At 57.3% G+C, this 89,462-nt stretch carries 72 protein-coding genes and 1 pseudogene; 33 read left to right on the forward strand and 40 right to left on the reverse strand.

The genetic code is table 11. The features are described 5' to 3' along the window. Positions 1 to 8: 8 nt before the first annotated feature. From HQL76_07900 to HQL76_07910, 3 genes are all read left to right on the forward strand, one after another. The gene (locus HQL76_07900) at positions 9 to 746 is read left to right on the forward strand and encodes a hypothetical protein (protein MBF0109081.1); all 738 of its coding nucleotides are present in this window, start codon (positions 9 to 11) and stop codon (positions 744 to 746) included. 201 nt (positions 747 to 947) lie between these two features. Continuing rightward, positions 948 to 1,229, forward strand: a complete 282-nt coding sequence (locus tag HQL76_07905) for a DUF2442 domain-containing protein (GenBank protein ID MBF0109082.1) — start codon at positions 948 to 950, stop codon at positions 1,227 to 1,229. Positions 1,230 to 1,280: 51 nt separating this feature from the next. After that, complete coding sequence (locus HQL76_07910) at positions 1,281 to 1,610, forward strand: nucleotidyltransferase domain-containing protein (GenBank protein ID MBF0109083.1); 330 nt, start codon at positions 1,281 to 1,283, stop codon at positions 1,608 to 1,610. Between the two features lie 68 nt (positions 1,611 to 1,678). On the opposite strand, the gene HQL76_07915 is transcribed toward HQL76_07910, so the two are convergent. After that, complete coding sequence (locus HQL76_07915) at positions 1,679 to 2,239, reverse strand: hypothetical protein (protein MBF0109084.1); 561 nt, start codon at positions 2,237 to 2,239, stop codon at positions 1,679 to 1,681. 60 nt (positions 2,240 to 2,299) lie between these two features. Further along, positions 2,300 to 3,337 (reverse strand): deoxyhypusine synthase family protein, encoded by a 1,038-nt coding sequence (locus HQL76_07920; GenBank protein ID MBF0109085.1) that lies wholly within the window; start codon positions 3,335 to 3,337, stop codon positions 2,300 to 2,302. 176 nt (positions 3,338 to 3,513) lie between these two features. Here HQL76_07920 and HQL76_07925 point away from each other — a divergent pair, with 176 nt between their 5' ends. Both HQL76_07925 and htpG read left to right on the forward strand, forming a co-directional pair. Beyond that, complete coding sequence (locus HQL76_07925; GenBank protein ID MBF0109086.1) at positions 3,514 to 5,034, forward strand: 4Fe-4S binding protein; 1,521 nt, start codon at positions 3,514 to 3,516, stop codon at positions 5,032 to 5,034. A gap of 127 nt (positions 5,035 to 5,161) precedes the next feature. Further along, positions 5,162 to 7,090, forward strand: coding sequence for a molecular chaperone HtpG (htpG, locus tag HQL76_07930; GenBank protein ID MBF0109087.1), 1,929 nt, complete (start codon positions 5,162 to 5,164; stop codon positions 7,088 to 7,090). A gap of 89 nt (positions 7,091 to 7,179) precedes the next feature. Here htpG and HQL76_07935 read toward each other — a convergent pair whose 3' ends face one another. The 3 genes from HQL76_07935 to HQL76_07945 form a co-directional block, all read right to left on the reverse strand. Then, positions 7,180 to 7,809, reverse strand: a complete 630-nt coding sequence (locus HQL76_07935; GenBank protein MBF0109088.1) for a hypothetical protein — start codon at positions 7,807 to 7,809, stop codon at positions 7,180 to 7,182. Continuing rightward, complete coding sequence (locus tag HQL76_07940) at positions 7,806 to 8,858, reverse strand: toll/interleukin-1 receptor domain-containing protein (GenBank protein MBF0109089.1); 1,053 nt, start codon at positions 8,856 to 8,858, stop codon at positions 7,806 to 7,808. The genes HQL76_07935 and HQL76_07940 overlap by 4 nt, the downstream gene beginning before the upstream one ends. A gap of 233 nt (positions 8,859 to 9,091) precedes the next feature. Then, positions 9,092 to 10,825, reverse strand: coding sequence for a hypothetical protein (locus tag HQL76_07945; GenBank protein MBF0109090.1), 1,734 nt, complete (start codon positions 10,823 to 10,825; stop codon positions 9,092 to 9,094). A gap of 177 nt (positions 10,826 to 11,002) precedes the next feature. On the opposite strand from HQL76_07945, the gene HQL76_07950 reads away from it, so the two are divergent. The 6 genes and pseudogenes from HQL76_07950 to HQL76_07975 all read left to right on the forward strand — a co-directional run bounded on the left by HQL76_07950 (position 11,003) and on the right by HQL76_07975 (position 15,504). Beyond that, positions 11,003 to 11,302 carry a DUF2312 domain-containing protein gene (locus tag HQL76_07950; GenBank protein ID MBF0109091.1) on the forward strand — a complete coding sequence of 100 codons (300 nt, stop codon included), beginning with the start codon at positions 11,003 to 11,005 and terminating at the stop codon, positions 11,300 to 11,302. A 114-nt stretch (positions 11,303 to 11,416) separates the two neighbouring features. Then, a complete protein-coding gene (locus HQL76_07955; GenBank protein ID MBF0109092.1) occupies positions 11,417 to 11,608 on the forward strand; it encodes a hypothetical protein in 192 nt (63 codons plus the stop codon). A gap of 287 nt (positions 11,609 to 11,895) precedes the next feature. Beyond that, positions 11,896 to 13,197 carry a KamA family radical SAM protein gene (locus HQL76_07960; GenBank protein MBF0109093.1) on the forward strand — a complete coding sequence of 434 codons (1,302 nt, stop codon included), beginning with the start codon at positions 11,896 to 11,898 and terminating at the stop codon, positions 13,195 to 13,197. A gap of 19 nt (positions 13,198 to 13,216) precedes the next feature. Then, positions 13,217 to 14,188, forward strand: a complete 972-nt coding sequence (locus tag HQL76_07965) for a D-alanine--D-alanine ligase (GenBank protein ID MBF0109094.1) — start codon at positions 13,217 to 13,219, stop codon at positions 14,186 to 14,188. Then, positions 14,185 to 15,198 carry a D-alanine--D-alanine ligase gene (locus HQL76_07970; GenBank protein ID MBF0109095.1) on the forward strand — a complete coding sequence of 338 codons (1,014 nt, stop codon included), beginning with the start codon at positions 14,185 to 14,187 and terminating at the stop codon, positions 15,196 to 15,198. The genes HQL76_07965 and HQL76_07970 overlap by 4 nt, the downstream gene beginning before the upstream one ends. A gap of 11 nt (positions 15,199 to 15,209) precedes the next feature. Then, positions 15,210 to 15,504, forward strand: a pseudogene (locus HQL76_07975) (type II toxin-antitoxin system ParD family antitoxin). Here HQL76_07975 and HQL76_07980 read toward each other — a convergent pair. From HQL76_07980 to HQL76_07990, 3 genes are read right to left on the reverse strand one after another with little or no spacing between them, the layout of a single operon-like run. Next, complete coding sequence (locus HQL76_07980; GenBank protein MBF0109096.1) at positions 15,505 to 17,706, reverse strand: HlyD family type I secretion periplasmic adaptor subunit; 2,202 nt, start codon at positions 17,704 to 17,706, stop codon at positions 15,505 to 15,507. Beyond that, complete coding sequence (locus HQL76_07985) at positions 17,703 to 19,868, reverse strand: ATP-binding cassette domain-containing protein (protein ID MBF0109097.1); 2,166 nt, start codon at positions 19,866 to 19,868, stop codon at positions 17,703 to 17,705. Before HQL76_07985 ends, HQL76_07980 begins: the two co-directional genes overlap by 4 nt. A gap of 5 nt (positions 19,869 to 19,873) precedes the next feature. Continuing rightward, positions 19,874 to 21,625, reverse strand: coding sequence for an ATP-binding cassette domain-containing protein (locus HQL76_07990; protein ID MBF0109098.1), 1,752 nt, complete (start codon positions 21,623 to 21,625; stop codon positions 19,874 to 19,876). A gap of 347 nt (positions 21,626 to 21,972) precedes the next feature. Here HQL76_07990 and HQL76_07995 point away from each other — a divergent pair, with 347 nt between their 5' ends. Then, entirely contained in the window at positions 21,973 to 23,898 is a 1,926-nt protein-coding gene (locus HQL76_07995; protein ID MBF0109099.1) for a TolC family outer membrane protein, read from the forward strand. An 11-nt stretch (positions 23,899 to 23,909) separates the two neighbouring features. On the opposite strand, the gene HQL76_08000 is transcribed toward HQL76_07995, so the two are convergent. Next, complete coding sequence (locus tag HQL76_08000; GenBank protein ID MBF0109100.1) at positions 23,910 to 24,869, reverse strand: GGDEF domain-containing protein; 960 nt, start codon at positions 24,867 to 24,869, stop codon at positions 23,910 to 23,912. A gap of 149 nt (positions 24,870 to 25,018) precedes the next feature. Here HQL76_08000 and pglX point away from each other — a divergent pair, with 149 nt between their 5' ends. From pglX to HQL76_08015, 3 genes are all read left to right on the forward strand, one after another. Then, positions 25,019 to 28,594 (forward strand): BREX-2 system adenine-specific DNA-methyltransferase PglX, encoded by a 3,576-nt coding sequence (gene pglX / locus HQL76_08005; protein ID MBF0109101.1) that lies wholly within the window; start codon positions 25,019 to 25,021, stop codon positions 28,592 to 28,594. Continuing rightward, on the forward strand, positions 28,594 to 30,021 hold the full coding sequence (locus HQL76_08010) for a sigma-54-dependent Fis family transcriptional regulator (GenBank protein ID MBF0109102.1): 1,428 nt from the start codon (positions 28,594 to 28,596) through the stop codon (positions 30,019 to 30,021). The genes pglX and HQL76_08010 overlap by 1 nt, the downstream gene beginning before the upstream one ends. 86 nt (positions 30,022 to 30,107) lie before the next feature. After that, positions 30,108 to 33,872 (forward strand): PAS domain S-box protein, encoded by a 3,765-nt coding sequence (locus tag HQL76_08015; GenBank protein MBF0109103.1) that lies wholly within the window; start codon positions 30,108 to 30,110, stop codon positions 33,870 to 33,872. Here HQL76_08015 and HQL76_08020 read toward each other — a convergent pair. From HQL76_08020 to rsxA, 7 genes are all read right to left on the reverse strand, one after another. Then, the gene (locus HQL76_08020) at positions 33,865 to 34,371 is read right to left on the reverse strand and encodes a GNAT family N-acetyltransferase (GenBank protein MBF0109104.1); all 507 of its coding nucleotides are present in this window, start codon (positions 34,369 to 34,371) and stop codon (positions 33,865 to 33,867) included. The two genes, HQL76_08015 and HQL76_08020, sit on opposite strands and share 8 nt — an antisense overlap. Before the next feature lie 65 nt (positions 34,372 to 34,436). Then, positions 34,437 to 35,039 (reverse strand): electron transport complex subunit E, encoded by a 603-nt coding sequence (locus tag HQL76_08025; GenBank protein ID MBF0109105.1) that lies wholly within the window; start codon positions 35,037 to 35,039, stop codon positions 34,437 to 34,439. After that, entirely contained in the window at positions 35,036 to 35,665 is a 630-nt protein-coding gene (gene rsxG / locus HQL76_08030) for an electron transport complex subunit RsxG (protein ID MBF0109106.1), read from the reverse strand. The genes HQL76_08025 and rsxG overlap by 4 nt, the downstream gene beginning before the upstream one ends. A 27-nt stretch (positions 35,666 to 35,692) precedes the next feature. Then, the gene (locus tag HQL76_08035) at positions 35,693 to 36,763 is read right to left on the reverse strand and encodes an RnfABCDGE type electron transport complex subunit D (GenBank protein MBF0109107.1); all 1,071 of its coding nucleotides are present in this window, start codon (positions 36,761 to 36,763) and stop codon (positions 35,693 to 35,695) included. Between the two features lie 85 nt (positions 36,764 to 36,848). Continuing rightward, positions 36,849 to 38,357, reverse strand: a complete 1,509-nt coding sequence (gene rsxC, locus HQL76_08040; protein ID MBF0109108.1) for an electron transport complex subunit RsxC — start codon at positions 38,355 to 38,357, stop codon at positions 36,849 to 36,851. A gap of 66 nt (positions 38,358 to 38,423) precedes the next feature. Next, positions 38,424 to 38,963, reverse strand: a complete 540-nt coding sequence (rsxB, locus tag HQL76_08045) for an electron transport complex subunit RsxB (GenBank protein MBF0109109.1) — start codon at positions 38,961 to 38,963, stop codon at positions 38,424 to 38,426. A gap of 43 nt (positions 38,964 to 39,006) precedes the next feature. Beyond that, complete coding sequence (gene rsxA, locus HQL76_08050; protein MBF0109110.1) at positions 39,007 to 39,585, reverse strand: electron transport complex subunit RsxA; 579 nt, start codon at positions 39,583 to 39,585, stop codon at positions 39,007 to 39,009. A 372-nt stretch (positions 39,586 to 39,957) separates the two neighbouring features. Here rsxA and apbC point away from each other — a divergent pair, with 372 nt between their 5' ends. Next, positions 39,958 to 41,040 carry an iron-sulfur cluster carrier protein ApbC gene (apbC, locus tag HQL76_08055; protein MBF0109111.1) on the forward strand — a complete coding sequence of 361 codons (1,083 nt, stop codon included), beginning with the start codon at positions 39,958 to 39,960 and terminating at the stop codon, positions 41,038 to 41,040. A 64-nt stretch (positions 41,041 to 41,104) separates the two neighbouring features. On the opposite strand, the gene HQL76_08060 is transcribed toward apbC, so the two are convergent. The 3 genes from HQL76_08060 to HQL76_08070 form a co-directional block, all read right to left on the reverse strand. After that, a complete protein-coding gene (locus tag HQL76_08060; protein MBF0109112.1) occupies positions 41,105 to 41,419 on the reverse strand; it encodes a phasin family protein in 315 nt (104 codons plus the stop codon). Positions 41,420 to 41,782: 363 nt separating this feature from the next. Continuing rightward, on the reverse strand, positions 41,783 to 43,069 hold the full coding sequence (gene glgC / locus HQL76_08065) for a glucose-1-phosphate adenylyltransferase (protein ID MBF0109113.1): 1,287 nt from the start codon (positions 43,067 to 43,069) through the stop codon (positions 41,783 to 41,785). A 239-nt stretch (positions 43,070 to 43,308) separates the two neighbouring features. Next, a complete protein-coding gene (locus HQL76_08070; GenBank protein ID MBF0109114.1) occupies positions 43,309 to 44,100 on the reverse strand; it encodes an alpha/beta hydrolase in 792 nt (263 codons plus the stop codon). A gap of 390 nt (positions 44,101 to 44,490) precedes the next feature. On the opposite strand from HQL76_08070, the gene HQL76_08075 reads away from it, so the two are divergent. From HQL76_08075 to HQL76_08105, 7 genes are all read left to right on the forward strand, one after another. Continuing rightward, a complete protein-coding gene (locus HQL76_08075) occupies positions 44,491 to 46,122 on the forward strand; it encodes an alpha-D-glucose phosphate-specific phosphoglucomutase (protein ID MBF0109115.1) in 1,632 nt (543 codons plus the stop codon). A 134-nt stretch (positions 46,123 to 46,256) separates the two neighbouring features. Continuing rightward, entirely contained in the window at positions 46,257 to 47,177 is a 921-nt protein-coding gene (gene ppk2 / locus HQL76_08080) for a polyphosphate kinase 2 (GenBank protein MBF0109116.1), read from the forward strand. Positions 47,178 to 47,200: 23 nt separating this feature from the next. Continuing rightward, positions 47,201 to 47,962, forward strand: a complete 762-nt coding sequence (msrA, locus tag HQL76_08085; protein MBF0109117.1) for a peptide-methionine (S)-S-oxide reductase MsrA — start codon at positions 47,201 to 47,203, stop codon at positions 47,960 to 47,962. A gap of 60 nt (positions 47,963 to 48,022) precedes the next feature. Continuing rightward, positions 48,023 to 48,610 carry a hypothetical protein gene (locus HQL76_08090; GenBank protein MBF0109118.1) on the forward strand — a complete coding sequence of 196 codons (588 nt, stop codon included), beginning with the start codon at positions 48,023 to 48,025 and terminating at the stop codon, positions 48,608 to 48,610. Beyond that, positions 48,607 to 49,662: a UDP-glucose 4-epimerase GalE gene (gene galE / locus HQL76_08095; protein MBF0109119.1), complete on the forward strand. Its 1,056-nt coding sequence runs from the start codon at positions 48,607 to 48,609 to the stop codon at positions 49,660 to 49,662. Before HQL76_08090 ends, galE begins: the two co-directional genes overlap by 4 nt. A 1,353-nt stretch (positions 49,663 to 51,015) precedes the next feature. Next, complete coding sequence (locus HQL76_08100) at positions 51,016 to 52,752, forward strand: arginine--tRNA ligase (protein MBF0109120.1); 1,737 nt, start codon at positions 51,016 to 51,018, stop codon at positions 52,750 to 52,752. Then, positions 52,749 to 53,933, forward strand: coding sequence for an SPOR domain-containing protein (locus tag HQL76_08105; protein MBF0109121.1), 1,185 nt, complete (start codon positions 52,749 to 52,751; stop codon positions 53,931 to 53,933). The genes HQL76_08100 and HQL76_08105 overlap by 4 nt, the downstream gene beginning before the upstream one ends. 13 nt (positions 53,934 to 53,946) lie before the next feature. Here HQL76_08105 and cadR read toward each other — a convergent pair whose 3' ends face one another. After that, positions 53,947 to 54,375, reverse strand: coding sequence for a Cd(II)/Pb(II)-responsive transcriptional regulator (cadR, locus tag HQL76_08110; protein ID MBF0109122.1), 429 nt, complete (start codon positions 54,373 to 54,375; stop codon positions 53,947 to 53,949). 190 nt (positions 54,376 to 54,565) lie between these two features. On the opposite strand from cadR, the gene HQL76_08115 reads away from it, so the two are divergent. Beyond that, on the forward strand, positions 54,566 to 56,698 hold the full coding sequence (locus HQL76_08115; GenBank protein ID MBF0109123.1) for a heavy metal translocating P-type ATPase: 2,133 nt from the start codon (positions 54,566 to 54,568) through the stop codon (positions 56,696 to 56,698). Between the two features lie 153 nt (positions 56,699 to 56,851). Here HQL76_08115 and HQL76_08120 read toward each other — a convergent pair whose 3' ends face one another. Then, entirely contained in the window at positions 56,852 to 57,730 is an 879-nt protein-coding gene (locus HQL76_08120; protein ID MBF0109124.1) for a KamA family radical SAM protein, read from the reverse strand. 170 nt (positions 57,731 to 57,900) lie between these two features. Between HQL76_08120 and efp the strand changes: the two genes are divergently transcribed. Together efp and genX are read left to right on the forward strand one after the other, a co-directional pair. Beyond that, positions 57,901 to 58,464, forward strand: coding sequence for an elongation factor P (gene efp, locus HQL76_08125; GenBank protein MBF0109125.1), 564 nt, complete (start codon positions 57,901 to 57,903; stop codon positions 58,462 to 58,464). Continuing rightward, the gene (genX, locus tag HQL76_08130; protein ID MBF0109126.1) at positions 58,442 to 59,461 is read left to right on the forward strand and encodes an EF-P lysine aminoacylase GenX; all 1,020 of its coding nucleotides are present in this window, start codon (positions 58,442 to 58,444) and stop codon (positions 59,459 to 59,461) included. Before efp ends, genX begins: the two co-directional genes overlap by 23 nt. Positions 59,462 to 59,525: 64 nt before the next feature. Here genX and HQL76_08135 read toward each other — a convergent pair whose 3' ends face one another. The 7 genes from HQL76_08135 to HQL76_08165 form a co-directional block, all read right to left on the reverse strand. Then, positions 59,526 to 59,921, reverse strand: coding sequence for a hypothetical protein (locus tag HQL76_08135; GenBank protein ID MBF0109127.1), 396 nt, complete (start codon positions 59,919 to 59,921; stop codon positions 59,526 to 59,528). 123 nt (positions 59,922 to 60,044) lie between these two features. Then, a complete protein-coding gene (kdpE, locus tag HQL76_08140) occupies positions 60,045 to 60,746 on the reverse strand; it encodes a two-component system response regulator KdpE (protein MBF0109128.1) in 702 nt (233 codons plus the stop codon). Continuing rightward, positions 60,736 to 63,414 carry a DUF4118 domain-containing protein gene (locus HQL76_08145; GenBank protein MBF0109129.1) on the reverse strand — a complete coding sequence of 893 codons (2,679 nt, stop codon included), beginning with the start codon at positions 63,412 to 63,414 and terminating at the stop codon, positions 60,736 to 60,738. The genes kdpE and HQL76_08145 overlap by 11 nt, the downstream gene beginning before the upstream one ends. A 5-nt stretch (positions 63,415 to 63,419) precedes the next feature. Further along, positions 63,420 to 63,998 (reverse strand): potassium-transporting ATPase subunit KdpC, encoded by a 579-nt coding sequence (gene kdpC / locus HQL76_08150; GenBank protein MBF0109130.1) that lies wholly within the window; start codon positions 63,996 to 63,998, stop codon positions 63,420 to 63,422. A 10-nt stretch (positions 63,999 to 64,008) separates the two neighbouring features. Beyond that, complete coding sequence (gene kdpB / locus HQL76_08155) at positions 64,009 to 66,114, reverse strand: potassium-transporting ATPase subunit KdpB (protein ID MBF0109131.1); 2,106 nt, start codon at positions 66,112 to 66,114, stop codon at positions 64,009 to 64,011. 14 nt (positions 66,115 to 66,128) lie between these two features. Next, entirely contained in the window at positions 66,129 to 67,937 is a 1,809-nt protein-coding gene (gene kdpA, locus HQL76_08160; GenBank protein ID MBF0109132.1) for a potassium-transporting ATPase subunit KdpA, read from the reverse strand. Continuing rightward, complete coding sequence (locus tag HQL76_08165) at positions 67,934 to 68,029, reverse strand: potassium-transporting ATPase subunit F (protein MBF0109133.1); 96 nt, start codon at positions 68,027 to 68,029, stop codon at positions 67,934 to 67,936. The genes kdpA and HQL76_08165 overlap by 4 nt, the downstream gene beginning before the upstream one ends. Before the next feature lie 367 nt (positions 68,030 to 68,396). On the opposite strand from HQL76_08165, the gene xseA reads away from it, so the two are divergent. The 5 genes from xseA to HQL76_08190 all read left to right on the forward strand — a co-directional run bounded on the left by xseA (position 68,397) and on the right by HQL76_08190 (position 73,812). Further along, positions 68,397 to 69,749, forward strand: a complete 1,353-nt coding sequence (gene xseA / locus HQL76_08170; GenBank protein MBF0109134.1) for an exodeoxyribonuclease VII large subunit — start codon at positions 68,397 to 68,399, stop codon at positions 69,747 to 69,749. After that, positions 69,746 to 70,639, forward strand: a complete 894-nt coding sequence (locus HQL76_08175; GenBank protein ID MBF0109135.1) for a M23 family metallopeptidase — start codon at positions 69,746 to 69,748, stop codon at positions 70,637 to 70,639. The genes xseA and HQL76_08175 overlap by 4 nt, the downstream gene beginning before the upstream one ends. 164 nt (positions 70,640 to 70,803) lie before the next feature. Continuing rightward, on the forward strand, positions 70,804 to 71,034 hold the full coding sequence (gene xseB / locus HQL76_08180; GenBank protein ID MBF0109136.1) for an exodeoxyribonuclease VII small subunit: 231 nt from the start codon (positions 70,804 to 70,806) through the stop codon (positions 71,032 to 71,034). Between the two features lie 4 nt (positions 71,035 to 71,038). Then, on the forward strand, positions 71,039 to 71,923 hold the full coding sequence (locus HQL76_08185; GenBank protein MBF0109137.1) for a polyprenyl synthetase family protein: 885 nt from the start codon (positions 71,039 to 71,041) through the stop codon (positions 71,921 to 71,923). 14 nt (positions 71,924 to 71,937) lie between these two features. Then, entirely contained in the window at positions 71,938 to 73,812 is a 1,875-nt protein-coding gene (locus tag HQL76_08190) for a 1-deoxy-D-xylulose-5-phosphate synthase (protein ID MBF0109138.1), read from the forward strand. Between the two features lie 134 nt (positions 73,813 to 73,946). Here HQL76_08190 and HQL76_08195 read toward each other — a convergent pair whose 3' ends face one another. The 7 genes from HQL76_08195 to HQL76_08225 are packed head-to-tail and all read right to left on the reverse strand — an operon-like array spanning position 73,947 to position 82,648. Further along, entirely contained in the window at positions 73,947 to 74,186 is a 240-nt protein-coding gene (locus HQL76_08195; protein ID MBF0109139.1) for an integrase, read from the reverse strand. Then, positions 74,183 to 74,518, reverse strand: a complete 336-nt coding sequence (locus HQL76_08200; protein MBF0109140.1) for a hypothetical protein — start codon at positions 74,516 to 74,518, stop codon at positions 74,183 to 74,185. Before HQL76_08200 ends, HQL76_08195 begins: the two co-directional genes overlap by 4 nt. Before the next feature lie 3 nt (positions 74,519 to 74,521). Beyond that, on the reverse strand, positions 74,522 to 75,028 hold the full coding sequence (locus tag HQL76_08205; protein MBF0109141.1) for a hypothetical protein: 507 nt from the start codon (positions 75,026 to 75,028) through the stop codon (positions 74,522 to 74,524). A 43-nt stretch (positions 75,029 to 75,071) separates the two neighbouring features. Continuing rightward, positions 75,072 to 77,729 carry an aminopeptidase N gene (pepN, locus tag HQL76_08210; protein ID MBF0109142.1) on the reverse strand — a complete coding sequence of 886 codons (2,658 nt, stop codon included), beginning with the start codon at positions 77,727 to 77,729 and terminating at the stop codon, positions 75,072 to 75,074. A gap of 53 nt (positions 77,730 to 77,782) precedes the next feature. Continuing rightward, positions 77,783 to 81,610: a DUF3683 domain-containing protein gene (locus HQL76_08215; protein MBF0109143.1), complete on the reverse strand. Its 3,828-nt coding sequence runs from the start codon at positions 81,608 to 81,610 to the stop codon at positions 77,783 to 77,785. Between the two features lie 48 nt (positions 81,611 to 81,658). Then, positions 81,659 to 82,213 carry a thioredoxin family protein gene (locus HQL76_08220; GenBank protein MBF0109144.1) on the reverse strand — a complete coding sequence of 185 codons (555 nt, stop codon included), beginning with the start codon at positions 82,211 to 82,213 and terminating at the stop codon, positions 81,659 to 81,661. 57 nt (positions 82,214 to 82,270) lie between these two features. Further along, positions 82,271 to 82,648: a hypothetical protein gene (locus HQL76_08225; GenBank protein ID MBF0109145.1), complete on the reverse strand. Its 378-nt coding sequence runs from the start codon at positions 82,646 to 82,648 to the stop codon at positions 82,271 to 82,273. Between the two features lie 88 nt (positions 82,649 to 82,736). Here HQL76_08225 and HQL76_08230 point away from each other — a divergent pair, with 88 nt between their 5' ends. Next, on the forward strand, positions 82,737 to 83,195 hold the full coding sequence (locus HQL76_08230; GenBank protein ID MBF0109146.1) for a CBS domain-containing protein: 459 nt from the start codon (positions 82,737 to 82,739) through the stop codon (positions 83,193 to 83,195). A gap of 93 nt (positions 83,196 to 83,288) precedes the next feature. After that, on the forward strand, positions 83,289 to 83,579 hold the full coding sequence (locus tag HQL76_08235) for a nucleotidyltransferase family protein (protein MBF0109147.1): 291 nt from the start codon (positions 83,289 to 83,291) through the stop codon (positions 83,577 to 83,579). A gap of 16 nt (positions 83,580 to 83,595) precedes the next feature. Here HQL76_08235 and HQL76_08240 read toward each other — a convergent pair whose 3' ends face one another. The 5 genes from HQL76_08240 to HQL76_08260 form a co-directional block, all read right to left on the reverse strand. Continuing rightward, the gene (locus tag HQL76_08240; GenBank protein ID MBF0109148.1) at positions 83,596 to 84,264 is read right to left on the reverse strand and encodes a 3'-5' exonuclease domain-containing protein 2; all 669 of its coding nucleotides are present in this window, start codon (positions 84,262 to 84,264) and stop codon (positions 83,596 to 83,598) included. 85 nt (positions 84,265 to 84,349) lie between these two features. Beyond that, the gene (locus HQL76_08245) at positions 84,350 to 86,182 is read right to left on the reverse strand and encodes an EAL domain-containing protein (GenBank protein MBF0109149.1); all 1,833 of its coding nucleotides are present in this window, start codon (positions 86,180 to 86,182) and stop codon (positions 84,350 to 84,352) included. After that, entirely contained in the window at positions 86,179 to 87,432 is a 1,254-nt protein-coding gene (locus HQL76_08250) for a M48 family metallopeptidase (protein MBF0109150.1), read from the reverse strand. The genes HQL76_08245 and HQL76_08250 overlap by 4 nt, the downstream gene beginning before the upstream one ends. After that, on the reverse strand, positions 87,429 to 88,817 hold the full coding sequence (locus HQL76_08255) for a hypothetical protein (GenBank protein ID MBF0109151.1): 1,389 nt from the start codon (positions 88,815 to 88,817) through the stop codon (positions 87,429 to 87,431). The genes HQL76_08250 and HQL76_08255 overlap by 4 nt, the downstream gene beginning before the upstream one ends. Positions 88,818 to 88,896: 79 nt before the next feature. Next, positions 88,897 to 89,462 (reverse strand): hypothetical protein (locus tag HQL76_08260; GenBank protein MBF0109152.1); only part of this gene is annotated, 566 nt, incomplete at its 5' end.

The following is an 89,462-nucleotide window of genomic DNA, read 5'->3' on the forward strand; positions in this document are numbered from 1 at the left end:
GAGGTGAATTGGATGAGGCCTTTCGCGTCCGAACCGAGGAGGAACTCCCGGTTTATGAACGTCTCGGAGATGTTCGCGAAATCGCGGTGACGAAGGGTCAGTTGGCGGACATACTCTATAGCCGAGGTGAATTGGATGAGGCCTTTCGCGTCCGAACCGAGGAGCAATTGCCGATCTTTGAACGTCTCGGAGATGTTCGCGAAATCGCGGTGACGAAGGGTAAGTTGGCGGACATACTCTATAGCCGAGGTGAATTGGATGAGGCCTTTCGCGTCCGAACCGAGGAGGAACTCCCGGTTTATGAACGTCTCGGAGATGTTCGCTCCATCGCGGTGACGAAGGGTAAGTTGGCGGCAATACTGGCAGCTAAAGGCGATCTGGCGGGCGCACTCCGGCTTCACGAAGAACGGCGCCCATTGGTTGAGAAACTAAAGGACGAAGACGGTCTTATTCATGGTATCTTCAATTGTGCCCGGTTGCGCTTGAGGATGGGTCCTGCCACCAGGGAGGACTTCCTCAAGATTTTGAAAGACCTTGAGGAGGCATTCGAGCGGATTTGCCGTCTGGGTCGGCCTGATGGAATGGGCGCCATTGGCGTTTTGTTGGGGCAGGTTCTCGCTGGCATCGGCGCCAAGGATCGCGCCCTTGAGGTATTGAACGTGGCGCATGCGGGATTTCGAAAGATGGGCTGGGAAAAACAAGCGCAGCAAGTTGCTGACTTCATTAGGGAAATAACGAACACATAATACTGAATTATTGACTTTTCCCTGAGCGACGCATACCTTCGTATTCATGGTAAAAATCGCACGGCATCTGTTGAAGCCTCCCAAAGGCAGGGGAAAGCAGACCGGGTGGGGGCTGGCGGCTGTGCTTGGTCGCTGTCTTGCTCCTCGTGGAAAAGCAAAGAATTTCACAACGTTCTCCCCGTTGGTGTGCGGAAAAATGCCGTGCCTGTCGTCGTGCAATCCGTGGAATATCTGGATGACGATCGATTGCGTTTGACCTTCAACTCGGGTGAAAGCGGGGTGGCGGATCGGGCAGAACTGGTGCGTTCCACCCCTGGCGCTGCGCCCTTGCGCAACCAGGAAGAGTTTCGCCGTGTCTTTCTTGATGAATGGCCCACCCTGGCTTGGCCCTGCGGATTCGATCTGGCACCAGAGTATGTCGATTGGTTGGTGACAGGAAAAACCCCGGTCTGGCAATCACCTCCCATCGCGAAATCAGCCTGAGGGGTTGTGAATCGTTACATGACGAAAGGTCCGAATGATGGAGCATCGACCATGACCATTTCCGACACCGAATTGATCTTCATGGGGGCTTGCATCGCCGAGGCCATCCATCCGGATCGGATTATTCTGTTTGGTTCCCAGGCACGGGGAGATGCCGGACCCGATTCCGATGTGGATTTGCTGGTTATCGTTTCACGACATTTCAGCAATGCGCAACGCTGGCAGATGATGCAGACCATCCGCAAGGCCATCACCGGTGTTCGCTGCTCCAAGGATATTCTTTTGTATCATCGGGACGAAGTTGAACGATGGCGTTCCTCCATCAATCATGTTGTGGCTACTGCTCTGCGCGAGGGCAAGGTGATTTATGAAGGAACTTGAACAGGGACGTATTCTTCTCACCATGGCGGAAAAAGATTGCCGCCAGGTTTTCTCCCCTGCTCCACGGGTTACAATCCAACGCACATGCGGACCCTTCCCCCTTCGGCGGGTGGCCAGGGGCGGGGCGGGGAATCGTTGTCGTCCTGGATCGGGCCGGGGTTGCGTATGTTGCCTTCGCGGCCATCGCCGTCGTCATGACGGCTGTCATAGGAAGCGGCCTGCTCGGGGAGGAGTTGATCCATGCACAACGCGAGATCGGGGAGACGGGCGGGTTGGTGGATCAGATGGTAGTCCCCCCCGAGAATGTGTTGCGCGATTCCCTGGTTGACGACTTTGGGAATGAACAGGTGGGCCAGGCGCAGGTGCCGCCAGACCTGAGTTTCCTCGGAGGATCGGTCCGAAATCCGGCCATCGCCGTTGCCGTTTTCCGCCTCGGGCCAACGTTCGTGGGCTTTGGGATCGTCGCCAGGGATGAAGTGATACAACCGCGCGTAGGACCGAACCGCCGTGGCGATGGCCGCCTGATCCAGAGCCAGGCGATGCAGACGGCTCTCCTCCACCAGGCTTTCGCCACGCAACACCGTCCCCAGCAGCAGGGTGATGATGATCAGAACCAGGCTCAGCTCCAACAGGGAGAATCCTGCGTTCGGATCGGGGGGGGGGGGCCATTGCGGCGGACCCGGTTCGGATCACGATGGGCTGGCTGCCGCGATCAAAGCGTTGGCCCCTTTGGGATCCCCATGGCATTCAAGCAGGGCCTGGAGCATCAGGGGGACGACGATCGTGGCATCCGATTCGATGATGAACATGGGGGTATGGGCGGTCAGTTTGTCCCAGGTGATCTTTTCGTTGGGGGTCGCCCCCGAATAGGATCCATAGGAGGTGGTGGAATCGGAAATCTGACAAAAATAGGACCACGGCTTGACCGGTTGTTGCAGATCATACTTGATCGACGGCACGACGCAGATGGGAAAATCACCGGCGATGCCGCCGCCAATCTGGAAAAAACCGATTCCCGGTCCCGACGACAGACGCCGGTATTCGTCATAGAACCAGGACATTGCCTCGATCCCCGATTTGGCGATGCCGGCGGAACATTCTCCGGTGCGGACGTGGGAGGCGAAAATATTGCCGAAGGTCGAATCTTCATAGCCGGGGACCACCATCGGCAGATGCGCCCTGGCCGCCGCCAGGAGCCAGCATTCCTCGGGCCGCCCTGAACAAAGTTCGGGTCCGATCGCCTGGATCAACTGATAAAAATATTCGTGCCAGAACTGCCGGTGTCCCGAACGGTCGGCATCGAGCCACATCGGCACGAGAATTTTTTCGACGGCGCGAAAGGCCTCATCCTCGGGAATGCTGGTGTCGGTGACGCGGCGCATCGACGCTTCAAGAATCCGGGTGTCGTCCTCCTTGGTGAAATAGCGGTAGTCGGGAAAGTCGCGGTAATGATCATGGGCGACGAGACGGAACAACGATTCCTCCAGGTTGGCCCCGGTCACCGAAAGCCCGTGAACCAGGCCCGCCCGGATCGCCGGAGCCAGGGAAATCCCCAACTGCGCCGAAGACATCGCCCCCGCCATCGCCCAGAACATGCGCCCCCCCGACTCGATGTGCCGCCAGTAGGCCAGGGTGGCGTCGCGGGTGACGCGGGCGTTGAAGTTTTTATAGTTGCGTAGTAAAAATTCAAGGATGGGCATCCGTCCCGAAGATTCTGCCCTGGTCATGGCGCTTGATCCCTATTGAATGTATCGGAAAACTATTGAAAAGAAAAAAGAGGTCTGGGGGATTGCCCCAGGGTAAGGTTTACCATGCTTGGATGCCAATATAACACCTTTCCAAAGCCATTCCAAGAGACGCTCCCGAAGTGTGGAACACATCGATGACCCTTCCCGTGCCCCGATTGCGAACCATCCGGCGCATGTACGCCGCCTTTTTTCTCAGCCTGTTTGTTTTTTTTCTGCTTCTGGGCGATTTTCGGCGGATGAAAGGGTACGACATTTCCTTTTTTCTGGAACTCGATCCCCTGGTTGCCCTGGGGGGATTGCTGACCAGTTGGACGCTGTACAAGGGGTTGATTCTTTCGCTGGTGATCCTGGTGCCGACCCTGTTTCTGGGACGTTTTTTCTGCTCCTGGATCTGCCCGCTCGGGATCATGAATCAACTGTTCGGCTTGCGTTTTTTTGGGGTGCGTCCTTCGGAAAGCCATCGGCTCAATGGCTATCGGCCCCTGTTTCGCGTCAAATATTATCTTCTGGTTTTTTTGTTGCTCGTCGCCATGGCGGGGGGACTGCAAACCGGATTGTTCGATCCCATCGCCCTGATCTATCGTTCGATGACGGTGGCGGGGTTGCCGTTGCTCGATGGGGCGGGACTTGGCATTTATGCCCAGGGGCCGATTTTTCATGGTGGTCTGGTGATTTCGGTGATCTTTCTCGCCATTCTTCTGGCCAACCGGTTCATGCCGCGATTCTGGTGCCGCGTTCTCTGTCCGTTGGGGGCGCTTTTGGCGGTTCTGTCGCGATGGGCCCCCTTTGGCATCCAACGCGATGTCGAACGATGCAACGGCTGCAACAAATGTCTGCAATTCTGCCAGGGCGGGTGCGACCCCCATGCGGCATGGCGCCGGTCCGAATGCCATCTGTGCATGAACTGCATCGAGCAGTGTCCCTCCGGAGCGCTGCATTATGGACTGCCGGAACAATCGAGCAGCATCCATCAACCCCTGGACGTGAGCCGTCGCCGTCTGCTGGAAACCGCCGTCGGTTCGGTGGTGGCGCTGCCGTTGATGCGTCGGTCGGTATCCGCGGTGACCCTCGATCAGTCGGCGGTGATCCGCCCCCCCGGATCGCTCGAAGAAGAGGATTTTTCCCGCCGGTGCATCAAATGCGCCGCCTGCATGCGGGTCTGTCCCACCAATGTCCTGCAACCAGCCCTTCTCGAAGGGGGATTCGAGGGATTGTGGACGCCGATCCTCATCAACCGCATCGGCTATTGCGAACACCATTGCGTCCTCTGTGGTCTGGTCTGTCCCACGGGGGCCATCCGTCCGCTGTCGATCAACGAAAAACTCGGTCGTCCCCCCTTCGACGCTCCCATCCGTCTCGGCACTGCCTTCTTCGACCAGGGTCGTTGCCTCCCCTGGTCCATGGAGGTCCCCTGCATCGTCTGCGAGGAGGTCTGCCCGACCTCCCCAAAGGCCATCGGCACCCGCCAAGTCACCATGACCCATCGCGATGGGACGTCGATCACCCTCAAACAACCTTTCCTGACCCCCGACCTGTGTATCGGTTGCGGCATCTGCGAAAACAAATGTCCCGTCTCGGGATTGGCCGCGGTTCGCGTCTCCTCGGTGGGTGAAAGCCGCTCCAAAACCAACCGCATGCTTTTGAAATCCACCCGGCCAACCGCCGCCCCTTCGTGATTTTCCCCCCGCGACCAAATTATTGCTCCAAGACCCCTTGCCAAACCATCCGCCAATGGCCATATCCAAGGGGTAACGTAAGTTCTTTCCAGATGTTGGACCACTTGACAAGGGATTGACGGCCATCATGAGCGATGTCGAACATAAAGAAACCCATGCGTTTCAAACCGAGGTGACGCAACTGCTCCACCTGATGATTCATTCGTTGTACAGCAACAAGGAGATTTTTCTCAGGGAGTTGATTTCCAACGCCTCGGACGCACTCGACAAACTGCGGTTTCAGGCGTTGTCCAACGCCCCCCTGTATGAAAACGATGCCAATCTGGACATCCGCATCACCTTCGACAAGGATGCCAAAACCGTCACCATCACCGACAACGGCATCGGTATGGACAAGGACGAGGTGATCGCCAACATTGGCACCATCGCCCGTTCCGGAACCCGTGAATTCTTGAAATCATTGACCGGCGACCAGGCCAAGGATGCCCATCTGATCGGGCAGTTCGGGGTTGGTTTTTATTCATCCTTCATCGTCGCCCGCTCCGTCACCCTGACGACCCGCAAGGCGGGTCTGGCGCGGGATCAGGGCGTCCGTTGGGAATCGGCTGGGGATGGCCAATATACCGTCGAATCGGTGGACAAGGAACAACGGGGAACCGAAATCGTCCTCCACCTGGCCGACGACCATGGGGACTTTCTCGATGATTGGCGGCTGCGCTCGATCATTCGCAAGTTTTCCGATCATGTCTCCTGGCCCATCCTCATGATCAAACCCGATTATTCCAAGAGCGACGAGGACAAGGAGAAGGAGAAGGAAAAGGAGGAAAAAGCCCCCGAATGGGAGACGGTCAACAAGGCTTCCGCCCTGTGGACCCGGAGCAAGAGCGACATCAAGGACGAGGAATATACCGAGTTCTACAAACACATCTCCCATGACTTCGAGGAACCCCTGACTCACCTTCATGTCCGTCTGGAGGGCAAACAGGAATATACCCTTCTCCTGTTCGTGCCCAAGCGGGCCCCGTTCGATCTGTGGGATCGGGACGGCAAGCATGGGGTCAAACTGTACGTTCGCCGCGTCTTCATCATGGAAGGGGCCAAGGAATTGATGCCCCGTTATCTCCGGTTCATCCGCGGCATCATCGATTCTTCCGACCTGCCCCTCAATATTTCCCGCGAAATCCTGCAACACAATCCCCTCGTCGAGGCCATCCGCAAGGGGACCGTCGGCAAGGTGTTCGGCCTTTTCGAGGAACTGGCCGAAAAGGAACCCGACAAGTTCAAGCAACTCTGGAAAACTTTCGGCCTTGTTCTCAAGGAGGGAGTCATCGAGGACTACGCCAACAAGGACAAGCTCGCCAAACTGCTTCGGTTTGCCTCGACCCATGGCGATACCGACGAACAATCGGTATCCCTCGCCGATTATCTTGGGCGGATGAAGCCCGATCAGGAAAAGATCTACTACGTCACCGCGGAAAGTTTCGCCGCCGCCAAGAACAGTCCCCACCTGGAAATTTTCCGCAAGAAGGGGATCGAGGTGTTGTTGTTGAGCGATCGGGTCGATGAATGGCTGGTGAACCATCTGACCGAATTCGAGGGAAAAAGCCTGCAATCGGTCGCCAAGGGGGGATTGGACCTGGGCAAGCTGGAAAACGAGGACGAGAAAAAAGAACTGGAGAAAAAGGAGGGAGACTACAAGGATCTTCTGGAACGGGTGAAAAAATGCCTCGGAGAGACCGTCAAGGAGGTCCGCCTGACCCATCGCCTGACCGATTCACCCGCCTGCCTCGTGAGCGAGGAACACGACATGAGCGCCACCATGGCGCGAATTCTCAAGGAGGCGGGGCAGACGGTTCCGACCGCGAGTCGCATTCTGGAACTCAATCCCGGTCATCCCCTGGTGAACCGTCTGAAAAACGAGGCCAACGAAGAGCGCTTCAACGATCTGGGCCGCATTCTCCACGATCAGGCCATCCTGAGCGAAGGGGGCCAGCTCGATGATCCACCCGGCTTTATCCGCAAGCTCAACAAGCTCCTTCTGGAAATGGTTTCGTAGTCCATTCGCATCGGCACGACCGGCCTGGGGGGGGATGGGTTCCCTTCCCAGGCTGTATATTTTACTTGAAGTGGATTGCCCTCCGGGTTTCATCCGTTCGGGAAATTCCATAAATGGTCCAAAACATCGGCGAACCGACCTGCCGGGGAGACGTTCTGGCGAAACGCTTCCTGGACCAGGGGGGCAATCTCGTTCATGGGAAAAATGGTTCGAGTTTGCCCACCCAGATAGGGCAAGGGCATCATGACAGCGTCGGGATGGAACTCGGCGAGCAGTTCCTTCTCATCTTCAAGGCCGTTCATTCCGCCCATGAAGACAGCCAGGCCGATCTTGTTTTCACGGATCATGGTTTGGCGAAAGTGGGTCAAACTGGCTTCGAGATTGATTTGGGCAAAGGGGTTGTTCTCATCCCGCACAACCCGGTCAACCAAATGGAGGGACGCGAAGTGTTTTTTGATTTCGGGGGAGAATTTTGCCTCGAAATGGCGGGAAAGGTAAAGTTTAATGTGGGACATTCGATCCATTTTATCGCCCCACTGGGCGATAAAATGGGTGATGGAAGGATGTCCGCCGTAGATCAGGGGAATTTCTCGGATGGAGGTTTCCTGGGCCAAGGCCAACACGGCGTCACGCATTGCCTGGGGGTCGGTGTCGGAGTAATACGGGGGGCGTTCGGGGTCGGGAAGACTGGCCGAGAGAAAAACAGCTTTGGAGTTCATGAAGTACCTCGCAACCATCGATCCAGGGAGTTTTGTTCCACGGCCCGGACCGGCAATTCATGGTTGAGCCAGTCCAAATGGCTGCGCCATCGGGGATCCATTCCCGATCCATTGTAGAAAAGGGCTGTGTTTTCGGGAGAGAGACTGCATTTTGCCATTATCAGGAAGAGATCATGATAATTTTGGCTCTCTGGACGTCCTGTTACGACACGCAGTCGTCGGGGAGACCCTGTTTTGGCGTGGAGTCTGATTTCGTTGGGCAGCGTTTCGGGGGTGAGGTTCCATTTTCGTGCCCGGTCCCGGCAATAGCCATACAGCTTGAGAAAGCGCAGACCAACTCCCTGGGCCCGCATCTCTTCCACCGCATCGGCCAAGGTTGCTACCAGGAGTGGGTCGAGGCGATGCTCCCTGGGAGTATGGCCGGGAGTGGCGATTCGTTGGGAAGGCGTCAGGTCAATGCTTTTCATGAAACTATTGTCTTGATTGGGCGACTCGTCCACTTCGGGCCAACGCAAACGCAAGATGCCGATGCCGTGCTCCTTGGCCTGCTGCAACTCTTTTTGTACCCATTCGCTTTGCCCGAGGTTGGGGGAATCCAGCAGAAGCAGCAGATCCGAATCCATGAGTTGGTGCATCAGTTGGATTTGAAACGGGGTGCTGGGAACCACTTCGGCGGTGTCGAGAAAAACATCATACCCCCGCCGGTTGAGGGCGTCGAAAAGTTGTTCGGCGATGGCGGCGGAATCGTCCCGCTTGTAGCTGAGGAAAACCTTCCGCTTGTCTCGCAGCAGGGAGAAGGTTTCCAACAGTCCGTTGACCAGCCTTTGCCGCCAATTGGATTCATCCTGGAAGACGCATTGATAATCCTGGCATTCCTTGGGCAGTTCGGCCTGGATGATCTGGAGGTCATTGCGGCTGACCACGGGAAAGAGCGGCAATCCCAGTCGCATGACCGTTTGCAGAAGATCCTGGTCGGGGCGGGAGGAGTGGCCACCGTAGACCACCGCCAGCAACAGAATGGGGGCGGCGGTTTGCCGGCATTGTTCCAAGTGGTTAGCAAACTCTTGTGGAAGCCAGAGACGCATCCAGGTTTCAGGATTGTTTATCCCCAGGGATCTGCCTTTCCGAAGAAAGGACTTCCAGATTTCCGTTCTCCAGGAGTCCGCGGCGCCAAGGAAGAGCACATTGTATGCGTGACGCGAGGGACTCATCTTGAGATTTCCTTGAAGACGGGAATGTGGGGCCATGAACGATGGGTTTGCCGTCCATTCATCCTTCACACCTAAAACAATTCGATGCTATCCTCGGATTGGGTCGGTTCGCCGAACATGTCCACGTTTTCCCCCAGGACCTCGCCATGGATGCGACGTTCGCTGTCCATGGTGTACATGTCGGCCAGATCCTTGAATTCCTTGGCGAGTTCCTGAAGGTTTCCTTCGAGTCCCGCCATGATTTCGGGACCTGCGACTTTGGTGTTGATGGTTTCCAGTTGATCGAGGATCTTCGTGAATTTTTTCTCGATGGAATTGTGAAATGTCATCTCCGCCGACAACAGCATGATCTGAATGACGATGGTGCGGAATTCGGCCAGATTTTCGGTCATCATCGAGCGGATGTCGGTGTTGGTGGACTCGATTTGTTGCAGGATCAGGGGGAGGCGGCGCAGCAGGCTGTTGGTCCGCATGATCCTGGGCGCGGTCTTCTCCGAGAAGAACATGGTGATTTCTTGGAGTTTGTCAACGGATTTCAGGAGTTGGGCGATCCGTTCCTTTCCTTCGACCTTGATCATTCGCGAAATGTCGGCGACCGATTTTGCCAGGTTTTCCAGTCGGCCATTGCGGCTCGTATCGAGTCCCATGACCAGGTGTTCCAGCCGTTCGCTGGTCATGGTCAGCATGTCCAGGGCGCGTTTGGCCTGGAAAATGGCATTTTCCGCCCGGGAAAGAGTTTTGAGGACATCGTTGGAAAGATTTTCGTCGAACACCCCGAGACGCAGCAGCATATGCAGGTGATAACCGATTTCGGCACAATCGCGGCGCACCTCCATGCTGAGCCCCTGGGCCCCGGTGATGCAATGTTTCTGTCCTTCGGCGATGTCGGAAATCCGTGTCAGTTGGTCGTGCATGGACCCCACGGCGTGGATCAGGTCGGCGATGATCGAGCGCAATTGTTCGCTGCCGATCCGGGTGGCCAGGACGAACCAGCGCAGTCGGGTCGTGGGATCGGGATCGGTAGCCAGTCCCTTCAGTTTTTCCTCGGCCCCTTTCAGGGCGACGACGACATGGCTGATCCGTTGCGACGAAATATCGTCATATTGCATCGCCTGGACCATCTCGAAAATAATTTCGTTGACCCCTTCGGTCTGACTGTCGATCGAAGAACAGTCGCCATCAAGCCTTTTGACCGCGGTGCTCATCCGTTTGAGGCTGGAAGAGGTGTTTTTCTTGAGGACTTCAAGGCTGTACCGCGAGGAGTCGAGGTCGGCGACGATGCGACGTGTCAGATGGTTCATGATGTCGCTGGCCTCCTGGGAGGAAGAGGCAACCTCGCCGATCAGGGGACGCATCTGCCGCATCAGGCTGTCGATGATGGCTCCGAGGGTTTGCCGTTCCAGTTCGTCCCGTCCTTGTCCGCGCACCTGGTCCACCATCAACGGCAGATGGGCATCCTGCTCCAGGCGCAGACCCCAGTCGGTGATCTGTTCCATGTCCCGGGTGAAGACCTCCTTGTCCTTGACCAACACCTCGATGGAGTCGAAAACACCGGTGATTTCACGATAGATTTGCCGCAAACTGAGCCTGAGATCGGTCAGGCCCATTTCGCTCTCGCGAACACCGATTCGTTCCCGTATGGTAATGGCGCGGCTGGCGCTCGATGCAAAACTGGCGGAAAAATCGCCCATGTGCTCGGCAATGTTCATGAAGCCGGCCTTGGTGTTGTTGGGAACATCCTCCAAAACGCGGATATGTTGTTGCAGAAGAGGCAGGATTTCCTCGATCGGTTGCGAAAGAGACATCAAATTCTCCAAGAAAAGGACGTGTCATGGTATCACGAACGTAAATGCCATCCGCTGATGTGATGCATTTGTCCATCCTACCCTGTCACAAGACCGGGGTAAAGACTGGCAAACCATTTCCGAGGCCGTTATCCTGACGGTCTTCGGTCCGCCAATACCCTATCGAAAGATTGAAACATGAATTTGAAAGTGATTGACAGTACCAGCCACGGGGCGCCAAAGGATTCCCTGGAGATTGGCACCGAGGAGATCGCCGCCGATCAACTGCTGCGGTTTATCGATCGCATCGAACGCCTGGAAGAGGAAAAGGCGGAAGTGGCCACCCAGGTCCGCGATGTCTACGCCGAGGCCAAATCCCAGGGGTTCGATCCCAAGATCATGCGTCTCATCGTCCGCCTGCGCAAACGTGATCCCAACGACATCGAAGAAGAGGAAACCATCCTGCATCTCTACAAACAGGCCCTGGGCATGGCGTGACCCCCCAACCCGTTTGAAGGGGCGGGGGGCGAAACGCGATCGGTTCCTTAAGCTGGCGCGATTGATGCAAGAATCCTGTTCGTCAATCAATCATTCTTGACGGGAGGACGTCCCATGGGATCATTGTCGATCGTCGCCAATCAACGGGAATACAAAATCCGTGACCTGGACGAAGGGCAAACCCTCGTCACCGGAATCGCCAGCTTCAGAAACGCCCTGACCCTGTATGAGCGTTTGACCGCCCTTCAGGACAGTGCCGCGCGTACACAAGGCCATTCCCGGGATCGGGTGCGCCGGGACCGGTGAACTGCCAATGGCCGTGGCAATCAGGAAGAAAGTATTGAAATGAATGGAGTTCGACAGCTTCCCGGCCCCAAGGAAACCCGTGAAAAAAAATTCATGTTCCAGTCGAAGGAAATCCTTGTCAACCTTTCCATGATTGACTTATACGTAAGCCAGATAATGATGGGTCGTTCGGTCTGGCCGTGGGCGCCGGACTGAGCGTGTCTTTGGCTTTCGCAATGTACCAAAGGAAAACAACCATGAACTACGCGAGCGCTTTCAGCACGGCCCGTTCGTTGTCCCGCCGTGGCATGATCGATGCCAATGAGGGTCACGGTGATGACGACGAGCCTTCGGGTGATCAGGAAGACAAACCTCCCGCAGGGGGCTTGGCCGCTCTTGCCCCAAATCCACAACCGCTCTCGGGCTTTTGCCACTCCCTTCCGGGGCTTTCGCCCACCTTCCCCGAAAACGAACGCAGCCAACAATTTCGCAGTCGCCACTATCCCCATGTTTCTCCGGAACAATGGAGCGATTGGCGCTGGCAGCTCAAAAACCGGATCCGCCGTGTCAAGGATCTGCAACATCTGTTTCACCTGACCGCCGATGAAATGCAGGCCTTTCGCCGCGGGGAACCCAAACTTCCCATGGCGTTGACGCCGTATTATGCCTCGTTGATGGACCCGGAAAACGGCAACGATCCCCTGCGACGGACGCACATCCCCGTCGGTGACGAGCGCAACATATCCGAACAGGAACTGATCGATCCTCTGGGAGAGGAGGAACGGATGGTCGTTCCCGGCCTTGTCCATCGCTATCCCGATCGGGTTCTCCTCATGGCGACCCGGCAGTGCGCCACCTATTGCCGCTATTGCACCCGCTCGCGCATGGTCGGGACGCATGCCCATGAAAAAACCCAGGGTTTCAGGCAACATTGGCGGCAGGCGGTCGATCATATCGCCGGCGACGACCGGATTCGCGACGTGGTCATTTCGGGCGGTGATCCCCTGACCCTCGCCGACGAGGAACTCGGGGTGCTGTTGCAACGCCTGGCCGATATTCCCCATGTCGAAATCCTGCGGATCGGCACCAAGGTGCCGATGGTCCTGCCCATGAGAATCACCCCGGCCCTGACGGCGCTTCTGGGGCGTTTCAAATCGTTGTGGATCAACATTCATTGCACCCATCCCGATGAATTGACCCCGGAAGCATCGGTCGCCCTGGGTCGTCTGGCGGACGCTGGCCTTCCCCTGGGGGCGCAGACGGTCCTCCTCGCGGGGATCAATGACGATGCTCCAACACTCAAACGGCTGTACCACGGCCTGCTGCGTCACCGTGTCCGGCCCTACTACCTCTATCAATGCGACCCGATCCCCGGTTCGTCCCATTTCCGGACCCCGGTGGCCAAGGGATTGGAGATCATCCGTCAATTGCGCGGTTTCACTTCGGGGTTGGCGGTGCCCCATTATGTCATCGATGCCCCGGACAATGGCGGCAAGATTCCCGTTCTTCCGGGAATGCCGTTGCAACACGAGAATGGCGATCTGCTGTTGACCAACTATCAGGGCCGGACCTGCCGCTATCCCGATGGGGTGGCGGGTGATCCCTCCTGACTCCCAAAGGATGGCCTTCATGCGTGTCGGTTTTGTCTATGATTTGCGCGACGACTACCTCCGGGAAGGGTTCAGCCCGGAGGAGGTCGTCGAGTTCGACACCCGGGAGACTCTGGATCATATCGAAGGGGCGTTGCTCCGGTTGGGGTACACGGTCGAAAGGGTTGGCAGAGGTCGCGAGCTGGCGCGACGTCTGGCCGATGGGGCGCGATGGGATCTGGTTTTTTCCATCGCCGAGGGGGTGCGCGGGCGCAGTCGCGAGGCCCAGGTACCGGCGGTTCTGGAAATGTTCGATCAGCCGTATCTGTTTTCCGATCCCCTGACCATGGCCCTGACCCTGGACAAGGCCATGGCCAAACGGGTCATCCACTCCTCGGGCATTCCCACCCCTCCGTGGCGCGTGGTCTCCTCGCTCGATGACCTCCCTGCCATCGATTTGCCCTTTCCCTTGTTCGTCAAACCCCTCTCCGAGGGGACGGGCAAGGGGTGCGACCTGGAATCCCTGGTTCGCGACCGGGAATCCCTGCCACGCATCGTTGCCGCAAAGCTGGAACGCTTTCGTCAGCCGGTGTTGGTGGAAACGTTTCTTTCCGGTCGCGAATTCACCGTGGGGTTGATCGGCAACGGTCCCAGGCCCGAACCCTTGGGGGTGATGGAAATCCTCCTGAACGATCAGGCCGATGCCGAGGTCTACACCATGACCAACAAGGAATTGAGCGAGGATCGGGTTTCCTACCGCCTGGTGACGGGTTTCCTGGGTGACCGGATCGTGCATTTGGGACAGGCGGCGTTTCTGGCCTTGGGGTGTCGCGATGTCGCCCGCATCGATTTTCGTTGCGATGCTGCCGGCAATCCCTGTTTCCTCGAAGCCAATCCCTTGCCCGGACTCCACCGGACCCATTCCGATCTGCCGATCATCGCCGGTCTGGCCGGGGTGACCTACGATGACCTCATGGGCAGGATCCTTGCGGCGGGACGGCAACGTCTATGACCGGGAGTGGTGGTTTTTCTTCTTGTCCAAGGAACCGTGTCGTCGCCGTTGTTCATGGTGCCTGGGGCGACAGTCCGGACGAGGAGGATACCCGATTGCAGGCGCGTCAGGTGGCGGACAGTGTGACCCGCCTTGGTTTCGATGCCCCGATTCTTGCCTTGGGTCCCGAGTTGCGCGAAATCGATCTTCTGCGTCGCTGGCACCCCGGGGTCATCTTCAATCTGGTCGAGGGATTGGGTGGCGTGGGGCGTCGCGCCCATGAGGCCGCCTTCGTCCTGGAGCGACTTGGCGTTCCTGTCACCGGGGTTTCCGGAGCGGTTCAGGAGGTGGTCAATTCCAAGTGCGCCTGCAAGCAGGCCCTGGAAGCGGCGGGGTTGCCGACGCCCTCATGGACCCTGACCGGAGAGGGGTTGGCGGGCGATGACCTTTGGATCGTGAAACCGATCTGGGAACATGGTTCCCTGGGCATGAGCGAAAATTCGGTCATGCCGGCATCGCAGGTCGCCCAGGCCCTCGCATGGCAGTCGGCCCATGCCGCGCATGCGTGTTTTGCCGAACGTTATGTGGCGGGCCGTGAGTTCAATCTTTCGATTGTTCAAGGGCCTTCCGGGGGAGAGGTGTTTCCGGCGGTCGAAATGTTGTTCGAGGGCTATCCCGACGACGGAATCCGGATCGTCGATTATGCCGCCAAGTGGGATGCGTCCAGCTTTGGATTCAACCATACCCCACGCCGTTTCGAGTTCCCCGAGGAGGATCGGCCACTCCTGGATGAACTGCGACGCATATCGCTTGAGGTTTGGCGTTTTTTTGACATGACGGGTTATGTCCGGGTCGATTTCCGGGTCGATGCGCACCGAAAACCCTGGATTCTGGAGGTCAACGCCAATCCGTGCATCGCTTCGGACGCCGGTTTTGTGATTACGGTCCTTCGTTCAGGACTGGGTTATGATCAATTGATCGAGCGTTTGCTTCATGCGGCCCAGGCCGCTTCCCGGATTCAGAAGTGTTGAAGAGGTGCTTCATGGCTGCCAACATTCAACTCACCCCGGAACTTGAATTTTTCGCACGCGACTGCGTGGAACGTGGACGGTTCAACAACCTCGGCGATGTGGTTCGCAGTGCCCTGCGTTTGCTTCAGGAAGGGGAGGAACGGCGCACCCGGTTCAATGCCATGCTGGACGTGGTTCGGGAAGAAACGGAAAGAAATGGCGGTCACTTCCCTTGATGACGTCATGGCCGAAGCGGAACAGGATCATCGAAGAAGCGCCTCTTCCCCGATGAAACCTGCCATCCTTTCTTCCGCGGCACACAACTGACTACCGCTCGCGAAACGCCTTGTTGATCGAGGCATAAATCGGTTTGAGCATGTATTCCATCAATGTTTTCGATCCGGTATCGATGTCCGCCTGCACTGTCATTCCCGGAAGGACAGGATTTTTCCTGTCGTTGAACCCCACATAGGGTTTTTCCAGGCGCACGATCCCCTTATAAAAAGGTTCTTTTTCTTCCGGTTCCTTGAACGTCGTTGGCGAGATGGATTCCAGAATGCCATTGATCCCGCCATAACGGGCGAAATCATAGGTCGTGACCTTGACGGTCACCGATTGTCCCACGGCGACATGGCCAATATCTCGGGTACTGATCTTGGTTTCCACGCGCCGCGTCGTATCCATGGGAATGATTTCCGCGATCAACGCGCCCGGAGCGATCACCCCGCCGACCGTTTTGACCTGAAGATTGTTCACCACCCCCCAGACCGGCGAGCGAATCTCAAGACGGTTGGCGCGATCGACGAGTCTGCGGCTTTGTTCCTCGACCTGGGCCAGTTCCGTGGATACTGTCCCCAGTTCCCGCAGATTGGTCTCCCGTGATTTTTTGAGCACCTCATCCAGGTCGCCGACCGCCTCCTCCAACTCTTTTTTGGCGGTGGTCAGGTCTCCCCGAACCCGGACCCATTCCGCCTCGGTGCGTCCCAAATCTTTCTGGATGGTCAGGTAGTTCAGTTTTGAGACGACGCCTTTCTCGAATCCTTGTCGTTTCATCTCCAGTTCCTGGGAGAAATAGGTTTTCTGGACGTCGATGTTTTTTTGCTGCTCCAGAAGATTTTCGATGCGCGACCGCGACCGGGAAATACGGGTTTCGAGGACGCCCCGTTCACTCGCCAGGGCGGAACGCTGGGCCAGAAGAAGATGATTCTGGCCCAGGACAAGGGATTGGTGGTGTGGCGCGATGGGGCTGAAATCGGCCGCGGTATCGGAAAGAAAGGCGCGAATGCGAATCTCCTGGGCCTTCAACGAGGCTTTCTTGGCATTGAGTTGGTTCAGATCGGCCAGGACCGCCTCGGTATCCAGTCGAACGATGATGGCCCCTTCCTTGATGACCTGACCTTCCTGGACCAGAATCTCGCGAATGATTCCCCCCTCCAGGTGCTGTATCTGTTGCGCCGGGCTTGAAGGCATCACCTGTCCCATGGTGGAGGCGATTTCATCCATGGTGGAAAAGGAGGCCCAGACAAAAAAGGCCACGATCACCAGAGAAACGGCAAGCATCGCCGATCGAACCTGAAGGGAAAGGCCCGATTCTTCGAGAATGACCGATTGCGCCATGAATCGATGTTGTTTGTAGCCCTGTTTCAGGCGGGTAATCTCTTCCGGTTCCGGCTCCAGAAGTGATTGCAAGGATTCGGGTTCCTGCCGGGTCATCGTCAACCAATCGGGTTTTTCCTCTGTTTTTTGAACACTGCTCCCCGAATTTCCCCCGTTTGCCGGAGCGGCGACGACCGCCGGGGCCGGTGGTGGGGCCATGGGCGGGGACGATGGCGGGGGTGCGGAGGCGGACGGAACGACCGCATGGGGCGCCACGGTCACCGGAGATGGTGTCGGCGGGTTTGCCAACGCGAGGAGGACCGCAGGGTCCGCCGGGGCGATCAATGCCGGTTTGGCCGAGGGAGGGTCCGACCTTGGCGGTGAAGGTCGGGCCGGAACCAACGCGGGTTCCGGAGATCGGGATGGACTGGCCTTCGCGGAAATCGTTTTTCCCGGAGGACTGGAAGGGGATGGCGGAAGCGTCGGTCCTTCGGGGACCGGGGCCGGTTTCGCGGTCGTTTCCCTGCTGGTCACGGGCTGCATGCGGCGCGTCGTTCGCTGGCGTGTCCTGACGGCGGGGGCGGGTGGGTTGTCGCGTGGACGGGAAATCGTGACCGGCCTCCGCGCCTCCGAAGAATCCCGTGATCCGGAATCGGGCCGGTCTTCCTTTTTCGGAATGACGATCGATTTCCGCTCCGGTTCCCTGGTCAGGGGTTGTCGGTTTTCCGGGGGGGCGGAACGACCCACCTTCATGGAAAGGGTACGCGGGCGGACCGGTACCGGTTGCCGCGGCTGTTTTTCCTCGGTGGGGGCCGATTTTTTTTGTCCAAGCCGGATTGCCATCCCATGTTTGGCGTCGTTTTCCCGGTGCTCTGAATCCTGCCGGAGTCCCGATTCGACGGAGGGTGCATTTTTTTCGGATTCGGTTTTCATACCAGGTCGGAAGGAATTTTCGAGAGTACCTGTTCCGGGGTTCCGGCCAGGCGAAGATAGCCATGATCAAAGAAAAGAATTTGATCGGCCATGCGAATATGGCTGGGACGATGGGTGACGATGAACATGGTCCGTTCACCACGCAGGGAACGGGCAACCTTCATGAACGCCTGGTCCCCTTCCCAGTCGAGTGTATTGGCCGGCTCGTCGAAAAGCATGATTTTCGCCGGCTTGAGATAGGCCCGGGCCAGGGAGAGTTTTTGAATCATGCTCGATGGCAGATTGGTGGCCTTCTGGTCGCCAACCCGGGTCCAGAATTTTTGTGGCAGGGCCATGATTTCATCGTAGACCCCCGCCATCCGGCACGCCCGTTCCACATCCTCGTCCGAGGCCGTGGCATGGGAGAGCAGCAGGTTTTGTTTGATGGTTCCGTAGAAGAGGGAACAGCGTTGGGGGACATAGGCGATGGCATGGCGCAGTTCGATCAGATTCATCTGGCGAATGTCCTGACCATCGATCCGGATGCTGCCCGCCTGCGGTTGATAAAGGCCGGCGATCAGTTTGACGACGGTCGATTTTCCCGAGCCGTTGCGCCCGATGACGGCGACGATGGTCCCCGGTTTGATGTCGAACGAAACCCCCATGAGCGAAGGTTCCGATTCGGGGGTGTAGCGGATGCTGACCCGAACGAAGGAGACATACCCTTCGAACTGCTTGATCGGTTCGATGGGGGCATGTTCCTTTCGTTCCGGGACGACACTCATGAGGCTGTTGATCTGTTTGATCGACGTGCGGACCTGTTCGAGGCGGGTCATGGCGATGAAGGCGCTCTGCATCGGTCCCAACACCCGCCAGACCAGGATCATGGCAGCGACCAGCCCACCCGTGGTCATGGTCCCCTCCAGCACCTTGAACACTCCGGTGCCGATGGTGGCGACGCCGGAGCCGACGATCAACACATGGGCGAAGGTGTTGACGGTGGCGTTGATCATGGCGGTCTGAAAGTTGGTCATGGCCGATTCGGCGGCCAGGTCCCGGTATCGTTCGAGCCAGATTTTTTCGATCCCCGCATATTTGATGCCCCGGATCTTTCCCAGGGCTTCGACGGCAAACTCTTGTTTTTTCGAGGCCATCCGACGGCTTCTCGCCTCATGGTTGGTCACCAGCGGCATCATGATGGCCCACAGGGCGACAAAAAGGACCATCGTTATCATCGGAATCAGGGCCAGATTGCCGCCGAGGATGGCAATGACAATGAAGAAAACAATGGTGAATGGCATTTCAAAAAATACCATCATCAAGGGTCCGGTAAAAAATTCGCGAACGGTATCGAAATCCTTGATTCGGGACACCTGGGCGCCGATGGGCGCCCGTTCGGTAAAACTGGGGGTCAGGGAAAGAATACGCATGAAAATGGCATTGCTGACGATGGAATCAAGACGCGATCCGACATACATCAGCATCTTTGTCCGCACCTTGCGCAACACCCAGTCGAAGAAGATGACACAGGCGATCCCCAGCAACAGATTGATCAAGGTGTTGATGGAACGGCTGCCGACGACCCGGTCATAAACCGACATGACGAACAAGGGGGTCGCCACCTGAAGAATGGTGATGGCAAACGTGACCAGAAGAATCAGGGTGATGATGTCGCGAAAGCGTTCGGCAATCATCCGGAACCATCCGAGACGGACTTGTGTCGCTTCCCAGTGTTCCAGGTCCATCAATTTGAAAAAAAAGGCCCGTCCGGAAATCGAGTGGGTCGGGACCCGTTCGACGCGACGCAATTCTCCGTTGAAACAAATGATGGAATCGGCGCTTCGTTTCAAAAGCACCAGGACGCCGCCATGGTCGGGGACGAACAGGCAGGGAAGGAGACGGGGATCGAGTCTGGCCATGTTCAGCCGCCCCTCGCGGCTGATATAGGACATGTTGGCCATCATGTTGCGAAAGCCGGTCAGGTCGAGGGTTTCGGCAAAGTGCGGCAGGGATTCGGCGACATGGCGAAAGTCGCCACGATAGCCGATGGCCATGAGCAGGGGGACGATGCAGGCGCCAAAATCGGACATCTGCCCGAATTCGGCCAACAATCCACCCACTCCATCCTTGGGTTTAAGATTTCGGGCAATGGCTTCGAGTTCCGTGTCCCGGTTTTGTGGCATCCCTGTCATGAAGAAACTCCCGTCACCGGTGATTTTTCACCGATTGCAACCGTGGCCACGGCGGCGGGTTTGGGCGGCGGTGGAGGTTTCGGGATCAGCGTTCCATTTTTCAAAAGAAAGGATCGGTGCGCCAGATTCAACAACGACGGCCTGGCGCTGATCAAAATGATGGTTGCCTTGTTTTTCATTCCCAGGAGGACATTTTTCAGGTTTTCATCGCCGCGGCCATCGATGCCGGTATTGGCCTCGTCGAACAGGACCACCTTGGGATGGGTCACCAGGGATCGGGCAAGGGTGATCCGTTGTTTGATCCCCCGGGGAATCGATTCGTCGGCGCCATCGTCGATGACGGTTTCGAAGCCCTTGGGCAGCTTGGCGACGAATTCTTCCAGTTCCAGCAGTTTGGCGGTCCGGATCGCCTCATCGAGAAATTGATTGCGGAACATGTGGATGTTTTCGAGGATGGTTCCCCGGAACAGCATTCCCACCTGCGGCAGATAGGACACCTTGTCCATCAGGCTTCGGGTGTTGTGGGTTTCCAGGTCATGGCCGTCGATCAGGACCCGCCCGGAGGTGGGTTTCAGGGCGCCCATCATCAGCCACAAAAGGATTGTTTTGCCACTGCCGTTGTCTCCCGAAATGCCGATGATTTCTCCCGGAGCGACATCAAGGTTCAAGTTGTGCAGCAGCGGTGGTTTGTCCGGGGAAAAGCCGAAGGAGACCCCTTCCAGGGTCAGGCGACCTTCGATGTTGGGGATGGATGGTTTGTCGGCGCTGTGGTCGGCGGGGAGTTCGAAAATTTTTGCGACCCGTCCCTTGGCCAGGCGGATGGTCTGAAAACGGGTCCAGATTCCGACCGCTTTCTGCAACGGTTGCAGCGCCCGTCCCGAGAGCATGGTGCAGGCGGCCAGACCGCCAATCGTCAGTTCCTGAGAGACCACCATGATCGCGCCGAAGGCGACGACTCCGACCATGGAGACCTGGGCGAAGAACGATCCGATATTCTGCGAGTCTGCCCCCTGGATGCCGACATCTTCCGCCCCCTTGGCGCAGGCCTCGCTCAGGCGTTCGTAACGCCTGAGCATCATCGCTTCCATGGCCATGGATTTGATGGCATGGATCCCCCCCAGGGTTTCGATGATGAAGTTGATCCGCCGGTCATCCGATTCGATGCGGGCCCCGACCAGTTTGTGCAATTGTTCGCCGATCAACCAGACAAAGAGGACAAACAGGAGAAAGACGACCACCGGCACCAGGACCAATCCTCCGGCCAGGTGGTAGATGAGGGCAAGATAGATGGCGACGAAGGGAAGGTCAAGAATGACCGTGACCGCCTGACCCGCATAGAAATCCTTGAGAATATTCAGAGCGTTGAGCCGTTCCAGATGAACACCGGCGCCATCCCGTTCGAACGCCGCCAGATTGGTCGTCAGGAAGCGTTCCATGGCGCTGCATGCCGCCAGATGTTCGAAGCGCGCCCCGAGCCACGCGCCGATATAGGACCGCCCCATGCGCAGAATGCCCTCGAAGATCAGGGCGATGCTGACCCCGAGAATCAAAAGGCCCAGGGTGCTCAGCGCCTGAAATTGCAGGATCCGGTCGTAGATCTGCAACAGGGTGAGCGGCAGGGCGAGACCCAACAGATTGATCATGAAGGAGACCAGAAACAGGTCTCCCAGGACGGTGGACACCATCGAAAACGGCGTCAACCGTGCCGGCCATCCTTCGTTGGAGAAAAATCGGTCCTTGCCACTCATGACGGTTGATCAAGATCCCTGTGTGCGTCCCCGGACGTTCCAGGCGTCATGAAACGATCGATTTTCACCCGCCGCGCCCTTTCTTCCCTCTGTTTCATCGTCATGCAAAGGTTCCTCTCCCACGGTTTACATGTGAATACAGATTAACATGAATGCAGCGCCGACGCATGGAAGTTCAAGACGTTGGCAAACCGATTTCCAAGGGCCGTCCCGCGTCCGGTCCGACGGCGAGACCGTTAATTCAATTAATTCGACTTACACGGCATGGTTGTTGCTTGTATTAATTGTAACCATGGAGGTCCGGAAACGGCACTCCAGCGCTTCGACCTGGGACTTGTGATCAAAACGTGAAAAAGGGTATTGAACTGTTTCGGATTTCCATCCCCATCGCTTTAGGATTGGTATGGATTCCCCTGTCCGAACTCCAGGCGCAGACGCTGGAGGATGCGGTCGGATCGGCCATGGCGGGCAATCCGAGGATTCTGGCTGCGGTGAACGATCATTTGGCATGGGGCCAACGGATCGACCAGGCGTTTTCGGGATTTTTGCCGCGGGTGGATGTCAATGCTGGCACAGGCCGGGAATGGACCTCCAGTCCCACGACCCGGGCCATCGAGGGGGGGTATGCCCTGGATCGGGGGGAACTGGGGGTATCGGTCCGCCAAAGCCTGTTCGAAGGATTCAATACCGTCCATTCCCTGAAACAGGCCAAGGCCAAAACCCGGTCGGCGGAGGCGGGTTTGCAGGAAACCACCCTTGCGGTTGTTCTGGAAGCGATCGAGGTGTATCTGGAAACCCTCAAGCAGGGCGAACTGCTCAAGGTGAATGAAGAGGCAGTGGCCACGCATGAGCAGATTGTCGCCAAAATGGAGGAACTCAAGGACATTGGCGTCGGCACCGACATCGAGACCAATCAATCCCGCAGTCGTCTGGTCATGGCCCGTTCCGAACAAGAAGGGACGGTGCGGAAACTGAAAGAAGCCGAAGCCCGTTTCCAGGAGGTGATCGGGCGTCCCCCGGAAAACCTGACCCTTCCCATGGTTGGCTTGTCGCTTCTGCCCAAGAGCCTTGATGAAGCCAACCGGTTGGCACTGGCCCACGCACCGGCCCTTCAGGGGTCGGAGGCGAATCTGGATGCGGCGGTGGCGGAAAAAAAGATGGCGGTTTCCAACCTTTTGCCCAGGCTCAATCTGGAAATGGACCTGGGCAACAATGCCAATGTTTCCGGGACCCGCAGTTACACCAAGAGCGCCTCGGCCATGCTGCAATTGCAGTACAATCTGTTTCAAGGGGGCAACGATTGGGCGCGCCACCGGGAAACGACCCGGCGGGTCGATCAATCCCAGGAGGAATTGGAACAGGAACGGCGACGGATCATCAAGGATGTGGCTGCCTCCTGGCACGAAGTGATGAATGCGGTCCGGCAGGTGCCGTTGATGGAAAAGAATCTTCTGGTTCAGGAGCGGGTCGCCCTGGGGTATCAGGAAGAGGAGGCCCTGGGAACGCGGTCGCATCTGGATGCCCTCAACGCCTTGAACGATGTCTTCATTGCCCGGCGCTCCCTGATCGAGGAACGATACAAACAGGTTTTGTCGGCATGCAAACTGTTTTCCAACATGGGGCTTCTGACCGAGGTCATCCACCGGTTTTCCCAGGAGTTGCCTGCCGTTGCCACAAGCCGGTCGATGAACATGGCTACCATGGTCGCCCAGGTCCGGGAAAAACAGGGACAACCGCTGCCCTGGACAACCCCATGGACCAGCGATGAAGATTCAACGATCCCTTCCTGGAACGGACAGGCCGAGAATGCCCTCATCGACTACGTTGGTCAGATCGAAAAGAATGAAAACCCGATAGTGCTTCCGTTTTCGATTCAGGTGGGTGGCGTCATGGAGGAGTCTTCCAGCGACCCCCTGGTGGAGCGGTTGACTGGACTTGGATATGAGGTATTCGTTCAGGAATCGCGGGATTCCCAGGGACGGATCTGGCATCTGGTCTGGGCGGGAAGTTATTCCAGCCGCCAGGAAGCGGCAGCGGCCTTGAAGAAACTCCAGGAAAAAGAATCGATCCCCGCCTTCGTGACCGCGACCGCCATTCCCCCTTCGGGGACCCATCTGTCCCTGACGCGCATCACGCCGGAACGGGAATCGCGGGCAACCGATACGATGGAAGAGGCCGTCTTTCTTGGGATGATCCAGGATTCCGCCCTTGGGACATCTGGCGCTTCGGACCGGCATTCCAGGAACGGTCTTCCCCGTGAACCGGGCAGGTGATCGAAACCCCATCACCCTCGGTCGGGCAGTTCCTGGCGGCAGACGCGATTTCTCCCTTCCTGTTTGGCCCGGTACAATTGTTCGTCCGCCTCCTTGAGGATCGATTGAACGGTGGTGGCTGGGGGGGACGAACCAATTCCCATGGAAACGGTCAATCCGGGCAAAACAGTCCCATCGGGCATGCGAATGGTGCGGTTCATGATGGAACGACGCATCCGTTCGGCGACCTTGGCGGCGTCGGCAGGGCTGGTTTCGGGAAGGATCACGGCGAATTCCTCTCCGCCATAGCGGGCAGCAAAATCGCCGGGGCGGATGGTTTCGGTCATGACCGCGGCCAAGGCGATCAAGGCGCGGTCGCCAGCCAGATGTCCCTGGGTATCGTTGTATCTCTTGAAATGATCCGCGTCGATGATTACCATCGAAATCGGTGTGCCATCGACCTGGCAGCGGGAAAGAAGGCGTTGAAAGGCCTCATCGAAGGAGCGGCGGTTGTAGACCCCGGTCAAACCATCGACGCGGGCGATTCCTTCCAACTCTTCGATCTGCCTGTTCTGGAGAATGGTTTTCCGATTGCCCGAGACGATCCAGCCCGAAATGATCCGCAGCAGGTTTCTGGCGATCCGGGTGGCCTGATTGATCAAATGCCACAGCGTTTCCTGACTGATGGCGATCACCTGACATGGAGCGCCACCCAGAACCCAGGCCGAGGTCAGGGTCGAACCGATCAGGGAGAGTTCCCCGACCGTTTCACCGGGACCGACGACACGGATCGCGGGACTTTCCGGTGTTTCCAGATGAATGGTCAGTGTTCCCATGACCAGGAAGTAGACCGTTTCATTTTTCGTCCCTGCCTGGAGCAATACCTCTCCCGTATCGACGGCCCTCATGGGACAGTCGGAAAGTGTCTGCAACAACAGGTCGGGATGCACATCCCTGAAAAGGACGGATTGTTCGATGGCCTTTCGCAGCATGGTCTTCTCCGACAATCGGCAAGGATCCCAATCGTCCGATGGTATCCGCAACCCCATTGAAAAACCATGTTTCATCTTTTCTTTCGAAGATACTGGATCGGAACGATGACCGGGTCATCGATCCACTGTAGGACTGAGAGCGATAGGATATGATCAACGCCGTGACAGTATTGAAGGATTTAAAGGCGCTTCTGCCCGGGCTGGAGGATGACATCCGTATCCGGCTGGAAGAGACGCCCGGGGAGCAGGCGCGGCTTGAGGGGGAATACCGGGAGGCCCTGGAGGGAGGGCGCACCGGGGCGGCGTGGGAGGCGTGGCGGGACGAGCGGGTGACGCAGGCTGCCGTGGCCTGGGTTCTGGCAGGAGTGTTCGTGCGCTTTCTGGAGGACAACAGGCTCATCGAGCAGCCTTGGCTCTCTGGACCGGGCAAGCGGCGGCTGTTTGCCCAGGACCGGCATACCCTCTACTTCCGCAGCCATCCCAGCCACGGCGACCGGGATTATCTGCTCCACGTTTTTGGCGAGGTGGCAAACGATCCGGCGATGGCGGCGCTGTTCGACCGGCGGTTCAACCCGTTGTGGCGGTTGATGCCCAGCGGCGACGGGGCGGCGGGACTGCTTCGATTCTGGCAGGGGAGCGACCCGGCCACAGGGGCGTTGAACCATGATTTTACCGACCCGGAGTGGAACACCCGTTTTCTTGGCGACCTGTACCAGGACCTTTCCGAGGAGGTACGCAAACGATACGCACTGTTGCAAACGCCTGAATTTGTTGAGTCCTTCATTCTCGACCGGACCTTGACGCCAGCGATTCGGGAGTTTGGTTTCGCGACGGTGCGACTGATCGATCCCACCTGTGGCTCGGGGCACTTTCTGCTGGGGGCGTTTCACCGGCTGTTTGCCCTGTGGCAGAAGAAGGAACCGGAGACCAACGCCTGTGTTCTGGCCCAGAAGGCGCTGGATGGTGTGTGGGGGGTGGATCTCAATCCCCATGCGGTAGCCATCGCCCGCTTCCGTCTGCTGGTGGCCGCCCTCAAGGGGTGCGGCATCACCCGCATGGCCGATGCGCCGGGGTTTGTCCTCCATCTGGCGGTGGGAGATTCGCTGCTTTTGGGAAGGCGCTTTCGTCAGAGCGACAATATCCAGCCCACGTTGGATCCTGATGGCGATGCGCTTACCAAGGCGTTGAATACCGAGGACAAAGAAGCGCTATGGGAAATCCTGGGCCAACAATATCATGCGGTGGTGGGCAATCCGCCCTACATCACCCCCAAGGACAAGGCCCTCAATCAGGCCTATCGGGACCGCTACGTCAGTTGCCATAAGAAGTATTCCCTCGGGGTGCCGTTCACCGAGCGGTTTTTCGATCTGGCGATCCAGGGTCGGGAGGGCCAGCCCGCCGGGTTCGTGGGGCTGATCACCGCCAACTCATTCATGAAAAGAGAGTTTGGCAAAAAGCTGATCGAGTCCATGTGGGTGGGCAGGGACTTCCATAAATCTCTTTTCGGAAGTGTGGATTTCGATACCATCATTGATACCAGTGGGGCCTATATTCCTGGCCATGGCACGCCCACGGTGATCCTGTTCGGGCGGCATCGGGATCCGGCCCTTCCGGTGGTGCGCACGGTGCAGGGCATCCGGGGGGAGCCGTCGATCCCGGTGAATGCCGCCCAGGGCCAGGTCTGGTCCGCCATCGTGGCCATGATCGACCAGCCCGGCTCCGGGAATGAGTTGATCAGTGTGGTGGATACGCCTCGGACAACGTTTGAAACCCACCCGTGGAGTCTGGGGGGCGGCGGGGCTTCGGAGTTGAAAGAGCACATTGAAGAGGCAAAAAAAACGGACCTTGGCGCCATTTCGGAGAGCATAGGAATAACATCCTTCACCTTGGAAGATGACATTTTCATTTTACCGGCCAAAGCAGCCCGTCGGCATGGCATCCCGGAAAATCTTCAGCGTCCGATGATGTTGGGAGACTTGATGCGCGATTGGACGGTCAGTGACCTGGATGTGGCCGTTTTCCCGTATCAAGAGGATTTTTCACCGATCCAGGATGACCCTTCAAACCCCGCGCTCAGGTATCTTTGGCTGGCCCGTACTTCCCTGGCAAGCAATAAGATGTTTGGAGGAAAGGCCAAGGTTGAATGCGGTTTGCATTGGTATGAGTTTGGTCGGTTAACTCACGCCAAACTCCGCACTCCCCTTTCCATCGCCTTTGCCGAGGTGGCCACCCACAATCATTTCGTGCTGGACCGGGGTGGCAAGGTGTTCAAGCAGACGGCCCCGGTGATCAAGCTGAAGCCCACGGCCACGGAAGCGGACCATCTGGCCCTGCTGGGGTTGCTCAATAGTTCCACAGGACTGTTTTGGCTGCGGCAAGTTTGCTTCCCGAAAGGTGGATTTGCAGCAGGAAAGTGGGAAGAAAGATACGCATTCAATGCGTCAAATGTGGCAGGATTCCCAATTCCAGACGAAACACCTCAGTCTCTCGCCACCCGTATAGACCAACTGGCTCAGGAGCGGCAAGCCCACCTGCCCGCGCAACTGGCCGGGCAATTTCCCATGACCCGGAAGGCGTTGGATGGCTATCGGGCCGAGGCCGAAACCCTGCTGGGCCGCATGATCGCCTTGCAGGAGGAATTGGATTGGCAGTGCTATCGCCTTTACGGCATTCTCGACGACGACCTGACCCATCCGGGCGAACCGCCGGAAGTATCCCTGGGGGAACGTCCTTTCGAAATGATTATGGCGCGCAAGATGGCCGCCGGAGAGATGGAATCCACCTGGTTTACCCGCCACGGTTCCACCCCCATCACCGAGATTCCCGGCCACTGGCCCGCCGACTACCGCGCCACGGTGGAAAAACGGCTGGCGGCCATCGAGAAGAAGCACAATATCCGCCTGATCGAGCAGCCGGAGTACAAGCGGCGCTGGAATCTGGAGTCCTGGGAGGAGCAGGAACAGCGCGCCCTCAAGGGGTGGCTCCTGGACCGCATCGAGGCCATGCCCCAGTGGCGGAGCGAAACTTGTGAACTTACCACCTGTGCCCGTATTGCCGACAAACTCTATCACGATGGCGCGTTTTTCCATGTCGCCACCTTCTACCGGGGCCGCGGCGATTTCGATTTGACCCGAATGGTCATCGAACTGGTGCTGGACGAGGCGGTGCCGTTTCTGCCCATCCTGCGTTACAAGGATTCCGGCCTGCGCAAACGCACTGCCTGGGAACGCACCTGGGATTTGCAGCGAAAAGAAGACGCCGGGGAACCGGTCGGCGATATTCCGGTACCTCCCAAATATACGTTCGCCGACTTCGCCAACGTCACCTGGTGGCGGCTGCGGGGCAAACTGGACGTTCCCAAAGAGCGTTTTATTTTGTATCCCCATTGTGAAAAGGCCAAGGACCCCACTCCGGTCATCGCCTGGGCCGGCTGGAACCACCTGCAACAGGCCCAGGCCCTGGCGGGTTATTTCATCCACATGCGCGATAACGAACGCTGGTCCGCGGATCGGCTCATGCCTTTGCTGGCCGGATTGCTGGAGTTGTTGCCTTGGCTCAAACAGTGGCACAATGCGCAGGACCCCACCTTCGATACCGGTATGGGGGACCATTTTGCCGGATTCATTGATGAGGCGATGCATGGATTGGGGCTGACCGAAGCGAAGGTCCGCTCCTGGCGTCCACCCCAGGCTGTACGCCGTCGGAAAGGGGAGAGGAACATGTGATGACGCGCCAGACACGGTTTACCGCCCCGGTCGTTCTCGTGGATGACGAGGAGGAACTGCTGTTCACCTCCATGGTATTGCTGCGCAATCATGACATCGCCCCGGTCGTCACCTATCCCGACAGCCGGCAATTGATGGACCAGTTGGCAATTCACGGCGCCTCGGTCATCCTCCTCGACCTGATCATGCCCAATCTGACGGGGCGGGAACTTCTGCCACGGATTCAGCGTTTTTTTCCCGATATTCCCGTCATCATCATGACCGCGGTCCACGAAGTGGAAACCGCCGTCGCCTGTATGAAGGAGGGGGCGTTCGACTATCTGGTGAAGCCGGTGGATGAAAACCGGTTTGTGTCGAGCGTGCAACGGGCGATGGAACGACATCAACTTCAACTGGAAATCGGTCGTCTCAAACATCACCTTTTATCGGACCGGGTCGAACAGGACCCGGCGTTTCGCGAAATCATCACGCAAAGCCGCAAGATGTTTGCCATTTTCAAATACCTCGAAGCGGTTGCCGACTCCCCGGAACCGGTATTGGTGGTCGGTGAAACCGGTGTCGGCAAGGAACTCATGGTCGAGGCGATCCATCGCCTGAGCGGTCGCGAGGGAGAACTGATCGCGGTCAATGTGGCGGGGATCGATGACAACATGTTTTCCGATACCCTGTTCGGTCACCGTCGCGGCGCCTTTTCGGGGGCCGACCAGCCCCGGGAAGGAATGGTGGCCCGGGCAAAAAATGGAACCTTGTTTCTGGATGAAATCGGTGACCTGGGACAAACCTCCCAGGTCAAACTGTTGCGCCTGTTGCAGGAAAAAAAATATTACCCCCTGGGCAGCGATCTGCCCATCAAAACCGATGCCCGCGTCATTTGCGCCACCAATCGCAACCTTTCCCAGGCCATGGAACAGGGAACCTTCCGTGCCGATCTTTATTTTCGCCTGGCGGCGCACCATGTGATGATTCCCCCTTTGCGCGAACGAAAAGAGGATATCGAACTGCTGCTCAATCATTTCATGGCGGAAAATGCGGAAAGTCGCGGCACGAGCGTGCCGACTCCGCCGATCGAACTTAATAAACTGTTGGAATCATACCACTTTCCTGGAAACATACGCGAATTGAAGGCCATGACCATGGATGCCATGGCCCACCATGATTCGGGCATGCTGTCCATGGACATGTTCAAAAGGCACATCTTCGCCAAATCGGGGATGACCGCGAACGTGACGCAACGATCCGAAGACGAAAGCCGCCTGTTCCGCGATCACCCCGATCCCCTGCCCACCATTCAGGCCGCCACCGACCTGTTGATCGAGGAGGCGTTGCGTCGTGCCGGCAATAACCAGGGAATCGCCGCGGCACTCCTGGGAATTACCCGTCAAACCCTGAACCGACGCATGCAATCACGCAAGAAAGATGGATTTTAGAAATGAAAACATGTTTCTTATGACAGCAGACATTCGATCCGGAAAAGTGTCTTTCAATCGCCCTGCGGGACTGATAAGCTGATGCAATGCCAACATCCATCAAGAAACCCATTCTGCTCCTCTTTATCGTTTCGGCATCCCTGTGGGTTGCCATCGTTGCCCTGTCCATACAAAGGACCCACCATGCCCTCGAACACCTTCATCTTGAAAGAACGTGGGAATCCTTCGAAATCGGCCTGAAGGGCGCCCTTGATGGAAAGAGTCGCGAATTCGAAGGGCTGGTCCGGCTGATGCAACGACAATCCGGGGTGTCCCAGGCCCTTGCCCAGGGGGATCGCGCACGTCTGCTCCAGGAACTCACGCCACTGTGGCAGGCCACCGAATCCTTGACGGGATCGTCGCGACTGACCTTTCTCACCCCTGATTTACATGTGCTTCTTCGTCTCCATCGGCAGGACGATCATGGCGATGCGGTGACCCACGCCGCACTGCTGGAAGCCGCGCGCACCGGCGAGCCTGCCAAGGGAATGGAGCCGGCTTTGTCCGGGGCATTGACCTGGGTGGTGGTGCATCCCTGGCGTGACGGGGATGGAAATCTTCTGGGCTATTCGGAACTGGGAGCGAATATCGGTCCCATGATCGCCGAATTGGAAAGGATTGGTGGCATTCACGCTTTTTCGTTCATTCTGAAAAGCCCGGTCCGGCGCGACCTCTGGGAAACGTCAATGCGGCAACATTCGTTTCACTGGAATCGATACACCCACATCATCCCTGCCGAAGGATCACGCCAGGCCATTCCTTCGTGGCTGACCGAGGAATTCATGGAGGACTCCACGGCAACGACGGGAAAAAGTTTTCTGTTTTCATGGTATTGGTTGGATCATCACGAACATTTCCGCCGCATGGATCTTTTTGATGGTTCCAAGAAACTCTTGGGATGGATCGCCCTGGTTGCCATGGATGAAAACATCGCTTCCATGGTACGCCGTAATTTTTTCGTCATGCTGGCCGGCCTTCTCGCCTTGTCGCTCTTCATGATCTACGTGGTTCGCCGTCGTTTGCGATGGGTGGAACGAAACATCACCGAATCGGTGGAACACCTTCGCCAAAGCGAAACCCGATGCGCCACGATCATCAATTCCGCCATGGATGCCTTCATCCGCATCGATTCACAGGGTACGATTCTGGAATTCAACAGCGCCGCGGAGAACATATTTGGTTATTCGCGTGCAGAAATCATCGGTGCCCGGGTCGGCGATACCCTGATTCCCGAGGAAGAACGCAAACGCTTTGTGCGTCTCATGAAAAAATTTTCGCACCAGGAAGACGCGCACATCCGAAATCAACGGCTGGAGATGACGGCCCTTCACAAAAATGGCATGAAATTGCACGTCGATCTGGCCATTTCGGTCATATCATTGGTCAACAACACATTCTTTGCCATTTTTCTGCGTGACCTCACCCAGAGAATAAAAATCGACAAACGCCTCCGATTGCAGTCCGCCGCCATGGAAGCGGCGGCCAATCCCATCGTCATCACCGATTGTCAGGGGATCATCCAGTGGATCAATCCCGCCTTCACCCGTTTGACGGGTTACCAACCCGAAGAAGCCCTGGGCTTGACCCCAAAGCTGTTGAAATCGGGGGAACATGACCAGAAATTCTATGAAACCCTTTGGAAAACGATTCTTTCGGGAACTGTGTGGCACCACGAAATCATCAATTGCAAAAAGGACGGGACCCGCTATGTCCAGGATACGGTCATCACACCCGTTCGTGACGAAGGAGGGAACATTCGCCACTTTATCGCCATTCAGCAGGACATTACCGACAGGAAACGCATCGAAAATGAACGCAATCGGTTTTGGATGGCCGTGGAACAAAGTCCGGTCTCGACGGTCATCACCGACCCCGAAGGCTTGATCGAATATGTCAATCCGCAATTCACCCGTGCCACGGGATACGATCAGCATGAGGTGATCGGAAAAAATCCGAGAATACTCAAATCGGATGCCACGCCTCCCTCCATGTTTGCCGAAATGTGGCAAACGATTTCCAGTGGTGGTATCTGGCGGGGAGAACTGTTGAATCGGAAAAAATCAGGCGCGCTTTTCTGGGAATCGACCCTGATCGCCCCCATTTTCAATGATTCCGGCAGGATTCAACATTATCTGGCCATCAAGGAGGACATCACCGAAAAGAAGGCCTATGAAACGACCCTCGAAGAGGCGCGATTGAAAGCGGATGCCGCCAATCGGGCGAAGAGTGAATTTCTCGCCACCATGAGCCATGAGATTCGCACCCCCATGAATGGCGTCCTGGGAATGATGGAATTGTTGCTTGAGAGTCCATTGCATCCGGAACAACGAAAACATGCGCAAACGGTGTATCGCTCCGGGGAGACCTTGTTGACGTTGCTCAACGATATTCTTGATCTTTCCCGTATCGAAGCCAGTCAAATCAAGCTGGAGCATACGTCACTCGACCTCAAGGAATTGCTGGGCGAGGTTGCCGATGTCTTTTCTCCCCTGGCCCATGGCAAATCGCTGTCGTTGAACCTGACCCTCGATCCACCCGGGATGAATACCCGGGTTCTGGGAGATCCGGTTCGCTTGCGGCAAATCCTGGTCAATCTGACGGGAAACGCCGTCAAGTTCACCGAGCGGGGCGAGGTGACCATTCGTCTTTTTCGTCAATGGGAACAACAAAACCGAACCGCATTTCGCTTCGAAGTCGAGGACACCGGCATCGGCATCGACGAGGGGGCGCGGGAACGTTTGTTTCATCCCTTCGTCCAGGCGGACAGCACCACCACCCGACGTTATGGCGGCAGTGGCCTGGGCTTGTCCATCGTGCGCAAACTGGTCGAATTGATGGGCGGGACCCTGGGTTTGCAGAGTGTTCCCGGACAGGGAAGCACCTTCTGGTTCGAGGTCGTTTTTGTCAGTCAACCGGTACCGGAGGCAACGGTTGTCCCCGACATGACCGGCCCAAGGAGAACGAAACACCCCACCGCGTCCGTCAAGGACCGCTTCCCAGGTGTTCGAATTTTGGTGGCGGAGGATTTTGAAATCAACCGCGATGTGATTCTTGAAATGTTGCACAAGCTGGAATGTGAAGTCCATTGGGCGGAAAATGGCCGTCGCGCCGTGGAAATGGCCGCGGCGAATCGTTATGACTTGATCTTCATGGACATGAACATGCCGGAAATGGACGGCATCACCGCCACGGCCCACATTCGCCACTTCCAGGAAACCTCCGGCGTTTCCCGTTCCACCCCCATCGTTGCCGTGACTGCGGATGCCATGTCGGGGGATCGGGAACGATACCTGGCGGCGGGGGTTGATGATTATATCGCCAAACCGTTTCGCTTACGCGATCTGGCGGGCGTTCTGTCCCAATGGCTGCCAAACCGTGCGTCTTCTCCCGCCGTCGCCGTTATGGAGGAGGAAAGCCTGGAGCATCCCGAACCCGCCATGCCGTCGATCGTCGCCAGCGACGATGGCGTCCTCGACGACAGGGAACTGGAGCGTCTGCGTCATGAGGTGGGTGATGAACTCGGCACTATTGTCCATGTTTTTCTGAAAGGATTGGATGAGCGCGTCCAGGATATCGTGACGGCGGAATCATCCGAGGCATTGGTCGAGCGGGCGCATCGTCTGAAGGGGGGGGCCAGGATCCTGGGTGCCAGGCAACTGGCGGATTTGTGCCAGAGTCTGGAACAACTGGCCAAGAAAAACCTTATGGCCGAGACGGTTCCCCTGATTGATGAATTGAAACCTGCCTCCCAAAGGGCTGCGGTCCAGCTGCGTCAACGTTTCGGCGACGGGGGGGTGTCAACGGTTATTTGACAATCACTTTCATAAAAATGTGTTTGTCATCATCGTCTCGATAAAAATCCTTCAAGACACACAGTTCTTCATAGCCAGTCTTGCGATAGAAACCACGTGCGCGTTGATAGGCCGGGGTGGAGGAGGTTTCCAGATAGATTCTTTTCGCCCCGGCCAGGCGCATCAGACGTTCCGCTTCGGTCTGAAGGCGAACGCCCAGACCGCTCCCAAACCATTGCGGGCGCACGACCAGCCAATAAAAATCATAACGACTGTCGGTGGCAGCGATGGGGCCATAACAGGCGTATCCGGACAGCCTTCCGGAGGGTTCACGGGCAAAGAGAAAGAAATAGCCGCTTTTGTCGCCGATGGAAAGGCGCGTCTCGACCAATTCGACCGCCATGTCCACTTCGGAATCGTTGAAGTTTCCAGTACTGGCCACCAGATCGCGGACCCGATCCATATCCTCGCGAACGACCGTGATATCCAATGAATCGACTGTGTTGCCTGTATGATTCATGACCGGGTTCCCGAAAAAAAAAGATAACTGCCCAGACCCCTTTTTTCTTTCAATAATTCATTGACCTATTTCTTGGCCCGTTTCTGGTCAAGCCAGCGAACGGACATCAAAATGAACCCAAGGACGATGAAAGCGCCCGGAGGAAGAATGAAACCGATGGCTGGATGATAGGAAGCCCCCAAAACGTCCATGCCGAAAAATTTTCCCGACCCCAGAAGTTCACGGGAGGCCCCGAGAAGAACAAGCGCCAGAGTGAACCCCAAACCCGTTGCGATCCCGTCGATGGCGGAATCGAGGGCATTGTTTTTCGATGCAAAGGCTTCGGCCCGTCCCAGAATGGCGCAATTGACGACGATCAATGGGATAAAAATTCCCAATACCTTATGAAGATCAAGAAAAAAAGCGTTCATCGACAGGTCGATGATGGTGACGAAACTGGCGATGACGATGACATAGGCAGGTATCCGGACGTCATTCGGAATATAATTGCGTATCATGGAAACAACGACGTTCGAACCAACCAGGACAAGCATCGTGGCAACGCCCATCCCGATTCCATTGATTGCGCTGGTGGTAACCCCGAGCAGGGGACACATTCCCAGAAGTTGCGCGAAGACGACGTTATTGTTCCAAAAACCATTTTTGATGATCGTTGAGGTTTCGCTCATGGTTTGTTCTCCGTCGCCGCCTTTTCCCCGGAAGCCGCCCTGGCGAACAGTCTGGCTTCGTTTTCCTTGAAATATTCCAGTCCCCGCTTGACAGCGCCAACCACGGCCCTGGGGGTGATGGTCGCGCCGGCAAACTGATCGAAATCACCACCATCCTTCTTGACCCCCCACTTGGTATTGGTCAACGTCTTGCCCTTGAAGGCATCGGGCCAGTCGGTCAGGGTGATCTTGTCGCCCAAACCCGGAGTTTCCTTGTGCGACAGCACCTGGATCCGGGTGACGGTTCCACCGGAGGCAATGCCCATCAGAATTTCGATGTCGCCCGAATAGCCGTCGGGAGCGATCACGGTGAAGGCGACGCCAAGGTCGGCATCCCCCTTGCGTCCCCGATAAATGGTCACCGGTCGGCCCTTTTTCTCCAGACGGGTATCGGTGACGGTCATGGAATCCTTGTCCGGTTCATTGTCGAAGCCTTCCGGCAATACCAGACGCAAACCATTGAGCAGTTCCTGCCGCTTGGCCTCGGCGATGGGTTCTCGGGTGATGGCATCCGTTCCAGCCAGCAGGGCAGTGGCGACCAGACCGACCACCATGAGGACCAGACCCATTCTGAAAAAATCAGGCATTGCCAACTCCTAGACGTTCTTCTTGTCCTAGACGTTTTTCTTGGCTTTTCCGTACACGACCGGGCGGGTGTATTGATCCAGCAGCGGCACCGTGGCGTTCATGATGACGATGGCAAAGGAAACCCCTTCCGGATACCCCCCCCAGGTACGAATGATATAGGTCAACAGTCCACACCCCGCCCCAAAGACGATCTGTCCCAAAGGCGTGACGGGCGAGGTGACCATGTCGGTGGCCATGAAAAAAACTCCGAGAACCAGACCACCCGTGACCAGATGAAAGAGGGGATCGGGATATTTTCCGGAATCGATCATCCAGAAGAGGGCCGCAGGGATCAGGCAACCCGCGAGCATCGACACGGGAATATGCCAGGTGATGATCCGTTTTTTCAGAAGATAAAGTCCACCCAGGGCCAGAAGAAAGGCGGAGGTTTCACCGAGGGACCCGGAAATCAATCCCCCTGTGGCGTTGAAATAACTGAATCCATAGTTTCCGCCCAGGGCTTCCTGGACTGTTTTTCCAAGACTGACCTCGATGCGATACTGACCCAACGGGGTTGCGGAACTGACTGCGTCCAGGACTTCCCCCGGGGCCAGATGACCCGAAAAGATCAGGGCAAGGGCATTGCCAAAGGAAAGGGCCGCATCACCGAACAGGCCAGCCGGCTGGGGCCAAGTGGTCATTTCCACGGGAAAGGAGATCAACAGAAATACCCGGGCGATCAGGGCAGGATTGAACATGTTCTGCCCCAATCCCCCATACACCTGCTTGCCCAGAAGGATGGCGAACACTGCCCCAACGACACAGATCCACCAGGGAGCATGTGGCGGAAGGGTCAGGGCCAGCAACAGACCCGTCAAGGCCGCCGAACGATCGCCGATGGTGGATGGCCGCACCCGCATCTTGATGAGCAGATGCTCGGTGGCCATCGCCGACAAGGTGGTGATCAGAATCACCAGAAGCGCGGGCCAGCCAAAGACCAGGACCGACAGGGCGGTTGCGGGCATCAGGGCCCAGATCACCGATTCCATGATCCGGGGTATCGAATCTCCTCCATGCACATGGGGCGAGGAGGTAAACATCAGGTTTGATGAACTCATGGACCGTTCCGTTTCCAGTTCCTTGAACGAGGGATGGTGGTGCAAAGCGCATCCCGGATCGGATTCACGTTGCTGCCTTGGCGGACTAGGCTTCCTCCCGTGCCACCTTCGCGGTTCCTCCAGTCGCTTTTTTCGCGGCCATTTTGGCCTTCATCTCTTCCTTCTTGCGTTCCTTTTCTTCCTTCTCCCGCTGAAGGCGTTCCTCGCGCGACCGGGTCCGTTGTTTGGTCAGTTCGCGTTTTTTGTTCTCCCGCTCTTTGGCCTGCCAGGAAATCTTGCCAAAGCGAAAATAATGGACCAGCGGAATATTCGCGGGACAGACGTAGGCACAGGAACCACATTCGATGCAATCGAACAGATCGACGTCGGGCAGCAGCTCGATCTGATCGGTCTTGGCAAACCATGCCATGGTACAGGGGACCAGGTTCATGGGACACGCCGCCACGCAGTTGCCGCAGCGAATGCAGGCATGTTCCTTCTTTCCCGAGGATTCATGACGCAAGAGCGCCAGGATTCCCGAAGTCCCCTTGACGACCGGAACATTGGTCTGGTGCAGGGCCAGACCCATCATCGGTCCCCCCATGACAACCTTGACCGTATCCGGCTTCAGCCCGCCGCAATGCGCCAGGACATCATCGACACTCGTCCCGATCAACAGCTCCAGGTTGGCGGGCCGTGCGATTCCGTGTCCCGTCACCGTGACGATCCGTTGCACCAGGGGCCGGCCCAGCCTGAGGGCGTTGCGAATCGCGACCGCCGTGGCCACATTGTGGACGATCACCCCGACATCGACCGGCAATCCCTTGGAGGGAACCTGACGTCCCGTGACCACTTCGATCAACTGTTTTTCGGCCCCCTGGGGATACATGACCGGCAGGGTGACAACCCGAATGTCGGAGTTTCCCGCAACCGCCTTGTTCATGATTTCGATGGCCTCCGGTTTGTTGGCCTCGATACCGATGACGCACGCCCTGGTTTGCAGGGCATGAAGCATGATGCGAATCCCCTCGACCACCTCCTGGGACCGTTCTTCCATGAGACGGGCGTCGCAGGTAAGATAGGGTTCGCATTCGACCGCGTTGATCAGCAACAGGTCCACCACCTTGTCCCGTGGCGGAGACATCTTGATGAAACTGGGAAAGGTGGCGCCTCCCAACCCCACGATGCCCGCGTTCTTGATCCGGTCGCGAATGACGGCGGGATCAAGCGCAAGGGGCGCGAGAGGATCGTCAATCCCCTTGAGTTCGGGATTCCAGGCATCGGCGCCATCGGATTCGATCACCACGCATGGCATGGTCAGTCCGGACGGGTGGGCAACGGGTCGTTCCTCGATGCCAATGACGGTGCCCGAGGTCGGGGCGTGAACCGCCGCCGAAACGAATCCACTGGCCTTGCCGATCAGATCTCCCTTGAAAACCTTGTCCCCTTCCTTGACTACCGGTTCGGCGGGCGCCCCAAGGTGCTGATGCAGGGGGACGACAAGCCGTTTGGGCAACGGCATTGGTTCGATGGCGCAACGCTCGGAAAGTTCCTTGTGCCCGTCGGGGTGGATGCCCCCATGAAATCTTTTCAAGACAGAAGCTGCAATTCCCATTACCGTGGCCCCAGTTGTCCGTAAAGCGGTCAATCCTGTTTCATCCATCCACCGGTCGTCATCGGGTCAATGAAGGACGGCCCGATCGACCGGCTTTTCCCACATCCACGAGGAGGGGGTCACCGGAACGGGAATCATTTCGATGCAATCCACCGGACACGGTTCGACACACGCCTTGCAGGCGGTACACATGTCGGCAACCACCGTATGCGACTGCTTGTTGGCGCCGATGATGGCATCCACGGGACAGACCTTGATGCAGGCGGTACAACCGATGCACGCCTCTTCATGGATGAAGGCCACCCTGGGTCCGGTATCGACTTCCATTTCGACGGTCGCCACCCCAAGCATGGCGGCGATTTTTTCCATGGTTTCGATGCCACCCGGGCTGCACAGACCGACGTTGGTCACATCACCGCTTGCCAGGGCCTCGGCATAGGGCCGGCAGCCGGGAAAGCCACAGTTGCCGCAGTTGGTGGCGGGAAGGAGCGCCGTCAAGCCATCGACCTTGGGATCCCCTTCAACGTGAAATTTCTTGGCGGCGAACCCCAGTCCCAATCCCGCGGCCAGAGCCAGCCCTCCCATGCTCAATACGGCTTCGATCATGACAAAAAAACTCCGAAATTACAATAATTTCAAGACATCAGGTTCATTTGACGATACCGGAGAATCCCATGAACGCCAATGACATCAGGCCGGCGCTGATCAGGGAAATGGGTGATCCCTTGAGCAAAGCGGGAACATCGGACAGATCGATCCGTTCACGCATGCCGGCAAATAGAATCAGCACCAGTCCGAATCCCATGCCGGCGCCGGCGCCATAGATCGAGGCTTCAAGGAAAGAGTGTTCCTTCTGGATGTTGAGAATGGCCACCCCGAGGACACAGCAGTTGGTCGTGATCAGGGGAAGATAGATCCCCAGCGCCGCGTAGAGGACGGGACTCGTCTTGTGGATGACCATTTCGGTGAACTGAACCAGGGCGGCGATGATCAGAATGAAACAGATGGTCCGCAGATATTCGAGTCCCAGGGGCGCCAGGATCATCTTTTCGGCAGCCCAGGAGATGGCCGAGGCCAGGGTCATCACGAAGATTACCGAGTAGGTCATGCCGATGGCGGTTTCGACCTTCTTCGAAACGCCGAGAAAGGGACAGATTCCCAGAAACTTCGTCAAAACGAAATTGTTGACGAACACGGTACTGATGAGAATGAGAAGAAAATCGGTCATGGCATTGGACTTTAGTTTTCGCCGCCAAGGCTTGGATGTTGATCATGCCCCACGACCACCTGCTCACGGGGGTTCCGTTCGACGGGTGCCCCGTTCGACGGGGAGAGGATGGGGCCGGGAACCGACGAAACCCGGAGGATTGACGCAACCGGTTTTTCCAGTCGCTCCGATGCAATCTTGTACCTCATCTTCCACGCGATCGGCAACGCAAAATCTTTTCTTTCCTCCATTTTTTTCTCTTGTTATAAAGATGTTATAAAACCGCTTCCGCCACTGGTTTCCCGATGGCGCCCTTGACTCTCCGGACGGGGACGATATGCTTCTCGTCGCGGATTCGATCAATCAACTTGAGGCCCTTTCCAGGAGATCCCGATGCCTGTTGTCACGGAAGCGCAAATTCTTGATGCATTGAAAAAAGTAGTCGATCCCGATCTGCGGCGCGATATTGTCGGCCTGGGGTTCGTCAAGGATCTGAAAATCGACTCGGGACGGGTTTCCTTCAAGATCGAATTGACGACGCCGGCCTGTCCCGCCAAGGAACGGATGCGCCGGCAGGCCCTCGACGCGGTGATGGAGGTGGCCAATGTTTCGCGGGTGGACATCGAAATGACGGCAAGGGTTCGCGCCGCGCCCAGAAACTCGACCCCCAACCTGATTCCAAACGTCAGGAATGTCATTGCCATCGCTTCGGGAAAGGGGGGGGTCGGAAAATCGACCACCGCGGTCAATCTGGCCCTGGCTCTGGCCCAGACCGGAGCCACGACTGGCATCCTTGATGCCGATATTTATGGTCCAAGCCTGCCCAAGATGCTCAAGGTCGAGGGACGTCCCGACCCGGAAGAGGGCAAAAAAATCACCCCGGCGGAGGCCTACGGACTCAAAGTGATGTCCATGGGGTTCTTCATGGATGAGGATACCCCGGTGGTCTGGCGCGGCCCGATGGTCGGCATGGCGGTGGAACAACTCCTGCGCGATGTCGATTGGGGTGAACTGGATTATCTGGTGATCGATCTGCCCCCGGGAACCGGCGACGCCCAGTTGACCCTGACCCAGAAGGTCCCCATCACCGGGGTCGTCATCGTCTCGACCCCCCAGGATGTCGCCCTGGCGGATGTCAAACGGGGAATCAACATGTTCCGCAAGGTCGATACGCCCGTTCTGGGGATTGTCGAAAACATGTCCTATTTCCTGTGTCCCCATTGTGGCCATCGCTCGGAAATCTTTTCCCACGGTGGTGCGCGACGGCAGGCGGAGGCCTTCGGCATGGAGTTCCTCGGAGATATTCCCCTGGACGGGGCCATCCGTGAAGACGCCGACTCGGGAATCCCCATCGTGATCGCCCACCCCGACAGTCCGCAGACGCAAAAATATCGGGAAATCGCTGCACGAATCGCCGCCATCATCGCCACCCTGGGCTTTGACGGTCCGGCTTTTCCGGAAATCATCGTCGAATGATCTCCGTCGTCCCATGGATCAAAATCCCCCTCCCTTCATCTCTTCCTGATGGGGGGGGGGACCTTCAATCCTTGGATCGTCCCATCCCCATGGAGCGCAAGAGCGGAGAATATTCTTCGATGTGGTGTCCAACAAGATCATTAAGGTGAATCTGGGTTTCGATCACTTCCTCGATGGACAACTGGACATGATCCAGGTACGTTTTCCCCAATGAAGTCATCGCCGATGATTGAATGTCGAAGACCTCGGGAATGGTCATCACCCGGCGCATCAGATCCAACTGTCCCAGTCGCATCGACATGAGATCGGAGGATGTTTCCAACGTCAAATTGGCAATCTTCTCTACCGCATGATTGGCGATACGTTGTGCGTCCGACATGGAATTTCGCAAAGAAAAATAGGCGTTCGACAAACTTTTCGCGGCCTGTACCACCATGACGAATCTCCCGTTCAATCCAACCTACCGACACACCCCAAAGGGGCGACCCATGTGACGTGTTTACCCTGCGATGTCATGAAAAAAAAGATTTCCGCCATCGATCATGATTTCATGTTGCAAAGCAGCATAGCCGATCGATTAATGTGAATCAATCCTCCTCATGAAAGGATAGGAATTTTTTTTACCATCGTATTTTGTGTTCGTTCTTATTGAAAAAAAATCGCGAAGAGGGGCCTTCAAGGCCAACCTGAAAGGGGTGCCGCTGGTCCTTTCAGGTTGCCTGGAAGAATCATGAGAGAATGCTCAACGGCCTTTTTTCTGTTCCAGCCATTTGTCGAGGGTTGGCTGGGTGATCAGACAAATGCCTCCCTGGGTGCGATGGAACCATTGGGCATCTTCCTCGGGGTCAAGGCCGACCACCAGGCCATCGGGGATTTTGCAATCTTTGGCCACGACGACCTTTTTCAAGGTACAACGACGACCGATGTCGGCGCGTGGGAGAATGACCGAATCCTCCACCAGACCGTAGGAGTTGACGCGCACGTCGCTGAACAGCAGGGACCGGCGTACCGTCGAACCCGAGACGATGCAACCGCTGGAAACGACCGCATCCAGGCCCATGCCGCGACGATCGTTGTCGTCGAAGACAAATTTGGCGGCGGGCCGTTGTACCTGGTAGGTCCAGATGCTCCAGCGCGGATCGTAGAGGTTGAGGGCCGGGGTGACGTGGGTCAGATCGATGTTGGCCTCCCAATAGGCATCCACCGTTCCGACATCGCGCCAGTAATTTTCGACGTCGGTGGACTCGCGGACACAACTTCTGGAGAAGCGGCTGGCATGTACGTTATATCCGTTGGCGACCATGAAGGGGATGATATCCTTGCCAAAATCATGGCTTGAATCCTTCAGTTCCGCGTCGCGCAGCAGTTGCTCCCGGAGCACCTTGGCGTTGAAAATATAGATGCCCATGCTTGCCAGGGCCTGATCGGGCTTGTCGGGGATGGGGGCGGGGTTGGTGGGCTTTTCGGTGAAGGTGATGACACGATCGGAGGCATCGACACCCATGACGCCGAATTCCCTGGCGGCGTCGAGGCTGGTTTCGACACAGGCGACCGATATGTCGGCATCGTTCTGGATGTGCTCTTCCAGCATCAGGGAATAGTCCTGCTTGTAGATGTGGTCGCCTCCCAGGATGAGGATATAATCGGCCTTTTGACTGTCGATCAGGTCAAGGTTTTGGAAGACGGCATCGGCGGTTCCCTCATACCAGGACTGGGTGTCCGACTGTTGCGCTGGCCATACCTGGATGAATTCATTGAGTTCGGAACGGAAAAACCCCCACCCGCGTTGGACGTGCTGAATCAGGTTGTGGGAACGGTACTGGGTGGCGACGCCGACGCGGCGGATTCCGGAGTTGACGCAGTTGGACAGGGGAAAATCGATCAGGCGGTATTTGCCCCCGAAGTAGACGGCGGGTTTGGCCTCGTTGTCGGTCAGGTCCTTGAGCCGTGTTCCCCGTCCTCCCGCCAGTACCAGGGCAAGTGTTTTTCTCAAGGCATCGTTGATATGGGGTTTGGCATGTTGCGGCATGTTCGTGTACTTTCTGAATTTTCAGGTCTTTAAGATCGACCGTTGACAGTCTTTGATGACTCCCGGGTTCCCGGACGCATGAGTGGCTTGTTGGATGATTCGCCACGAAACGTTGCGCGGCTTCCGGGTGACTCCGGGTCACGCCACCCGCGTGGTGTTGCTCATGATCATCCGGTCGGTGTCCATTGTTTCACACTTTGTATAACACACCCGGTCGATGCACGCCACCGCGACAAACGTCAGGAGGTATAAATCGTGGCGATAAAACGGCCAATCGATTCAAAATAGGTTTGCAGTCCGTGAAGCATCAGATCGTTGTGTCCGGCATGGGGGATGGGCACCATGTTCTTGTTCGTGGCGCCACAGGCATCGAACAGGGCCTGGCCATCGGAAATCGGGATCAGGTCATCGTTGCGACCATGCAACAGAAGGGTCGGCGTGGTGATGGAGCGCATTTTTTCCAGGCTGGAGAATCCCTGGGATTCGTTGGCTCCCTGAAGGGACAGTCCGCTCAATCGTTCGATGAGGTCGATGGTGTATGCAAAGGCGCTTTCGAGGATCAATCCGCGAATCCCTTCGGGACGACGGAAGGCGATTTCGATGGCGGCGGCGCTGCCCATGGAACGGCCCATGGTGAACACGGCGGGCAACCCGCCGACAAGTGGTCCGACGATCTCCCGCAAATGGTCGAAAACCGCCACGGCATCCCGCAGAAGGGCCGTGCCGCCGGGAATGCCCGTCGATTGGCCATAACCACGGAAATCGACGACGAGAAAATGAATACCCATTCCGGTATAGAATGTTGAAAGCTCCTCGTAGTCGGCGGCAATTTCACCATTGCCGTGCCAGTAGAGCAGCAACGGACCCGGACCATCTCCGGCACGGTAGAGCCTCCCTCCCAGGGAGACCTCCTTCTCCACGGGAAACAGCAGTTCATGGGCGTTTGTCGTGGAAGGATAGCCCTGTTCATCACGGGGATGGAACAGAACGCGGGCAATCCGGGGATGATCGATCAGGGGTGGCTGGCTCATGGAAGCTCCGGTCGAGTGGGGACATCGTGACATGCGTCGCGGCATGGGGCTGGGGACATGGTATCCAGGAATTGATGGACATCAACGAATATTTTTCGGCCTCACGGCTCGGGATTTCCAACATCGGATGTCAAATTGTTGCGCGAAGACGGGATTGCTGTCGCTTATGGATTACGATAACATGAATATTGAAATATTGAAATTGACGATACACACCCAGAATCAAGGAATTCGTGGCGCGGACTCTTCAATAGCTACCACTTTGACACCGGCTGACATACAATGCCCCAATATTTATTGATTCCGACATGACCACCAGCCTTCGTCCCGTCGTCAACCGGGATGGTGAAATGGATCCGATTACCTACAACAGCACAGGATAAGAAAACGATGGCCAGGATTCCAACGACCCCCTTCCAGGATCAGCGCCCCGGCACTTCGGGCCTGCGCAAGAAAGTGCGCCGTTTTCAGGAAAAAAACTATCTGCACAACTTTGTCCAGTCGATTTTCGACTCCCTGGAGGGATTCCAGGGCAAGACGCTGGTGGTCGGCGGTGATGGCCGTTACTACAATCGCGAGGCGATCGACATCATCCTGAGAATGGCTGCCGCTGCCGGTTTTGGCCGGGCGTTGGTCGGGCAGGGGGGGATCCTTTCCACGCCTGCCGTGTCGGCGGTCATCCGCAAACACGGTGCCTTCGGCGGGATTGTCCTGTCGGCGAGCCACAACCCGGGTGGCCCCGAGGGAGACTTCGGCATCAAGTACAATGTGGGCAATGGCGGCCCGGCCCCCGAAAAGGTGACCGAGGCCATTTTCGCCCGCAGCAAGACCATCGATGCCTATCACATCCATGAAGGTCCCATCTCCGTCAACCTGGATGTTCGTGGTTCCTCTTCGATCGGATCGATGCGGGTCGAGGTGATCGATTCGGTGGCCGATTATGCCGAATTGATGGAGCAGTTGTTCGATTTCGGCAAGATTCGGGGGTTGTTGACCGGTGGCCGGTTCACCATGCGTTTCGATGCCATGCATGCCGTGACCGGGCCTTACGCCATCGACATCCTCGAACGCCGGCTGGGGGCGCCGAAGGGGACGGTGCAAAACGGCATTCCCCTTCCCGACTTCGGCGATGGGCATCCCGACCCCAATCTGACCTATGCCGCGGATCTGGTGAAGGTGCTGTGGCAGGAAGGGGGGCCTGATTTCGGGGCCGCTTCGGACGGCGACGGTGATCGCAACATGATCCTCGGCAACCGCTTCTTCGTGACGCCGAGCGATTCCCTCGCAGTCATGGCCGCCAATGCCGCCCTCGTCCCCGGCTACAAGCGGGGGATCGCCGGAGTCGCCCGTTCCATGCCCACGAGTCAGGCTGTGGACCGGGTTGCGCAAAAACGGGGATTTCCCTGTTTCGAGACGCCGACGGGATGGAAATTTTTCGGCAACCTGCTTGATGCGGGCAAGGCGACCCTGTGTGGCGAGGAAAGTTTCGGCACCGGTTCGGACCATGTTCGCGAAAAGGATGGCTTGTGGGCGGTCCTTTTCTGGCTCAACATCCTGGCCGAACGCAAGGAGTCGGTCGCGGAAATCGTCAAGGGCCATTGGCAGGCGTTTGGTCGCAATATCTATTCGCGGCACGATTACGAAGATGTGGAATCCGAGCGTGCCGACTCCTTGATCAAGGGGATCAACGATCAAATGTCCACCCTTCCCGGAAAGGACTTCGGTCGTTACAAGGTCGCCTTTGCCGACAACTTCCAATATACCGATCCCATCGATGCCAGTGTCAGCACCAATCAAGGGGTGCGCATCGGCTTTACCGATGGCTCCCGCATCGTGTTCCGACTCTCAGGGACTGGAACGGTCGGTGCCACTCTGCGCATCTATCTTGAGAGTTTCGAAAGCGACCCGGCCAAACAGGACCTGGATGCCCAGGTGGCCCTGGCCGACTTGATCACGATCGCCGACCGGATTGCCGGAGTCAAAAAATATACGGGTAGAGATGTCCCGACCGTCATCACCTGAACCCGGCGCTCCACCCTTCAAGTGTGGGGACCGTATGGATGGGTCGGTCCCCACACGCTTTCAATTCAATGGCGTATCGGCGCTGTCTTGCGTGGTGGTTCCTCGATTCTGGTTCTTCAACGAAAGGTGTTGTGATGGGCAATCCGGAATTGATTGAAGTTGATGGAAAAATGATTCCACTCAAGGAACTGCTCGACGAAAAGCGGCGGATCGAGGCCGAAAACGTCAGGCTCGGAAAAAAATATGAAAAACTGGAAAAGGAAAGTTTCAAGGCCATCGAACGACGCCGGCAGGAACAGGAACTCAAACCCTTCCAGGCGGAACTGGTGCGAATGCAGCAATTCCTCGAAGATGAAGTCAAGCGGATGATCATCCTGCTGGAAGGACGCGACGCCGCGGGAAAGGGGGGAACCATCCGCCGCATGACCCGGTACATGAATTCAAAACACTATCGTGTCGTCGCCCTGGGCAAACCGACCGACGTGCAGCGGACACAATGGTTTTTCCAGCGCTATGTCGAACAGTTTCCCACCGGTGGCGAGGTGGTTCTTTTCGATCGCAGTTGGTACAACCGGGCCATGGTCGAACCGGTCTTCAATTTTTGCACTCCGGAACAGTACGAAAACTTCATGGCCGGGGTCACGGGGTTCGAGAAGGACATTGTTCGCGAGGGGACGATTCTCTTAAAATTATATTTCAGCGTTTCCAAGAAAGAGCAGAAGTATCGCTTCGACCGGCGGCGTCATGATCCTCTGCGGCACTGGAAATTGAGCGAAGTGGACATGCAGGCCCAGGACAAATGGGATGAGTTCACCAGGATGAAGTATGCCATGCTGCGGCGGACGCATACCCTCGATGCACCATGGATCATCATCCGCTCGGACAATAAACACCTGGCGCGCCTCAACGCCATCAAAACAGTCTTGAATGCGGTTCCGTTCAAGAAGACGCAAGGATTGGATCTGACTACCGATCCGAATGTGGTCATCTCCGGCTTCAGGGAACTGGAATACATGGAATCGGAGCGGATTGCCGAGGGAAAATACATCACCTGACCCGGGCGAAGGAGGGGATTTCCATGATCCTTGACAACAAGATGCGCCTTCCCACGCAAGAGGAGGCCCTTCCCGGACGATCGACTCCGATGTCTGTCCCTGCAAGGCATTTTGTCCTGGGTCGTCCCCTCAAGTCCCCCTTTCCCAAACACATGGAGTCGGCCCTTTTTGGCATGGGTTGTTTCTGGGGGGCGGAACGGCTGTTCTGGGGATTGAATGGGGTCCATACGACTGCCGTCGGCTATGCCGGGGGGGGCACCCTCAATCCGACCTACGAGGAGGTCTGTTCCGGATTGACGGGACATCTTGAGGTGGTGCGCGTCGTTTTCGACCCGGAGGTGCTTGCCTACGCCATGCTTTTGCGCCTGTTCTGGGAATCCCATGATCCGACACAGGGGATGCGTCAGGGCAATGATCGCGGGACACAATACCGGTCGGCGATTTTCTGCGCCAATGAAACACAGAAAGAACTGGCCTTGTCCAGCCGTACCCGTTTCCAGGAACATCTGTGGCGTGCCGGCTTTGGATCGATCACCACCGAAATCCTTGGGTGGTCCCCCTTTTTTTTCGCGGAGGGGATGCATCAACAGTATCTCGCCAAAAACCCATCCGGCTATTGTGGTCTCAAGGGAACCGGCGTCCGCCTCGAATCCGACCTCGACGAGGAGGCCAGGCGAACCAAGGGACCATCGATCGAAGGAATGAAACGTCTTTTGTCCGGAAAATCGTTGGATGAGGAAATCATCGATCCCGCCAATCCCAATCTTATCCGACATCGCAACTGAGGTCGCACCGCTGTCCCACGGTTTTGTGGAACAATATTCTCTTCGACCAATGGGGCGGACATGAAGACGTATTCCTTGACCCTGATCATGACACAACCGCTGACTTCCTTTTCCGAAGAGATGATTTCCTGGAAAGATCCCCCCGATGCGTGTCATCTGTTTTTTGTGCATCGCGGTGTTTCCCTGGTGGATCGGGAGTGGCCGTGGCTGCCACCGGGGCATCGTGGTTATTGTGCGGTCGATCATGAAAAGTATTTTGGCCCTCGCCCCGGGCCGTCCCTGGTCGCGGGAGGGTTGGCAACGCTTGGAATGTTGTTGCGTCGGAGTGATGCCATGCTGTGTCTGCCCCATGGTCCGTGTTTGCTGAAGCGGCAACCTGTCACTTCGGGAGTGGTTGTCGCACTCGATGCCGAACCTGGAAAGGCCCGGGAAGGATTAAGAGTGGCGGTGGGATTGGCGGGCTGCGATGTCCCGATTGAAATACGCCTCCCGGTTGGGCGTTCCTGGCCGACCATCGAGGACCTGGGACGGATCCGACACGACGCAAGGGAGTTCGTCGAAGTCATGACGGCCCTGAAAATATGCTGCAAGGACCAGGAATTCAATCCATCGAAGGAGGCAGGTTCCATGGGACTGATCTGCTTATGAAACCACATTCCCCCCCTGATTTGGCAACCTCCGACCGCCTGGACCGATCGCGACCGGTCGTATTGGTGACCGGTGGCGCGGGATATATCGGCGCTCATACCTGTCGGCAGTTGCACGCCACCGGATATACCCCGGTGGTGATCGACAATTTGACGACAGGATGGGCTTCTTCCGTGCGTTGGGGGCCTTTGGAGCGTGGGGATGTCCGCGACAAACTCTTTGTCGATGCGATGATGCGCAAATACCAGCCCCATGCAGTATTTCATTTCGCGGCATTGTCGGTCGTGGCGGAATCGATGCGAAAACCGGCGGGGTACTATCATGTCAACGCCCTGGGAGGGCTCAATCTATTGCAATCGATGAGTGAATATGGGGTTGGTCATTTCATTCTGTCAAGTTCCGCGGCGGTCTACGGCGAACCGGAAACCTTTCCCATTCCGGAAACCCATCCCACGCGCCCGCTCAATCCCTATGGCCAGAGCAAACTTTTCACCGAACAGATGACGCATCATATTGGTCGTGTCGGCAACATCCGGCATGTGATTCTCCGTTATTTCAATGCGGCCGGGGCCGATATTCTCGGATCGCTTGGGGAGGATCATCGACCGGAAACCCATCTGATTCCCCTGGTTCTCCAGGCGGCGCTTGAAAGTCAGGAACCGCTTCACATTTTCGGTGCCGATTACGATACCCCGGATGGAACCTGCATCCGCGACTATATTCATGTCAACGACCTGGCCGAAATCCATTGTCGCGCTCTGAAACATCTCGAAGAAGGTGGCGATTCCGAAATTTTCAATGTCGGAACGGGTTCGGGGCACTCGATCATGGAGATCATCGAACTGGCCCGGAAGATCACTCAAAGAAAGGTGACCACGATCATCGGACCGCGTCGTTCTGGCGATCCTTCGCGATTGGTGGCGGACTCGGGGAAGGCGCGACAGGCATTGAATTGGCATCCCCGGTATTCCGATCTGGAAACCATTCTGGCAACGACCTGGTCGTGGATTCTGAAGCAACACCACCAGAAACGAAACCAGGATCAGCATTGACGCACGTTGACCCAGTGCATCGAGCGCGTGACCGGATGATCCAGAGCATCAGTCCGGTCAGCATCATGACGCCGAACGCCCACACTGCCAGGGTGATCCTGATTTCGACAAGCGTCGGAACGTAGGAGACCTGTTCTCCGAGCGGCGTCGGTACCAGGCCGGGAATGACGAGTCCCAATCCTTTTTCCATCCATACCCCAGCGAGCGTCAACCCGCAGGCCGCCACAAGCGATCCGGAATGGTCTGGCCGTCGGGGCAGAACCGTGAGTGCGGTTGCGGTCACGATCGACGACAGGCTGGCCAGCATCCAGAGCGTCCAGGGATTGCCTTCGTTCAGGCCCAGAAAAAGACGGCGGGTCGCGTCGCCATGATGGGCCGTGGAATAAAGGTGGGTGAACCATTCCGAACCCAGAAGAAACAGATGAATCAGCAACGATATGGCAAGCACCCGGGACAAATAGTGAAACACCGAGGCCGGAAACGTCCCTGGCGCGGCACGGTTCATCAGGCGAAACAGCAGGATCATCAGGGCGCTGCCGGCGGCGAAGGCGGAAACGATGAACCGGGGGGCGAGGAGGGGGCTGTACCAGAGCGGGCGCGATGGGTTGCCTGCCAGCATGAAGGCGGTTACGGTATGAATGGAGAGTCCGAGAAGCATGGCGATGACGGCGCCATGGTCCGAGAGTGTTCCCGTTTTTTTTCCCTGGAGGACCAACTGTCCCAGGTTCAAAAGGAGGTAGGCCGTGAGGACGACGATGTCCCAGGCAAGGATGGAGGTGGGAAAATTGAGGGTTCCAAGGAGGGGTAGGGCATGCCAGATCCGTTCCGGGTGGCCCAGATCGACCAGGACGAACATCAGGCTCATCGATACCGCGGTGATGGCCAATGCCTTGGCGGGAAGGAGGGTTGGGGAAAGATCGGAATGATGAAACAGGCGCACCCCCGCCACAAGAATGATTGCCGAGGCGGCGATTCCGACCAGAAAGAGAAAATTGGCGATGTACAACCCCCAGGGCACCTGATCGCTGAGCGCGGTGACCGCCAGACCATGGATCAGTTGTTGTCGATAGCCCTCCATCCCCCAGGCGATGACGAGGACCAACAGCAGAAACCACAATCCAAGTTGCCGACGTCGGCCTTGAACCGGGGTGGACGGGGGCGGGGAGCGGTCATTCATGAAGGGTTTCCGATGTTTTGGGCACGGGTAACGACCGATGATTCTTTTTCATGGGAATCCCAGGAAGGTCGGTCATTCGAGTGAAACAATTGTAACAAGGAACGGCGATTTTCGAAGCGAAAAAAGGACCGATTCCTGGTGGAACAACGTCGAAGCGCATGAATTCAGGAGCATACATGAAAGAATCATTGAAGCGCCGGGTGGAGGGGATGGTTCAGCGGATGCGGGAAGAAGGAATCCTCCCGAACGAACCACTGCCGCACTACCGGATCGACCGACCGAAGGATCGGTCGCATGGCGATTTTTCCACCAATGCCGCCATGGTTCTGGCACGGGTGGCGCGATCGAAGCCCCGGGAGCTGGCGCAACGGATGCTCGATTTTCTCCCGGACGATCAGGAGGATATCGAACGTTGGGAAATTGCCGGTCCAGGGTTCGTCAATTTTTTTGTTTCCCCACGGCGGCTGTGTCAGAGGGTTGACGAAATCCTGGCGGCCGGTCCCGGTTACGGACATTCCACCATGGGAAAAGGCACCCGGATCATGGTGGAATTCGTCTCCGCCAACCCCACGGGACCAATGCATGTCGGCCATGGACGGGGGGCGATCACCGGTGACGTCCTGTGTCGCCTGCTGACGGCAACCGGTCATGAGGTGCATCGGGAATACTACATCAACGATGCCGGGCGCCAGATCGAGGTGTTGGGTCGATCGGTGCGGCATCGTTGCCGCGAACGGATGGAAGGGACCGAATGTTCCGCCCCGGATGAATTCTATCCCGGCGAATATGTCCTGGACATTCTTTCTTCTCTGCCCGACCCTCTGAAAATCGCCCTGGAACAATCGATCACCCGTCAAACCGAGGCGGAATCGGAAGAGGCAATCATCAGGGAAACAACCCGCTTCGCGGTTGGCTGGGTACTTGAGGATATTCGCAAGGATCTGGAGCGCTTGGGCATTCGCTTCGATCATTGGTTTTCCGAACGTGGGTTGCATGAACAAGGTGGCATCGATCATGCTATATCCGTACTGAAAGCCAGGGATCTGATTCACGAAGGTCAGCTCGAAAGGCCGAAAGGGGGTGGCGAACGCCATCAGGACCCCTGGGAAACCCGGTCGCAGCCGTTGTTCCGGGCAACCGCTTTCGGCGACGACGTGGACCGTCCGCTGCAAAAACCGGATGGATCCTACACCTATTTCGCCGCGGACATCGCCTATCACCTGAACAAGTTTGAACGAGGATTCGACAGGCTGGTCAATGTCTGGGGGGCCGATCATGGTGGATATGTCAAGAGGGTTCAGGCGGCCCTGGAAGGATTGACGGGAAAAAAAGAAATGCTGCATGTGGTTCTGGTGCAGATGGTCAACCTGACCCGGAATGGTCAGCCGGTGCGCATGTCGAAGAGAGCCGGCAATTTTGTGACACTCCGGGATGTCGTTGATCAGGTGGGCGCGGATGCGGTACGGTTTTGGTTTTTGACACGGGCTTCGGACAGTCAGCTTGATTTCGATCTTGAACGCGCCGTGGCCCGCAGTAACGATAATCCGGTATATTATGTGCAATACGCTCATGCAAGAATCTGCTCGGTCGAACGCCAATTGCAGGAAAAAGGGATGGATCGGGGGCTGTTGGATGCCGGATCACTGAATCAGGAAAGCGAGCTGGATCTGATCCGGTTTCTGGATCGTTATCCCGAAACGGTGGAAGCGGCGGCGACACATCTGGAACCTCATCGAATTGCTTTTTATTTACAGGAACTTGCGGCAATGTTTCACACCTATTACAATTCAACGCGCATTCTGGATGATGATCCAGGGGTTCGGGGCGGACGGTTGGCCCTGTGTCAGGCAGTGCGTCAAGTTCTTGCCAATGGCCTTCAATTGATGGGCGTCAATGCGCCCGAACGGATGTGACCCCGCGTTATCCCACAAATAATCGGTACCGGCGGCGCACCAGGCGCTCCCCGGTAACCGTCATCCTTCTCGGTCTGGCTGCCGGTGGTGGAGGCTATGTCCTTTTCGGTGGCAAGGATTCGCAGTCGCCGATAACCGCTCTTGCCATTCCGGTGGCTCAGGCCCCTGTTGGGGTATCGGGCGCGGAGGCGCCTCCGCCGCAACAATCGCCTGCGGCCAGGCAACGTCCGTCTTCCGAGTCCGAGAATGGCAAAGGCGCCGACAAGAATCGGGACACAACCGTTGTCGCGGAACGAAAAGCGACCACGGAAGAACAGGAGGTCCGGGAAACGGAGAGAAAAGGAAAAACTCTTGCCTTGAAGGTATCCGATTTCATCGTCCTTCCGACCCGGGCGATCACCACGGACAGCTACACCGCCCCCCCAAAGAGTTCCGCCCCTGCGCCGGGATCATCCGCGTCCGCCACTGCCACTCGTGATGGCGCGACCTCGAAGACCGCATCCGACAGGAGCGCGGCGAAACAACCGACCGCCGACACGGGGGAGTCCGACAAGGCCGGTCCCGATAATCGCTCGTCCGAAGAGGTTTCTTCCGGACCATCGGAATCGCAGCCCGTCGCCGATCTGCCCCCCTTGCCCCATGGTTTGACCCCCAAGGTCCGGCCACCCGATGTCCAACTGACGTTTTACGATGCGTTGGCGAGTCGGCGGGTGGTTTTGCCGCAGGAGGTGCATGATCCTCTGGCCGCGGTCGCCAAATCGGGCGTTCCGGTCAAACCACCGTTTCCAGGGACCGCGACCCGAACCGTGGTAGGGAGCGCCCCGGCGGTTGGCGCCACTGCCCAGACCGGCAAGGGAATCAACGAAGTGCCGCGGCAGGTCGATGACAGCCAGGCAAAAAAAGGAACCGGGCAACCGGGGAACGGGACCTCTACGGGGGACAGCGGTTCCTATATGGTGCAGTTGGCTGTCTTTTCGACCCCCGAACGGGCCAACCAGATGGTGTCGCAATTGCAACGCAAGGGGCGCGTGGTACACATGGTTCAAAGTGAAGGCGCCGCCGGGCCGATCTATCGGGTGCGCAGCGGTCCCTATCCCTCCCTGGCCGATGCCAAACAGGCCATGGATGGTCTGCCAACGGAAGGTCAGGCGCCAGTCATCATCAAACCCACAACCCGATGACACCATCTCGTGGTCATTGCCCTCCGTGACAGGGGCACCCATTTCCCCTGGCCGCCTGATCGAGGGAACGCAAAATGCCACAGGCGCGGTTGGTCTGGCGTTGTTCGCATTCGCCGCGCAGAAGGATCAATTGTTTCTTGAGTGTATTCATGGCTTCGATCTGTTGTTCCACCCGGGTGATCTGGAGGTCGAGCAATGAATTCACCCCGGTGCAGTCTCCCTCCGGGTGACGGCGGAAATCGAGCAACTGCCGGATCTCGGCCAGTTTCATCCCCAGGGAGCGGCAGTGTCTCAGGAATTGCAGATTTTCCAGATGGACCGCGCCATAACAACGATATCCGGAACTTTCCCGTTCCGGTTTCGCCAACAGCCCTTCCCGTTCGTAATAACGCACGGTTTCCACATCGCATCCCACCCGTTTGGCCAATTCTCCGATGCGCATGATGTTCTCCAAAAAAAGTTCTTGACCCTGTAGTCGCTACAGGGTGTGACATGATGGCATGGTTTTCGGTCACAAGCCACTGGAGAGGATCATGGAGTGCCACGCCACCACGAACTGTTGTTCCGGCGACGGTGCCTGTCAGGCCCCCGTCGCGCGGTCCGTCCCAGCGTCATTCGCGGAAGGCGAGCGGATGACGCTGCGGGTCTCGAAACTTTGTTGTCCGACCGAGGCGGACCTGATCCGCAAGGCCCTGGCGGGATTGAAGGATGTTCTCCACCTGGATTTTGATTTCATCCGCCGGGAAGTGGTGGTTTTCCATCGCGGGGTGTGCCGAAAGGATCTGTGCGCCGCTCTGCGCACCGTGAACATGGAACCGGATGCCATGGATGGTGAGGACAGCCCGGAGCGGGTTCGTTCCCTGCCGGTTGTGCCCGCCGTTTCCCGCCGTGAATGGATGGTGACCGCCATTGCCGGTTTGGCCGCTACCGGAGCGGAAATTCTGGCGTGGACCGGAATCGACGAAACGTCTCCATGGATCATCGGTTTGTCCCTGGTATCGATCCTGGTGGGAGGGGCGGACACCTTGAAACGGGGATGGATCGCTCTGCGCCATTTTTCCCTCAATATGTATTTTCTGATGAGTCTGGCGGCGCTGGGGGCAGTGGCGATTGGCCAGTGGCCGGAAGCGGCCATGGTGATTTTTCTTTTCGGTCTGGCCGAGCGGGTCGAGACGTTGTCCATGGATCGGGCGCGCAACGCCGTCCGGGCGTTGATGTCCTTGGCGCCGGAAACCGCCTGCGTTCAAAGCGAAACCGGGGCGTGGGAAAACGTCATGGCGGCAACGGTGGCGGTGGGGTGCCTGGCACGGGTCAAACCCGGCGAGCGCATTGCCCTGGACGGGGTAGTGGTATCGGGTCGTTCCGAGGTCAACCAGGCGCCCATAACCGGGGAAAGCGTTCCCGTGACCAAAGAAACGGGACATTCTGTTTTTGCCGGATCCATCAATGGTTCCGGGGTTCTGGAATACCGGGTTACCGCCGACTTCAAGCACTCGACCCTGGCGCGGATCATCGATACCGTCCAGGAGGCCCAGGCCCGTCGGGCGCCGATGCAGCGTTTCGTCGATCGGTTTGCCACCTATTATACTCCGGCGGTCGTGGGAATGGCGACACTCATTGCCGTCGTGCCCCCGGCAATGTTCGGCGCTCCTGTCGCCGATTGGTTTTACAAGGCCCTGGTGATGTTGGTGGTGGCCTGTCCTTGTGCCCTGGTGATTTCAACACCGGTGACGATCGTAAGCGCCCTGGCCGCAGCGGCGCGACGCGGAATGCTGATCAAGGGAGGACTCTACCTGGAGCAGGCCCATGCCCTGAAGGCCGTGGCCCTGGACAAGACCGGAACCCTGACCCTGGGTCGGCTGGAGATGACCGATTTGATCATTCTTGGGGAGGGAAACCGGGACCGGATTCTTCGACTGGCGGCGAGCCTTGAGTCCCAATCGGAACATCCGGTGGCTGCGGCCATCACTGCTGCCTGGGACAAGAGTCGTCCACTGCTTCATGTCCGCGAGTTCAAGGCCCTGCCTGGACGCGGGGCGAAAGGGATGATTTCAGGGGAACTCCATCATATCGGCAACCACCGCCTGCTGGAAGAACTTGGTCTGTGCCGCCCGGAGGTGGAGGAGATCCTGCTGCCGCTGGAACGGGATGAAAAAACGGTGGTGGTCCTGTCTTCGTCCAGCGAACCCTTGGCGGTGATCGCCGTGGCCGATCGCATGCGCGATACCTCCGCGGCAGCGATTCGTGCCCTGCGCGAACAGAACATTTCCGTGACCATGCTCACCGGTGACAACACCGCCACCGCCCAGGCCATCGCCCGCCATGCCGGAATGGAAGAGGTACAGGCCGGGTTGTTGCCCGAGGAAAAACTGCACGCCATCGAGGAATTGATCCAACGGTTTGGCGTGGTCGCCATGGTGGGTGACGGCATCAACGATGCCCCGGCCCTGGCCCGGGCCTCCATCGGCATCGCCATGGGGACCTCGGGTACCGATACCGCCCTGGAAACCGCCGACGTGGCGATCATGAATGATGATCTGCTCAAGGTGGCGGAGTTTGTCCGTTTGGGACGGGCAACCCATCGGGTGCTGTGGCAAAACATTGCCCTGTCCCTGGGGATCAAAGGCTTTTTTCTGTTGCTGGCGGGGCTGGGACTGGCCACCCTGTGGATGGCGGTCCTGGCGGACATGGGTACCAGTCTTCTGGTAATCTTTAATGGTCGGCGGTTGTCGCGGTTTGGGAGGAATAAGGCTGTAGATCATTAATAAAATGCTTTCCCGTGTCATGCACCGTGGACTGGCTGGAAACGAGTCGTCAATGAGCATCTTATTGTTTCAATTAAAAAACAAAATCAAAACCCTGGGGGCAATCTCCCAGACCCCTTTTTTCTTTCAATAATTTTTTTGATAGATGAACGGTTACTTTTCTTCCAGAACCGCCCCCCCGTCAAGCACCTGTTTGGCAGCCTTTCCCGGAACTTCCCGTGCCAGTCGGGGAACGGCATAACCGCCCAGGCGATGGCGCATTTCTTCCACCAATTGCCGGGCCAAGGCGGCATCGACCTGAAAATGGGCCGATCCGAGTACCGGATCCAACAGATGAAGATAGTAGGGGAGGACCCGATTCTGGACCAGCGTGTCGGAAAGCTCCGTCAGAACCTCGATGGTATCGTTGACCCCCTTGAGAAGTACCGACTGGTTGAGCAGGGGAATCCCGGCAGTGGCCAGGCGTGCCAACGCCCGACAGGCCTCGGGGCCAAGTTCGGCGGGATGGTTGACGTGAATCACCATCAAAATGGGGAGGGGAGATCCGGAAAGCCAGTGGAGCAATCCATCATTGATCCGTCCAGGACTGCACACCGGCATGCGCGAATGGATACGAAGACGCCGCAAATGGCCGATGGTCGCCAGTCGTGTCGTCAGTTCGGCAAGACGGGCCGTGGCGACCATGAGCGGATCCCCTCCCGAAAAAATGACCTCGCGAATTTCCTCATGCGATCGGATCCATTCCAGTGCCGGCTGCCACTGGACCATGGTCTCCGGTACATCCGCGAATGAATCATGCCGCCGAAAACAATAACGACAATGGATGGGGCAGTCTCCCGTCAACCGAAGCAGAACCCGGCCATGATATTTCGCAATCAATCCAGGGGCCTTCAGAAACCGTCGCTCTTCCAGCGGATCGACTGAAAACCGTGGAAGCGCCTGCCGCAATTCTTCCCCCGAGGGAATGACCTGACGCCGCAGCGGATCGGAAGGATTGTGCCAATCGACCAGGGACCCAAAGACGGGTGGCACCCGAAACGCAAATTCCTCTGCCGCCCGGCGGTCGTCATCGTTCAGGGAACAAAAATCGAGTTCCTTTGACGGACAATTGGGAGTAGAATCCGGCCCAGAAGAAGTTTCGCTCATCAAGGACACATCCACAAGAACACCCATCCGACACAGTAACAGGAAAACACACACACATGCTGACTCATAACCAGCTCCGTCAAGGGACCCGTGTTGAAATCGACGACCTGCCCTGGATCATCGTCGATGCCCAGTTCGTCAAGCCCGGAAAGGGACAGGCCTTCACGAAAATCAAGATAAAAAACCTGATTGATGGCCGTGTCATCGAACGCACCTATAAATCGAGTGAAACGGTCGTCAAGGCAAGCATCGTCGATAAGGACATGCAGTTTCTCTACGGGGACGGCGAATTCTGGCATTTCATGGATCCGGCAAGCTACGAACAGGTTGCCATGAACAGCGCCCAGGTGGGTGATGTCGTCTACTGGCTCAAAGAGCAGGAAAGCTATCAGGTCACCTTCTGGAAGGAAAAGCCCATCTCCCTGACACCACCGCCATTTGTGATCCTGACCATAACCCAATGTGAACCAGGCATCAAAGGGGACACCGTGTCCGGGGCGACCAAGCCGGCCATTCTGCAAACGGGGGCGACCGTCAAGGTTCCCCTGTTCGTCAATGAAGGCGATCGGATCCGGGTCAATACCCGAACCGGCGAATATGTCGAACGCGCCAAGGGGTGACCAACCTTCCTGGCGCCCGTCCGCCACCCCGGACACCTTGCGGCATCGCGCCCGGGCCCTTCGCCGGGTACGGGCTTTCTTTGCCCGGCGCCGGGTCATGGAGGTCACGACCCCCGTCTGGCTTCCGGCGGCGGCGCCCGAAAGGCATCAGACCCCCCCCTCTTGTTCGGGGGGGTTTCTGCAAACCTCTCCGGAAACATGCATGAAACGGCTGGTCGCAGCCGGTTCGGGGGCCATTTATCAGATCGGTCCCGCCTTTCGCGCCGGAGAATCGGGCCGGCTGCATCATCCCGAATTCACCATGCTCGAATGGTATCGCCCCCAGTGGCGGCTGGAACAATTGATGGAGGAGGTCATCGATCTTCTCCGGCTGTTTTTTCCGGCTGCCAGCCTCGCGACCATGACCTTTCAGGAAGCCTTTCTTCGCCATGCGGGCGTCGATCCCTTCTTTACCTCCGTGACGGACATGGCACAACGAACATCGGTGCCCCATTCCCTGGAATGGACCGAGGCCCATCGTCCTATTCTGGTGGATCAACTCTTTGTCGATCGGTTGGAACCCGCCTTCTCCAATATTGATAACATAATAATCCTCAAGGATTTTCCATCATGGGAGCCGGGAATGGCCGAACTTGATCCAGGACCACCCATGGTTGCCCGAAGATTTGAAATCATTTATAAAGGCGTGGAAATCGCCAATGGGTACCAGGAGTTGCGTGATCCTGTCGCGCAAAGGGAGCGTTTTGTCGCGGCCAATCGGTATCGCGTTGAAAATGGCATGCCACCATTGCCGCTCGATGAACGCTTTCTGGAGGCCTTGCGCGATGGATTTCCGCCGTGTGCCGGGGTGGCTTTGGGGCTGGACCGTCTGTTGATGCTCGCATTCGGTCTGGATTCGATCGGCGATGTCCTTTCTTTTCGGGAGTTTGCTGACGAAACCATTGGCCGGGAAGAGGTCGTCCCCTTCCCGGCGAAGCATTGTGTCATGGTGTCATGACAAGATCCTGATTCGTGATGACCGCGGCTGACCTTCGAATCGAGGAGGCCCAGGGCGTCGAATGCTATTGGTTCCTGGCACCGTCCGAGGTCTCCTGGCTGTCGGCGCCGGATGTACTTTCGGTCGGGGCCGTACCTCCCCGCCAGGTTCCGGGACCACCCCAATAACCCGGGCCGCCACCCCAATAGCCGGGATACCCGCCACCCCAATAGCCGGGATAGCCACCGTAGTATCCGGGGTATCCGCCATAATATCCTGGATAGCCTCCATAATAGCCGGGATACCCTCCCCACGGACCGCCACCCCATGGACCACCGCCCCACGGACCACCACCCCACGGACCGTCATCGTCCCACGGCATGTTCCAGGGTCCCCACCAGGCTTGGGCGCTGGTGCCCGCCAAAAGGAGCCCCGCTCCGATGGATGCGGCCAGTGCCATGGCTTTGAATGTTTGTTTCATTGTTCCATCTCCCCTTTGATCCTTCATTGGTTGACGCCTGCCGACATGGATGGCAATAAAATAACGTCAGCCACCCGATGGTTTCAAGAACGATTCGCGTCCGGATCCCCGGCCCGAACAAGGTCACGACAAAACCAGCCGGTACCCCACACCCGATTCGGTCAGAAGGTGTCGTGGTCTGTTGGGGTCCTGTTCCAGTTTCTGGCGCAGATGGGACATGTAGACGCGAAGATAATGAATGTTCTCGGTGTGTCCCGGACCCCACACCTCCTTGAGCAGGATTCGATGGGTCAGGACCCGCCCGGGATTGGCCAGAAGGATCGACAACAAACGGTATTCGATGACCGTCAGGTGGATGGGTTCACCGTTTCGGGCTACCCGGCGTTCCGTCCGATCGATCGTCACTTCTCCCAATTGGACCAGCGGGGTTTCACTGTTCGCCGCCCGCAACGAACGACGCAACAGCGCCCGAACCCGTGCCAGCAATTCGGGCATGCCGAACGGTTTGGTCAGATAATCGTCCGCACCCGCGTCAAGCGCCTTGACCTTTTCGGTTTCCTGGGTGCGCGCCGATAGAATCAGGATGGGAAGATGGCTCCAGGAACGGATGTCGCGGATCACTTCGATTCCGTCCAGATCCGGCAGTCCAAGATCGATGATGACCAGGTCGGGACGGCGGGTGGCGATCTCGATCAGACCGCGTTTTCCGGTTTCCGTTTCCATGACATCGAGGCCTTCCGATTCCAGGGCGGACCGGACGAAACGGCGGATCTGGGGTTCATCTTCGATGAAAACGATCTTTTGCGTGGGCGATTCATGATTCATCGGGTTCTTCCGGCAAGACGGGCGGGGTCCCCAACGGCAGGCGCAGGATGAAACGGGCCCCCCCTTCGGGGCGGTTTTCGGCGGCGACCGACCCACCGTGCGCCTCGATGATCGAACGAACAATGGTCAGGCCGAGTCCAAAGCCGGTAACGGGCATTTCAATTCTACCCCGGGTAAATTTCTCGAACAACTTGTTTTCCATTCCGGGAGGAAAACCGGGGCCGTCATCCTCGATGGTGATTTCCATGAACGGTGCCACGACCTGGGCCCCGATCGTCACAAGACTGCCCGACGGGGTGTGGCGGGCGGCATTTTCCAGAAGATTGTTGAATACCCGTTCCATCAATCCCGTATCCACCTCGATCAGTGGCAGGTCATCGGGAAGATCGAAATGCAATCTGTGTTTTTCGAGCAATCGAGAACACTGCTTCATCGAGATGCCAACGATTTCTTCCAAGGTCTGCCATTCCCACCGCAAGGTTACCTGTCCCATCCGCATGCGTGCCATATCCAGAAGATTGTTGACCATCATGGTGGTATGGGTCACTTCGTCATGAATGGCCTGGGCCAGACCCAGGTGGGGTTCCCGAAGGTTCGGGGTTGACAGAATCATGGCCTCGGCCATGCCGGAAATGACGGTCAGGGGCGTTCTCAGATCATGGGATATGGCGGAGAGCAAGGCATTGCGCAACCGTTCCGATTCCATGTTCACTTCGGCATCGCGGGTCAGGGTGACGTAGTGGATCCGTTCCAGGGCGATGGCGATGAGGGTGGCACTGGTATCGAGCAATTGTTGCTGTTCCGGGGACAGTTCCCAGGAACTTCCTTCGGGGGTGATGGCAAGAACGCCACACCGATGGGTTGGCGCCTTGAGTGGCAGGTAGAGGGATCGGGTGGCGGGCAGGGTATCGGTTCCCAATCCGGCGGGTTGCCCATGGTCGAAACTCCACTGGGCGATTCCCGCATCGATCGAGGTCTCCGCGACCGTTTCATCGGCTGGAACCAGTCGGTTCTGGTTTCCGGGAATGAATGCGGCAACCCCCGCATTGAATCCTTGGCGAAAAAAATTGCGTCCCTGTTCGAGGATCTGTTCCACGGTCAAGGCGCTCGAAAGGTCCCGTGACAGTTCATAAAGCGCCCGCATTCTCTGTTCCCGTTTACCCGCATGGGCCGCCTGGAATCGCAATCGGGCGGTCAGTTGTCCCACGACCAGGGCCACGATCAACATGACGGCAAAGGTGACCAGATACTGGACATCGTGAACCACGAACGTGAATCGGGGAGGGACGTAGAAAAAATCGAAACAGGCCACCGAAAGAAGCGCACTGAGAATCGCGGCCCGTTTGCCCAGGTGAACGGCAGTGAAAACGACCGCCAGGAGAAAGACCATGACAATGTTGGCCCGATCGAGGATGTCGTGAAGCGGGGCGCTGACCGCCGTCACCAGGGCAACAATCGCCACGGCCCCCCATAAAGGACGCCACCGGGTCGCGGCGGCGCGGAGCATGAACGGGGCGGCGGGCGGCGGTCGATCCATATCTTCCCGGGCGATCTGGAGTATCTCCAGATCGGGGGCCATGCGTCCCAGTTTTTCGGCGAATCCATGTTGCCAGGGGAGACGACGAAACCGGTCGCGTCCGACCAGGAGGGTTCCCAGATTGTTCTCGCGGGCATAGTCGATGGTCGCCTCCACCGCATCGGGAGCGGACAGACTGGCGATGCGCGCCCCAAGATCCTGGGCCAGTTTCAACATGCCCAGAACCCTGGAGCGGGCCTGTTCCGGCAAGGCGTGGATGGAAGGGGTTTCGATGGCGATGGCATGCCACGGAGCACCGGTCTGATTGGCGCGACGGGCGGCACGACGGACCAGACGTTCACTGTCGGGGCCGGGACCAACGCAGACCAGAACCGATTCCCGGGTCGGCCACACCACACGGACCGATTTTTCCCGGCGCCAGGCGCGCACATCGCCGTAGACCCGGTCGGCCGTGCGCCGCAAGGCCAGTTCACGCAGGGCCAGGAGATTTCCCTTGCGGAAGAAGTGCTCCACCGCCCGTTCCGCCTGTTCCGGAAAGTAAACCTTTCCTTCCCGCATCCGTTGCATGAGATCCTCGGGAGGCAGGTCCACCAGCACGATTTCGTCCGCCTGGTCGATGACATGATCGGGAACCCGTTCGAGGACCCGGATTCCGGTGATCTGACCGACGACATCATTCAGGCTTTCCACATGCTGGACGTTGACCGTGGTCAACACATCGATCCCTGCCGCCAGCAGTTCCTCGATGTCCTGCCATCGTTTGGGATGCCGGGATCCCGGAGCGTTGGAGTGGGCCAGTTCATCCATCAGGATCAGCGCCGGTTTGCGGCCCAGGGCACCGTCCAGATCGAATTCCTCCAGGCGATGCCCTTTGTAGTCGATGACCCGACGGGGAAGAATCGCCAGATCCTGGATCAGTGCGGACGTTTCCTCCCGCCCGTGGGTTTCCACCACTCCGACCAGAATGTCGATTCCCTGATCACGAAAGGCGCGGGCCGCGGTCAGCATGGCGTAGGTTTTGCCAACGCCGGGACAGGCGCCAAAAAAAATCTTGAGTTTTCCCCGTTGTTCCCGGACCCGTTCATGTTCCAGGCGGGCGAGGAGAACGTCGGGGTCCGGTCGCGAGGTCATGGGGTTCATGGGGTGATTTCCTGGTCCAGAGCCAGGTTGAGGGTGAGCACATGGACCCGTGCTTCACCGAGAATGCCGAAGGTTCGCCCTTCGGTGTGCCGGTGAACGAGTTCCCGAACCCGTTCCTCCGGCAGATGGCGTTCCCGGGCCACCCGTGAAACCTGCCACATGGCCGCGGCGGCGCTGATGTGGGGATCCAGACCGCTTGCGGAGGATGTGACCAGATCGACCGGAATCGGGGTCGATTGCTGGGGAGACCCTTCCAGGAGCCTGGCCATACGCCCCTGGATGGCCTCCTTCAGGGATGGATTGAGCGGACCCAGGTTGGAACCGCTCGACGCGGCGGCGTTGTAGGGAACGACCGAGGTGGCGGATGGACGGCTCCAAAAATAACGGGCCTGGGAGAACGATTGCCCCACCCATGTCGATCCGATTGGTTTTTCCTTGAGGTACAAGAGGCTGCCGTTGGCCTGGGCGGGAAAGATGGCCTGGGCCAGTCCGGTGATCAGTGCCGGGTAGACGCCACCGGTCAACACGGTCATCAGGAGCAGCATCGACAACGCAGGTTTGAGTTCCTTGAACATGTTCCGCTCCTTACGCAAGTTGAAAGGCGACCAGGATCATGTCGATGATCTTGATCCCGATGAAGGGGACAATCAATCCACCCAGACCAAAAACCAACATGTTGTGCCGCAGCAGGGCAGCGGCTCCGACTGGCCGATAGGCCACTCCACGAAGCGCCAAGGGAATCAGGGCGACGATGATCAGGGCGTTGAAAATGACCGCCGAAAGAATGGCCGATGCAGGGGTTGCCAATCCCATGATGTTGAAGATGTCAAGCGCCGGGTAGGTGGTGGCGAAGGCGGCGGGAATGATGGCAAAATATTTGGCCACATCGTTGGCGATGGAAAACGTGGTCAAAGCGCCACGAGTCATAAGCATTTGTTTTCCGGTTTCCACCACTTCGATCAGTTTTGTCGGATTGGAATCCAGATCGACCATGTTGCCCGCTTCCTTGGCGGCCTGGGTTCCGGTATTCATGGCGACCGCAACGTCGGCCTGGGCCAGGGCAGGGGCGTCGTTGGTACCGTCTCCGGTCATGGCGACAAGCTGTCCCTGAATCTGATACTGACGGATCAGCTTGAGTTTGGCCTCGGGGGTGGCCTCGGCGAGAAAATCATCCACGCCTGCTTCGGCGGCGATGGCGGCGGCGGTCAGTTGGTTGTCACCGGTGATCATGATGGTCTTGATTCCCATGCGTCGCAGTTCGGAAAATCGTTCCTTGATCCCCCCTTTGACGATGTCTTTGAGTTCAATGACCCCAAGCGGACGCGCCCCTTCCGCCACCACCAGGGGGGTGGAACCACGACGGGCGAGGTCATCCACGCTTTGTTGCAGGGAGGAGGGCCAGGTTCCCCCCAGGCTGTCGATATAACGGTGCATCGCCTCGGCGGCTCCCTTGCGAATGATCCGTCCCTGCCAATCGATGCCGCTCATACGCGAATGGGCGGAAAAATGGACAAAGGAGGCCCCCTCGGTATGGATGTCGCGTCCGCGTTGATTCAAGAGTTCCTTGGCCAGAGTGACGATCGATCGACCTTCCGGGGTCTCGTCGGCCAATGAGGAGAGGAGGGCGGCTTCGGCCAGTTCCCGATCCTTGATGCCTGCCGCGGTGACGAAGGTTGCCGCCTGGCGGTTGCCCAGGGTGATGGTGCCGGTCTTGTCCAGCAGGAGCACATCGACATCTCCCGCCGCCTCGACCGCCTTGCCCGAGGTGGCCAGGACGTTTTTTTCCATCATGCGACTCATCCCCGCGACCCCGATGGCCGAAAGCAATCCGCCGATGGTGGTGGGAATCAGGCACACCAGCAAGGCAGTCAATACCGTCATCGAGACAGGAGATCCGGTCTGGCTTGCGTTGACACCATAAATGGAAAAGGGAAGGAGGGTGGCCGTGGCCAGGAGAAACACCAGGGTCAACAGGACCAATAAAATGGTCAGGGCGATTTCATTGGGGGTTTTTTGCCGTTTGGCCCCCTCGACCATGCCGATCATCCGATCGAGAAAGGTTTCTCCAGGGTTGACGGTAATCCTGACGATCAGCCAATCCGAGAGGACGCGGGTGCCGCCGGTGACGGCGGAAAAGTCTCCGCCGGCTTCGCGGATCACCGGCGCCGATTCACCGGTGATGGCCGATTCATCGACCGAGGCCACGCCCGCGGTGACCTCGCCATCTCCGGGGATGAGGTCATTGGCCGCGACCAGAACATGGTCGCCACGGCGCAGGGATTCGGAAGGGACTTCGGTCCAATGGGCATCCCTGGCATCGGTTCCGGGTTCACGAAGTTTTTTGGCGGTGATCGTCCGCCGCAATCCCTTGAGGGAGGCCGCCTGGGCCTTGCCGCGTCCTTCGGCCATGGCCTCGGCCAGATTGGCGAACAACACCGTGAACCACAGCCACAGGGAGATGGCCAGGATAAAACCCGTCGGCGCCTCGCCCTGTCCCATCAGGGCCTGGACGAAGAGACCACCGGTCAATACCGCCCCCAACCAGACGACGAACATGACCGGATTCTTGACCTGGAAGCGGGGGGACAGACGCGCGAAGGATTCGACGATCGCCTCCCGAAGGAGGGGGGCATCGACAAACGATTTTCGTTTTGTCACGGTTGCGGCAGTGGGTATCTTTTGTTCACGCATGGGTAGTTCTCCCGTTACCTTCCGAGAATCATGACGACGTGTTCCACGATGGGTCCCAGAGCCAGTGCCGGCAGAAACGTCAGGGCGCCGACGATGATCACGGTACCGGTCAGCACCGCCACGAACAGGGGGGTGTGGGTCGGCAGGGTTCCGCCGGAGGGGGGGACGGTCTTTTTGGCCGCCAACGAACCGGCGATGGCCAGTACCGGAATGATTACCCAGTACCGCGCCAGAAGCATGGCGACTCCCAGCATGACATTGTAGAAAGGCGTGTTGGCCGAGAGTCCGGCGAAGGCGCTGCCATTGTTGTTTCCCGCCGAGGAAAAGGCGTAGAGAATCTCCGAGAATCCATGGATTTCGGGGTTGGCGATTCCCGCCCGTCCCGCGTCGGTCACCACGGCGACAGCCGTTCCCAGCAACACCGCCAGACAGGGGACAAGAATGGCCACTGAAGCCATTTTGATTTCAAAGGCCTCGACTTTTTTCCCCAGGTATTCAGGCGTCCGACCGATCATCAGTCCCGACACGAAAACCGCCACGAGGGCGAAGACGATCATGCCATACAAGCCCGATCCAACCCCCCCGAAGACCACTTCTCCCAACTGCATCAACGACATGGGGACCAATCCACCCAGAGGGGTGAAGGAGTCGTGCATCGCATTGACCGATCCATTGGAGGCCGCCGTGGTCGCGGTGGCCCAAAGGCTTGAATTGACGATACCGAAACGGACTTCCTTGCCCTCCATGTTTCCTCCAGGGTTGTCGTCCGTTGCCTGGGTTGCGAGTCCCAGTTTGTCGAACATCGGGTTTCCCGATTGTTCCGACCCGACGCACACCGCAAGGAGTGCCACGAAGATGATGGTCATGGTCGCAAGCAGTGCCTTTCCTTGTCGCATGTCGCCGACAAAACGGCCAAAGGTGAGACAAAATGCGGCTGGGATCAAGAGGATGGCAAGCATTTCGAGAAGGTTGGACAGTGGCGTGGGATTTTCCAGAGGGTGTGCTGAATTGACGTTGAAAAAGCCGCCGCCATTGGTTCCCAATTGCTTGATGGCAATCTGGGAAGCGGCTGGTCCCATGGCGATCCATTGTCGGGTTTCCGTCTTTTGTTCCATGACCGGTTGTCCCTGGGCATCCATGACTGGCTGACCATCGGGTCCCAGGGCCTGTTGTTCGTAGGTCACCGGTTCCAAACGTTCCACCGCCTGGTAGGGAAGAAAATTTTGGACAACCCCTTGGCTTACGAGAAGAAGCGACAGGACCAGGCTCAGAGGAAGAAGAATGTACAAGACCGACCGGGTCAGATCGACCCAGAAATTGCCGATGCCGTGGGCCTCCTTTTGAGAAAACCCGCGCATCAGGGCGGCAAGGACCGCCATTCCCGTCGCTGCCGAGAGAAAATTCTGCACCGTCAGACCGGCCATTTGGGTCAGATAGGAAAGAGTCGTCTCGCCGCTGTAGCCCTGCCAGTTGGTGTTGCTGACGAAACTGACGGCGGTGTTGAAGGCGGAATCGGCGCTGACATCGGTCAATGCCTGGGGATTGAACGGCAGGATGGACTGAAATCGTTGCAGCCCATGCACGGTCAACAATCCAAGCAGGTTGAATGCGAGGAGACTGGCGGCGTAGCGCGGCCAGGACTGGCTTTCGTCGGCCCGGACGCCGCACAGGCGATAGACGATCCGTTCGAAAGCGGCGACCCAACCCAGGAAGGATGGCAGGTGGCCTTGGTAGATCCTGGCCATGTAGGCCCCCAGAGGCCAGGCCAGTCCCAGCAACACCGCCAGGTAAAACACAATCTGAAAAACACCGTTTGCGGTCATGAGAATTTCTCCGGAAAAAACAGGGCGATCACCAGGTAGACGAACACGGCGATGGCCAACATGAGTCCAAGAAAATAAACAGGATTCATCATCGTCTCCTCAATTTTTCAATGTGTATCGGAAGTGTTGCCGAACCCCAGAAAAAAACAAGCGCCAGAAGCAGGAAGATCAGGTCCATCGTTTTATCTCCCATCAGGAATGGATCGATGGGGTCATGATGGACAATGGCGGATCAAAACGGGGTACATTGTTGGCCGTGGAAAATAAAAAAAAGGTCAATTCTGGATGGGGAGCGGACCTAACGACAGCACGATGATCGATTTCCCGGTTGACCATTGATGGGGGGATGGTTATGGTTCCGAATGCTGGTTTCCGATAACTGGCATGTGTTTTCATTCATGAATGGGACGGTGATTTTCCGTCGTGGACCTGACATTCAATCGTGAGAAATAAATCTTCGTGGAAGCAGTGAACCCCCATTGGAACGACATTCTGACGGTCACCGGGCTCAACGAAGCGATTCGCGAATTGTTGGAGGATCGTTTTGCCTTTGTCCGGGTTCGGGGCGAGATTTCCGATTGCCATGAGCCGGCCTCGGGACATGTCTATTTTGCCCTGATCGACGGCCAGTCGCGGGTGCGTTGCGTTGTTTGGCGCGGGACCCGCAAACGACTTGCCCAGCCGGCGCAAAACGGGCTGAAGGTGGTGGTCACCGGTCGTCTGGCCCTCTATCCGCCACGAGGAGAATATCAACTCGTCGTCGAATCGATGCAGGGGGACGGTCAGGGAGAGGCCCGGGCCCGTTTGTTGGCGTTGCATGCACGACTTGCGGCGGAAGGGCTGTTCGCTCCGGAACGAAAGAGGCCCGTGCCGTTTTTTCCGGGCGCCATCGGAATCGTGACCTCGGCCACCGGCGCCGCATTGCAGGATGTCATACGCATCCTTTCCGATCGCGGTCCGGGTTATCACCTGATCCTCGCCCCGGCCCGGGTCCAGGGGGAGGGGGCGGCGGAAGAGATCGTCGGCGCCCTTGGACGGCTGATTCGGGATGGGCGGGCGGATGTGATCATCTGTGGCCGAGGTGGCGGAAGCGCCGAGGACCTGGCGGTTTTCAACGATGAACGGGTGGTTCGGGCGATCGCGGCTTCACCCGTTCCCGTGATCAGCGCCGTCGGGCATGAAATCGATCTGACCCTGACCGATATGGTTGCCGATCTTCGCGCCCCAACCCCTTCGGCGGCGGCCCTTCTGGTGATACCGGAAAAGGCGGTTCTCGAAGAAAGAATCCGCATCCTTTCCCGAGGGTTGCGGCAGGGTCTTCTGCGCCTCGTCACCTCCCGGAACGAACGACTGGATCGTTTGACCTCCCGCCTGCTTCATCCACGACGTCGCATCGAACAATACCGCTTCCAGTGCGATGCCCTGGAGGAACGCCTGCGTCATGCCGCCGGACTGCTGCTGCAACGACGACGACCGCTCCTCCATGGGCTGCGGCAACGGCTTGATCCGTGGCCCTGGGGGCGGGGATTGCCTCCGTACCGGCTGCGGATCGAACAAGCCCGCAAACGCCTCGCACAGGAACTGCAACGAACCATTCAACGCAAGGCGGACGCCTTGACCGCCCTCGATGCTCGTCTGCACGGGGTCTCGCCTTTGGCCATCCTGCAACGGGGATACGCCATTGTTTATGACGAAACCGGTAAAATCCGACAACGGATCGGCGCCATTCGTCCCGGCGATTCCGTGGTCATCCGTCTGGCGGACGGTTTCCTGGATGCCACCATCACACAGACGAGGAAACATTCCTCATGATGCGTCGTCTTGCCTTGATCGTTTTTTCTCTCGGCATCTCTCTGACCGTCGAAGCGGCAACCTTGGAATTGTCGGCCCCCCTGGAACAGGGAAAGGCCGTGTTTCTTCGCATCAGGGAGGAGGGAACCCCGTCCGGCCACTCGGGTTGGCATGGAACGATCGGTTCCACCCCTTTTCCACTCACCCCCGAAGGGATGGCCCTCGTCGCCCTCGACATGGAGGCCCCCACGGGACCAACGACCATCGAAGTGACCCGAAAAGACGCCAATGGAAAAAAAGAGGTCCTGACCCAAAAGGTGACGATCGGTCAACGGACCTATCAGGAAGAGCATCTGACCCTTCCCGAACGGCGGGTCAGTCTGGCCAACAAGGAAGACGAGGCCCGAGTCATCCGTGAAACCGAGGCCATCAAGGCAACCTTTGCCATCCGGGAAGGTGCGGTTGGATTCCTGAACGGGTTCATGCAACCGGTGACCGGACGTTTTTCGGGTATTTTCGGCAGCCGGCGGATTCTCAATGGCAAACCCAAACGACCCCATAATGGCGTGGACATCGCCGCACCCCTTGGAACCCCGGTACTGGCAACCGCCGATGGGCGGGTGGTGTTGGTCGGAAGGGACTATCTCTTGACCGGCAACACCCTGGTGTTGCACCATGGCCATGGAGTGATTTCGTTGTATGCCCATCTGGATGCGATCGCGGTCGGCATGGGGGACCGGGTTTCCCGCGGGCAGATGATCGGCAAGGTCGGAACCACGGGACGCTCCACCGGACCGCATCTTCATTGGGGGACTCTGGTGCGGGGACAACGGGTCGATCCCATGCTCCTTCCCGGAGTGGTTGCGGATGCTTCTTTCCCGAACCCGGATGCTGCATCGAAAAATCGTTGAGGACCAATATTTTGAAATAAATATTCCATTTTACGTCAATGATGCGTTGCCCGATTAACGCAAAGTTGCTATTGTTTCATTACAGTCTCGCATTGTTGTCTTGGTTTCCCGATGGGGTTCGACTGGCTTTTTGTCGATGACGGTGACGACGTTCATGGAAGATCATGACTCAACAAGGAATTGAAAATCTTAATTTCGAATCGGCCCTGACCCGCCTGGAAGCCATCGTCCGCAAACTTGAGGATGGAAACATCCCTTTGGAGGAGGGACTCGCGGCATTCGAGGAGGGGACGCTCTTGTCCCGCCTGTGCCAGGCGCGGCTCGACCAGGCGGAAAAACGAATCGAGGAACTGGCGGAAAAACATCCGCCAACGGGGGGAACCAGCGGTTCCTGATGCCGTGGATCTGAACCATTACCTTGAAATCAACCGGTCCCAGGTGGACCGGGCTCTGGATCGCTTTCTTCCAGGCGTGGACGAATCGCCACAACGGCTGAATCAGGCGATCCGACACAGTCTGATGGGGGGGGGCAAGCGGCTGCGGCCCATCCTGATCCTGGCCTGCGCCGATGCGGTGGGCAATCACAGGGAGCGACTCCTTGCGTTTGCCTGCGGCATGGAGTGTCTGCATACCTATTCCCTGATCCACGACGACCTCCCGGCGATGGACGACGACGATTTGCGACGGGGCCGGCCAACCTGTCACAAACAATTCGACGAGGCTACCGCCATCCTGGCGGGAGACGCCCTGTTGACTCATGCGTTCGATCTGGCGAGCCGTCCCATTGCCGGGGTGGCGCCGGAAGTCATCCTCGCCACCGTGCGCCAGTTGTCCCTGGATGCCGGAATCTTCGGCATGGTCGGTGGACAAATGCTTGATCTTCTTGCGGAAAACCGCAGTGTCGAACTGGAGGAACTGCGTCTGATCCACCGTATGAAAACCGGCGCCTTGATTCGCTGTTCCTGTGAAAGCGGCGGACGGTTGGGGGGTGGGACTCCCGAACAGATCGATGCCTTGAAAAATTATGGTGCCGCCATCGGTCTGGCGTTTCAGATCACCGACGATCTTCTCGATGTCACCGGTGACAGTCAGGTCATGGGCAAGGCAACAGGAAAGGACCAGGCCAACGCAAAATCGACCTATCCCGCGCTTATGGGTATCGAAGGGGCGGAAAGACTTGCGCGGGAACAGATCGACCTCGCCCTGGCCAGCCTGGAATCGTTTGCCAGGACGGCGGATCCTTTGCGCGAACTGGCGCTCTACATCATCAAACGCACACATTGACCCTCGTCACCGCCATGGTATCCATTCTCGATCGAATCGATGTTCCTGCCGGCCTGCGTGATTTGAAGGAAGAGGAACTGATCCGCCTTGCCGAGGAAGTGCGCGAACTGACGATCGACATCGTTTCGCGTACCGGGGGCCATCTGGGGGCGAGCCTTGGGGTCGTGGAACTGACCATCGCCTTGCACCGCGTCTTCAACACGCCGAAGGACCTGCTGATCTGGGATGTCGGCCACCAATCCTATCCGCACAAGATTCTCACCGGTCGGCGCCACAAAATGACGACGTTGCGGCAATGGGGCGGATTGTCAGGATTCACCAATCGTTCCGAAAGCCCCTTCGATCCTTTTGGCACGGGTCATTCTTCCACCTCGATTTCCGCCGCCATGGGCTTTGCCCTGGCCAACAAACTGGCCGGTGGCAACCGTTGGTCCATTGCCGTGATCGGAGACGGGGCCATGTCGGCGGGAATGGCCTTCGAGGCCCTGAACAATGCGGGTCAATACAAGAACGACCTGGATCTTCTGGTGGTCCTCAACGACAACGAAATGTCCATATCCCGCAATGTCGGGGCGTTGTCCGCCTATTTCAACCGCATCCTGAGCGGCCCGGTCTATACCCGCCTCAAGGGGGGAACCGGAAAATTCCTGGGAGCGATTTCCCTGCCATTGCTCGACGCCGCCCGGCGCGCGGAAGAGCATATGAAGGGGATGTTGATTCCGGGTACCCTGTTCGAGGAGTTGGGGATCAAATATTTCGGTCCCATCGATGGCCATGATTTTCGCCAACTGCTGCCCACCCTCAAAAACATTCGCGAACTCAACGGACCGTTGCTGCTGCACGTCGTCACCCGCAAGGGAAAGGGCTTTCCGCCGGCGGAGGTCAATCCCTGCACCTATCATGGGGTTTCTCCATTCGATCGCACCAAGGGGGTGCTTCCCGCCAATGGCGGCAAACCGACCTATACCCAGGTATTTTCGGAAACCCTGATTCAGCTGGCGGAAAAAAATTCCCGCATCTGCGCCATCACCGCCGCCATGCCCGAGGGGACGGGTCTTGGCGCTTTTCACGAACGATTTCCCGATCGTTTTTTCGATGTCGGGATTGCCGAACAACATGCGGTCACGTTTGCCGCGGGACTGGCGTGCGCGGGTCATATACCGGTCGTGGCCATCTATTCGACCTTTTTGCAGCGGGCCTTCGATCAGGTGGCCCATGACGTGGTTCTGCAAAAACTGCCAGTGGTGTTCATCCTCGACCGCGCCGGGGTGGTGGGGGAAGATGGGCCAACCCATGCCGGTTTTTATGATCTGACCTTTCTGCGGGCTTTACCCGGATTGACGATCATGTCTCCCGCGGATGAAAACCAGTTGCGGGACATGTTGTTGACAGCGATTTCCCTGGGAGGTCCGGTTGCCATCCGCTTTCCCCGGGGCGCCGCGCTGAATCTGGAGCCGCCACGAAAACCCGAAGCCATCGACATCGGCAGCGGACGGGTCCTGTGCGAAGGGGATCAGGTTGCGGTATTGGCGGTTGGGGCCGTGGTTCATCCCGCTTTCAAGGCAGCCAACACTCTGCGTCAATACGGCATTCGCGTCGGCGTCTACGACCTGCGCTTCATCAAACCCTTGGATCAGGATTTGATTCGACGGGCGGTTGCCAACGCGCCCATCGTTCTGACGATCGAAGAAAATTCCGTTTGCGGGGGGGTTGGGGCGGCGGTGCTTGAATTCCTGGCCGCCGAAGGGGTGCTGGAGCGGGGACTCAAGGTGCGCAATCTGGGAATCCCGGACCGGATCATTCCTCACGGTGCCCCCAATATTCTGCGGCATGAACTCAAAATCGATGCCGAAGGGATCGAAGAGGTCATTCGCGGCTTGTTGGGGTGAGACTGCCCAAGTACCCCCGTTCAGGACTATTGAAAGGAAAAAGGGGGCTGGGGGATTGCCCCCAGCCCCCTTTTTCCTTTCAATCATTGAACCCGGAGGGTACTTGAGCAGTTACGACTGAATTGATCACTGGGTCACTGGGCGAAAATCGCCTTGATGATCGGCAGTACCTCGGCGGCAATCACAAGGGCAAGCATCCATTTGACAAGTTTGATCTCGCCATCGATGACATCCAACCTGCGCTCCAGTCCACGCACGTCGTTTTTGGTGATGGTCGTCTCCAGGGACAGGACCTCGGCCACCTTGCGGGCTTTCTCGTCTGTAATTCCGGCATCCCTGAACGCTTCGTAAACCCCGGAAATCATCGTCGTCATGGCACTCCTTCTTTCCATCCGGTCTTGTCACCGGATGAATGGGTTTGTTGCACGCGCCGGCACAGGTCGTTCAGGGCGGATTCCGAAAGATCCCTGCCCGGCTTGAGCAGACCACCGGTCCGTTGCAGAAAGTCGGAGGAAATTCCCAGTTGCGAAAGGATCGCGGGAGGCGTGCGCAGGCCATAATCGATCGCCAACAGGCCAAAGACCAACATGGCCGCCCAAAGGACCATGGCAAGACCGCCGGTAACGATTCGGAACAGTCCGAAAAGGCTCATGGCACTGCCAAGAACCAAAAGAATCCAGGGAATCAGCTCGGATTGGGTTTCCATTGATCATACCGAAGAATGGTGGAGAGTGCAGAAAGCCATGTCCTTGTTTTGCAAATCGGCGACCTGAGCGATATTTTTTTCCAGACTGTGTTCGTTGGCCCGTTGCCGGGACATCATTTTCATCAACAGCCCCCGCTCTTCCACCCCCTGGAACTGGTTCTGGGTCCCTTCGAGCAATTGCCGGGCTTGTTCCAGGCTCTGTCGCAGCAGATCTCCGGTTTTCTGGAGTTGCTGGATCCGGTAGTCCTGAAGTGCTTTCATGTCTTTTCTTCCGCGCAACAGGTCCATGGCGCGGCGATCGAGAAAATGCTGATGGGCATGGAACAACCGTTCCTCAAGGATCCGGTCCATGACGGTTTCCACCGGTCCGACCACGGAGAAGGCCTCGCGAAGCATGCGCATCTTACGCCCGGAGCGGGTCAGATCATCCGCCAGGGCAATCTTTTCGGCTTCAGTGACCAGGTTTTCCTTATCCAGCCAATTTTCCAAATGTTGCAGCATGATCGCCATGACGCCCCCGGATTTTCAAAAGAAGAGTTCGGGACAAAACATTCTATTGGGCCAGTGATTTTTGTATCAGCTCATACAGATCCCGCGCCAGGTCCGGGAGTTTGCCGAGTTCTTCGAGTGCCCGACGCATGTGAAGCCCCCTGTTTTTTTCGGAACGGCGCCATGGAACCAGGGCCATCAACAATCGGGCGGCGACCTGGGGGTTGATGGTGTTCAATTGAGCGATCCGCTCCGACAGAAATCGATAGCCTTCACCCGAAATGGCGTGAAAACGAACCGGATTGCCGTAACAAAAGGAGCCGATCAGGGCGCGTACCTTGTTGGGATTGGTCAGGCAGAACAGGGGATGCGACGTCAACGCCCGCACCCGTGTCAAGGTCGTTTCCGCCGGTGACATTGCCTGAATGGAAAACCATTTGTCCATGACCAGTGGATCATGGGCCCAACGTTTTTGAAAATCATCGAGGATGCGATCCTTGGTCTCGTGATCCTCGTAAACCAGACGGACCATCGCCGCCACGCGATCGGTCATGTTGTCCGCCCGGTCGTACTGGCTCAGCGCCAGTTCGGCAAACCGTTGGCAATCCCCCGCCAGGAGGTAATCCAGACACAGGTTTTTCAAGGCCCTCAGGCCCACATCTTCCGGAGAATAACGATAGGACGCGGTCCGTGTACGAAGATCATGATAGATGCGTTCCAGGGGTTCGATAAACGTCCGCGCCAAATGTTGTCGGCAGCTGCGCCGAACCATGAAGATTCCTTCGGGTTCCCCTTCATCCATCTGGTCAAGCAGGTATCGTTCATCGGGAAGGGTCAAGAGCAGGGCCTTTTCCACGGGTAAAAGAGTCGGGTCGGACAGGTTTTTGCCAAAGGCCTGGACGAACGTGTCGTCCATCCGCCAGTCTCCCCCTTTCTTCCAGGCCTCGACCCCCTGCAACAACCATTTTGTCGCCAGGGCCTGCCCCCCCTCCCACCGGTTGAAGCCATCGGTATCATGACACCAGAGGAAGGCCAGTTCCTCGTCGCTCAAGGAGGTCTTCAGGCGCACCGGAGCGGAAAAGTTACGCAAAATCGATGGAACCGGTGGCGCGGGGAGATCCAGAATGTCGAGCGTTTGCCGCTCCTGGACCAGTTCGAACAGGAGCGAGGTCGGGGCCGATGTCTGTTCCGCGGCGGTTTTCAAGGGCATTTCCCGACCGTCACGATCGAGGAGGGCGATCACGACCGGAATAGGGAAGGGTTCCTTGGTGGGCTGTCCCGGCGTGGCGGGACAGTGTTGCGAAAAGGTCAACGAACAGCTCCGGGAACGGGAATCGTAGTGACACACGACTTCGACAATGGGGGTACCCGCCTGACGATACCATCGCGAAAACTGCGTCAGGTCGCGTCCATTGGCATCCGCCATTGCCTTTTGAAATTCCTCCACCGTCACTGCCTGACCATCATGACGCGCAAAATAAAGATCCATGCCGCGACGAAAACCGTCACGGCCCAACAGGACGGCCAGCATCCGCACCACCTCGGCCCCCTTGTTGTAGATGGTCGTTGTATAGAAATTATTGATTTCCATGTAGGAATCGGGCTGAACCGGATGGGCGGTGGGACCGGTATCCTCGGGAAACTGATTGCCGCGCAAAATGCGAACGGCGTCGATGCGCTGAATGGCGGTCGTGGTCACCTCCTGGGCCGAGAATTCCTGATCCCGATAGACGGTCAACCCTTCCTTGAGGCTCAATTGAAACCAGTCGCGGCAGGTGATCCGGTTTCCGGTCCAGTTATGGAAATATTCGTGGGCGATGACGCTTTCGATCTGTTGATAGTCGAGGTCGGTAGCGGTTTCGGGGAGGGCCAGGACATACTTGGCGTTGAACAGGTTGAGCCCCTTGTTTTCCATCGCCCCCATGTTGAAATCGTTGACGGCGACGATCATGTACAGGTCCAGATCGTATTCGCGACCGAAATGGCGTTCATCCCAGGCCATGGATTTTTTCAATGCCATCAACGCATGCTGGCATTTGTTCCGGTTTTCCGGTTCAACGTATAGATGCAAGGCGATTTCCCGACCCGAAGAGGTAATCAACCGGTCCTCGGCGCGGTACAGGTTTCCCGCCACCAGGGCAAACAGATAGGAAGGCTTCTTGAAGGGATCGCGCCAGGTGACGCATCGTTTTCCATGACCATCGAGGATGGAGCTTTCCAAGTTGCCATTGGACAGCAGGGTGGAATATCGACCTTCTTCCGCTTCCAGGGTTACCTGGTAGCGGGACATGATGTCGGGTCGATCGGGAAAGAAGGTGATCTTGCGTAACCCTTCGGGTTCGCATTGGGTGCAAAGTATGTCACCCGAACAGAAGAGTCCCTCCAGGGAGGTATTTTTTCGTGGATGAATACGGGTTGTGGTTTCAAGGATTCCGTGGTCGGGGACGGAAAGGATGGTCAATCCTTCGTCGTCCTGTCGGTAGTGATCGGGCCTGAGAAGATGCCCGTCGAGCAGGACGGAAAGAAGTTCCAGGTTTCTTCCATCCAGGCGCAGGTGGGGTTCGTGGGTGATTGTGTCGTCGGGATTGCGGCTGAAGAACAGGCGTGCCTGCACCTCGGTGACCTCGGGATCGAGCCGAAAATGAAGATGCAGCGATTCCACCAGAAATGGCGGGCGTTGATAGTCCTTGAGATAATGAATTTTCGTTGGTTTGCCGGACATGATCTGGATGTGTTCCTCGTTGCAGGGTCATTGAACCTGAAGGGTACTTGGCCTCAATCGAAAAGAATCGGATCCACCCGATGGGTAGCCATTTGGCGGAGAAATTTTTTCCGCCATTGATTTCCCCACAGTTTCCGGGCCAGGAAAACCGCAAGGAAATCGTTCGGAACCTTCATCGAATGACCGATACGATACATTCCCTGATAACACGAGGGACAGGAGGTGAGGATGCAAAAGGTTTCCTTGCCTGTTGCGACTGGAACCGCCATTTCCTGCCGCAACACCCGCATCTTGCCCAGGCGTGCCTGATTGGCCGGCTCCGGATGGGCCAGGGCAAAGGTTCCCGCCTCGCTGCAACAACGATCGGTCATCGTCACCGTTCCACCCGTAAGCCCCGCCACCACCACCTCCGGCGCATGTTGCAGCATTGGCGAATGACACGGATCATGAAAAAGAATCCGACTCCCCGGATCGGGAGACAGGCGCACCCCACGTTCGAAAAGAAATTCATGGATGTCCAGGACCCGGCATCCGGGAAAAATAGTATCAAAATGATAATTCTGCAATTGCGCAAGACAGGTGCCGCACGAAACCAGTACCGTCTTGATCGAAAGAAAATCGAGGGTGTTGGCCATCCGATGAAACAACACCCTGTTTTCCATGCTTATTTTTCTGCTTTTTTCAAGGTTTCCATTTCCTTTCTGGGGAAAGCCGCAACAGATGTATTCGGGAGGAAGGACCACCTGGACGCCAAGATGATGCACCAGGGCCAGGGTTGCCAGACCGATGTCGCTGAACAGGCGTTCACAGCCACACCCGGGAAAATAAAAAACGGTCTCGATCGGTTGATCCTGTTTTCCCTGAACCGCAAGCCAGGGGATTCCCCGGCGATCATCCCAGCCCATGAGTGTGCGCAGGGTGCCGCCCCGTCCCGGACGGGGAAGACGGGTTTGCAGCATTCCCTGAACGGTCCTGGCGAGGGAATGCAATGGCGAACCGATCGCACCAAGTTTTGGTTTCCATTTTAAATATTTGGTCCCCTTGAAAACAGTGTATGCCTGACGTTGCAGGGAATAACCGGGGACCAGCAGCAGACGGCGAAACCAGCGGATTCTTCGCGGCCCCTTGGCGTCGAGGAAAGCCAAAGCCATACGTTGCGGCAGACGGGACCAGGGACGGTCGCGTCGCGACAACAGGTGCCGCATGGCCATGGTGACCTGTCCAAAATCGATATGCACCGGACACGGAACGGCACAGCGATGGCAGACGGCACAATGGTCCGACAGATCGGCAATCTGGGACACATTGGCTGCGGACAAGCCTCTACGTGTTTGTTCCTCATACAAAAATGCTTCGATGGCAAGCCCAAGGGCAAGGATTTTGTTGCGTGGAGAATAGAACAATCCTCCTTCTGGAACATGGGTGGTGCAGACCTCCTTGCATTTGCCGCAACGAAGACAGGTGCGTATGGCATCGTTCAGGCCGCCGATGGCGCTTTCTTCAAGGATGATCGCTTCCTGTTGCACCAGGCGCAGGGAAGGGGTATAGGCCCGTTCCATGATCGGTTCGGAGAAGAACACCCCTTGAGGCATCAATTTTCCCCTGTTGAAGCGATGCAGGGGGTCGATCCGATTCTTGTAGGCGACAAAGGAGTCGATGATCGATGCGTCCAAATGGGCAAACTTGGTCATGCCGATGCCATGTTCTCCGGAAATCCTTCCGTCCAGTTCGCGGGCCAGGAGCATGATTCGATCCACGATCCGTTCCGCTTCGCGCAGCATTTCATAATCGTTGGAGTTGACCGGAATATTGGTATGGACGTTGCCGTCTCCGGCGTGCATGTGCAGGGCGATGAAGATGCGCCGCGCCCGTCCATGGCGATGGACCCGATCCAGATCGGTCAGCAACTGGAGGCCATGCGCACCCGAGAAAAGCGCCTGCAACGGTTCGCGGACCTCGTGACGAAAGGAAACCCGTATCGCTCCCTGCAACATGCGCTCGATCAGGAGTTCTCCCGAATCGCCGGACGGGGCGTCGAGACCGGCGGACATTCCGTCCCAGCGTCGGGACACTTCGTGCAGCAGGTCGAGGGCCGCCCGTCTTTTTTCATTGAGGATCCGGTCTGCTTCACTCCCCGGCGACCGATTGTGGGGAAAATGGCGGAAAAATTCCTCTTCCGAAAATTGCCGGATGACTTCGTCGAGGATGGCGCGTTTGTTTTTCAAGGATTGTTCGATGTTGATCCGTTCGACCCCCCGGTTGTACAGGGCGAGGTGTTCCAGAGGGATGACGATGTCTTCGTTGACCTTGAAGGCGTTGGTATGCCGGGCGATGGCCGCGGTTCGGGAACGGTCGGCCCAGAAACGCTGCCGATCTTCCTTGCTCGTGGCGATGAACCCTTCGCCATCGCGTTCCCGGGCGATTCGTACCACCTCCAGGGCGGCCTGATCGACCTCTTCGGCGACCTCCCCGACGATGTCGGCCAGAAGGACCATCCGCGGACGTTCATTTCGGGTTGCTTTGGTGTTGTATTCCACGGCGCGGATGTAGCGGGCATCCATGTGTTCGAGTCCGGCGCAGCCGACGGTCGGGTGTCGGTCAAGAAACCTTTTGATTTCAACGACGGCGGGCACCGCCTTGCCCAGCTCGTAGCCGAAGAATTCAAGACAGACGGTCCGGGTGTGCTTGAAATTGGGATACAATAAAAAGGTAGCGCTGGTGATCACCCCATCGCAACCTTCCTTTTGCACGCCGGGAAGACCGCCCAGCGCCTTGTTGGTCACATCCTTGCCAAGACCTTTTTTCCTGAACGATTCCGCGGGAATGGCAAGGATTTCCTCCACCCCTTCCTGGATCGACTGTCCCGGTGACCAACGGCGAAGGCGAAAACGGGCCATGGGCACATCATGAATCTTGCCGCGGTTATGATCGAGGCGTTCGACCTTCATCCATTGACCGTCGGGGGTCGCCAGGGTCCAGGAGACCAGATTGTCCAGGGTCGTTCCCCAGAGCACTGCCTTTTTTCCGCCGGCGTTCATGGCAATGTTGCCGCCGATGGTCGAAGCGTTTTTCGAGGTGGGATCGACGGCGAAGACCAAACCTTCGCGTTGGGCCGCCATGGCGACCCGTTGCGTCACGGCCCCCGCCTCGACGGTGATGGTGGCGGCGGTGACCGTCGAATCGGGAAGGGTCATCCGGGTGACGGGACCGATGGCGTTGAGCCGTTCCATGTTGAGGATGGCGGTTCGGGAAAACAGGGGAACCCCGGCGCCGGTATAACCGGTCCCGCCCCCTCGGGGGATCATGGTCAGATCGAGGCGATTGCAGAGGGCGACGATCGTCGGCAGCTCTTCTTCCCTGGTCGCGGTGATGACGACAAAGGGATATTCGACCCGCCAGTCGGTAGCGTCCGTGACCGAGGCGACGCGGGCGATGATGGAAAAATCAAGATGCGTGGCAGGGGTCGAGCGGGCAACCAGATCCTTGATTTCCTCACGCAATTTGGCAAAAGAATCGATTTCGTCGTTCATCCGGTCGAGGGCCTTGCCGACCCGGGACAGGAGCAGACCCACCCGCGGATCATCCTGGGAACGTTCGGCGATGGCCTGGAGACGGCGACGGGAATCGGCGAGGAAGGTTTCACGTTTGTTTGGATGGACCAACAGTTCTTCCTGGATCAGGGGATTTCTGACGATGATCCATAGATCGCCGAGAATCTCGAACAGCATCCGCTGGGATTGTCCGGTCTTGCGCGTTGGCGACAGGGATTCCAGAAGGTCCCACATGTCGCGCCCAAGCAATCGATGAACGATTTCCCGGTCGGAAAAGGAGGTGTAGTTGTAGGGGATGGCGCGTTGATGGGTTTTCAATGGCTCGGACATGGGGCTCCTGGAACCTGGGGAAGGGGGGAACGGGTCCGACGGGCAGGATCATCCTCGCCGCCATTTGATACTGCACCCCAGGGATGGATTTTGCAATGGTGATATGGGTTTTCCCTGGAGCAAAGCGTCGATGGCCTCCTTGAGTTCCCGTTGCCGCACCCGTTCCGGATCACGGGGGGCGTCATCCAGTCGTCCGCGATAACGCAGGGCGCGTTCGGCATCGTAAAGGAACAAATCGGGAGTGCAGACGGCGCCGTAGGCCCGGGCGACCTCCTGGGTTTCGTCCAGGAGGTAGGGAAAGGGAAAATTCATGGTTTTGGCGAGCCCTTGCATGTTGGCGAAACTGTCTTCGGGATATTGTGTGGCGTCATTGCTGTTGATGGCAACCATGGCCACCCGCGAACGCGGATATTCCCGGCCCAGGGTGACGAGACGGTCGAGGATGGCCTGGACATAGGGACAATGGTTGCACAGGAACATGACGAGGAGGACCGGACTTGCGGAACACTGTTCCAGGGAAAGGATGTGTCCATCCACGCCGGGAAGTGAAAACGCCGGGGCCCTGGATCCCAGTTCCCCTCTTGGGGTTTCGAGAAGCGCCATGATGTTTCCTTTTGACAGTTCAGTACGCCCATGATCGTTATCGCTGGGGTCGGGTGGTCATTTTGTCATGATTTCCATCCGTTCCACATCGGACAGGGTGATCCGCCGGCCATCCCGTGTCGTGAACGAACGACCGTGAATCTGTCCCTTCTGGGCTTCATAATACGACTTTTCTCCCGACTTGACATCAACAACCCGCACTTCGACCCATGTGGCGTTATCCTGCCAGTGGGAAAAGATCATCCACAAGGCCGACAGGAGGGTGGATGCGACCAGGATCACGGCAATCTTGCCGACGGGTCCTTTCATATTTTCCCTCAGGGAGGGGAAGGCTGGGGCGGATGCGTATTGAAGATCGCGTCGTCTTGCGTGCGCCCGGCCAACAAAATAGACGACGGCCAGCAAAAAAAGCGGTAGAATGATCTTGAAAAACATGGGACCACTCCTTCGAGGGGATAAGGCGGGAAGGATTGAAGTTCCAGACGTATCCGATGGCCACACACCCATGAAGGGAGAGACCACCATGAATGCGGCGGAAATCATGACACGGGAAGTCATCACGGTGACGCCCGACCTGCCGGTGATGGATTTGGCCCGTCTCCTGACGGAACGGCGGATCAGCGGCGTCCCGGTCCTGGAGGAAGGAATACTTGTCGGCATCGTCACCGAAGGCGATCTGGTCGATCGGATCAAGAAAATCCACCTGCCCACCCTCATCACCCTGTTGGACGCCGTCATCCCCATCGCCGGGGAACGCCAGTATGAAAGTGACCTGCGCAAAGCGACCGCGGTCACGGTTGCCGACATCATGACGACCGAGGTCACGGTTGTCGAGGAAAACACCCCGCTTCAGGAAATCGCCACCATCCTGGCGGAAGAACACATCTCCCTGGTGCCCGTGGTCGATGGCGACCGCCTGACCGGCATCATCGGCAAACGCGACATCATTCGGGGAATGATCAAAAGACCATCGGAAATATGATTTGAATCGATTCCCGGCTCATTATGGACTTATAGGATAAAGTATACACGGCCCCTGACATGGCTGGAGTTATTTTGAACAGGGAGTGAATCCATGAGGCGTGCCGATGTAATACAACATCTGACCCGGAACAAGGAATACCTTCGCCAGGAATTCGGTATCGTCGGGCTGTCCCTGTTCGGTTCCACCGCTCGGGACGAAATGAGAGAAAGTAGCGATGTGGATGTGTTGGTGACTTTCGATGGTCCTGCCACATCGGCACGCTATTTCGGTGTGCAGTTCTATCTGGAAGATCAGTTGGGGTGTCCGGTGGATCTGGTGACCGACAAGGGATTACGACCCGAGTTGCGCCCCTTCATCGACCGGGACGCAATTCATGTCTGATGCCTCGGGCCTCGTTTCATGACAGAGAAACGACCTCATGTTCGAGGGCGAACAACCCTTCTCGTTGCATGGCGAAATAAATTTCCCGGCTGATCCAGGCATCGGTGGCAGCGTAGGAGACCTGAAATGGTTTGAGCACCGGAGATTCCCAATTGGAACACTGCGCCCGCTTGGAAATCCTGAATTGAAAGAAACGGGCGGCCATGGTACGCAATCCATGACTGTCCATTCCCATGACCCGGGCCAGTTCCCCAAGATCATGACAACGGACGGGAACGAACGGGAAAATGGTCTGCAACTGTTCCAGATCCTGTCCGATTCCGACCCCAACCTTGAGGACGTTCGGGTCTTCCAAAAGGGCCTTGAGTGGTGAAAACCAGGTCAAATGCCGAAGCTGGAACAAATACACCGAGTCTTCCGCCGCCAGTTGCATCAGCGAGGGACGATGCGAAATTCCCTTTCTGAATACGGGTTTGGTTTCGGTATCAAAGCCGAGAACCGTCTGTTTATTCAGTTTTTCAACGGCAGGGGAAACAAGATTGTCTTCACGCACCACATGAACCGGTCCCTCCCATCGACGAATGGGAAGGTTGTTGATTTCGTCCTTGGAGAGTCTTCTCCCGATTGCCTTGCCGCCATTGTCGCAGACCAAAGCGGAGGCGGGGAAGGATGTTTTTTCCTTCATGTTCATCACGGACTTTCAAATCAACCAAAGAGATGGGGGTTCGTTCTCATCATCGACGACCATTGTGTCACCTGATCCGTTTTCCTCACGCATCCTGACGCCGCGGCGAAGATTCCTTCCCGACCGGGTGACCGGTGTCTTCGGCGACAGGGGATGCCATTGTGGCGGGAAGGCATTTTCCATCGCGCAACATTTGGGTCAGTTCGTCCGGTGGGACAGGGGCGCTGAACAGGAATCCCTGCATCTGATTGCAGTTCAAGGCTCGGAGGATGGCCAACTGTCCTTCCGTTTCCAATCCCTCCACGATCACATTTTGATCCAGGCTGTGCGCCATGGCGATGATGGCGTTGACGATGGCCTTGTCGCCAGCGTTTTCGGTAATGAAACGGACGAACGAGCGATCTATTTTCAAGGTCTTGAAAGGAAAATGGCGCAACTGGCTCAGTGAGGAATAACCGGTTCCAAAATCATCGATGGACAGATGGACGCCAAGTTCACTGATTCTGGCGAGTGTTTTGACTGCCTTGGCGACATCGTCCATGATGGCGCTTTCGGTGATTTCCAGATCCAGAGTGCTCGGATCGATACCGGTTTCCCGCAATGCATCCTGGATGATACCGATCAGATTCTGACGTTGGAACTGGAGCGCGGAGAGATTGACCCCGACGCGAATGGATGGCAGTCCCATCGCTTTCCAATCGGCAATCTGACGACAGGCAGTGCGAATCACCCATTCGCCAATCGGCACGATCAATCCGGTCTCTTCGGCGATGGGTATGAAATCGGCGGGAGAAATCATCCCCCGTTCCGGGTGAAACCAGCGAATCAGTGCTTCCGCCCCCATCACCCGACCCGTTTGCAGGTCTACCTGGGGTTGGTAGAACAATCGAAGTTCGTCATGGTCCATGGCATGGCGTAATTGGGACTCCAGGGCGAACCTTTTACGTGCCGTTTCCGCCATTTCCGATGAGAAAAACTGATAATTGTTTCTGCCACGCCGCCGGGCGTGATCCAGAGCGGTCTCCGCGTTTTTCATAAGAATATCCGCCTGTTGGGCATCCTGTGGAAACAGGGTAATCCCGATGGCGGCGGAAAGTTCGACCTCCTGGGTTCCCAGCAGTGCCGGTTTGGCCAACGCATCATAGATTTTTCGGGCGACGAAGCCTGAATTGCGCACCGCTCCGGTTCCCTCGTCAATGTCGGTCAGGAGCATGCCGAATTCATCCGCTCCGATACGCGCCACGCTGTCGCTGGTTCGCAGACAATGGGTCAAGCGTAGCGCCACAATCTTGAGCATTTCATCGCCCAATACGGGTCCCAGGGAATCGTTGACCAGCTTGAATCGGTCCAGATCGAGGATCAGCACCCCCAGCGAGCGATTGTGCCGTTTGGCCCCGGAAATGGCCTGCTCAAGCCGGTCAACGAACAAACTGCGACTGGCCAGGTTGGTCAGGGGATCCCTTCCGGTATCGATGATGGCAGCGGAAGGTTGTCCGACGGCCTGGGTTTCGGAGAGTTGACACAGAAAAAAACGAACCCGGCCATTGGCAGGCAGGATCGCACTGATTTTCAGAAACAATTCCTGGCTCTTCTTTTCCTGATTATTCAACCAGGGCCTCATGCTTCCGGACCAGTATCCATCCTGCCAGAGTGTTTCGACGATTTCCTCCACCAATGCCCGGTCTTCGCCATGGGGAAACAGGCGCAGAACATTTTTTCCTTCGAGTGTTTCATGGGGTTGTTGGACCATTCTGGAAAAGGCACGATTGATTCGGCGAATGTTGCCACGCCAATCGATCAGGGCAACCCCTTCGCGACTGTTTTCCAGGAGCACCTTGAGCAGTGTGACCTCGAAGGAGCGGCCATCGAGAAATTCCGCCAGATTGTCGATCCCATCGGTTTGTTTCCTGCTGTTCATGGGGCCATTTGTCCCTTCCGTTCCATTTCCATCCGCTCCATTCGTTGGATCAATGGCGGATGGGTATCATGAAGCATAACGTAAAACGGATGCGGTGTCAGATTGGAAAGACTGTTGGCGGCCAATTTTTTCAAGGCAGTGACAAGAGCGCCCGGATCGGGGGCTGTTTGGACCGCGAAACGGTCGGCCTGGAATTCGTTTGTTCTGGAATGCCATTTGAACAGGGGACCGGCGATCAGATCGACCGGCGTCAACAGCAGCGAGAAAAATACCAGACCCGAATGGATCGACACCTGTTCCATGAAAAAAGCCTGGGACAGTCCAGGATGTTCCAGGAAAAACGACATCAGAAAAAAAGTCAAGCCCATCTGGACGGTACCGATGGCAATTCCCTTGGGAATATGATGATGACGATCATGCCCCACTTCATGGGCCACGACCGCGATCACCTCGTCTTGGGTATGGGATTGGATCAGGGTATCGAACAGGGCGATCCGGCGATTTCGGCCAAAGCCGGTAAAAAAGGCATTGGCCTTGGTGGAACGTCGTGAGCCATCGACCTCGAAGATGTCGCGCACCGGAAAACCGACCTTGTCGGCGTATTCAAGCAATCCCTGGCGCAACGGACCATCGGGCAAGGGAGTGAACTTGAAAAACAGGGGAAAGATCCATCGTGGCGCGACATATTGAACCACAAAGCCGAACAGGGTCACGGTGATCCAGCAATACAACCATGCGAAAGAGCCTGCCGTCTGAAAGAACCACAGAATGCCCCAAAGAACGCCACCACCAAGAAAGATCATGAGGATCATGGATTTGACAAGATCAAGAACGAAGGTTGCAGGGGTTGTGCGATTGAAACCGAAGCGGTTTTCGATGACGAAAATCCTGTAGATTGAAAAGGGAAGATTGGCGATCCTGTGGGCGGCGACCAGGATGCCAATGTAGACGACGCCCCGGACAAGCACGTCATCCACCAGGGTCCGCAACCATTGATCCAGAATGTTGAATCCACCGAGCCACCATACCAACAGCAGCAAGGCCAGGTCCCATGAAGCGACGATCAGACCCCACCTGCCTTTTTCCGTCAGATAACGTCGCCCACGCGCAAAGCGTTCCTGGTCGAACAGGTCGGCGAACTGCCTGGGAGGTGTCGTGGCGCCATTGTCAAGATTGAGAAGGGTTGCCACCGTTTCAAGGAGAAACCCCAACAGCAGCGCCGAAAGGATCAACCACGAATAGATATTCACCCGATTTTTCTCCCGTGCCGGTCATCGCTCTTGCCGACCATTCCCGGACGAATCAGGGTCATCACGGTAGCGAGGACAACCCGGAAAATAAAGATCGGGTGCAGCGAGCGAAAAAGGATTTCCCTATAGGTGGCACTGCCGGTAAAAGTGTCCCACAAGGTTCGCCCCATGAGTCGTCGTCCCGATGGCCACTGGCGTTCCTGTTGCACCATGTAGACCATGCCTCGTCGGAGAAAGCGGAGTCTCTGGTAGAGAACCGTGAAAAAAAACACAACCTTGCCAATGGTATTGTCCCGGGCGATCCGTCGCACGACCGGTCCGTAATGCCTGTGAAAATCATCGGCGGAAATTCCCAGGAACAAGGCCGTGACGGCGCATGATTTGGCGGTAATGTAGGCGGCGCCGATTCCATCCTTGTACAGACGGGATACGGCACTGTCCCCGATCAGGACCACCCGGTCGCCGAAGGGATTCGTGGCGGGTCCAAGATTGAGTTTGGGACCGCAATGGCAGGCCTGTCCCAATTCACACCCCTGGTCTTCGTGACACCAGGCCATATCGGGAGGAAAACACCGACGTACCTCGTTGGACCGCATGAATTTTTCGATCAAGGGTCGATCGATCCGGTCGCCGAGCAGACAGATGGTCACATATTCGACCTTTGGAATCAGGGCGGCAAATTTGAGTCCGGGAATATCCAGAAGAAAAATATGCATCGCATTGCCAAGGTATTCCTGGACCCGATCCCGGCCCAGATGGATTTCCGACAGAAAACCCTTCGAGGTCGGCGGCGGGGCGTAGGAGAACCCAAGGGTTTCAAATTTTTTCAGAAGACTGGAATTGATGCCAACCGCTCCGATCAGAAGATCGTAGACCTCTCCGGAGGCACCGCGGCAGATGACCTCGGGACGCTGTTGGTTCCATTTCAGGTCGGTAACCCGTTGAGGGATGACTTGTACCCCGTGCTGCCTGGCCAGTTCCAGAAGGTAGCCATCGAAACTGCGCCAGTCGAGTCGTCCCTTGAGTTCCTGGGGTCCGCTGCCGCGATAGACCGTGGCGATGCGCAGGTCCTCGGCGGGGGTATCGATGGTGACGGGCTGGCAGCCGCTGGTGTGCAGGACATAGGATTCGATGCCCCGCTGCACCACACGCGATGGCAGGTCGATCCCTTCGGCGGCGAGGGTTTGCACGAGCGATTCGCTGATGACCCCAGCGCACATGTTGCACCCGGAGGGACCAAAACGGGAAAAATCCTTGGGATCATAGAGATCCACATGGAGTTTCATTCCAATCCGTTGCGAAAGTTCCATGAGGAAGAATCCGGCCATGGAACCGGCGGGGCCGCCGCCGATGATGGCCACCCGGGAATTATCCGACAATTTCACGCAACGAATCCTCGATCCCTCCCGCCTGAACCACGATGGCAGCGCCCTTGTTCTTCAGACCAGAATGAGTGTCAACGGTTCACCGACTCCAGAAACAAACCGCAATCAGGACCATCATACCGGTCCAATCCTCATTGCGCAATTTTCCAGGTCCAACCAGAGCGTGTTTATCGGCGCCCAGGTACTCCCGCTCAGGACTATTGAAAGAAAAAAGGGGTCTGGGGAATTGCCCACAGGGTTTTGATTTTGTTTTTCCACGCGCCCTTTCACCCGAAGCAAGATTCCCTCGTGGTTTTTGCGGGAATCTTGCGCAGGCGCGCGCTTTGGTTTGCCCTTCTTCGCGGGTTTTGCGAAGGAAGACAAACGTGATGTTCCTGCTGGTTGTCCCTTCCGATTGGTCTATCCGGCCAGATTTTGGACGCAGTGGGAACCAAACTTGACCAATTTCAGTGGACTGCAAGGCTGAAATCCTGGACAATCCTGGGTTAGTGGTTCCTTGTCGGAAATTTTCAGAGAAATCCAGGTTGCTCTTCAGAACGGAGGACCAATAAGAGTGAAACAACGACAGTTGATCAGCTTCGACTGGGCCTTGAAACGCCTGTTGCGCAGTAAGGCCAATTTTGAAATCCTGGAAGGGTTCCTCAC

The organism is Magnetococcales bacterium (assembly GCA_015228815.1).
In the GTDB taxonomy this organism is placed as follows: domain Bacteria; phylum Pseudomonadota; class Magnetococcia; order Magnetococcales; family UBA8363; genus UBA8363.

Bases quoted from the DNA above. Each gene is read 5' to 3' on its own strand.
- HQL76_07910 (MBF0109083.1), top strand. From the start codon at position 1,281: ATGACCATTTCCGACACCGAATTGATCTTCATGGGGGCTTGCATCGCC.
- HQL76_07920 (MBF0109085.1), bottom strand. From the start codon at position 3,337: ATGACCAGGGCAGAATCTTCGGGACGGATGCCCATCCTTGAATTTTTA.
- htpG (MBF0109087.1), top strand. From the start codon at position 5,162: ATGAGCGATGTCGAACATAAAGAAACCCATGCGTTTCAAACCGAGGTG.
- HQL76_07935 (MBF0109088.1), bottom strand. From the start codon at position 7,809: ATGAACTCCAAAGCTGTTTTTCTCTCGGCCAGTCTTCCCGACCCCGAA.
- HQL76_07945 (MBF0109090.1), bottom strand. From the start codon at position 10,825: ATGTCTCTTTCGCAACCGATCGAGGAAATCCTGCCTCTTCTGCAACAA.
- HQL76_07950 (MBF0109091.1), top strand. From the start codon at position 11,003: ATGAATTTGAAAGTGATTGACAGTACCAGCCACGGGGCGCCAAAGGAT.
- HQL76_07955 (MBF0109092.1), top strand. From the start codon at position 11,417: ATGGGATCATTGTCGATCGTCGCCAATCAACGGGAATACAAAATCCGT.
- HQL76_07960 (MBF0109093.1), top strand. From the start codon at position 11,896: ATGATCGATGCCAATGAGGGTCACGGTGATGACGACGAGCCTTCGGGT.
- HQL76_07965 (MBF0109094.1), top strand. From the start codon at position 13,217: ATGCGTGTCGGTTTTGTCTATGATTTGCGCGACGACTACCTCCGGGAA.
- HQL76_07970 (MBF0109095.1), top strand. From the start codon at position 14,185: ATGACCGGGAGTGGTGGTTTTTCTTCTTGTCCAAGGAACCGTGTCGTC.
- HQL76_07980 (MBF0109096.1), bottom strand. From the start codon at position 17,706: ATGAAAACCGAATCCGAAAAAAATGCACCCTCCGTCGAATCGGGACTC.
- HQL76_07985 (MBF0109097.1), bottom strand. From the start codon at position 19,868: ATGCCACAAAACCGGGACACGGAACTCGAAGCCATTGCCCGAAATCTT.
- HQL76_07990 (MBF0109098.1), bottom strand. From the start codon at position 21,625: ATGAGTGGCAAGGACCGATTTTTCTCCAACGAAGGATGGCCGGCACGG.
- HQL76_08000 (MBF0109100.1), bottom strand. From the start codon at position 24,869: ATGCTGCGAAAGGCCATCGAACAATCCGTCCTTTTCAGGGATGTGCAT.
- pglX (MBF0109101.1), top strand. From the start codon at position 25,019: ATGATCAACGCCGTGACAGTATTGAAGGATTTAAAGGCGCTTCTGCCC.
- HQL76_08010 (MBF0109102.1), top strand. From the start codon at position 28,594: ATGACGCGCCAGACACGGTTTACCGCCCCGGTCGTTCTCGTGGATGAC.
- HQL76_08015 (MBF0109103.1), top strand. From the start codon at position 30,108: ATGCCAACATCCATCAAGAAACCCATTCTGCTCCTCTTTATCGTTTCG.
- HQL76_08020 (MBF0109104.1), bottom strand. From the start codon at position 34,371: ATGAATCATACAGGCAACACAGTCGATTCATTGGATATCACGGTCGTT.
- HQL76_08025 (MBF0109105.1), bottom strand. From the start codon at position 35,039: ATGAGCGAAACCTCAACGATCATCAAAAATGGTTTTTGGAACAATAAC.
- rsxG (MBF0109106.1), bottom strand. From the start codon at position 35,665: ATGCCTGATTTTTTCAGAATGGGTCTGGTCCTCATGGTGGTCGGTCTG.
- HQL76_08035 (MBF0109107.1), bottom strand. From the start codon at position 36,763: ATGAGTTCATCAAACCTGATGTTTACCTCCTCGCCCCATGTGCATGGA.
- rsxC (MBF0109108.1), bottom strand. From the start codon at position 38,357: ATGGGAATTGCAGCTTCTGTCTTGAAAAGATTTCATGGGGGCATCCAC.
- rsxB (MBF0109109.1), bottom strand. From the start codon at position 38,963: ATGATCGAAGCCGTATTGAGCATGGGAGGGCTGGCTCTGGCCGCGGGA.
- rsxA (MBF0109110.1), bottom strand. From the start codon at position 39,585: ATGACCGATTTTCTTCTCATTCTCATCAGTACCGTGTTCGTCAACAAT.
- apbC (MBF0109111.1), top strand. From the start codon at position 39,958: ATGCCTGTTGTCACGGAAGCGCAAATTCTTGATGCATTGAAAAAAGTA.
- HQL76_08060 (MBF0109112.1), bottom strand. From the start codon at position 41,419: ATGTCGGACGCACAACGTATCGCCAATCATGCGGTAGAGAAGATTGCC.
- glgC (MBF0109113.1), bottom strand. From the start codon at position 43,069: ATGCCGCAACATGCCAAACCCCATATCAACGATGCCTTGAGAAAAACA.
- HQL76_08070 (MBF0109114.1), bottom strand. From the start codon at position 44,100: ATGAGCCAGCCACCCCTGATCGATCATCCCCGGATTGCCCGCGTTCTG.
- HQL76_08075 (MBF0109115.1), top strand. From the start codon at position 44,491: ATGGCCAGGATTCCAACGACCCCCTTCCAGGATCAGCGCCCCGGCACT.
- ppk2 (MBF0109116.1), top strand. From the start codon at position 46,257: ATGGGCAATCCGGAATTGATTGAAGTTGATGGAAAAATGATTCCACTC.
- msrA (MBF0109117.1), top strand. From the start codon at position 47,201: ATGATCCTTGACAACAAGATGCGCCTTCCCACGCAAGAGGAGGCCCTT.
- HQL76_08090 (MBF0109118.1), top strand. From the start codon at position 48,023: ATGAAGACGTATTCCTTGACCCTGATCATGACACAACCGCTGACTTCC.
- galE (MBF0109119.1), top strand. From the start codon at position 48,607: ATGAAACCACATTCCCCCCCTGATTTGGCAACCTCCGACCGCCTGGAC.
- HQL76_08100 (MBF0109120.1), top strand. From the start codon at position 51,016: ATGAAAGAATCATTGAAGCGCCGGGTGGAGGGGATGGTTCAGCGGATG.
- cadR (MBF0109122.1), bottom strand. From the start codon at position 54,375: ATGCGCATCGGAGAATTGGCCAAACGGGTGGGATGCGATGTGGAAACC.
- HQL76_08115 (MBF0109123.1), top strand. From the start codon at position 54,566: ATGACGCTGCGGGTCTCGAAACTTTGTTGTCCGACCGAGGCGGACCTG.
- efp (MBF0109125.1), top strand. From the start codon at position 57,901: ATGCTGACTCATAACCAGCTCCGTCAAGGGACCCGTGTTGAAATCGAC.
- genX (MBF0109126.1), top strand. From the start codon at position 58,442: ATGTCGAACGCGCCAAGGGGTGACCAACCTTCCTGGCGCCCGTCCGCC.
- HQL76_08135 (MBF0109127.1), bottom strand. From the start codon at position 59,921: ATGAAACAAACATTCAAAGCCATGGCACTGGCCGCATCCATCGGAGCG.
- kdpE (MBF0109128.1), bottom strand. From the start codon at position 60,746: ATGAATCATGAATCGCCCACGCAAAAGATCGTTTTCATCGAAGATGAA.
- HQL76_08145 (MBF0109129.1), bottom strand. From the start codon at position 63,414: ATGACCTCGCGACCGGACCCCGACGTTCTCCTCGCCCGCCTGGAACAT.
- kdpC (MBF0109130.1), bottom strand. From the start codon at position 63,998: ATGTTCAAGGAACTCAAACCTGCGTTGTCGATGCTGCTCCTGATGACC.
- kdpB (MBF0109131.1), bottom strand. From the start codon at position 66,114: ATGCGTGAACAAAAGATACCCACTGCCGCAACCGTGACAAAACGAAAA.
- kdpA (MBF0109132.1), bottom strand. From the start codon at position 67,937: ATGACCGCAAACGGTGTTTTTCAGATTGTGTTTTACCTGGCGGTGTTG.
- HQL76_08165 (MBF0109133.1), bottom strand. From the start codon at position 68,029: ATGATGAATCCTGTTTATTTTCTTGGACTCATGTTGGCCATCGCCGTG.
- HQL76_08175 (MBF0109135.1), top strand. From the start codon at position 69,746: ATGATGCGTCGTCTTGCCTTGATCGTTTTTTCTCTCGGCATCTCTCTG.
- xseB (MBF0109136.1), top strand. From the start codon at position 70,804: ATGACTCAACAAGGAATTGAAAATCTTAATTTCGAATCGGCCCTGACC.
- HQL76_08190 (MBF0109138.1), top strand. From the start codon at position 71,938: ATGGTATCCATTCTCGATCGAATCGATGTTCCTGCCGGCCTGCGTGAT.
- HQL76_08195 (MBF0109139.1), bottom strand. From the start codon at position 74,186: ATGACGACGATGATTTCCGGGGTTTACGAAGCGTTCAGGGATGCCGGA.
- HQL76_08200 (MBF0109140.1), bottom strand. From the start codon at position 74,518: ATGGAAACCCAATCCGAGCTGATTCCCTGGATTCTTTTGGTTCTTGGC.
- HQL76_08205 (MBF0109141.1), bottom strand. From the start codon at position 75,028: ATGGCGATCATGCTGCAACATTTGGAAAATTGGCTGGATAAGGAAAAC.
- pepN (MBF0109142.1), bottom strand. From the start codon at position 77,729: ATGTCCGGCAAACCAACGAAAATTCATTATCTCAAGGACTATCAACGC.
- HQL76_08215 (MBF0109143.1), bottom strand. From the start codon at position 81,610: ATGTCCGAGCCATTGAAAACCCATCAACGCGCCATCCCCTACAACTAC.
- HQL76_08220 (MBF0109144.1), bottom strand. From the start codon at position 82,213: ATGGCGCTTCTCGAAACCCCAAGAGGGGAACTGGGATCCAGGGCCCCG.
- HQL76_08225 (MBF0109145.1), bottom strand. From the start codon at position 82,648: ATGTTTTTCAAGATCATTCTACCGCTTTTTTTGCTGGCCGTCGTCTAT.
- HQL76_08230 (MBF0109146.1), top strand. From the start codon at position 82,737: ATGAATGCGGCGGAAATCATGACACGGGAAGTCATCACGGTGACGCCC.
- HQL76_08235 (MBF0109147.1), top strand. From the start codon at position 83,289: ATGAGGCGTGCCGATGTAATACAACATCTGACCCGGAACAAGGAATAC.
- HQL76_08240 (MBF0109148.1), bottom strand. From the start codon at position 84,264: ATGAAGGAAAAAACATCCTTCCCCGCCTCCGCTTTGGTCTGCGACAAT.
- HQL76_08245 (MBF0109149.1), bottom strand. From the start codon at position 86,182: ATGAACAGCAGGAAACAAACCGATGGGATCGACAATCTGGCGGAATTT.